Source organism: Rhizobium sp. GW821-FHT14E12 (assembly GCF_058803745.1).
On the sequence record NZ_JBXAPH010000001.1, the window covers coordinates 484,089 to 596,334 of the forward strand.

Sequence of the window (112,246 nt, forward strand, 5' to 3'; positions counted from 1 at the left end):
GCATGGCTGACGATCTCTTTCCCCTCGGCGCCGACGCCACTCCCTATCGCAAGATTTCCAGCGATTACGTCTCCGTCGATACGTTCAAGGGCCAGGATATCCTGACCGTCGACCCCGAGGGTATCCGGCTGCTCGCCGAGACCGCTTTCGCCGACATCAACCACCTGCTGCGCCCCGGCCACCTCAAGCAGCTTGCCTCCATTCTCGAAGACCCGGAAGCGACCGACAACGACCGTTTCGTTGCCTACGACCTCTTGAAGAACGCCAATATCGCCGCCGGCGGTGTGCTGCCCATGTGTCAGGACACTGGTACGGCGATCATCATGGGCAAGAAGGGCCGTCGCGTCTGGACCGAAGGCGGTGACAATGCAGCCTTGGCCAAGGGCGTGCTCGATGCTTACGAGAAGAAGAACCTGCGCTATTCGCAGCTTGCTCCCATCAAGATGTTCGAGGAAAAGAACACCAAGAACAACCTTCCAGCCCAGATCGACATCTATGAGGAAGGCACCGACGCCTACGAATTCCTCTTCGTCGCCAAGGGCGGCGGCTCGGCCAACAAGACCTTCCTCTATCAGGGCACGCCGTCGCTGCTCACCCATGACCGCATGCTGGATTTCCTGAAAGAGAAGATCCTGACGCTCGGCACGGCAGCCTGTCCCCCCTACCATCTCGCGATCGTCATCGGCGGCACATCGGCCGAGATGACCCTCAAGACGGTCAAGCTCGCCTCGACGCGATACCTGGACTGTCTTCCCACGGAGGGCTCCGAAAGCGGGCACGCCTTCCGGGATATCGAAATGGAAAAGGAAATCCACAAGCTGACGCAGAGCCTTGGCGTCGGCGCGCAGTTCGGCGGCAAGTATTTCTGTCACGACGTCCGCGTCATCCGCCTGCCCCGCCACGGCGCCTCGCTGCCGATCGGGCTCGGTGTCTCCTGTTCCGCCGACCGCCAGGCCAAGGGCAAGATCACCCGCGATGGTATCTTCATCGAGCAGCTCGAAACAGATCCGTCGAAATACATGCCCGAAATCGATGAGGCGAAACTCTCCGAATCGATGGTCCGCATCGACCTCAACCGGCCGATGGCCGACATCCTGGCGGAACTGTCACGCCATCCAGTTAAAACCCGGCTGTCGCTGACCGGCACCATTATCGTCGCCCGCGACCTGGCGCATGCGAAAATTCGCGAGCGCCTCGAAAAGGGCGAAGGCATGCCCGAATACCTGAAGAACCATCCGGTTTACTATGCGGGGCCAGCCAAGACCCCGGCGGGCTACGCCTCCGGCTCCTTCGGCCCGACGACGGCCGGGCGCATGGACAGCTACGTCGACCAGTTCCAGTCTTTCGGCGGTTCGATGGTGATGCTCGCCAAGGGCAACCGCTCGCGCGCCGTGCGGGAAGCCTGCAAGACGCATAAGGGCTTCTATCTCGGCTCCATCGGCGGTCCGGCAGCGCGTCTTGCCCAGGACTGCATCAAAAAGGTCGAGGTACTGGAATATCCTGAACTCGGCATGGAAGCGGTCTGGAAAATCGAGGTGGAAGACTTCCCCGCCTTCATCGTCATCGACGACAAGGGCAACGATTTCTTCCAGGAGCTCAATCTGGGCTGACCACTTATACCGGAATAGAGAGAAGGAAGGCGCCATTTGGCGCCTTCTTGCTAAGTATATCTATATATGAAAGCAATTAATTCTGAATCTTAGATTGCAGATAAAATTTGATATTAATTGCCTTATTTCTTTTCAAAGATTCTTAGGCTAAGTAAAGTTAGTGCTTTCATGAATTGATATTATGGAGTTCGCCGATGAATACGGTGATTGCGCCCAAGGCGCAAATTCCCGACGTGGCAGGACAGATTACCTATGCCATGCGGTCCATGGGTGTCGCACCCATCCCGCGGAACTATGAACTGTTCTACGAAGCCTATATCGGCTCCAATCCCGTCCTCACCCGCGAACTCGCCGCCCTCGGCAGCAACGCCACGCAAGAAGAGCTCGACGCGATCAGCACGCGGCATTTCGCCCGCCATTCCAGCCGTATCTTCGATGAGGCTCATACCCGCATCATCACCGAACTGGATGGCGTGTTGCGCGCACTTCAGCAAGAGCAGACCTCTCTGGAAAGCTACAACCGGCTGCTTGGCGAAACCTGCCAGCGCATCATGTCCAAGAATCACAATAGTGTCGACCTGCTGCGCGGTGCCATCGACATCCTGACCGAAGCGACCGGCGACACCATGGCGCATGGTGAGCGGACCGTCGAGAACGTCAACCAGCGCAGCCAGGAAATGGACCAGGTCCGCAAGGAGCTGGACGAATACAAGCGCATCGCCAATACGGATGCACTGACACGGCTCTCCAATCGCCGCGCTTTTGACGACCGCCTGGCTGCCGTTTTCGACAACCAGATGGCCCGCCCGGTGACGGCGCTGGTGCTGGCGGACATCGATCATTTCAAAAAGATCAACGACAGCTACGGCCATCCCGTCGGCGACAAGATCCTGGCAACCGTCGCCTCCGTTATTCGCGCCAATGTCCGCCGCGAGGCTTTCGTCGCGCGTACCGGCGGCGAGGAGTTTGCGCTGATCCTCGAAGGCTATACGCCGGAAGACGCGCTGGCGACCTGCGAACGCATCCGTCGCGCGCTGGAGGCAACGCCGTTCAAGAATTCACGCACCAGAGTGAATTATGGCCCGATCACCATCTCGCTGGGTGTCTGCATGGCCTCCGACGCCACAGATCCCGGCGAACTCTACGGCAAGGCGGATATCGCGCTCTATTCCGCCAAGAATGCCGGCCGCAATTGCAGCTACGCCTACCAGAACGGCATGCAGAAAGACTTCTCGAAAAGTTGGCTTATCTACAAGACATAAAATCGAGGCCAACGGCCGTCGGCACCATTCCTTTGGAGGCGCCGGCGGCTTTCATTACCACATGCTCTTGGCGGCGCGCACCGGCCATTCTCGGTCATAGGTTTCCTGGTCGAAATCGCCCTTCGCAGCCTTCAGCAGCATGCCGGGTGTCGGCAGGTTCGCCGGATCGATGAACCTCTCGGCATTCCAGAGCTCCGCGCGCATCACCGCCCGCGCGCACTGGAAATAGACTTCATCGATGGTGATCATCACGACGCTGCGCGGATGCTTGCCATCCATCTCGAAGCTGGCCAGCAGGCTTTCCTCGATAGAAACGACCGCGCGACCATTGAGCCGCATCGTCGTGTTCGAGCCCGGAATAAGGAACATCAGCGCGATACGGGGATCGCGGACGATATTGGCAAGCGAATCGACGCGATTGTTGCCGCGCCAGTCGGGAAGCAGCAGCGTTTTGTCATCCTCTACCCGTACGATGCCGCCGAGATCGCCGCGCGGCGAGCAATCCAGCCCTTCCGGACCAACCGTTGCCAGCGCCATGAACGGTGACGCCTCGATCATCAGGCGATAGAGCGGCGTCAGCGCATTCGTCACCTTGGCGGTCGCGGCCTCGCCGGCACCGCCATAGAGTTCATTCAATTCTTCAACGGAAGTAATGATCTTCATGTTGCCTCACGTCTTTTCGAACCGGATCCGGTGGGTTAGGCGCAAGGCATGACGTGGCTATGACACGCGCCGCGCTCGAGTCCGGGAAAACGATATCACCGTTTCACCGTCGGTTTCGAGCGCATTTTCTTCCTCGTTTGCAAATTGCGCCTCCGCCAGGAATTCGCCGATCGCCTCCAACACCGGAGCGGCGCTGACGATGCGGCGGTGGCCGAAGCCATTCGCCCAGAGCATGCGAACATCGCCGCCCACCTTCTCATAGGCACGGGCATGGTCGGCACTCACCTCCTTGTCGTCCTCGGCATGGACGACCAGCATAGGCCTGCCGAGATCACGAACGCCGCGCCCCGCATCATAGTCCCTCAGCGGCCTACCAGTGACGCGGCCCACCTCCGCCTCGAGCGCCGTCTGGGTCTCCGGATTGAGCTTCATCAACCCGCCAAAATCGGTGAACAGCCAACCCATCGCGCTCGGCGCGCCGATCAGCACCAGCCGCTCCGGCAGAACCGGCTCGATATCAGGCAGGAAGCCTGCCGCCGCCAGCGCGATGGAAGCTCCACCAAAGGAGTGACCGATGGTCGCATCGAAGGCGCCAAACCGCTCCGCCGCAGCGGCGATGGCGGAAACGGCAAGGCGCAGATTGAGGAACCGCCCCGGCGAACGACCATGGCCCGGCAAATCAAGCGCGATCACCTCGGCGCCCGTATCGGCGAGGAAAGCAGCCAGTTCCGACATGTATTCGCTGCTGGAACCCCACCCATGAACGACCAGGTAACGCTCACGCCGGCCCTTGGCGCCACCGTTGAAACGATAGGCCATTGCCCGTCCTCCGGGGAAAGACAACATGATCGCCTCGGCGGAAGCAAGCCGCGCCCTGCCCTCGGCATGCGCAACCTTGGCCTTGGCGCCTTGGGGCAGACGCGACGGCGTCAGGCAGAAAAGCTTGAAGGCAGCCCGCCCGGCAAGCCTTGGCGAAACACGACTGAGGCTGGATAATCCCAGCCGGGTGACCTTGAGCGCAAAGGATGGCATAGTGGGAATCTCGAAATATGTTCAACTATGAACAATAAAGTACAATGATGAACAAAAATCAATCCCTCCCTTGGGATCATCCGCGTTTTCATAGCTGGATTGCCGTTGCCCGCGCCTGCCAGCTGATGCAGCAATCGCTCAGCCGGGCGCTCGGTCATCTCAACATCAAGACGCCGCATCTCGATATCCTCATCAATCTCTTCCGTTTCGAGGGCATTTCGCAGCAGGAACTGGCGCGCAAGCTCCTGGTCGGGCGCTCGAACATGAGCATGCTCCTGCCGCAAATGGAAAAGCGCGGCCTGATCCAGCGGCGCGGCGATAAAAACGACAAGCGTGTCCTGCGGCTTTATCTCACCGAAGAAGGTCGGCAGGTGACGGAAAAGGCCATCATCATCCAGAACGATCTCATAACCCGCATGCTGTCAGACGCGCCCGTCGAGGAATGCGAACTGATGACAAAGCATATGGAACGCATTATCGGCCTGCTGCTGCAGGACGAGCGCGAGCCCCTGGAAGCTGTCGGCGACTAGAGCATTTCCGCGTTTCTTCGAATCGCGAAAACGCTCTATCCTTTTGTTCTTACGCAATTCCGGACGGAAAACCGCTACGCACTTTTCCTGGAATTGCTCTAGTGATTGCCGGGTGGCCGGGCAAGCGGTACGGCGCGTGAAAGGGAAGCATACTCCCATATCGCCACGACAATCAGCACGGCCGTCGCAAGAACACCGAGCTGATAGACCACGACCATCGGCAAGGTCAGCAGCAACAGTGCCAATCCGGCAAGGCCGGCGAGATGCGATAGCGGCGGCCGGCCCGTCGTTGCTCCCTTGAACCAGAGATTGCCGATGAGGAATACCGCCGGGCCGCCGAGAATGGCGGCTGCGGTATGGAGGTCGGCCTGATCGCGGGCATGCGAGAACAGGAACTCATCGCCGACGACGCTCAGGATGATGCCGGCAAGAATGAGAATATGAGCATAGGTGAAGGCCTGCCGCGCCAGGCTGCCGGGCGCGTCGTCATGCTCGATGCGATGGGCGGCACGTTCATGACCGAACTGGAAATAGATCCACCACATGACCACGGTTCCGACGAAGGCAATGATGAACACGGCGATCATCAGCAGGGAAAGCGGCTCCTCAGCAAAGGTTCTGCCCGCCAGCAGTACCGCCTCGCCCAGGCAGATGATGATGAACAGCGCGCAGCGCTCGGCGAGATGCGCGCCGGAGACATCCCAATCCTGGATGGTTGATTTGCCGAGACCGGGCACGCGAAAGCCCAAAGCGGGAGACGCATATTCGATCGCCAGCGCCACGAGCCATAGCACCACCTGCGCCTCACCTCCCAGGATCGCTCCAGCAATCCAGAAGATGCCCGACAGGATCAGCCAGCTCGAGATGCGCAGGAAATTGCGATAATTGCCGGGATTGACACCCCTCATGGCATAGGCGGCAAATAGCGAGCGACCCACCTGCATGAAGACATAGGCGCCCGCAAAGAAGATCGCCTTTTCGCCGAAGGCCTCCGGGATCGAGGCCGAGAGCACCAGACCGGCGAACATCAGCACCAGCAGCATGATGCGAACCGGCATGCGCTCGGGATCGAGCCAGTTCGTCACCCAGGCCGTAAACACCCATACCCACCAAACGGCGAAAACCAGCATGACGGCCTCAAGAGCGCCAAGCGGCGTGAAATGGCCGGCCAAGGCATGGGATAGCTGGGAAATCGAGAAGACGAAGACGAGATCGAAAAACAGTTCGATGAAAGAGACTTTGCTTTCGTTTTTGCCGCCCTTGGCGCGCAGCCAGCTTTCCCTACCCCGACCGACCATACCTGCCCCCGTTTTCTAAGAAAAAAGCCTATGTCAGCGAGGCTTACCCGCCGCATCGCGGCTCAAGCCCTTTTCCTTCAATTCAGCCTCATAGGCCGCGAAAAGCTCCGGACCCTTCACACCGAGTTCGCGTAGATAGGTCCAGGTGAAAATGCCGGTATCGTGCATGTCGTCGAAGCCGATGCGCACCGCGTAGTTTCCGGTCGGCGTCATCGACATGATCCCGACATTGCGCTTGCCCGGCACCGTGATCTTCTGCCCCGGCCCATGCCCCTGTACCTCGGCCGATGGCGACAGCACGCGCAACATTTCCGCCGACAGATCAAAGCTCGCGCCGTCGTTGAAGCTCACCACCAGATGATGACGGTCCTTCGATACTTTCAATTCGGTTGGCCAGACGTCGCCCATCGATTTTCCCATGCGTTTCACTGTCTGTTTGGAGAAGTAGGCCGACGCTTCTTCACGCGCAAGTGCATTCGAAATGCATTTCCCTTGACGCAACAATCGCCTATGCACACATTAACATGGTAACGGAGGTTTTCGTGAACAGCATTGTCGGTACGATAGGCAACGGATCGCCCCTGGTGGCGGATGCGTCACCGATGGTTGACCCCTTCGGTCGGGCCGTCACCTATCTGCGCGTTTCCGTGACCGACCGCTGTGATTTCCGCTGCACCTATTGCATGGCGGAAAACATGACCTTCCTGCCGAAGAAGGATCTGCTGACGCTGGAAGAGCTGAACAGGCTCTGTTCCGCCTTCATAGCCAAGGGCGTGCGCAAGATCAGGCTGACTGGCGGCGAGCCGCTGGTGCGCAAGAACATCATGTTTCTGGTGCGCGAACTCGGCAAGCGCGTTCATACCGGCAATCTCGAGGAATTGACGCTGACCACCAACGGGTCGCAGCTCGCCCGCCATGCCGACGAGCTTTACGATTGCGGCGTACGCCGCATCAACGTCTCGCTCGATACACTCGACCCCGACAAGTTCCGCACCATTACCCGCTGGGGCGATTTCGCCAAGGTGATGGAAGGCATCGATGCCGCGCAGAAGGCCGGTTTGAAGATCAAGCTCAACGCTGTGGCGCTCAAGGACTTCAACGAGGCCGAGATCCCCGAAATGATGCGCTTTGCCCATGGTCGGGGCATGGACTTGACCATCATCGAGACAATGCCGATGGGCGAGATCGAGGAAGACCGCACCGATCGGTATCTGCCGCTCTCCAAGCTGCGCGCCGACCTCGAACAGCAATTCACGCTGGCCGATATCCCCTACAAGACCGGCGGCCCGGCCCGCTATGTCGATGTCAGGGAAACCGGCGGCCGGCTCGGCTTCATCACGCCGATGACCCATAATTTCTGCGAGAGCTGCAACCGCGTGCGCCTCACCTGCACCGGCACGCTCTATATGTGCCTCGGCCAGAACGATGCCGCCGACCTGCGAACCGCTCTGCGGGCCACCGAAGACGACGGCCTCCTCTACGCCGCCATCGACGAAGCCATCACCCGCAAGCCGAAGGGCCACGATTTCATCATCGACCGCACCCACAACAGGCCCGCGGTCGCACGCCATATGAGCGTCACGGGCGGCTGATTTCCAGCCGAAAACTGAGGAATTCCTTAGCGCTTCAGGTTGCTTTCCGGCTGATGAACAGGCCGGTTTCCTTCTCGGTTTCAAGCACCCCACCACCTGCCCGAAATGCCTCGGCAATCGCATCCCGAAACGCGGCAAGCTGTGCCTCGTCGGCCCCTTCACCCGGCGGATAGGACGTGAGCGCCAAAAATACGTCTTCCGGCTCACTTACCCGCAGGCGGGCAGGATGCTGCGTCATCATGACATTCTCGAACTGGGCTTGCATGAGCCGTTCAGCGGTGTCGTAACCGAAAGCAGCTCCGGCCGGATCATAGGGAGGACTGCCGAACACAATCGTCAGTTCATACATCTTGCGCATGTTGCCAGCCCCGTTGGTCGTCACCGCAAGGAAACCGCCCGGCTTGAGCACACGATACATCTCCGCGATGGCCAGCGACTGGTCCCGTATATGGTAGAGCATATGCATGGCGATGACCGCATCGAAAGAACCGTCCTCGAAGGGCAAGGCGGTCGCGTCGGCTTGCTGACCTGTAACGCGGCCGAACGCCAACGGCTGGCACCGTTCAACCGCCTCCTGCACCATGCCAGAGGAAAGATCGGAAAGAGTGAGGTCAAGGCTTTCCGGCAGATTGTCGACCGTCGCGGCCCAGAACCAGCCAGGACCGCAACCGACATCAAGAACGCGATCTCCGGATTTGAGAGGAAACTGTCTCGCTACCCATGGAAACCAGCCGGTCTCGGCAATCGTATATTCGCGGTTGAGGCGGCCTCGCGCGGCAAGCTTTCGGCTGTCGCCATACTGCTTTTCGTTACCGGTGGTTATGGAGGACATGCGATGCCCCTGAACTAGTTTGACGAACGTTCCGATCATCTGCCCGTTTTGCAACATTACAAAAAAGCATTCTGCAACAACGGAGTGTGCAGAATGCTTTAGGACGATCTTCCAAGCAAGAAAAAGTGCAAGAACGCCTACAGTGCAAACGGGATCGACAAGCACGCCATCTTTGTCACTAGCTGGGAAAATCCCAGCCACTCCTGTCAATTATTCCAATCTACTAAAGTAAATTATCAGGCGGCACGATACCGCTGCGCACCCTTGTCATAGCTCTCATAGGTCTCATCACCATCACCCGTGCGGAAGCGGTCAATCTTCTCGGAGAGCGTGTCGACGCGCTGGCGCAGACCGTGGATCTCGGCATTGTTCTCCTCGACCATAGCCGCATTTCTCTGGGTGATCAGTTCGACTTCGCCAACTGCCCGCGTCACCTCCTCGATGCCGATCGATTGCTCGGCCGTCGCGGAAGAAATATCAGACACGAGCTTCTGGACGCCAGTAACGTGCCTGATGATCTCCGACAGCGCCGAGCCGGTTTGCTCGACCAGATGCACACCGCTGCGCACCTGCGCGGAGCTCGCGGAAATCAGCCCCTTGATCTCCTTCGCCGCATTGGCGCAGCGCTGCGCCAGTTCCCGCACTTCCTGGGCGACGACGGCAAAGCCACGACCGGCATCGCCTGCGCGAGCCGCCTCGACGCCAGCGTTCAGCGCCAGCAGGTTGGTCTGGAAGGCGATCTCGTCGATGACGCCGATGATGGTGGCGATCTTTTCCGACGAGCGATTGATCTCGCTCATGGCGCCGACAGCCTTGGCGACGACTTCGCCGGATTGGCTGGCATAGGCCTGCGTCTCGTTCACGGATGCAGCCGTCTGCTTGGCGCGCTCGGCAGTGGAGCGTACGACGTCGCTGAGACGGTGCAGCGCCCGCGAGCTTTCCTCCAGCGCTGCCGCCTGCTGTTCCGTGCGGCGCGCCAGATCGTCGGCCGACATGGCGAGATTGCCGGTGCCGCCCTTGATCTCCTCGGCGGTGTAGCGCACATCCGTCAATGTCTCGCGCAGGGCCTCGATCGCATGATTGTAGGTGAAGGCCATCTCGACAAAATCGGCGGAAAGGTCTTCCCGCATGCTTTCCTCCAGATTGCCGTCGGCAAGCTTGGCAAGAACGTCGGCGAGCGCATTCAGCGCCTGCTTCTGCTCGGCCTCGATGCGGGCGCGGTCTGCGGCCGTGCGTTCGGCCTCTTCCGCCGACAAAGCGCGGGCATTCTCCGCTTCCCGCTCCAGCCGGACGTTTTCGACAGCAGCATCGCGGAAGACGGTGACCGAACGCACCATATCGCCGATCTCGTCGCCACGATTGCGACCGTCGATCGCCACTTCCAGATCGCCGCTTGCAAGCCGCGTCATGATCTCGGTCACCCGCTTCAGCGGTCCGCGCAGCGTCTCCACCAGCATCAGGCCGCCGACGATCGCCAGCAGCGTGCCGAGGATCATGGCGATAACCGAGACATTGGCCGAACGCTCACTGTCTTCCTTGCCGATCTCCTGGGCCTGGGCAACGAAGCTGCGCAGCGAGGTCATCGCATCCGCCAATATGCCGTTGGAGTCGACCCGCGTCGTCTTCCAATCCGCCGAAGTCTGCAACAGATCGGCCGATCCCTTGGTCACGCCGTCGATCAGCGGCTGAGTATGCGAAGCAAAATCACGCATCGTGGCATTCGTCGGACCGAGCGCCGAAATCTTCGCGGCGACCTCCTGCAGATCCTTCAAATCGGCGATGACGGCATCGCGCGAGGTTGCGTCGCGGACATTCTCCATGCGTGACGCATGCAATGTCAGGCGATCAATGATGCCGAGCGCCACGTCGACGCGATCCAGAAGCTCCTTCTGCCCGTCGATGATCTTATCAAGGCTGACGAAGCGATCGGCGGCCGTATCGCTGTTCTTGGCCGATTGGAGGGTCATGTCGCCCTCGATCTTCACAAAGCTCTGCAGGATCGGCCCCATGGCCTCGACCTTTTGGTCGGACGTGCCGCTCCCCTTCAGCAGGGCGTCGAGCTTGTTGGCTGCGTCGGCTGCATTATTCACCAGTCCGGCGCCGCGCTTGGAGACGAGGGCCTGCGAGATGGTCAGTTGCTTCAGAATGGCGTCGGCATAGGTGCGCGCATCGGTGATTTCCTCATCTGCGTCGGCAGCCATCTGCACCTGGATGCGCAGATTACTCATCTTTTCAGACAGGCCCTTATAGGCAGCCGCATCATAGAGCAGTTCCTTGGCGAAGGTTTCCTTGTCGCTGAATTCCTTGCGGATGATGTCGATCTGCTTGGCGGCGGCCTTGCCGCCGGCTTCGATGCCCTGCACAGCCTTGCGGATCGCGTCGACATCGCTGTCCTGCTTCTGCCTGATAGCCCAAAGGGCAGCCGTCTGAGCGCGCATCTTGTCCGCCAAGGCGCCGACGGTGGAAATCTTGGCACGCTGATCGTCGCTGAGCAGACCGCCCAGGCGCTGGACACCGGCTTCCTGCGCATCGATCTTGCCGGTGAGAGCCTGGCGCGTCTCGTCGGACGGCGAGGTGGTGAATTCCTGTAGCGCCGCCTGCAAATTTTCGAAATCGCTGATGTTTTCGATTGTCGCCCGCGTCACGGTCATATGCCCGTTGAGGATATTGGCCGTGTGATAACCGACCATGCCGACACCGGCGATCAGCACCACCAGCGGCACGACGAAAATCAGAACCTTGGTCACGATACGGCGACTTTGCAGAAGACGATCAATGAAGAACATGCCACGCCCCAATCAAATTGGTTGGTATCCGGCGAAGGCGGGACCATCATTCCTGCTGCGCTGCGGTAGATGCTTCTGCGTCATGCAAAACCGAGTGGGAGCCTCGGGAAATAAGATTGAATAAGAATTAAGCGCACACATAAAAGGTTGTGCAATCTACGAAAAATCCGAAATTTTGTCTCGTTTTGCGATTTCATCGAAGCCAGGCATGCGATCAACCGCAAGTTTCGCTGCAACGCACAATCGAATTCCGCCGCCAACAGGCTATGAACGATTCCAATTTGACGAAAAGCACAGTAGGTCAAACTGATATATCCAGGGAATCGTTTCATGCCGCGGACCAAGAATACGCAGGGCGCCCTTTACATGGCCGCATCGATGGCAGGCTTTGCCTGTAGCGATGCCCTGTCCAAATCAGTCATCTCGGTGATGAATGCCGGCGAGATCATTTTTATCCGCGGGCTCTTCACCAGCATCATCGTCTATCTCCTCGCCCGGCACATGGGCGCCTTGCGCTCGTGGAAAGTCATTCTGCAGCCGATGATCGCCCTGCGCATCGCCTGCGAGGCGATCGCCGCGGGAACCTACATCACCGCGCTTGGAATGATGCCGATTGCCAATGCCTCGGCCATTCAGCAGGCGGTGCCGCTCGCCGTTACGCTCGGAGCCGCACTCTTCCTCAAGGAACCCATCGGCTGGCGGCGCTGCGCGGCAATCATCGTGGGTTTCGCCGGCGTACTGATCATCGTCCGCCCCGACCCCCAAGGATTTACAACGGCCGCTCTGCTCTCCATTGCCTGCATGTTTGTCACCGTCGCACGCGACCTAGCCACGCGCTGCATCAGCAAGGACGTCCCGTCGCTAATGGTGACAGTGTGCACCGCAATTTCGATTTCGATCTTCGGCGCTCTGCTGACAGAGCCGCTCGGCGGCTGGCAGCCAGTCAGCCTCACCTCGTTCTCACATATCCTGCTGGCATCGGTCCTGGTGCTGATCGGCTATCAGGCGACCATCCTGGCGATGCGAACGGGAGAAATCTCCTTTGTCGCACCGTTTCGTTATGTCAGCCTGATCTGGTCGGCGTTGCTAGGCCTGCTCTTCTTCGGCGAAGTGCCGGATGTCTGGACCTTCATCGGCGCCGCCATTGTCATCGCTTCCGGCATCTATACATTCTATCGGGAGAGAAAGCGGCAAGCGGCCCAGCCTATCGCCCAGGAATCAGAGCCGCGTGTGCCCGCCTGAGGTCGCCAGCATGCCCGGCTTCATCACAGATCCCGCTCAGATACCGCCGTTCCTGCTTGCCGGCGGCCGTTCCAGCCGCATGGGTATGAACAAGGCATTCGTTTCGCTCGGCGGCGAAAAACTTCTGACACGCATCGCGACCCGGATCGGGCAGCGACAGACAATACCGGTCGCGCTCAACGCCGATGCCGACTGGCCGGATACGGAAGGACTGCCGCTGGTCCCCGATACTATTCCCGGCAAGCTCGGCCCCCTCGCCGGCGTTCTGACCGCCATGCGCTATGCCGTGGCATACCATCCCCAAGCCTCCCATGTAGTCACGGTGCCGATCGATAGCCCCTTTTTCCCGATCGATCTCGTCGCCCGCTTGGCAGAGCCCATCGAAGGCCGAGATGAAATAGCAATCGCCGCATCGCTGGGACGCGATCATTCCGTCTTCGGCCTCTGGCCCGTCTCCATCGCCGACGATCTCGAATCCTGGCTTGTCGCCGATGAGAAACGGCGCGTCCGGGACTTTCTGGCGCGTCATCTCGTTCGGACAGTGGACTTCCCGGCAATCGAAACGGCGATCGGCCCGCTCGACCCCTTCTTCAACATCAATAGGCCGGACGACCTGATCGACGCGGAAAGATGGCTCACGGCACTGGAGAAGACCCCATGACAACCGCCCGCCCGAAAATCTTTGGCATCGCCGGCTGGAAGAACTCCGGCAAAACCGGTCTCGCCGTGCGGCTGGTCACCGAATTCACCCGTCGCGGCTACAAGATTTCGACCATCAAGCATGCCCATCATGACTTCGACATCGACAAGGTCGGCGCCGACAGTTTTCGCCATCGCGAGGCGGGAGCGCATGAAGTCACCATCGTCTCCGGCACGCGCTACGCCATCATGCACGAATTGCGCGGTGCTCCGGAACCAAGCTTTGAAGAAATCCTCGCCCGGATTGCGCCCTGCGATCTCGTCTTGATCGAAGGTTACAAGCGCGAGCCGATCCCAAAGATCGAGGCGCGCCGGCTGGAGGCCGCGAAGAACGAGCCGCTCGCGCCGCAAGACCCGCATATCGTCGCCATCGCCGCCGATCATCCTGTGGAGGATGCCGGCGTGCTGACCGTCTTTGATCTGAACGACACCATGACCATTGCAGATTTCATCGCCGCCACAGTCGGGCTGGACGCACCTGCCAAATGACAAAGGCCGCCGGTTTCCCGACGGCCTTCGAATGCATAAGGCAGAATAACCTTAGCGGTTGGAAGCGACCGGACGCACCAGCGCCGTGATACGGCGGATGGTGACGCGGCGGTTTTCCTGTTCGGGTCCCTGCGTGTTCACCTTCAGATATTGCTCGCCATATCCCTGGGTCACCAGGTTTTCCGGCGGAACGCCATAGACATCGCTCAGCACCTTGGCGACCGATTCCGCCCGCTGGTCGGAGAGGATCAGGTTGCTTTCCGCCGATCCGACGGCATCCGTATGACCTTCGATCATGAAGGTCTCTGTCGGATCCTTCTTGACGATCTGGCCAATGGCGTCGGCGACGCCACGCAGCGTGCTTGCCTGCGACATCGGGATTTCCGCGCTTCCTGTCGCGAAGGTGATCGTATCGAGATCGATACGGCGCACCTTGTCACGGATACGGGCGGAATAGCGCACTTCGTTGACCGAATAGATGCGCTCGACGGGCTCGACCGGCGGCTCGCGCAGGAAGTCGTAATAGTCCGAGTCACGCTCGCTTCCGGTGTCGATGATGTACTGGCTCAGCGGGATGAGCAGACGCATCGGCGGCAGGCTGTCGCCCGGGTCGCGGAAATAGTCGTCGTGATCCGGCTGCTGTTCGAGCTCCGGCGAGTAGAACAGCACATATTCGCGCCCGTCCGCATCGACACGCGACCGCTGGATGATATCGCCGTAGCGGTTGCGCACGGTGATGATGCGATCGCCATCCGGCTGATCGATGGTCTCACGATAGCGGTCCCGCGGAAGCTGCTCGTAGGTCGGACGCTCACCGCCGCGGACAAAGCGTTCGGTATCGTCATGGCGAACGACATAGTTGTTGTCGACATTCACGATGGTACGGTTGTCCTGATTGATGATGGTCTGGACCGTGGTTCCGCCCGGCGCCGTAAAATTCGGCCGGCCATCCATCCGGCGGCCCTGCTCACTGGTCACGGCTTCCATCTTCACAGGCGGCTGTTGCTGGCCACCCGCCGCGCGCTGTGCCTCGGCATCGGAAGTCGGCGGCTTCGTGTAGGCGGCCGGCGGCGGTGTCTGAGCATTCTGGCCCTGCCCGGCCTGACCGGCTTGGCCCTGGCCTGCCGGAGCCTGGCCTGGCTGGCCCTGCTGCCCTGCTTGAGCACCACCCTGACCGCCGGGGTTCTGGCCACCCTGGCGGTGTCCGCGACGGGCTGCATCCTTGTCGCTATCCAGCACGGCAGCGCCATTCTGGACCGGTAGGATGACGGGACCTTTGCTCTCGGCGGGATTTTCCGCGATCTTCTTGCGACGCTCCAGCTCCTGCGGCGACACTGGCGCGCTTGCGGGAACCGTCGTCTGGACACCCGGTTGGGCAGCGCCGTTGGGCTGCGCTGCGCCGTTGGCGGGCGCAGGCGTGGCTGTACCCTGTGCGGGAGCACCGGTTTCATTGGTGGGCTGCGGTTGCTTGCCGGTTTGCGGAGCTGCCTGATTTGGCTGTTGGCCCTGCTGACCTTGCGGCTCACCCTTCGGTGCGGGCTGCTGAGCATTGCCTGCGGGCTGTTGCTCACCCTGCTGACCTTGTTGCGGCTTGCCGTGCGTCTTGTCACCGCCGGGCTTTTGTCCCTGCTGGCTACCGGGAGCTGCCTCCGTTGCCGGCTGAGCCTGGGTCTCCGGCTGGGTCTTGTGACCCTGGGGTTGCTGCGCGGTCGGCGCAGGCTGCTGGGCGGGTGCCGTCTGTTGTTCGGCCGGCTGCTGCGCCGGTGCCTTCTGTTGTGGCGCTGCCTCCGCAGGCTGGGCCTGCGGCTTCTGATGCGGTTTCTGCGCGGGCTGAGTTTCAGTCTCCGGCTGAGCCTGCTGGCCCTGGGGCTGTTGCGCGGCCGCGGCCGGCTGCTTGGCCGGTGCTGTCTGCTGCTGTGCCGGCTCGGCTGGCTGGCCTTGCGGCTTCTGGTGCTGCTTTTGCTCGGGCTGGCCTTGCTGCTGCGTCTCAGGTGCGGCCTTCGGCTGCGGCTTTGCTTCCGGCTCTGCCGCGGGCTGCTGCTCGGCAGGTTGCTTATGCGGCTTCTGCGCCGGCTGGCCCTGCTCCTGTGCTTGCGGTTCTACGGCCTTCGGCTGCGGCTTGGCTTCAGGCTGAGCCTGCGGCTGTTCGGCATTCGGCTGATGCTGCGGCTTCTGTGCAGGCGGCTTCTCCGCGGGCTGCTCCTGTTGCTGCTTCGGAGCCGCCTGCGGCTCGGCGGCCTTCGGCTGCGGCGCTTCCTGCTGATGCTTCTGCGGTTGCGGTGCCGCCTCGGGCTGCGCTTCCTTCGCCTTATGCTGAGGCTCGGCTCCGCCCTGCTGCGCGGGTGCTGCCTCGTGCTTCTGGCCCTGCGGTTCGCCCTGTTCGGCTTCACCCGGCTTCTTGTGCTTGCGCAGCTCTTCCTCGGACTGACCGCCCTGAGGCTGCTCCTGGGCAACCTCGAAACTTGCGCCACCATTGACGGCAACCGAGCCGCCGGCATCATTGCTCAGCGGCATGATGGCCTGGTCTCGCAGCGCGGCGGCGGCCACCGGCTCAAATGCAAGCGACAGCGAAAGCAGCGGGAATGCAGCGCTGGCAAATAGTCTGGATCGCTTTCCCATAGATGGGGTCTCCTCTTATCTTATCTTCATTATCCGCCGGGTTGCGGATGCAAGCCCACAGAGGCGATGTCTCATGATCCCGGCCGATTTTCGTTCTTCGTAAGGTTGAATCGCGGCAGGGGGCGTATTGTTCCGGCACTATTAGGAGGGCTGAATTAACCCTAGCTGAATGCGTCAGACGGCTTTCATTCAGTTTGTGAAGCCATGCAAGGCACCTGGAAGACAGTGTGCGGTGCGGAAGCCCTTTGTAATTCCAGTTGCAATTTGCGAAAAAAAAGTACGATTATCTTATCAAGGCGGGTCCTTGGCCCGCTCCATTCTGGCCGGCCGCCAATGAAGAAAAAGAGCTGCCGGTCGCCAACAGAGAGGATCAAAATGCGCATCTCCACCCGTCTTTTCGCTGCTGCATCGCTTGCGGCGATGTCGCTTTTCGCAGGCGCCGCGTTTGCGGACGGCGATTCGATCGTCATCGGCACGGACGCCACCTACCCGCCGTACGAATCGCTCGATGCCTCGGGCAAGATCGTCGGCTTCGACATCGATATAGCCAATGCGCTTTGCGATCAGATGAAGATCAAGTGCACTTTCGTGAACCAGGATTTCGACGGCATCATCCCGGCCCTCCAGGCCAAGAAGTTCGATGCCATCGTCTCGTCCATGTCGATCACGCCGGAGCGTGAAAAGACCATCGACTTCACCAACAAGTACTACAACACGCCGCCGGCCATCGCCGTGCCGAAGGATTCCAAGATTGCCGATACGAGCGATGAGGCCCTGAAGGGCAAGAGCATCGGCGCGCAGTCCTCGACCACGCACGCCAACTACGCCACGGCGCACCTGAAGGATGCCGAACTCAAGCTCTATCCGTCGCCGGACGAATACAAGCTCGACCTCTCGAACGGCCGTATCGATGCCGTCATCGACGATGTCGTCGTCCTCTCGGAATGGGTCAAGTCCGACGCCGGCAGCTGCTGCAAGCTCCTCGGCACGCTGAAGATCGATCCGGAAATCAACGGTATCGGTGCCGGCATCGGCCTTCGCAAGGGTGATACCGCGCTCAAGGACAAGTTCAACACGGCCATTGCCGCGATCCGCGCTGACGGCACCTACAAGAAGATCCAGGACAAGTATTTCGACTTCGACGTCTACGGCGACTGATCGGCTGTCGATTCCTTGGGAAAAGATGACGGCGGAAGCTTGCCCTTCCGCCGTTTTTGTTTGACAACGGCTAAAGAAGAGTAACACGGCACAAGCCGTGAGGGGAAATATGGTATGGGCGGATTGTTTTCCGCGCTCGGCTCTTTATGGGCTTGGCTGAGTAATATTTTCGATCCGCTGTGCGGCCCGGTCGGACTTTTCACCTTGTTCGGCCAGAACACCGTGATCGCCTGCGGCGATACCGGTTGGGGCGACGAGATCGCCGGCGGCCTCAGGGTCACCATAACGGTGGCCGTCCTGACATTGCCTCTCGGCCTGATCGTCGGCTTTCTGGTCGCGCTGGCGCAGCAATCCGAGGAACGGTCGCTGCGGCTAGCCGCCGGCGTGTTCACCACCATCTTCCGCGGCCTGCCGGAGCTTCTGACCCTCTTCATCATCTACTACGGCATGCAGATCCTGCTGCAAACGGCCCTCGCATATGTCGGCTACGACGGACCGGTCGAGATCAATGCCTTCGTTGCCGGTATGATTGCGCTTTCGATCGTCTTTTCAGCCTATTGCTCGGAAGTGCTGCTATCGGCCTTCAGGGCTATACCTAAAGGTCAGTATGAGGCGGGTGATGCCCTCGGCTTTCACCGCGTCCGCACGATGCGTCTCATCATCCTGCCGCAGCTGATCCGCATTTCACTTCCCAATCTCGGAAATCTCTGGATGAACCTGCTGAAGGACACATCCTATGTTTCCATCATCGGGCTCGCCGATATCATCCGCCAGACGGGCCTGGCCGTGCGCTCGACGAAGGAGCCGTTCTTCTTCTACGCCGTTGCCTGCTCCCTCTACCTGGTCCTCGCGATCATCTCCTCGGCTGGCCTGTCCTACCTCGATCGCTGGGCAAAACGCGCGGAGTTTCGCCGATGAGCTACGCTGAAGCATTGATCCCGGCACAGCCGGCACCGCCGGAGACGATGAAGCGCGTCTCCAAATCCCGCATCGTCGGCTATTTGTTCCTGTTCATCTGGGCTTTGCTCGGCATCGCACTGATCACGATGATGATCACCAACTGGGACAACGGAAAGTTCTTCAAGTTCGGCCCACGTTTCCTGCATGGTCTCTGGATCACGGTAACGCTGGTGGGATATTCCTTTATTCTCGGCGCGATACTCTCGATTCCGCTTGCACTCGCCAGAATGTCGAAGAACAAGATTCTGGGCAGCCTGACCTATGGCTATGTCTATCTCTTCCGCGGCACGCCGCTGCTGGCGCAGATTTTCATCGTCTATTACGGCTTTCCGCAGGCCCGCGGCTTCCTCGACTATATCGGTCTCTGGTGGTTCTTCCGCGATCCCTTCAATTGCGGCCTGTTTGCCATCACACTGAACACGGCAGCCTATCAGGCGGAAATCGTGCGTGGCGCCATCCAGAGCGTCCATCGCGGCCAGAGCGAGGCCGCCGCGTCGCTCGGCCTCCACAAGCTTGTGACTTTCTACAAGGTCATCATGCCGCAAGCCTTGATCGTGGCGCTGCGCCCTTACGGCAACGAGATCATTCTGCTGATCAAGAGCTCGGCGACCGTCTCCATCATCACCGTCTATGATCTGATGGGAGAGACGCGCTACGCCTTCTCGCAGACCTACGACTACCAGGCCTATCTCTGGGCGGCGATTTTCTATCTTTCGATCGTCGAAGTCATGCGCAATGGCTGGGCTCGCATGGAAGGCTATCTGACACGGCATCTGAAGCGTTGATCCGGTTGCGGGCGACATCTGCTGATGCCGCCCGCCCCTTGGCAGCACTCACCTTCGTAGGCTGCTATCATATTGATTTCTGTGAATAAATTTTCTTTCATGACACTTTTATAAAGCATAGGTTTACCTTGAAGTGCTTCCATTTATCCGTGACCATCTGTCACGGAAGGTAGTGGAAACAGAAAGAGAGACCTCATGCACGACGACATGCAGAAGCAGTTGCAAGGCTACGGGTTAACCACGGCACAGATCTTCTATCGCCTGCCCGATCATCCTCAATTTCTACAGACCTATATCTGGCAGGACTACGACCTCGCTCCCAACTTTCCCGAGATGCGCGGCTTCCTAAAGTTCTGGCAGGAAAAGCTGGACGGACCGCTGCATTCGGTGCGCTATGTCCACCGCAAGCTGATTTCGGCGACCGAGTGGCGCGCGCTGAAGGGAGAGTTCATCCTGCACTAGCATTGGCTGCCAAACTATTTGCAAAAGCCAAGGAAGCGCCTTAAGGCCTGCCTGACAAACGGAAAGGCTGGTGTCCCATGGCTAAGAAGAAGATCGACGAAGACGCGCTGGCGGAAGCCTATAACCGCGCGCTTGCGCTGGAAAAGGCCGGCGACATCGATGCCGCTGTCAACGCCTATAAGCAAGTGCTGGCGATCGACCCCGACGACCATGGCGGCGCGGCTGTACGCATCGCCTCGATGGGCCGCGGCGAAACGCCGGTGAAGGCGCCGGACGCCTATGTCGAGACCCTGTTCGACCAGCATGCCGAAGTCTTCGAGGATGTGCTCGTCGAGCAGCTCGGTTATCACGTTCCAGTTCTTGTGCGCCAGCGGCTGCAGGCCCTCGGTCTCGGCCCGTTCAAGCGCATGCTCGATCTCGGCTGCGGCACAGGCCTGACCGGCGGCACGCTGCGCGACATCGTCGAGGATATCACCGGTATCGACATTTCCGAAAACATGGTCGAAGTCGCCCACGAGAAGGACCTCTACGAAACGCTGTTCGTTGCCGAAGTCGAGGACTTCCTCGATGACAATGACGAGGAACCTTTCGACCTGATCACCGCTACCGACGTCCTGCCCTATCTCGGCGCACTGGAGCCGCTATTCTTCGGCGCCGCTGACAACATGACGCCAGGCGGCCTCTTCATCTTCTCCTCCGAGACCCTGTCGGAGAGTGCGCTTGCCGGCCGGCCCTATATGGTCGGCCCGCATCAGCGCTTCGCCCATGCCGAAAGCTACGTGCAGGAACGTCTCAAGGCGACCGGCTTCGAGCTGATCGAGATCACCGACATCAATGTCCGCATGCAAGACGGCCAACCGACACCGGGCCATCTGATCATCGCGCGCCTCATCGCGGAATAAGCTGATCCACCATGGGGGTTGGAATAGCGATCCAATCGGATAATTATTCCTTCGCAAGGACAAGTGAGCCATTACCTCGCCATTCGGCCGGGTAATGGTCGCAAGACCTCGATGCAGGAAAGGTTGCCGCATGTCGCTCATCCTCTATCAGCATCCCCTCGCCTCCTTTTGTCATAAGGTGCTGATCGCGCTCTATGAGAATGGAACGCCGTTCGAAAGCCGGATCATCGATCTCGGCAACGAGGAATCGCGTGCCTCATTGCTGCGGCTCTGGCCGATCGGCAAATTTCCCGTCCTGCGCGATGAGACGCTCGACAGCACGGTTCCCGAGACCAGTATCATCATCGAATATCTCGACCGGCATTACCCTGGCCCGGCGCGGCTATTGCCGCCCGATCCAACCGACGCGCTCTGTGTTCGCCTCTGGGACCGCTTCTTCGATCACTATATTCAGGAACCAATGCAGAAGATCGTCGCCGACAAGCGGCGCCCGGAGGATGAACGCGATCCCCTGACCGTGGCCGAGGCGCAGGCATTGCTGAACACCGCCTATGGCATGATCGAGCAGCAATTGGGCGAAAAGCTATGGATCGTCGGTGACGCCTTCACGATGGCGGATTGCGCTGCCGCTCCCGCACTATTCTACGCCGAGACACTGGTGCCCTTTGGCAAGCAACACCCCCGGCTGAAGCGCTATTATCAGCGCATGCTCGAGCGTCCTTCCTTCGCGCGCGTGCTGGAAGAGGCCATGCCTTACTTCCAATACTACCCCTATCACGAAAAGCTACCCGCCCGGTTCCGTCCGAAACGCCCATATGCTTGAGCATTCGATCCGCCTGCGGCTCTATGTCGAAGGCCGAATTAGTTTGGCCTGGCATCACCAAGGATAGCAGCCAGCAATTGGCCTTCGAGTTCGGCCAGCGCCGGATTGCCATGGCGGCGAGGATGCGGATGGGGAACCGCGATATCGAGCACGATCCGTCCCTCATCCAGCACGACGACGCGATCGGCCAGATGCACGGCCTCACTGACATCATGCGTCACAAGCACGGCGGTGAAGCCGAGCTCGCGCCAGACGCGGCTCAGCAGTTCCTGCATGCTGATGCGGGTGAGCGCGTCCAATGCACCAAGCGGCTCGTCCAGCGCCAGGACGCCAGGTTTGCTGACCAGTGCGCGGGCAAGCGCCACACGCTGCCTCTGACCGCCGGAAAGCCGCGACGGCCATTCTCCAGCCTTCTCCGCTAGCTGCACTTCGGAAAGAACCGCTGCAGTTTCGGACCGCACCACCTGTTGCGGCAAGCCCTCGCCAAGCCCAACGGCGACATTGTCGGCAACGGAGAGCCAGGGCAGCAATCGCGGTTCCTGAAAGACGATGCGGGCATTCGGCGCTGCATCATTCGCGTCAGCGGTCTCGAAACGCAGATGGCCCGCCGTCGGCTCATCTAGCCCCATCAGGATGCGCAGCAGCGTGCTCTTGCCGCAGCCGCTCTTGCCAATGATGGCGACGAACTGGCCTGCGGGAATATCGAGATCGATGCCGCGCAGCACGCGATTATTGTCAAAGCTCTTTTCCAGCCCCTTGATGTGGATGGCGGCAGCGCCTGTCTGCAACGAGGCGCTCGCGGAAGAACCCTGATGAGCGCGTTCCAATGCGATAGCGGTCATGGATGCTTCCTCACTCAATTCTGATAGGCCGGGTTCCAGCGCAAGGCCCTGCGCTCCAGCGCGCGGGCAACGACATCGGCGAGCTTGCCGAGTATGGCGTAAATGACCAGCGTCAACACCACGACATCGGTCATGCCGAATTCGCGGGCGTTGTTGGCCATGTAGCCGATACCCGAGGACGCGGCGATCGATTCCGCCACGATCAGCGTCAGCCACATGATGCCGAGCGCGAAACGCAGGCCGACGAGGATCGACGGCAGCGCGCCGGGGAAAATCACTTTCTTGAACAGCGTCCAGTTGCTCATGCCATAGACCCGGCCCATCTCGATCAGGCCGCGATCGACATTTCGAACGCCGTGATAGGTGTTGAGATAGATCGGGAAGAGCACCCCGAGCGCCGTCAGGAACAGTTTTGATTCCTCGCCGATCCCGAACCAGAGGATGACCAGCGGCACCATGGCCAGATGCGGAATGGTACGCAGCATCTGCAGCGTGGTATCGGTCAACTTCTCCGACAGCCGCGACACGCCGTTGGCGATGCCAAGCAGAAAGCCGATCGAGCCGCCGACCAGCAAGCCGGCAAAGGCGCGGCCGGCACTGACAAGGATGTTATGCGGCAATTGCCCGGAGATCGTCGTCTGCCAGAATGCAATCACGACATCCGCCGGCGACGGCATGATGCGAGTGGAGATCCATCCGACCGACGAACCGAGCTGCCAGGCCGCTATGATGACGGCAGGTAGCAGGAAAGGCAAGAACCGCTCCAGGGAGATGGCCGTCCGCGTCGGCTTAGCCGGGCGGACCCGGCTTTGCGCAGCGACGCGAACGAAGGACGTGTCGAATGCCGACATGAGAATCTCCCTGAATTGTTCGCGTTAAGATCCGGAAACGACTTTCAGATTGCCGCCATGGCTACCGCCGGCGAAAATCTGCTTTGCACCGAATTCGTTGCGGAAACCGGCTCGCTGCTCGTCGCGGGAGAGCCCGAGTTCCGGGAACAGTAGCTCCGCGACGCGATAGGCTTCTTCTAGATGCGGATAGCCCGAACCGATCACTGTCTCAATGCCGATATCCTGATATTCGCGGAGCCTTGCGGCAACAGTTTGTGGCGAACCGACAAGCGCCGTGCCGGCACCAGCACGGACGAGACCAACGCCTGCCCAGAGGTTCGGCGAAACTTCAAGCTTGTCGCGGCGACCGCCGTGAAGAGCTGCCATGCGCTTCTGGCCGACGGAGTCGGACTGGTTGACGAACTGTTCCTGCGCCTCGCTGATCGTCTTGTCATCGAGCTTGGAAATCAGCCGGTCGGCTGCGGCCCATGCCTCTTCGTCCGTCTCGCGGACGATGAAATGCAGGCGGATGCCGAAGCTGACTTCGCGGCCCTTCTTGGCGGCGGCGGCACGGACCTTCTCGACCTTCTCGGCCACCTGTGCCGGCGGCTCGCCCCAGGTCAGATACTTGTCGACGCGGCCAACCGAGAAATCGATGCCGGCGTCCGAGGATCCACCGAAATAAAGCGGCGGGCGCGGCGATTGTACCGGCGGCAGGCCAAGCCTTGCGTTGGTTGCCGTGATGTACTTGCCCTCGAATGTCGAAGAGCCCTTCTCCATAAGCTCTTCCCAGACGGTGAAGAACTCGTCGGCATGGGCATAGCGCTCGTCATGCTCGAGATGAATGCCGTCGCCCGCCAGTTCCGCCGGGCTGCCGCCAACCACGATGTTAAGCAGCACGCGACCGTTCGAAACGCGATCGAGCGTCGAGGCAAGGCGGGCGTAATAGGCCGGCGATGCCGTGCCGGGACGGATCGCCACCAGGAATTTCAGCTTTTGTGTGTGCGCCGACAGAGCAGCGGCGGTGATGAAGGACTCCTCGCAGGAGACGCCAGTCGGCAGCAGCACGCCGGAAAAGCCGAGCCTGTCGACAGCTTGAGCGATCTGCGTGAGATAGCCGATTTCCGGCCCGCGGTTGAGATCGGCCGACCCAAGATAGGTGCCGTCGCCGGAGGTCGGAATGAACCACAGGAAGTCGATGGGTTTGGCAGTCGCGGTCATGGTGTTTTCCTGTCTTCTAGGCGCGTATCATCGGGAGCATGTCCCTTGGGGCTTCCAAGGGATAGTGGCATAGACTACCGATTATATCGACAATGCAGATTTTCTATTAGTGGCCGTCTCGCGGAATATTTTTCCACGAGACGGCCCGCACCCGTCATGTTGCGAGCGGGGCTATATCGGTCATGAGGAGTGAGTGTTCGTCGCTCAGCTTGCTTTCGGCCGCCAGACGATATCGGTGATAGCAAGTTTCTTCGGAACGATCCCGAGGTCGTAGAACGAGTCCGCCAATCCCTGCTGGTAGGCGATGGCTGCGTCGGTGATGGTCGAGACGGCGCCAAGATTGAAATCAGGGCGCGTCAGCGCCACCCGCGTAATATTGGCCGGCACGCCGGTGATCTCTGAAAGCGCCGCAACGGTATCGTCAAGATTGGTCTGCGCCGCGGTACCAACCTTGGCGAGTTCACCGAGCACATCCACGATAACCTGGCCATTGTCTTTGGTGAAATCGGCATTTCCCAGGAAATAGCTGTAGGAATCGAGCAGGCCACGCGCCGTTGCCAGGATGCGGGTATCCGGATCGGCCTCGGCGATGGCGAGATAGGGATCCCAGATTGACCAGGCATCGATCGCGCCGGTCTTGAAGGCTGCGGAAGCATCCGGCGGCGCGAGATCGAGCGCCTGGACGTCGTTCACCGTCAGGCCACCCTTGGTAAGCGCCTTTACGGCAACGTTATGGGCGCTGGACCCGCGCTTGAAGGCCAATTTCTTGCCCTTGAGGTCCGCTAGCGTCTGGATTGGCGAATCCTTGCGCACCAGAATGGCCGAGCCCTCCGGGCTTCCAGAATATTGACCCACATAAAGCAGATTTCCGTTAGCGGCCTGCGCGAAAAGCGGAGGCACATCGCCCGTCGCGCCGAAATCGAGCGCGCCGGCACCCAACGCTTCGAGAAGCGGCGGACCGGAGGTGAATTCGGACCATTCAACAGAGATGCCGCGACCGGCGAGAAGCTTTTCCAGCGAACCCTTGCGCTTGGCCAGCGCAAGTACACCGTTCTTCTGCCAGCCTATACGAAGGGTGGTTGCAGCGGCCGCGCGCGCCGACCGTATGGAAGGCAGCGCCAAGGCGGCGGCCGTGGCGGCGAGAAGGCTGAGTGTCTGTCTGCGCGAGATCATGAAAAGTCCTTTCCCCACCGGATCGGAACGCATCCCGTTGCCACCGGCATTGCTATTGATGCCCTAAGGATTGCAAATCCATGGATTATATCGACATCTGATATTGTGAATTTCTACGAATGTATCGAAATTCGATTTCGGCAAACAACCAATATGCGGAATTATCTTCCAAGACCTATGACACCGAGACAAGTTCGCCGACAAATCGGTCTTCCGTCCCCCTCACCTTTCCGCTAAGCCTTCAGTCAAAATTCGTAAGGGAGTTTCGCGAATGGCAAAGGTCGCTTTCATCGGCATGGGCGTCATGGGCTATCCCATGGCAGGGCATCTGAAGACCAAGGGTGGCCACGACGTCACCGTCTACAACCGCACCATCGCCAAGGCGGAAGCCTGGGCCAAGCAATTTGACGGCAAGTTTGCCAGCACCCCCGCCGCTGCGGCCGAAGGCGCCGATTTCGTCTTTACCTGCGTCGGAAACGACGACGACCTGCGCTCGGTGACGATCGGCAAGGACGGCGTGCTCTCGAGCATGAAGGCGGGCGCGATCCTGATCGACAACACGACGGCAAGCGCCGAAGTTGCCCGCGAACTCTATGCCGCGGCCAAGGAAAAAGGTGTTGAATTCATCGATGCCCCCGTCTCAGGCGGCCAGGCCGGCGCGGAGAATGGTGTGCTCACCGTCATGTGCGGTGGCGATGAAGCCGTATTCGACAAGGCAAAGCCCGTTATCGACGCCTATGCCCGCATGGTCGGCCTGATGGGCACGGTCGGCGCCGGCCAGCTCACCAAGATGATCAACCAGATCTGCATCGCTGGCATTGTCCAGGGCCTCGCGGAAGGCATCCATTTCGGCAAGCAGGCTGGCCTCGACATTGAAAAGGTCGTGGATGTCATTTCCAAGGGAGCGGCCGGCTCCTGGCAGATGGAAAACCGCCACAAGACCATGAACGCCGACAAATATGACTTCGGCTTCGCCGTCGACTGGATGCGCAAGGATCTTGGCATCGTATTGGCGGAAGCCCGCCGCAACGAGGCCAAGCTGCCGCTGACGGCCCTCGTCGACCAGTTCTACGGCGACGTTCAGGCCATGGGTGGCAATCGCTGGGACACTTCGTCCCTGCTGGCGCGATTGGACAGGAAGTAATTTAGCCCGCCGTTCTTTACTGAGCGCCATTGCAAATGTGGCGCTTAGTCCTCCTGCGACTTCGCGGTATCCAGCAGCATGTAGTCCAGCGGCAGTTCCGTCGAATACTTGATCCGCTCCATCGCGAATGCCGAGGAAACGTCGCGGATTTCGATCTTGGCGATCATGCGCTTGTAGAAGGCGTCATAGGCGGCAATATCGGGAACGACGACGCGCAGCAGATAGTCGACATCGCCGCTCATGCGATAGAATTCGACCACTTCCGGGAAATCGGCGATCACTTCGGAAAAGCGCTTCAACCATTCGATCGAGTGGCTATTGGTGCGGATCGACACGAAAACGGTAACCTTGGTGTTGACCTTTTCCGGATCGAGCAGCGCGACGCGACGGCGAATGACGCCATCCTCTTCCATCTTCTGAATGCGGCGCCAGCATGGTGTCGTCGACAGCCCGACCTTCTTGGCAAGATCGGCCACGGCAAGAGTGGAATCTTCCTGCAGCAGGCGCAGGATTTTGCGGTCGAGACGATCCATTTCGGCTATCCTTTCGAATTATATTCTCTCTATAGCGTGTTTTTGACGAAAGAAAAGAAACTTGTTTCAAGAAACGAGGATTTTCACACGTTCTTGTAATACTGGCAGCAACTCCGCCTCGAACCAGGGATTGCGCTTCAGCCAGCCGCTATTGCGCCAGCTTGGATGCGGTAGCGGCAGAACGGCCGGCGACCGATTGGTCAGAAGATAGCGCCGCCATTCCGAAACGGTCTCGGTCATCGACGCCATACGCGCGGCACCAAGGTGCCAGGCCTGGGCATATTGCCCGATGGCGAGAACGAGTTCGATCTGAGGCATCGCCTCCAGCGTCCTCTGCCGCCAGAGCGGCGCGCATTCCTTGCGCGGCGGCAAGTCGCTGCCGGCGGCGTCATAGCCGGGAAAACAGAAGCCCATCGGAACGATAGCGAAATGATCGGGATTGTAGAAACTGTCACGGTCGACGCCCAGCCATTGCCGCAGCCTATCACCGGAAGCGTCATTAAACGGCAGGCCGCTCTCGTGAACGCGCAGCCCCGGCGCCTGCCCGGCGATCAAAATACGCGCCGTCGACGACAACACGGCAACCGGCCTCGGCTCATGCGGCAACCGATCCGCCTCCCCGCGCATCGGTGCGTCGCGACAGATACGACAGGCGGCGATCCCATCACGCAGCATCCACAACTCATCGCCCGGCATCGTCATTGACCCCATCCCACCAGCTTTCGCAGATAATCCGCCAGTCCGCCAAGCGGATCGCCACCGGAAGCATGTTCCATCTGCTCCTCGCGCCGATAATCGCGCGGTCGTTCGAAATCGCCGGCCCAAAGTCCGGCCTTCGCCTGTCGCGCTATGGCCTCCTCGGTGGCATAACCGCCATAGGATACGGCCATGCCACTGCGAACCATTGCGGCGTTGATATCGACGTCGCCGGCCCTGCAAATCACCAGCATCCGGCCGTAGCGGTCCTTTTCGCTGCCCCGGCACTCGGGCGAACCAGCCTTCATAAGCCGATCAAGGGCTTTGCGCGCCTCATCGCCGCAAGCCCAATTCATATTATTATTGCGCTGACATTGCTGCCGATACTCCGGCGCATCGATGCCACTCAGCCGGAAACGCTCGCCGCCTTGAGCGAGCGTATCGCCATCGACGACATAAAATCGCCCGGTTTGAACCAGTTCCGGGCGATTGTTCAACTTGAATGCCAGCAAGGCGAGCAGCGCCAGCAGGGCGAACGTCGTTACGCCGTCACGAAACAGGTGCCCAGATCGCGTCACGCTTTTGCCTCCTTCACGAACAAACCCTTGGCAAAGATGGCAAACAAAACATTTCGGGCAGCATCTTCTTAAGATTTGGTCGTTAGTCTGTAGCCTTCAGCGAGTTAAGTTTCAACGCAACCATGAGTAACGGCGTCAGCACATCGACAGATAAAATCATCGTCGACCGATCGCGCAGCCACCGTAACCGGGCTGTGTCGAAGGCCGTGCGGCAGACGCGCGAGCGCCTGCAATCCGGCCATAGCCGGAGTTTCGACCGCGAATTGATGATGACGCATGTCGACACCCTCTTGCAGGGTGCCTCGGTCATGCCGATCTTCGTCATCATCGTTGCGGCACTCGGCGCTTATCTTACCCGTGACGCCCAGATCTTCATCTGGGCCATTCCGACCCTGACGATGCATGCCGTCAACATGCTGCTCGGTCGTCGCGCAAGAAAATACGAGATGACCGCCGGGCGCGCCAAGAAATGGCGCCAGATCCTGCTGATCGGCCAGTTGCTGATCGGTTTCTGCTGGGCTTTCTTCGCGATGCACAGCTGCTCTACCTGCGGCGGCGACAGCTTCCTGCTCTATAAGGGCGCAACGCTGCTGGTGGCGATCTGTATTACCACCATGGCGAATTTCATGTTGCCGCGCGCCGTGCCCTTCGCCTTCGCTCCGGCGATCGTCGCACTTGCCGTCAAGGCAGCATTGACCCGCGATCCACTCGACATCGCGCTTACCGCGGCCGTCACGGTTGCCGTTATCTTCTTCACCTTCATCACCAACCGGATGTTTCAATCCAACCTGAAAATCCTCTCCTTCCAATCGGAAAAGGACGACCTGATAGCGGAACTCGAGGTCGCCAAGTCCATGTCGGATGAAGCGCGCCGGCGTGCCGAAGAGGCCAATCTCGCCAAGTCCCGCTTCCTGGCCTCGATGTCGCATGAACTCAGGACGCCGCTGAACGCCATCCTCGGCTTTTCTGAGGTCATGTCGGCGGAGGTCATGGGGCCGCTCAACAACGCCACCTATCGCGAATACACGACGGATATTCATCGCTCCGGGCAGCACCTGCTTAATCTGATCAACGAGATCCTCGATCTCTCGCGTATCGAAGCCGGCAAATACGAGCTGAACGAAGAGGCGATCTCGCTATTGGATGTCGCGGAGGATTGCATCGGCATGGTGCAGTTGCGCGCTCGCGGCAAGAATATCTCGATCTCGCCCCAGTTCGAGCAGCAGCTACCTTCCGTCTGGGCCGACGAGAAATCCATCCGCCAGGTCATCCTCAATCTCCTGTCCAATGCCGTGAAATTCACGCCACAGGGCGGCGAGATCACCGTCAAGGTCGGCTGGACCTCCGGCGGCGGGCAATATGTGGCGATCAGGGACAACGGCCCCGGCATTCCCGAAGAGGAAATACCGGTGGTTCTGTCCGCCTTCGGTCAGGGTTCGATTGCCATCAAGAGCGCGGAACAGGGAACGGGATTGGGATTGCCGATCGTGCAGGCGATCCTTGCCAAGCATGACGGTCAGTTCATGCTGAAATCCAAGCTGCGCGAAGGCACGGAGGTCATCGCCATCCTGCCGGCCAAGCGCGTGCTGCAAAGCCTGCCGGCCGTCGAGGACGCGCCGTCAGTGGAACGCCGCAAGAAAAGCTTTGCCTGAGGCTCAAGCGGTAACGGCTAGCGGAAAAACAGGTGGTAGCCGATGGTGTACAGCAGATAGAGGCCGGACGCGACGAGCATGCAGAAAACGGCAAAGGATCCCAGATCCTTCGCATGCTTGCCGACATTGGAAATCTCGGGCGATATCCGGTCGATCACTTCTTCAACCGCGGTATTCATCGCCTCGACCGCGAAAACACCGAGAAACAGCACGACTGCAATCATGATTTCGCCAAGCGTGGCGCCGACCGCGATCAACAGGATCAACGCGACCGCCGCGAACAGGAGTTCCTGCCGGAAGGCGGATTCCTGCAGCAAGCGCTGAAAGCCGCCCCAAGAATAACTCGCAGCGGCAAAAAAATGCCGGATACCCGTTTCCTTGGTTACCGCTGATTTCGAAAACTCGACCATCTTCGCCCTGTCCGCGCAGTCCTGACTGCAATTTAGCTGCCCTGCGAATACAGTCTCGCCACCGCCAAGGCAAGCCGACGACTGAGTCGGCCCCAGAATTTGTTACGGCTTTATGACATAAATCGAGAGTCGGACAGAATTTTGGAGGCGAGACGCGCAGTCGTCGCGCCTCGCAATTTTTTCCATCAGTGCTTGTTGGTAACACCAGCGCTCTCGAAGGTAGCCATGCCGGAATGGCAGGCGGCGGCGGCCTTGACGATCCCTGCGGCCAGTGCCGCGCCCGTGCCCTCGCCGAGCCGCATGCCAAGTGCCAGGAGCGGCGTCTTGCCAAGCTTGTCGATTGCCTTCAGATGCCCGGGCTCCGCTGAGACGTGCCCGATCAGGCAGTGGTCAAGCGCGGACGGATTGGCTGCCTTGAGGATCGAGGCAGCGGCGGTCGCGACATAGCCGTCGATGATCACGGGGATACGCTCCATGCGGGCGGCGAGAATGGCGCCGGCCATGGCGGCAATCTCGCGGCCACCGAGGCGACGCAGCACTTCCAGCGGATCGGAGAGATGTTCGCGATGCAGCGCCACGGCCTTCTCGACAGCGGCGATCTTGCGCTTCAGCATCTCGCCTTCCGAGCCGGTTCCGGGGCCGACCCATTCCGCCGCCGTGCCGCCATAGAGCGCGTAGTGAATGGCAGCGGCGATCGTGGTGTTACCGATGCCCATTTCACCGATGCAGAGCAGGTCCGTACCGCCGGCAATCGCCTCCATGCCGAAGGCCATGGTCGCGGCACAGTCGCGCTCGGAAAGCGCCGGCTCTTCGGTAATGTCACCGGTCGGATAATCGAGCGCCAGATCGAACACCTTCAGGCCGAGATCATAGGTGACACAGATCTGGTTGATCGCCGCGCCGCCGGCGGCGAAATTCTCCACCATCTGCTGCGTCACCGACGGCGGAAACGGCGTGATGCCCTGCTTCGTGACGCCGTGATTGCCGGCAAAGATCGCGACGAGCGGGCGGGTGACGGCGGGCGCACGCCCGGTCCAGGCCGCGAGCCAGAAGGCGATTTCCTCGAGGCGGCCGAGGGCACCTGGCGGCTTGGTGAGCTGTGCGTCGCGCTCGCGCGCAGCCACCAGTGCTCGGGGATCCGGGCCAGGAAGGTCGCGCAGCAGCGTGCGGAAATCGTCAAATGGCAGGCCGGTAACGCTCATGAATGCCGTTCCTTGTCTTTTGGTCTCAAATCAGGTTTTTTGCGTGCGACTCTATTAATCTTCGGCACGGGCGCGAACAACTGCAAAAAGCGCCCGATGCTATCGCGGGAATAACGGGACGAGAATGAACATTCGGGAATATACGGGCGATATCGCCCACGCCGTGGCTTTTTTGAGCCGCATTCCCGTGCCCGCGTCCTTCTTCGAGGGCGATGACGGCAAGCTTGACCGCGTCTCGCGCGCCTTTCCCCTCGCCGGCCTGCTGATCGCCCTGCCCGCCGCAATCACCTTCGGTGTTCTATTGGCCTTCGACGCCGACCCGCTGATGGCGGCACTCCTGGCGCTCGCCATCCAGACGATAACGACCGGCGCGCTGCATGAGGACGGCCTCAGCGATACCGCCGATGGGCTCGGTGGCGGCAGGGATCGCGACCGGGCGCTTGCTATCATGAAGGATAGCCGCATCGGCACCTATGGCGCGGTGGCGCTGATCCTCTCCTTCGGGCTGCGTGCTGCCGCCCTTGCTGCGATCGGCCGAGACCTCGCTCCCCTCGACGCAGCGCTAACCATCCCGGCCACCGCCGTCTTGAGCCGCGGCGCCATGGTCTGGCACTGGTATGTTCTGCCGGCAGCCAAGCCGGACGGGATTGCCGCCTCGGCGGGAAAACCGGACTACAGCCCCATGCAGATCGCCCTGATCACCGCGCTGGTGCTGTCGGCGTTTTTGCTCTGGCCGAGCCTCAGGCTTCCGGCCTTCGTCCTCTGCCTTCTCGTCACCGCAGCGGCGGCATTTCTCTTCACCCGGCGCGTGCGGCACCGGCTTTCCGGCCACACCGGAGACACCATCGGCGCTGCGCAGCAGATTTGCGAGATCGCCGCTTTCTGCACCCTTGCCATGTGCGTCTGAAGCATCGATATATGATCTTATGCTAACACCTTGCATTCTTGTCTGTTCCATCGATTTGAACACCGGCTATTGCTTCGGCTGCGGGCGCACGCGCGAGGAAATCGGCGGATGGATGACCTATAGCGACGCGGAACGCCTCGACATCATGCAGGTGCTGCCGGACCGTCTCACGACCGTCGAGCGCAAGCCGCGCCGGGAAACCCGGCGCCAGCGTCTGGCGCGGGAGCGCAGCGTCGTATGAACCGCCTGAACATCGCCCTCGCCATTATCGGCATCGGTCTCGCGCTCCTGCTCTTCAACAACAACAGCGGCATGACCTTCGGCCTGCCCAACGACGATTTCGCCCGTATCGTCTATCTGCTGCCCCTTTCGCTGATGATGGCTGCCGGCATTTGGGCAAGCCGCCAAACCGTCAGCCAGTCGCTGCGCAATCTGCTGGTCTGGTTGGTGATCATCATGGCGCTGGCAACGGCCTATGTTTACCGGCGCGACGCCCAGGAAGTCGGCAGCCGGCTGTTTGCCGGCCTGGTCCCCGGACACGCCGTCGTCGTCACCACCAGCGAAGGCGGCCAGGAGGTTATTCTCCACAAGCTTTCGAACGGTCATTTTCAGGCGCAAGTGATGGTCAACGGCCAGCCGATCGACATGCTCGTCGACACCGGCGCCAGCTCCATCGCGCTCTCGCGGGACGACGCCGAGCGTGTCGGCATCATCCCGGAAAACCTGACCTATTCCATGACCATGATCACCGCGAACGGCCGGGCAAGAGCCGCCCCTGTCGAGCTCGGCTCCGTTGCCATCGGCCCGATCGTGCGCCGCGATGTCAAGGCGACCGTCGCCGAGGAAGGCAAGCTCGACCAAAGCCTGCTCGGCATGAGCTTCCTCGAGACGCTGGGATCGATGCAGATGCAGACCGACGAACTGCGGCTGCGGGATTGAGCGCAATAGTTCGATGAGGCCCGAAGCATCACGAGCCGAATGCACGCTAGGGATGACGGCATATATCCCAGTATCGATTCCGAAAGTTCAGCCGTCATGCCACAGATCAAAACCAACGCCACGACGGAGCTTCTGCTCCTTTTGATGCTCGCGACCCTTTGGGGCGCCTCCTACACCTTCATCCGGATCGGCGTGGCGACCATCCCGCCGATCACCCTCATCGCCGCACGCACGCTTATTGCCGGCGGCGTGCTGTTTGCGATCATCCGCTGGCGTGGATTGAGCCTGCCGAGAGAGCCGGCGATATGGCGTCGCTTCCTCGTTCAGGCCTGCCTCAACAGCGTCCTTCCCTTCACGCTGATCGCCTGGGCGGAGCGTACGGTAGATGCCGGCCTGGCGACCATCCTGAACTCCACCACGCCGATTTTCACCTTCCTGCTTGCCGCCATGCTCCTGCGCAACGAGCGCGTCACCGCATACAAGCTGTTCGGCATCGCCGTGGGATTGGCGGGCATCTGCTTGATCATCGGCTTCGACGCCTTGAACGGCGTCGGTCAGCAATTGCCGGCGCAGCTCGCCGTCGTGTTGGCATCGATCTGCTATGCGGGAGCAGCCCTATTCGGTCGCAATTTCAAAGGTCTCGATCCGATGATGCCCGCCGTCGGTTCGCTGCTCTGCGGCACCGCCATTCTCATCCCGGTCAGCCTCATCGTGGATCGACCATGGACGCTCGTGCCATCGACAGCGTCGATCCTCGCTCTCCTGGCGCTCTCCATCCTGTCGACCGCGCTTGCCTTTTCGATCTATTTTCGGCTGATCCAGACCCTCGGTTCGATCGGCACTACCGCGCAGGCCTATTTGCGCGTCCCGATCGGTGTCGCCATCGGCGTCATCTTCCTTGGGGAGCCGCTGACCCAGACGGCCGGCATCGGTCTGGTCTGCGTCATCATCGGCGTCATGGCCATGACGATGACGCCACGGAGAAAAGCCGTCAGTGGATGAAAACCGGCGCGATGCTACATCAGCAGCGACAGATCATCCCATACGAAGATGATATTTTCGGATCGCCAGACCGGACCGGGATCGGTGTAACGCCCGGTCATTCGCCCACCCAGCAACTGATAGAATGCAATTGCCGGATCGTTGCCGACGACGACGCCGAGTGCCGCGCCGGGATAGTTCAAGGCAGCCAGATGCAGCGCCAGTTCGCGCATGAGGCGGCGACCGACGCCCTGACGCTTGATGGCGGGATCGACGTAAAGCGATCGTATCTCGCCCCGCCTCTCGAAGAGAGCCAATGATGGCGCGCCGGCCGCGCCAATGCCAACCAAACGCCCGTTCTGCTCGGCGAGAAGCACCAATTGATCGCGGCCCGGCTCGGACAAGGTGGCCGTCCATCTCGCCCGCCGGAATGCCTCATCCATGATGCGAAAGGCTTCGGGCGTGGCCAGCTCCAGATAGGTTTCCCGCCAGACCGCAAGGTGCAGGCGGGCTATGGCCGCGGCGTCCTCGGGAACGGCCGGCCGAATAGTGATTTCCATCGTCAACCGGCACCTTCCAGCACGGCGCCCCGCAGCGCTCCCACAAGATAAAGCGACCCGGTCACGAGGATCCAGCCGCCATCTTCCGATACCTTCACCGCAGCCCGGTCGAGCGCCTTGCGCGGATCGGGCTCGGCTTCGCACGCCATTCCCATGGATATCGCCAGTGTTGCCAATTCATCAGCCGGATGAGAGCGACCGGACCCGGACGCTTCCGTGAAGACGGCATAAGCGACGGATCGGGACAGAACCGTCAGGAAGCCCACTGCATCCTTGTCGGACGCCAGCGCGACGATGGCGACGCACTTGCCGCTGATCTCGGAAGAGCGGGTAATATCGCGCAAAACAGCCTCGAGATTGAACGGAACATGCGCGCCGTCCATCACCATCGGCACGACGCGCCGCGCGGTAGCCGACACGGAGGGAAGTGTGAAGGCAAACCGCTCCATGCGCCCCGGCAGACGCGCATTATCCCTAACCGACTGATCGAGTAGCCACGCGCCGATGGCGACGCCCGCTTCGGCCTCCCCCCGCACCCGTTCACCCTGTTGTCCCAGATAATCGAGAACCAGGCCGACCAACGCGGCATTCCTGTCCGCGATCGTCGCATCCTCGGCAACGTCCGTGCGCAACACGCGGCAACCGAGTTCATCGGCGCGCCCCTGCAAGACACGACCGGCGGTATCGGTGGCGGCAAGTGTGGTGGCAAGCGTCGCGCCGGGCTTCAATATGCCGACTTTCTCGGCCGCTATCGCCTCGCGCGTGTTGCCGAGAATTTCCGTATGCTCAAGCTCGATATTGGTAACGATGGCAACTTCGCCGAAGACCACGTTGCTGGAGTCCAGCCGCCCACCGAGCCCGACCTCGACGACGGCCCAATCCAGACCGGCATCTCTGAAGACGACGAAAGCGGCGGCCGTTATCACATCGAACCAGGTTGCGTCCTCGCCCGGTGTTGCCTCGCGCTTGGCAAGCTCGTAGCTGTCCAGCACCTTTTCCAGCGCTTCCGCCAAACGGTCGTCCTCGACCTCTTGGCCCAACACGCTGATGCGCTCGTTGACGCGATCGACATGCGGTGAGGCATAACGGCCGACCCGCCAACCTGCCCGCAGCAAGGCAGCGGCGACAAGCGCGCAGACGGACCCCTTGCCCTTGGTGCCGGCAACATGGATGGCGCGGAAACTCTGGTGAGGATTGCCCAACCGCTGCATGAGATCGAGCATAGGCTCAAGGCCGACCCGCATCTCCCCGCGCGGCTTGCGCTCCCAATTGGTCAACCGGTCGAGGCGCGAGAGAACGTCGGGCAGTGAATGCTGCTGGGGGACTATGGGCATGGAACACCTGCAAAAAGATCGACTTGGATGCCCAGGCATGCTGCATGGCCGTCATCTCGCCCCCGCTTCCCGATGACCTGCCACCCTGCTCCGCCTTTTACATGGGCGCGGAGTTTATGAGCCGCGAGAACCGCGATTGCAACCGTCATGTTTGCGGGAAAAATACTCCGCCAATCAGTTGCGCAACCGATATCCCGTCTTAAAAATCCACCACAGGGTCGCGAGGCAGATGAGCAGGAAAAGCGTGATCATCGCAAGGCTCAGCACCGGATTGACGTCGGCAATGCCATAAAAGCTCCAGCGGAAGCCGCTGACGAGATAGAGCACCGGATTGAGGTGGCTGACTGCCTGCCAGAAGGGCGGCAGCATGTTGATCGAATAGAAGCTGCCGCCAAGGAAGGTCAGCGGCGGCACGACCAGCATCGGAATGAGGTTGAGCTGCTCGAAATTCCCGGCCCAAATGCCGATCATGAAACCGAACAGGCTGAAGGTCACCGCCGTCAGCACGAAGAACAGGATCATCATGAACGGATGCTCGATGGTGATATGCACGAAGAAGTTGGCCGTCAGCAGGATGATCAGCCCGATCAGCATGCCCTTGGTCGCGGCCGCCCCGACATAGCCGAGCACGATTTCAGTCATGGCAACGGGTGCGGACAAAATCTCGTAGATCGTGCCGGAAAATTTAGGGAAATAGATGCCGAAGGAACCGTTGCTGATGCATTGGCCGAGCAGCGCCAGCATGATCAGCCCCGGCGTGATGAAAGCGCCGTAGGAGACGCCCTCAACCTGCTGGATGCGCGAGCCGATGGCGGCACCGAAGACGATGAAATAGAGCGACGTCGAAATGACCGGAGAGACGACGCTCTGCAACAGCGTGCGGCGCGTGCGCGCCATTTCGAAACCATAGATAGCCTTGATCGCCTCGAAGTTCATTTGCTCTCTCCCACCAGCGATACGAAGATGTCCTCGAGCGAGCTCTGGCGCGTCGACAGGTCCTTGAAATGAATGCCCTCGGCCGACAGGCGCGACAACAGCACTGCGATGCTGGACTGCTCATGTTCGGCATCGAAATCATAGATCAGCGTCGTGCCGTTCGGCCCCAGCGACAGACCGTTGCCATCGAGACAGGGCGGAACGGCGTCCAGCGGCTCCGTCAGGTCGAGGATAAGCTGCTTGCGGCCGAGCTTGGCCATCAGCGCCTTTTTCTCCTCCACCAACAGCAGCTTGCCGCCATTGATGACGCCGACGCGATCGGCGATCTCCTCGGCCTCCTCGATATAATGCGTTGTCAGGATGATGGTGGTGCCGTTGGCGCGCAATCGCTCGACGACATGCCACATATCCTTGCGCAGCGTCACATCGACGCCCGCCGTCGGTTCATCGAGGAAGAGGATCTCGGGCTCGTGCGACAACGCCTTGGCGATCAACACGCGCCGCTTCATGCCGCCGGAGAGCTGGCGCAGCATGTTGTCCTTCTTGTCCCATAGCGACAGGTCGCGCAGAACCCGCTCGATATGAGCTGGATTCCGCTTCTTGCCGTGCAGACCGCGTGAAAAGCTCACCGTGTTCCACACCGTCTCGAACAGGTCTGTGGTCAGCTCCTGCGGCACCAGTCCGATCATTGCGCGCGTGGCACGAAACTCCGTTACCACGTCATGACCGCCGACGATCACAGTGCCGCCGCTTGGATTGGCGATACCGCAGACGATGGAAATCATCGTCGTCTTACCGGCGCCGTTCGGCCCGAGCAGTGCCAGGATTTCACCCCGTTCGATATCGAGGTCGATACCTTTCAGAGCCTGAAACCCGTTGGAATAGGTCTTGGTGAGATTGCGGATAGAAATGATCGGGGCCATGATGCAGGCAAAGTCCGGCTTTGTGGTTATTTTCTCGGCGTTTGCCCGCTATATAGCCGGGAACAGGCTTTTACCATCCCGCATGACGGAACAGTGCGTTCGCCTAAACGAATAAGTTGTCATCAAACCGTGACTTTCGTCGGGCATATGTTTCCTTAGGTGAGCAACGGTTGTCGCAACCCCGCCCAACGCCTCTTGGCGACAGCGTCAGCGCCGATGATACTTGAAGACTGATTGCCCTCGTATCCATATTTCATGCGTCATTGCGCGATATAGTTTTTTCCGGAGCCAGCAAAGATCCCCTGTCGTTGCTGAGCACCACTACAGCCGGCCCTCGTGCCGGCTTTTTTCTTTTTGCCGGCTAAGTATCGATCAATCGCCAAAAGGGGCGGTGGATTACCAGCTGCCGTTCACGCCGCAACCCGCAGGCGGCAGCGTCTTATTCTCGAAGCGCGCCTTCAGCATCGCACAGCCCTTCTCGCGGATCGGACCCGGCATCATCGTGTTGAGACCGATGCCGACTTCATCGAAAGGATCATCCGCATAGGCGACATAGGCATACCAGCGGCCACCGATCACCAGAACGATCGCGACGAGGGCAGCGATCAGCGCCTTCCCAAAGCTTCCCTTCCGTCTCGGAACGTCTTCCATCGGATGCGTCTCCTATCTTGGTGCGCCGCAGTTAACTGCGATTCCCTTCATGAGCAAACCGGCGTCACATACTGCAATAACGTCGCCCGCCCTTGCGATCCCTGAGATCGAAGTGGAAATGGTTCCAGTGTTCGGCATTGCTGCCGGGGCCGAGCACGGTATCAAAATAGCGGCAACTATCGCTGCGCACCGCCTTCAGCAGCCGTCCCTCGCGGAAGGCGAACAGCCCCTTCTTGCGTACATCGATCACATGGCCATTCTTCAGGACGAAGGTGCCGACATCGATGGCGTTGCCATGGGCATGTTCCGACATCGGGTTGTAGCGTTGCCGGCTGTTGTTCATCCGCCGGCAGGAATAGCCTCCCAGGGGAACGATCGTACCGATGCCCGACCAGTAGCGTGTGCGCGCCGCCGGCGCCAATTCGTTCTTGACCCATTTCGCGAAGGCAAGCGTCACCTGGCAATTCAGGGTCACCGCCGGCCTGACGGCGATATTGCCGGAGAGGCCGCTCAGCGAAACCGGGTAAGGAACCTGGCAGGCCGGGCCGTTCGAGATCGCCGGCTTGTCGGTATAAACGACACCCATGCGCTGCAATTCTTGTCGGCAGGCGATTTCCGAAGCCGGCATGGCGCCGGGCGATGACTGAGGCGCCTCCATCTGCCGATCGATGCGCGGCATCGGATTATCGACGCGGGGCAGCATTGCCAGCTGCGTATCCGGCTGCTGCCGGCGGATCGGCGACTGGTTGAGTTCGGCCTGCCCGGCCGGGCGCTGAATGATCGAGCGGTTGGTCTGCACCGGCGCATCGGAACCGATGCCGTCAACAACAGGCTGATCGGTCTGGCCTTCCGCAATGTTCTGTTCTTCTTCCTGCGCCAGCCCAACGACCGAACCGGACTGCGCCTCTTCGCTCGGACCGACGCCGAGTTCGGCATCCATGTTGACGCCCTGGGACTGCGCGTTCGATTGTTGCGCCAGGCCCTGCTCGACATCCGTGGTGGTCACGGCCTCATCACTGCCATTCGTCGGCAGGCGAACTTGCCTGGCCACAGCCTGCGGGTTGCCGGAAGAATCGTAGGTGTTGGCATAGTTGGCGGACGCGGAGTTCACGGGCGCCTGGCCACCCTGATAGGTGAACTGCCGCGACGACACGCTGCGATGCGGCTTGATCGAGCTTACACGGCTGCTGTCGATGCCCGACGGCGGCACAAGACTGTCGGCCGTGCAGGCGACCAGCGCCGACGACAACAGCAAAGGCAGCGCCGCCCGCCGCAGAAAGGATAAATACGCCATACTTCGGATCCGCTCTCGCTGCCCCAGCCACGGTCGACAACACTTACGAAGATTAAATAAAAACGGTGAATGAATACTTACCGCCCATGAGGGGCATCCCGTGGGATGGCCGCGATTAGCGGGAAGCTTACTGGAAATGATCACCCTCGGGCACGATTGCCTGGTGACGACACATCGACGAAGCTTCCCCATCCCGGCCCGATTGCGTAGGCTGATCGCCGGAATCAAGCCTTGAGCCATAGGAGCGAGTGAATGAATGACAGCCCCAAGCCGAGAGGCGAGCTGACCCTGCGCACGCTGGCCATGCCCGCCGATGCCAACCCCGCCGGCGATATCTTCGGTGGCTGGGTCATGGCGCAGATGGACTTGGCGAGCGGCATTCGCGCCGCCGAGCGCGCCCGTGGCCGCGTCGTCACCGCCGCCGTCAAAGAAATGGCGTTCGAACTGCCGGTGAAGATCGGCGATACGCTGAGCGTCTATACCGAGATTGAACGCGTCGGCCGTACCTCCATCACGCTCATCGTCGAAGCCTGGGCGCACCGCTCGCGCTATAACCAGATGGAGAAGGTCATCGCCGGGACGTTCATCATGGTCGCGCTCGACGAGAACGGTGCGCCGAAGCCGGTTCCCGCGGAGAGCTGACAGGATGATGGAAGCCGCGCGGACGCCCGAGGTCTATGTCTATATCAGGACTGTCATGAGCATGGTCATCGGCCTTTCGCTCGCTCAGCTCCTGACGCGGCTCGCCGGCTTCGTGCAAGCGCCGGGCAAACACCGCGTCTATTTCGTGCATCTCGGCTGGATCCTGTCGATGTTCCTGTTCATCATCCATTTCTGGTGGTGGGAATATCGGCTGCAATCCGTGGCCGAGATCAGTTTCGGCGTCTACCTCTTCCTCATCTGTTTCTGCTGTCTGTTCTATTTCCTCTGCGTGCTCCTGAACCCTCCCTCGATCGAGGACTATGGCGGCTTCGAGGAATATTTCATCTCCCGCCGGCGCTGGTTCTTCGGCCTTCTCGCTGTCACCTATGCCGTCGATCTGATCGACACGCTGCTCAAGGGAGAGACCTATTTTCGATCGCTCGGCTGGGAATATCCGACCCGCAACATCGTCTACATCGTCCTCTGCATCATTGCCGCCATCACCGCCAACAGACGCTTCCAGGCCGCCTTCGTGACGATCGGCTTGATCTATCAGATCACCTGGATCTTCCGGCTCTATGATGTCTTGCCGGGATAGAGGCAGCGAGAAAACAGCGGCCATCCCCAGGCGTTGCAGCCAGCGGCCAAGACATCGCCATATTGTTCAGATCGATTGCGCTTCAGCGCGCAGGCGGGGAGAGTAAGCTTTGAAAATCGGAAGATTGGCATTTGGACTGGCGGTAGCCCTTTCGCTCGCGCCACTTGCCCATGCCGAAGATCCCGCGCCGGCGCCTGACGACACATCGATCTCGCTGAAATATTGGGTGCAATTCGCCAAAAGTGGCAATGCGGCCGCCCAATACGGCCTCGGCTATCGTTACACCAAGGGCCTCGGCGTGGAGCGAGACGACGCACAGGCCGTGCAATGGTATCGAAAGGCGGCAGCCCAGGGCAATGTGCAGGCCGAATACGCCCTCGCCTACATGTATTCCAACGGTCTCGGCGTCGATAAGGACCTGAAACAAGCAAATACCTGGTATCGCAAAGCCGCCGAACAGGGCTACGCCGACGCGCAGTATGCCATCGGCTATTCCTACGCCAACGGCCGCGGCACGGATGTCGATAACGAGCAGGCGGTCGGCTGGTACCAGAAATCCGCTGACCAGGACCAGGCACAGGCGCAATATGCGCTCGGCTACATGTATGGGCATGGCCTCGGCGTGCGCGAAGACGATGCGATCGCGCTTGGCTGGTATCGCAAGGCGGCGGATCAGGGTCGCAGCGATGCACAGTATGCGCTTGGCTATATTTACGAGAAAGGTCTCGGCACGGCTGCTGACCAAAGCCTGGCGATCGACTGGTATCAAAAATCGGCGGATCAGGGCGACCCCCAGGGCGAATACGCCCTCGGCTATGCCTACACCAACGGCCGGGGCGTCGATCAGGACGATGCTCAGGCCTATTCCTGGTACAAGAAATCCGCCGAGCAGGGCCGTGCCGACGCACAGTATGGGCTTGGCTACAGCTTCGCCAACGGCCTCGGCGTTCCCCGGGATTATAAGCTCGCGCTGCAATGGTATCGCAAGGCCGCCGATCAGGGCCGCGCCGATGCGCAATATGCCGTCGGCTATCTCTACGCCAACGGCAAGGGCGTGCCGGTCAACAACGACGTCGCTGTCGAATGGTATCGCAAGGCGGCGGCTCAAGGCGACGCGCAGGGCGAATACGCCCTGGCCACCATGTATACCGACGGCCGTGGCCTCCCCAAGGACGATGCCAAGGCGCTGGAATTGTATCGCAAATCGGCCGAACAAGGCCATCCGGACGCGCAATATGCGCTTGGCTATATCTATGACAAGGGTCACGGCATAACACCGGACAAGGGCAAGGCGGCCATCTGGTACCGCAAGGCGGCCGACCAGGGCAGCGCGGAAGGCCTATATGCCCTCGGCCATCTCTATTACGATGGCAGCGGCGTTCCCAAGGACTATGGGCACGCGGCGGATTTCTTCCGCAAGGCCGCGGAGCAAGGCAACGCCCGCGCCCAGTACGGCCTCGGCTCCATGTACTATAGCGGCGACGGCGTGCCGAAAGATATCGGCCAGGCCACCAAATGGTTCCGTAAGGCAGCGGACCAGGGGTTGCCGGAAGCGCAACATAGCTTGAGCTACATGGCCGCGAATGGCGAACACCCACTCAAGAGCGCCAGCCCAGAGGGCAACAAACCGACCAAAACGACCAGCCAAGGCGACACACCCGGCTGGATCATTCTGCAGATACTGGCAACGCTATTGCCATAAGCCGATCATGTATGCGCGCGGAGGCGCCTTGCGCCCTCGCCTGTCACATCATTTAGTATTCACAGACAAAAGACGACTGATTGAGGGGTAGATTGTGCATTTTAAGCGAGCAGCCATCGCACTGTTCTTCGCGCTGGCATCCAGCGGCCTTGCCCATGCCGATACCGGACAAAATGCCTATGACCAGGGCGACTACAAGGCGGCGCTGGAGTATTGGCGTCCGCTCGCAGACAAGGGCGATGCGACGGCACAACTGAAGCTCGGCGAAATGTACAAGCTGGGCGATGGCATCGATAAAGATCTCAAGCAGGCTCTCAAGTGGTATCGCAAGGCAGCCGAACAGGGCAATGCAAAGGCCGAATTCGATCTCGGCGCCATGTACGATAATGGCGAAGGCGTCGCCAAGGACCATGCACAGGCCATTCTCTGGTACCGCAAGGCTGCCGATCAAGGCTATGCCGACGCGCAATACAATCTTGGCGTCATGTATGACGAGGGTGAAGGCGTACCCAAGGACAGGACCCTGGCTTTCGTCTGGTACAGCAAGGCGGCCGAACAGGGAAATGCCGACGCGCAGTTCAATGTCGGGGTGATGTACGACAACGGCGATGGCGTCGATCAGGACAAGAGCCAGGCCATCGCCTGGTATCGGAAGGCCGCCGACCAGGGCAATGTCGATGCACAATATAATCTCGCCATCATGTACGACAGCGGCGAAGGCATAACCAAGAACAGCGATCAGGCTCTCGCCTGGTATCGCAAAGCGGCCGACCAGGGCAAGATCGAGGCGCAATACAACCTCGCGGTCATGTACCGCGATGGCGCCGGAGTGCCGAAAGACGGCGCTCAAGCCGTCGCCTGGTTCCGCAAGGCCGCCGACCAGGGCGACGCCGACGCGCAATATAATCTTGGCACCATGTATGCCGATGGCGATGGAATCGTTGAAGATGACGCCGAAGCCGTCTCCTGGTTTCGCAAGGCGGCGGATCAGGGAGACGTCGAGGCCGAATATAATCTCGGCGTGATGTATCGCGATGGCGAAGGTGTAGCGAAGAACGGTCCCGAAGCGGTCGGCTGGTTCGAAAAGGCCGCTGCCGAGAATTACGCCGATGCGGCTCTCAATCTCGGTGTCATGTATCGCGATGGCGACGGCGTGCCCGCGGATCGGGTGAAGTCCCTGGAGTGGTTCAGCCGAGCCAAGGAGATGAATGGCGACGATAGTGAACCTGATGGCAATGAGGATATGCCGTTGCAGCGGAAAAGCATTCCGATCTGAGGCGACCGGACAAACGCGGCCGTCCCCGACCTTGCCCGGGCAGCGGGGATAGGCCTAGCTCTTTCACGAACTGAAATCACGGATGGGAGATCGCCGGATGCGGCTCAAACAGATAGGCCTCGGACTGACGCTTGCACTCTCGATCGCCTTTCATGCCCATGCCGAGGATGGGCAAGCGGCCTACGACAAGGGCGATTACAGCAGTGCCCTCGCCTCCTGGCAGTCTTTGGCGGACAAGGGCGACGCGGCTTCGCAAGACAGTATCGGCAGCCTTTATGCCCTCGGCAAAGGTGTTCCGCAGGATTATGCCCAGGCCATCGGCTGGTTTGCCAAGGCCGCCGACCAAGGCCTGCCCAAAGCGCAATTCCACCTCGGCTACGCCTATCTTCGCGGCGACGGCGTCACGAGGGACCGCAACATGGCGATCGCCTGGTTCCGCAAAGCCGCCGCGCAAGGATATACGCCGGCGCAGAGCATTCTCGATCAGATGAACTGAGCGGGACGATTTCACTCAGAGCATGTCCCCGAGGGTCCAATGGTTGCTCCATCGGGCGTCGATCTCGTCCTCGACATTCTGGTAACGAATATCGGTCGACAGGCGCAGGCGGCCAAGCGGATCGCGATTGGTCGTGGACGCATGGATCATGTAGGGGCTGTGCAGCACGATATCGCCAGCCTCGTAATCGGCGGCAAGCCAGCGCGTATCGAAACGCTCGGCCATATCCGGCAGATCCTTGGAAACCCAGCCGCCTTCCGTCATGTTCTTGTTGAAGGCGCTGACGCGTTCCTCCGCCGTAAGCGCCGCGCCCTTGATCGCGAACTCCTTCTCCATTTCGGCACCGATCCGGTGCGAACCCTCGAGATAGACGAGACCGCCCATATCGACCGGGATATCGCCGATCGGGATCCAGGCCGTGACGATACGGCTGGTACCGCCGCGCAGATAGACCAGATCATAATGCGCGGGCGTGACAACGCCGGTGTTCGGGCGGGTGAAGCGCATGATCTTCCGCTTATGAAGATAGGAGATGCCCTGCACGAACTCGTCCATGAAGGACGCGATCCTCGGCTGGGTACAGAAACCTTCATAGGCCACCGAACGCACCAATGACATCAGCCGCCGATCGGCAAGCGACTTGTCGGCTTCCCCATTCGCAGCAAGGCCAATCACCGGGTCGGAGCCCGGCTGAAGAAGCCCCGTATCCATCAGATGTCCGAACCCCCAGGCACGGAAGTCGAGCACGTCGTCGCGTTTCAGAAATCCCTTGAGCCAGAGATAGCCATGCTCCTGAAATTGCGCACGCAACATCGCGATGTCGGTGGCGGCATCGGTGGGCTGGAGATAGCCGAAACGATGCGGTGCCATCGACAGGATCTTGCCGTTCGCCTCCAGCGGCGCCGGGCCGGAGGCCGTTTCATTCAATACCGACCGCAACGAACCCGACATGCTACCTCCCGTAACATTATTGGCCGACAGCCTCTCCTCAAAGGTCCCGCCGGCCTGTCCATTCGAATCATAGGACGAATGAGCCGCGCTGCCTAGCGGCTCTTCCCCTCAACCCCGGAAAATGAAGGAGGCGCCGACGGCGATCAGCGCGAAGCCGATGGCATGGTTCCAGGTCAGGTTTTCGCCGAGCCAGAAGACCGAGAAGCCGGAGAACACGATCAGCGTGATCACCTCCTGCATGGTCTTCAACTGCGCTGTCGAATAGACGGCCGAGCCCATGCGATTGGCCGGCACCGCCAGACAATATTCGAAGAAGGCAATGCCCCAGCTGACGATGATGGCGATGAAGATCGCGGTGCTCTTGTGCTTCAGATGCCCGTACCAGGCAAAGGTCATGAAAATATTGGAGGCAAATAACATGATGATCGGCCATATGGCGGCCGGGCTTAGCAAGGAGGGCATGAGGAATCCTTATGAATAGAACGAATGGGCCGCACAATGACCAGCTAACCCCTAAAATTTCAAGAGTGGAGCCCTGCGCTGAAATGCAGCAGTGACGGCAGTACAAAAATGGAGCGAAATGATCACAGGATAGCTGCGCAACGAGGTTGGTCGATTGCCGGAGCAGCGTAGCCTAACGCTTCGGATCAGAATCGGAGACCTCATGAGTGCCGCACCACAATTCAGCAGTCTACCGCCGCGGCATTTCTGGCGACGGGCGATCGCATATCTTATCGATGTCATCATCATCGAGATCGCACTGGTTCTCCTGTTTTTCGTACTGTCGACGGTGACGCCGTGGAACCTGAGCGTCCCGCTCTTCCAGAATAGGCAATGTTCGCCGGCCGCATCCGGACCTCTGGTCGAGAAGGTCGAAGCACAATGGCCGCTGAAGCCTGGGGAAACACGCGCCAATCGACTGTGCCACATCTCCTGGCTCGGCAGCGAAGGTTACGATCAGTTCCTTTCATCCGTCTCATCGCACGATGGCGCGATGACCTACACCCGATCGTTTTCAGCTGCGGTCGATAAAAGCGGCAGCCCCGTGGATCCGGGGACGGCCGTCAACACACTGATGTCCGTGGTCGTGCTGCTCATCATGCCGCTCGCCCTCGCTTATGGCTCGGCAAACGGCCGTCGTATGCCCGGAAAACGCTTGCTGTCGCTCCATGTCGCGACGGTCGACGGCGGACCGCCCGGGTTCAGCACGGAGTTGAAACGCGAGGTGTTGAAATTCCTGCCGATCATCATCCTCGCCCTCCTCAACATCATCTGGTTCTTCGCCGTGAAACCGGTGCAGCCCGATGTCGATCACCTCATCCAGCAGGCGCGTGATGGCGACATCGTCACAACGGTAGGCCTTACGGTTTCAGACGCATTGACCGCAATTGTCCTCATCTTTGGCCTCATATGGTGGATTTATCCCCTGGTCGTCTGGCGCGGCAAAACCCTTTATGATCGCTTCAGCGGCTGTAAAGTGATCAAGGCCTGAGCCATTGCGCCTCATCTTTGCCGCAGATACGGCATTGCTACATCGGCTCCATGGGTGAAGAATACCGCTGCCTCCCATCCTCGCCGCCAAGGGATCGACCGTCGTGACCAAGACATCCGTTGCACTGCCCTCCTTGCTCCTTCCACCACTCCGCATGGGACTGCTGGCTGTCGCCTTCGTCCTGCCGCTGTCACCCCTGCCCATGGCATCCACGCCGGCTCAGGCAGCACCCGGTTCCTGCTGGTCGCTGCTCCAGAGCAAATTCGGCCCGCAGATCGAAAAATCGGTGAACGAAGCGGACCCCTGTAAGAAGCTGCCGGGCCTCGATCACAAGGAAAAATTCGAGGTCAAATCGCTGGATGTATGCAGTGCGCCCGGCGGCGTGCAGATCAACGCCCATGCCGATATCGCCTGCAAATCACATGGCGTGTTGCAGGCAACGGTGAAGGGGCAGCTGGAAGCCTCGGTGACGGTCGATGTTGGCGCCTGCCGCATCACCGATTCGCATGTCGGCATCAGCGGCCCGATCGGTGACCTGATATCCTCCGTCGGCGGCATGCAGGAGCTTGCCCGCGGTTTCGCGCAGGCGAAGATCTCCGAAATTTGCGGCAAATAGACTGTGGCGGCCGGCGGCACTACAGTGCCACCGGCCATGCTTCGACGGGGCGCCGCGATCTAGATCGGCAGCGTGCCGGGAGTCTCCTCCACTCCCTTCCCGCCGAAGCGGATATCCTTCTTCTCGAAGCCGAAACCGGCAAGCACCGCGACCACGGCAGCGACGATCACCGCTACAATCAACAACGCAAAAGCATAGTCTCCGTTCCAATGCACCGCCAGGCCCGCCTGAATCGACGCATTGCCCGAGGCCAGCAGATTGCCGAGTTGATAGGCGAAACCGGGGAACGTACCGCGTATCTCGTCCGGCGACAGCTCGTTGAGATGCACGGGCACGATACCCCATGCGCCCTGCACGAAGAACTGCATCAGGAAGGCGCCGATGGCGAGCATGACCGGTCCATGTGCATAGACCCAAAGCGGCGCGATCGGGATTGCCAGTAGCGCCGCGATAACGATGCCCCGCCGCCGGCCGATCCGCTGCGACAGCGCCCCGAAGGTCAGCCCGCCGATCATCGCGCCGATATTGTAGACGATGGCGATGGCGCCGACGGTGTGGCTGTCATATTGACGCTGGGTTTCGAGGAAGGTCGGGTAGAGATCCTGGGTGCCGTGGCTGAGGAAATTGAATGCCGTCATCAACAGCACCGCCCACAGGAACAGCGGGATATTCTCACGCAACACGGTGAAGAACGGCCGTTGCGGCCTCTTCTGCCTCTCCACGAAAGCCGGCGACTCCTCGACGTTGCGGCGGATATAGAGCACCAGCAGCGCCGGCAGAGCGCCGACCATGAACATGCCGCGCCAGCCGATCACCGGAAACAGCAGGAAGAACACGATCGACGCCAGCAGATAACCGGAGGGATAACCGGCCTGCAGGATGCCGGAGACAATACCGCGTGACTCCTCAGGCACGGTTTCCATCGTCAAGGAAGCGCCGACACCCCATTCCCCGCCCATGGCGATGCCGAAGAGCGCACGCAACACGAGGAACATGGTCAGGCCGGTCGAAAAGCCTGTGAGGAACTCGAACACCGAATAGAGCAGCACGTCTGCCATCAGCGTCACGCGCCGGCCATATTTGTCGGCGGCATAGCCGAAAATCAGCGCCCCAAGAGGCCGCATGGCGAGCGTCAAGAAGATCGCCACCGCAACCGCCGGAACATCGGTGTGAAATTCCTCCGCTATATGCTTGAGAACAAAAACCAATATGAAAAAATCGAAAGCATCCAGCGTCCAGCCGAGATAGGCTGCTATGACGGTGTTGCGTTGCTGGGGGGACAAGGAACGTAAGCTATCCAATGCGGTCATCATGATCCTCCGACCGGATGGCGGCGGCGAGGCGGGCAAAGTCCGGATGCCGTCGAAGCTGGGGGGACCCGGCAGGAACCGGGCTTATCGACGTTGTGGCCGGCTCCTCCCTTGGCGCCTGTGAGGATCGCGCTATGCCGACGGGATCGGCGATAACGCACCAGCCTGCTTTGGCTTGTAACACATTTGACATATTCGGCGAACGGAAAAAACCACCGCTTGTTTCCCTTTTGTACTCTTCCCCCCTTCACATCGGCGCTGACTCTCGCCATATTCGCCGCATGGCCAGATCACCGAAAAAGCCCCCCACCCCGACCGGTTTCGAAGAGGCGCCGCAAGCACCGTTTGAAGGCGCGCCGCTCAGCGGCGGCGTCGCCGACTGGGTGAAGCAACTGGAATCGGAAGCCGAGACATCCGGCATCGAGACGCAGCGGCAGATCGCCTCCAAGGCCGGCAAGCACCGCAAGAAAGTGGAAATCGCCGCCTCCAAATCAGGACGCGGCACCTCGATGGGCGGCTCGACCGATCCGAAAACGCGCGCGGCTGCCGGCCTCAATCCGGTCTCCGGCATGGACACCTCGCTGGAGAATGCCGCCAATGCCGGCACTGCGGTGACGGCGACAGTCGAGGCTCTGTCGGCGCTGATCGAGAGCGGCAATCCGCTTTTCAAGGACGGCAAGCTCTGGACGCCGCACCGCCCTGCCCGGCCGAACAAATCCGAAGGCGGTATCCCGATCCGCATGGTTTCGGACTATGAGCCCGCCGGCGACCAGCCGACCGCCATTCGCGACCTCGTTGAGGGCCTTGATAATGGCGACCGCAGCCAGGTGCTGCTCGGCGTCACCGGCTCCGGCAAGACCTTCACCATGGCCAAGGTGATCGAGGCGACGCAGCGCCCCGCCGTCATCCTCGCGCCGAACAAGACGCTGGCCGCGCAGCTCTATTCCGAATTCAAGAATTTCTTCCCCGACAACGCGGTGGAGTATTTCGTCTCCTATTACGACTACTACCAGCCGGAAGCCTATGTGCCGCGCTCGGATACCTTCATCGAGAAGGAGAGCTCGATCAACGAACAGATCGACCGCATGCGCCACTCGGCAACCCGCTCGCTGCTGGAGCGCGACGACTGCATCATCGTCGCCTCGGTCTCCTGCATCTACGGTATCGGCTCGGTCGAGACCTACACGGCGATGACCTTCCAGATGAATGTCGGCGACCGGCTGGATCAGCGCCAACTGCTCGCCGACCTAGTGGCGCAGCAATACAAGCGCCGCGACATGGATTTCATTCGCGGCTCCTTCCGCGTGCGCGGCGACACGATCGAAATCTTCCCGGCCCACCTGGAGGATGCCGCCTGGCGCATCTCCATGTTCGGCGACGAAATCGACGCCATCACCGAATTCGATCCGCTGACCGGCCAGAAGACCGGCGACCTGAAATCGGTTAAGATCTACGCCAATTCGCACTATGTCACCCCGCGCCCGACGCTGAACGGCGCCATCCGCCATATCAAGGAAGAGCTGAAGATCCGGCTCGCCGAGCTGGAAAAGGCCGGCCGCCTGCTGGAGGCGCAGCGCCTGGAGCAGCGTACCCGCTACGACGTCGAAATGCTGGAAGCCACCGGCTCCTGCGCCGGCATCGAGAACTATTCGCGCTATCTCACCGGCCGCAACCCTGGCGAGCCGCCGCCGACCCTGTTCGAATATATCCCCGACAACGCGCTGCTGTTCATCGACGAGAGCCATGTCTCGGTCAGCCAGATCGGCGGCATGTATCGCGGCGACTTCAGGCGCAAGGCGACGCTGGCCGAATACGGCTTCCGCCTGCCGTCCTGCATGGACAACCGGCCACTGCGCTTCGAGGAATGGGACGCCATGCGCCCGGACACGATCGCCGTGTCCGCGACGCCAGGCGCATGGGAGATGGACCAGTCCGGCGGCGTCTTTGCCGAACAGGTCATCCGCCCGACCGGCCTGATCGACCCGCCGGTCGAAGTTCGCTCCGCCCGCAGTCAGGTCGACGACGTGCTCGGCGAGATCCGCGAGACCGCCGCCAAGGGTTATCGCACCCTCTGCACGGTGCTGACCAAGCGCATGGCCGAGGATCTGACGGAATATCTGCATGAACAGGGCGTGCGCGTCCGCTACATGCACTCCGACATCGACACGCTGGAGCGCATCGAGATCATTAGGGATCTGCGTCTGGGCGCCTTCGACGTGCTGGTCGGCATCAACCTGCTGCGCGAAGGTCTCGACATTCCCGAATGCGCTTTGGTTGCCATTCTCGACGCCGACAAGGAAGGCTTCCTGCGCTCCGAGACCTCGCTGATCCAGACCATCGGCCGCGCCGCCCGTAACGTCGACGGCAAGGTCATTCTCTATGCCGACAACATCACCGGCTCGATGAAGCGGGCGATGGAGGAAACCAGCCGCCGCCGCGAAAAGCAGATGATCTACAACACCGAACACGGCATCACGCCGGAATCGGTGAAGGCGAGGATCTCCGACATTCTCGACAGCGTCTACGAAAAGGACCACGTTCGCGCCGATATCGGCGGCGTCTCCGGCAAGGGCTTCGCCGATGGCGGTCATCTCGTCGGCAACAATCTGCAGGCCCATCTCAACGCGCTGGAAAAAGCCATGCGCGACGCCGCCGCCGATCTCGACTTCGAAAAGGCCGCGAGACTGCGCGACGAGATCAAGCGCCTCAAGGCGGCGGAGCTGGCTGTCATGGACGATCCGATGGCCCGCGAGGAAGCCAAGAGTCTCGAAAGTGGCAAGAGTGGCCGTCCTAATTCATCGAAACCCCGCCCTTCGGGCTCCGCACCTCAGGATGAGGACGGAGCGAAAGGCTCAGCAGGTAAAGAGGCAGGATCGCAACGCCCCTCGAACCAAGAGGGCGGCACGCAGGGCTCTTATTTTGCCAAACCCACCCTCGACGACATGCGTCCCGGCAGCGAAGCCGGCACACCGCTCTTCCGCAAAAACAGCCTCGACGAAATGACCGTCGGCCGCACCGAAAAGCCAGTAACGGGCAAGCTGCCGGACAAGCCGGTCATCCGGGCGAAGCCGGGTGTCGGCTCCTATGAGGATGCGGTGGACGAAAAACAGCGCAAGAGCCGCACCAAGGGCAAGACGGGGCGACCTGGGCGGTAGGATACACGCTACCCTTGTTGAGATCGCGCTTTTGCCTACATGCTGCCGGGTGAGGAGATGCCCCGCCGAGTGCAGGACAAGCGATAACAACAACGGGAGAGAGACATGCAAGAGGCCCTCGTCGTCCGCCGTGAGACCCATATCGCGGCGCCACCCGCCGCCGTGTTCGCCCTGCTGACCGATCCGGAAAAGATTTTGCGCTGGATGGGAACGGAGGCGCAGGTCGAACCTCAGCCCGGAGGGCTCTATCTCGTCAATGTCACCGGCGCCCGTTTTGCGCGCGGCTCCTTTCGCGAGGTGGTGCCGGTGCATCGCCTCGCCTACAGCTTCGGCTGGGACGGCAGCGAAATTGTACCGCCGGGGTCGAGCCTCGTCGAGATCGACCTGATCGAACAACCGGACGGAACATTGCTGCGCCTGACCCATACCGGCCTGCCGAATGCCGACCAATGCGCCGGCCATGCGGAAGGCTGGGCGCATTACCTCGGCCGGCTGGCCGAAGTCGCAGCCGGGCGCACGCCGCCTCCGGACTCGTTTTCCGGCAGGGTGTGACAGCTTTCCGCCGTTGCCTCTCCTGAGCTGATAACCCTTTCGGGGTGAACGGCGCACCTTGTCAGGAAGAATCACCGTCGCCATGGCGCGGATGACAACCCTTGGGCGCCATGGCATGATCGCAGCATGGATCTGCCCGCCCCCCTCGCCTGGCTGGTTGACGAGGCCGGCACCTCGCCCGGCCCTGAATTCTTTCTCGCCGAACTCGGCAGCCGGCTGCTGACCGACGGCCTGCCGCTGGCAGGTGGCGCGCTGACGCTCGCAGTACCGCATCCGATCATCGCCCGCCGCACCTGGCTATGGCGGGTGGAAACCGGTGATGTGATCGAGGCGCTGGGTTTCGCCGGCAGTCCGCTCAGCCAAGCCGGGCACGACTGGCTGGCCGGGCTCGGTCCGGTACAGGAAACGACGATCGGCGCGGCGCTGGACAGTCCGCTGCTGGGCTGGGCCGGAACCCGACCCTTTAGCCCCGCCGAGACCGACCGGCTGCACGAGATCGCCCGCTTCGCCGCCGCACCCTTGGCCGCCTTGTCCGCGCGGGCGGCACAGGCAGCGCTGCTCGAGGCCTATCTCGGCCGGCGCAGCGCAGCGCGCGTGCAGGCCGGCTCGCTCTCCCGCGGCACCGGCGAGACAATCCGCGCGGCCCTCCTCTGCGCCGACCTGCGCGATTTCACCGCCCTGTCCGAAGTGACGGAGCCAATGACAGTGATCGCCATCCTCGATGCCTGGTTCGACCGCGTCACCGGCTCGGTGAACGCCTTCGGCGGCGAGGTGCTGAAATTCATCGGCGACGGCGCGCTGGCAATTTTCCCGGTCACCAGCACGCCGAGCGAAGCCTGCGACGCGGCCCTGCGCGCCGCCGCCGCCGTCCGCGCCGGCATGACCCATCTCGACGGCGTGCGGCAAGCGCAAGGACTGCCGCCGCTCCCCTTCGGCATGGCCCTGCATTTCGGCGAGATCCTATGGGGCAACATCGGCGCCGCCGACCGCCTGGACTTCACCGCCATCGGCCCAGCCGTCAACCTGGTCAGCCGCCTCGAAGGCCTCTGCAAGCCGCTTGGCTACAACGTGCTGATCTCGGACGCGGTCGCGGCGGAGACGAGGATGGCTTTGATGCCGCTGAGCGAGCATGTGTTGCGGGGGATTGTGCAGCCGTGTGGGGTTTTTACTTTGGTGGGGGATTGAGGTTGGTGGCTGCGCCGCTTCTTCCAAAGTGATGTTCAATCCAATCAACGAATGTCGCTCGGATATTTCACAACCGAGCGCGCTGTATATGACTAATAATCCTACTTGCCGTCCATCAACAGTAGGCCAGACTTCTCGACAAGAGTCTGCCCCGGAGGAAGTATCTCTACCGTGCCGTTAGTCTGATCGAAATGGATCAGTGCCTTTTTGTGCAACTCCCTCAATACCTTGCGTTTGAAATCGGTCCCATTCTTGTATTCCACCCACTTCTGAAGCTGCTCCACCTTGGTGGATTTAGCTTCAGCATAGAGCAGAATCAGCACCTTCTGGCCCGCGGTCTTGGCCGGCTCTAGGATGCGTCGAACGTCACGATTTGACCAGACGACATGGAATATGCGAGCTGTGACCGCCTCTACTAAAGCGTGGGAATCATCCAAGGGCAGCTTAGAAAACTGGCGAACAAACTCCGCCATGACCCACTTCATGCCACGGAGGAAGTATTCGGCATCCATGTGGTTAGGGCTGACCTCCTTACTCACGTGACCGATAGCCCGGTTGTTCCGCAGCTCATAGAGTCCTAGGAGTATGCGAGGAACTTGTATACAAAGAGATCTGCCCCCTGTCTTGTTGTACTGCTCTAGGTCGAGACAGCTCTTCTGGAAATTAGTTGGCTTAGATGCAGTGGCCGGAAACGTCCCAATCGCGTGCCCGGCGCAGATACAGTAGGCTACCTCACAAAACTTACCCGCTTTGAGTCCTACTTTTTCCCAATCACTCGCCCGGTACTCCGCCAGTGCTTGCTCGAATTCGCAAATGAGTTGGTCTTTCAATCCGTCAGGTAAGACCGAGAGTGCGTCGCGGACGGTGGCAGAACTCAAGCGTCAATTCCTATCCCAATAATACATCCAGGGACCGCTACCTTCTTTGGTTCTTTGAATAAGCGATCTCTTAAAAAGGGATTCGCCGGCGGCAGCTACCTGGTTGTTTTTGTGCGTCCAGCCTTTTGCTTTCAGTCCTGCGACAATGTCCGCTCCACCACGATGGTTCTTGAAGAAGCCATCAGCCTTCAACGTCAGAATACGGTCGGCGCATGACTGCCCTTTCGGCGGGGTATTCACCCTACGCCGTTTAACCTTGGATTTGCCTGGATCCTCAGCAGGCTCTGTTTCGCTAACGACGGAGGGATCGTCCTCGACCTCCTGACCATTAGATTGACTCTGTGAGCGGCTGCCAAAGCCGACCTCCTCGATCAGAGGGAAGAGTTTGGCGAGCAGGCCCTCAACAAAGTCCTTCTCGCCTTCGATGTCGATAATTCCCGCTGGGGCGTCGATATGGACTCGATTCGTCATGTGGCAGAGTTCCAGTTAAACCTCTCATTGTATGATGAATGTTAATAACTCTCCTAACAAGCTCAATTCAAACAACTTCTTACACGCGTCAGAAGTTACCCACAGTTCAAAAGCCTTTCTGGAGGAAATAAGTCAATCTATCCAGTGTGTACCTGTTACCTCTCTATAGAGGTTTTTCAATATTCATGCCTGAATAAAATTATGACTATTCTACGCTGCATCGATAATTGTTAGGGCGCACCTCTACATCGAGATGAAGGTGGCCATTCAATTTTCTCCATACAAATTCAGATCTTGCTGTAGAACTAGCAGAAATTACTCAAGGCCACGTCCTTAATTTTTCAAATAACTTACAGAAAACGTACTATCACCAGCGATACGCCATAGATGTTCTTCTCTCCCCTATTGGTGAACCGCAATCCCAAAACAAAACAACGACACCGCTCACCATGAGCACCCTCTCCTTTCCAACCCCTTGAAATCCCCCTCCAATCCCTCCTCTTTCTTGGCTCCGCCCTAATATTCCCCCTTGCCTTTTGTCGCAAATCCTGTCACCGATAGTGTGCTCGGGCATTTGCATGCCGGTGACTGGACTGATTTGGCAATGCCGACTGCGCGAGGCAGCCTCAGGGGGTTAACCTCTGCGTAGACGTTCTTTCCCCGTTCGTGAACTTCTCGACTGGCTTTCGCATTTCGCGGGGGCAAAGCCGTCCGGGAGTTTCCCCGGACAGATATTCAGACTGTAGGGAAAAGGACTATCCCAATGGCCACCAAGGGCATCGTAAAATTCTTCAACCAGGACAAGGGTTTTGGTTTCATCACTCCTGATGGCGGCGCTAAGGATGTATTCGTCCATATCTCCGCTCTCCAGGCTTCCGGCATCCAGTCGCTGCGCGAAGGCCAGCAGGTCACCTTCGACACCGAGCCGGATCGCATGGGCAAAGGCCCGAAGGCTGTCAACATCCAGGCTTCCTAAGTCTTAGGTTGATATCCGGATAAAGTTTCGAACGGCGCGGTGCAAACCGCGCCGTTTCGCGTTTGTGGGGATGTGGTAGCCTCGCCCTGAAGCAGGCTTGGCCTACGTCCCTTAACGCAGGTCCGTCGTCTGCCCCGGAATATCCCAACATTCCGTCATCCTCGGGCTTGACCCGAGGATCCAGGCACAAGCCTCACCGCCTCCTCTGGAGAAGAAGGAAACACTCCCCAAGCGGAACCAGCACTCTCATCGGGTTCAGGCGCACCAACGTGCTTGGGCGCGGATCCTCGGGTCAAGCCCGAGGATGACGGAGTGTGAGGTGATCTTTAAACACGAAACTGCTCCTGTGAGCACCTGTCGACTAGCCTTCATGGTGAGGAGGCCCATAGGGCCGTCTCGAACCACGAGGGCGGCTTGGGAATCACCAGCCCCTCAAGCGCTCGCCCGCTCCGCATCCCCGCCAAAATCCACCGCCGCAAACGCCGCCGCGATCACCTCCGGCCCTGCTCCGGGCTTGTTGGCGTCGGTCGACAGGATCTGGCGGTAGCGCCGCGAGCCCGGCAGACCGGTGAAGAGGCCGACCATGTGGCGGGCGACGTGGTGCACGCGGCCGCCATTGGCGATGTGCCGCTCGGTATAGGCCATCATCCGGTCGCGCAGGTCGTTCCAGTCGGGCTCGACGGCCGCTTCGCCAAAGAAGCGATGGTCGACATCGGCAAGGATGGCGGCGTTCTGATAGGCGGCGCGGCCGAGCATGACGCCGTCGACATGGGCGAGATGCGCCTCCGCCTGATCCAGCGTCTGGATGCCGCCGTTGATGCCGATGAAGACATCGGGCCAGCGCTGCTTCATCCGGTAGACGATGTCGTAGTCCAGCGGCGGGATCTCGCGATTCTCCTTCGGCGACAGGCCCTTCAGCCAGGCCTTGCGGGCGTGGATCCAGATGGCATCGGCGCCCGCATCGAGCACGCGGGTGATCAGCTCCGGCAGCGCCTGTTCCGGCTCCTGCTCATCGACGCCGATCCGGCATTTCACCGTCACCGGCGCCTTGGACACCGCCTTCATCGCCGCGATACAATCCGCCACCGTCTCCGGCGTCAGCATCAGGCAGGCGCCGAAGGTGCCAGACTGCACGCGATCCGACGGACAGCCGACATTGAGATTGATCTCGTCGTAATTGTAAGCTTCGGCAATTTGCAAGGCTGTCGCGAGCTTGGCCGGATCCGAGCTGCCAAGTTGCAACGCAACAGGATGCTCGCTGACATCATGCCCCAGCAGCCGGTCGCGCGGCCCATGGATGATCGCATCCGCCACCACCATTTCGGTGTAAAGCAGAGCGTTGCGGCTGATCTGCCGGTGCAGATACCTGCAATGGCGGTCAGTCCAGTCGATCATCGGGGCGACCGCGAAAATCTTGCGGCCGTTCTTCAGGGCGTCAGCGTACATGGGAAACCTTTCTATCCGCGCTCTACACCAAAACCTTGCTGAAGGCCAGTTTTCCCGGCGGCAACAATGATGCTAGGCTGACAAACGGAGTCGGAGGGCCGCAAGTCTTCCAGAGACAGATTGAACATTTGAAGAGTAGCCATGACAGAAACCCCCGCCACCGTCATTCCCCTGCCCGCGCCCGTGTTGCTGCCGATCGAGGGCGAAGCCGCCTTCTTTCCCGTGCGCCGCGTCTATTGCGTCGGCCGCAACTATGCCGACCATGCGATCGAGATGGGTCATGATCCCAGCCGCGAGCCGCCCTTCTTCTTCCAGAAGAACCCGGACAATCTGCTGGTGTCGGGGGATTTCCCCTATCCGCCGCTGTCCTCCGATGTGCATCACGAGGTCGAGCTGGTGATTGCGCTCAGAAGCGGCGGCGCCGACATTCCGGCCGAGCGCGCATTGGACTGCATCTACGGCTATGGCGTCGGCATCGATTTCACCCGGCGCGATCTGCAGGGCGAGGCCAAGAAGCTCGGCCGCCCCTGGGAAATCGGCAAGGCCTTCGAACACTCCGCGCCGGTCTCGGCGCTGGTGCCGGCAACCCAGGTCGGCCATCCCGATAAGGGCGGCATCTGGCTGATGCGCAACGGCGAGGCTGCACAGCGCGGCGACCTCCAGCAGATGATCTGGAAAGTGCCGGAGATCATTGCCGAACTGTCGAAGCTCTTCACGCTGGCGCCCGGCGACGTCATCCTGACCGGCACGCCCGCCGGCGTCGGCCCCGTTGCACGCGGCGACCGGATCACCTGCGCCGTCGACGGCGTGGCAACGCTGGTGCTGAACGTGGTTTGATCGCAAGGAGAACCCAATGCCGCTCTACGCCCTTTCCGGCCTGGTGCCGAAGACGCCCGAACCCGGCCTCTACTGGATCGCGCCGGACGCCACGGTCATCGGCAAGGTCGAGCTTAGCGAAAATGTCGGCATCTGGTTCGGCGCGGTGCTGCGCGGCGACAACGAGCCGATCGTCGTCGGCAAGGGCACGAACATCCAGGAAGGCGCGATGGTGCATACCGATCCCCGCTTTCCCGTCACCATCGGCGAAGGCTGCACCATCGGCCACCACGCCATCATCCACGGTTGCACCATCGGCGACAATTCGCTGATCGGCATGGGCGCCACGGTGCTGAACGGTGCGAAGATCGGCAACAACTGCCTGGTCGGTGCCAATGCGCTGGTGACCGAAGGCAAGGAATTTCCGGATGGCTCGCTGATCGTCGGGGCGCCAGCCAAGGCGATCCGCGTGCTGGACGAAGCCGCCATCGAAGGCCTGCGCCGCTCGGCGCGCAACTATGTCGCCAACTGGCAGCGTTTTGCGCGGGATCTCAAGAGACTGGATTAGACGGCGTTCCCAAAAGTGTATTCGGTTCTGGGATAAAACGCCGTCCAGAGACTTAAGCCGCGCAGCTCGCGCAATGGCCGCGGATTTCGATGGTCGATTTCTCGGCCTTGAATTTCTGCGATTTCAGCCAGCCCATCAGCCGGTGATCCACTTCATGGTCGTGGAATTCGGTCACCTGCCCGCAGCTCTCGCAGATGGCGAAAGCGACCAGGCCGTGGCTGTGGCAATTTTCATGCGGATGGGCGCAGGCAACGAAGGAGTTGATGCTCTCCAGCCGATGCACGACGCCATATTCCAGCAGCTTGTCCAACGCCCGGTAGACCTGCAGCGGCGCGCGGAAGCCGTTGTCGCGCAGCTTGTCGAGGATGGTGTAGGCGCTGAGCGGACCTTCCGCCTTGGTCAGGACATCGAAGACAAGCGTCTGGTTCTTCGTGAGCATCGGAGTGGTCATGATTCCTGTCCTCCTTGTTGCGCCGCCGGCGCGCTACCCCTGCGAACAAGGGGCAACAGACTGAAGATAAATAGGATGAGCGCCGCGACCACGATCGACGGGCCGGACGGCGTGTCGTAGCGCAGCGAGCCGAACAAGCCACCAACGACGGCAACCGCACCGACGAGCGAGGCGAGAACTGCCATCATCTCCGGCGTCGCGGCAAAACGGCGCGCGGTGGCGGCGGGAATGATCAGCAGCGCGGTGATCAGCAGGATGCCGACGATCTTCATGGCGATGGCAATGACGACGGCCATCAGCAGCATGAAGAACAGCTTGGCCCGCTCCGGCCGCAAGCCCTCGGCCTCGGCCAGTTCCGGATTGACGGTGGAGGCAAGCAGCGGCCGCCAGAGCCAGGCGATTGCCGCCAAGACGAAGAGACCGCCGCCCCAGATCATCGCGATATCCGAGCGGCTGACGGCGAGAATGTCGCCAAACAGGAAGGCGATGAGATCGATCCTTACCCAGCTCATGAAAGCCACGATGACGAGGCCGATCGCCAGCGTCGCATGCGACAGGATGCCGAGCAAAGCATCCGCCGACAGTGCCTGCCGGCGCTGCAGGAAGAGCAGCAGGATCGAGACGGTGGCCGCGACCGCAAAGACGGAGAGTGTCAGATTGAGCTGAAACAGCAACGACAGCGCCACACCAAGCAGCGCCGAATGCGAAATCGTATCGCCGAAATAGGCCATGCGCCGCCAGATGATGAAGCAGCCGAGCGGTCCGGTGGTCAAAGCAAGACCGACGCCGGCGACGACCGCGCGCAGGAAGAAGTCGTCAAACATGGCGCTCTCCCTCGGCGTGGTGATGCCCATGGTCATGGTGCTCGTGATCATCATGATGATCATGGTCGTGATGGCCGTCATCGGCGTGGCAATGATCGGTGATTGTGCCGTCGGCATGCTGCACCCGGCCATCGGGCAGATGCGTATGATCGTGATGATGGCTGTAGATCGCCAGCGATTGCGCTGCCCGCGTGCCGAACAGCCTGACATATTCCGGGCTCTGGCTGACCGCCTGCGGCGTACCGCGGCAGCAGACATGACCGTTGAGGCAAACAACCGTGTCGGTTTCGGCCATGACCACATGCAGGTCATGAGAGATCAGCAGGATGCCGCAGCCTTCGGAATTGCGGATCGACTTGATCAGATCGTAAAGCGCGATCTCGCCGCTGAAATCCACGCCTTGCACCGGCTCGTCCAACACCAAAAGATCCGGCTTGCGGGCGATAGCCCGCGCCAGCAGCGCCCGCTGGAACTCGCCGCCGGACAGATGCTGCACCTCGGCCTTGGCGAGATGGGCGATCCCCACAGCCTCCAGCGCTGCCCTCAGTTCGGTTTCGGGCAGAGGACCGGTCAAGGTCATCAGGCGGTGGACGCTCAACGGTAGTGTCCAGTCGATTGCAAGCTTCTGCGGAACGTAACCAACCTTGAGGCCGGCGATACGCTCGACGCTGCCTTCATCCGGCTTCAGCACGCCGATCGCCGTCTTGGCGCTGGTAGATTTGCCGGAACCGTTTGGGCCGATCAGCGTCACGATCTCGCCGCGGCTCACCGAAAAATCGACGCCGCGCACCAGCCAGCGGCCACCACGGCGGACGCCGACATCATGGAGCGACACCAGCGGCCGTCTCTGATTGTCCACGGAAGAAAGCATGAAATTTCCACTTGCGCTGTTGCGCCTTGCTATCGCACACGTTATAGCATAACGCAATTGATGTAATAACATAACAGACCCATTCAAGGGCGATCGCGCAGGACTATGATAAAGACTATCCTCCCTCTCCTGCTCTCCGGATTTTTCGCCAGCGCCGCAATCGCCGCCGATGCGCCGGAGGTGGTGGTGTCGATCAAGCCCATCCACTCCCTCGTGGCCGCAATCATGGACGGAGTCAGCACGCCAGAGCTAATCGTCGACGGCGCCGCCTCGCCGCATACCTATGCGCTGAAGCCCTCGAACGCGAAGGCGCTGGAAGCCGCCAAGGTGATCTTCTGGGTCGGTCCCGGCATGGAAGCCTTCCTGGAAAAGCCGCTTTCGGCGCTCGGCTCCAACGCCCTCGTGGTCGAACTCGACAAGGCGCCTGGCATCACCAAGCTGAAATTCCGTGAGGGCGGTGCTTTCGAAGCGGATGACGATGGCGACGAGCCCACGGATCATGATCACGATCATGCGGAGTTCGACACGCATCTCTGGCTCGATCCGCACAATGCCAAGGCGATGACCGCCGAAATCACCACCACATTGGTCGCCGCCGACCCCGCCAACGCGCTGACCTATGAGGCCAATCAGAAGGCGCTGGACGACAGGCTGGACGCGCTCGACGCGGAAATCACCGCCACCCTCGCCCCGGTGAAGAGCAAGCCCTTCATCGTCTTCCATGATGCCTATCAGTATTTCGAGCGCCGCTATGGCGTGCGCGTCGCGGGCTCGATCACGGTCAGCCCGGAGAGCATTCCCGGCGCGCAGCGCATATCGGAAATTCATGGCAAGGTCGCCGAACTCGGCGCCACCTGCGTCTTCGCCGAGCCGCAATTCGAGCCGAAGCTGGTCAACGTCGTCCTTGAGGGTACATCCGCGAAATCCGGCGTGCTTGACCCGGAAGCGGCAACCCTACCGCAAGGCCCGGATCTCTATTTCGACCTGATGCGCGGCATCGCCAACTCCTTGAAAACCTGCCTCTCCTGAGACAGGCATCCTATCGCCGAAGAGAGCGAGCCATCTGCTCGCTTTTTTCAAGTCCACAAACGTAATGATATTACATTACAAACGAGGTTGCCATGAACAAGAAACTCCCGGTCACCGTCCTCTCCGGCTTTCTCGGCGCCGGCAAGACGACGCTGCTCAATCATATCCTCAACAACCGCCAGGGCCTGCGAGTCGCCGTCATCGTCAACGACATGAGCGAAGTGAACATCGATGCCGCGCTGGTGCGCGACGGCGGCGCCAATCTCTCGAGAACCGAAGAGCAACTCGTCGAAATGACCAATGGCTGCATCTGCTGCACGCTGCGTGACGACTTGCTGAAAGAGGTACGCCAGCTCGCAGCCCAGGATCGCTTCGACTATCTGCTGATCGAATCGACCGGGATCGCCGAGCCCCTGCCCGTCGCCACAACCTTCGAGTTTCGTGACGAAGACGGCAACAGCCTTTCCGATGTCGCCAGGCTCGATACCATGGTCACCGTCGTCGACGCCGCCAACCTGCTGGCCGATTACGGTTCTACCGACTTTCTCGCCGATCGCGGCGCAACCGCCGGCGATGGCGACAACAGGACCATCGTCGATCTCCTCGTCGAGCAGATCGAATTCGCCGATGTCGTCATCCTCAACAAAATCGGCGCGGCAAGCCCTGAGCAGCAGGACGCCGCCCGCAAGATCATCGTTGGCCTCAACCCCGACGCACGCCTGATCGAGACCGATTTCGGCAAGGTGGAACCGGCAGAGGTGCTCGGCACAGGCCGCTTCGACATCGACCGCGCCGAGACGCATCCGCTCTGGTACAAGGAGTTGCACGGCTTCAAGGATCATGTTCCGGAGACGGAGGAATACGGCATCCGCTCCTTCGTCTATCGCGCGAAGAAGCCGTTCTATCCCATGAGATTTCAGGAGTTTCTCAATCGTTCGTGGCCGGGTGTCGTGCGCGCCAAGGGCTTCTTCTGGCTCGCGACCCGCCCGCATTATGTCGGCGAGATGAGCCAGGCGGGTGCGCTGGTGCGTACCTCCAAGATGGGCCTCTGGTGGGCGGCCGTCCCGCAGGAGCAATGGCCGACTGATCCCGCCTTCAAGCGCGCTATCGGCCCCTACCTCGACCCGACCTGGGGCGATCGCCGCCAGGAACTGGTCTTCATCGGCGCCGATCCGATGGATCAACAGAAGATCACCGCTGAACTGGATGCCTGTCTCATTGAATCGGAGACATTCGCGCCCGAGCACTGGAGGAAACTGCCGGACCCATTTGCGAGTTGGAGCAAATCAGCCGCATGAGCGAACCGAAAGCCATCAGTTTCCGGTGCTTCTGCTTCGAATGCGAAGCGGAAGACAGCGAGAAAAAACCAACAACAATACCGAAAGCCGCTTCAGCGGCTTTCGGTCAGGAAGAGAAAAACAGTAACAAACAGGCGGCCCGCAGACTTGCGGGCACGCTCGAACGTTTGTTGTTCGGCGCCTGAAACGGCGTGATTAGGCCACCAGCATGCTGGCTGGAACGACACTGACTTCATGCACGACCAGCAGCGCACCGATCACTTCGCCTCTGGGCTTGGTGGCCCGCAGCGGCGTCATGCGGCAATGCAAGGTCTTGCCGGCATCCGTCGGATGCTGGGCCGGAAAGAGGCAATCGACCGTCTCGCCGACAAAGCAGGCATCGAGCTTGCTCCTGAAGCTGCTCTCGAAGCACTCGGAGCCGATGAACTCGGCAAGATGCCGCCCCACCAGTTCGATCGGCTTCGACTTCAGGAATTCGGAATTGGCTGCGTTGCTATAGAGATAACGGTAATCGCGCGTGATCACGGCGACCCGATCCGGCAGGCTGTCGAGAATGACGTCATTCAGAACGTTGTCCTCGTCGAAACCTGAGGCCTCGCTCTCGTGCTCGTCTCTTTCCGCAGAGAATGCCAGCAACACATCCGCCGCCGCATCGCTGGCGCCGCCAAAATAGCGATCGATCAGCAACGATAACGTCGCAGAATTACGCAACACGCGCGAACGGTCATCCGATTCTTCGCGAATGAGATTGCTCATGAATTGGAGTTGCATGTACATTTCAAGAAGACTGTTGGCCTTGTAGGCCATAATAGCCGCTATCAGCGGTTCCAATTCGCGATCTAGAGAACTAACCAGTTCGTCATCACCCAGCTTGATCGCACGTTGAATCTGGGCACATTTCGTGGAGAAGGCATGAAAGAGTGCCAGCAAATTGCCCTCCTGCCCTTGCCCATAAACAACTATCGGGCCTCATTCCCGACGCTATCATGACCAAGGATTTTCAGCTTGGTGTCCGCAATCTCACCAAACTTTCTGTAAATTGAAATAACATGACTTACCCTCACGTTCAATCCTGTGATGAATGGAAGTTCTCGGAAAAGGCGAATTTTTCGAAAGCAAGGGCTTACCCAAGGTCAAGTATGCGACCTATTGGGGTTAAAACTGGCTCATTTTGACACAAACCACTCTGTTTCGGTAATATTTTAGAAAACAGTCTTCTTGATATTCCAGCGATCGTGGTACCAAAGCCACTGTTCGGGATACTCCCTCACCCAGCTTTCGACCTTGTCGTTCAGCAGTTGCGCGGTAGCCGGCAAATCCAGGTTTCCGCGCTCGTCGCGAGGCATTTCCAGCCTCGGTTCGATCTCCAAACGATAGCGATTGCCCGGCAAACGTATGCATCTGGCCGGATAGACCTCGCAATTGAACTGCCGCACCAGCTTCGGCAACAGCGGATTGGTCTTGACATCGCGACCGAAAAACCGGGTCTTCAGCCCCTTGCGGAATTTCTGGTCGACCAGCACGCCGACCCCGCCGCCGTTTTCCAATTGCCGGGCTAGCGTGAAGGACGATCCGGCATGCGAAGGCACGAGACTGCCCATACGCTTGGCACGAAAATCAAAGACTTTCTGTGCCACATACGGATTATTGGGGGGGCGAAAGAGCACGGTGACCTTCAGTCCGAAGGCCGCGCCGGCTACCGGTAACAACTCGAAGTTGCTCGTATGCCCGGTAAAGACGATGAATGGCCGCGGGTTCTCCCGCAGGTCGAGAAAGATCGGAATGCCCGACACTTCGATGCGGCCCGGCTCGTCGCGAGACGGATCAAAATCGAACAACCGGTCGAGGAAAACATATTCCGCCGCCAACCGCCCCATATTGCCCCAGCTCGCCAGCGCGATTTCCCCGATCTCCGTCTCGCTCTTCTCGGGAAAAGCATTGCGCAGATTGGTCAGCATCAGCTGGTGACGGCGCATACGCGGCCCGATTTTCCGCGTCAGCCAGTCGGCAAAATTGATGCCGCCATCGGCCGGAAAGAGCTTCAGGAAGTTCAGGAACCCGAAGATGACCTGCGCCACCAGCCACTGTTGGAAGTTTCTGAGCGCAATGACGATCCGGGTAATGACGAGCTTCACGCCGGTCAATCCATCTTGAGGATGATCTTGCCGAAGATCTGACGCGATTCCATCCGCTCCAGCGCACGGTCGATATCGCTGAAGCTCACTTCGGTGTCGATCACCGGATGCACCAGCCCGCGCGCCATCTTCTGCATGGCGTTCGCCATGTTCTCCATGCGGCAGCCGAAGGAACCAAGCAGCTTCAGCTGCTGCTGGAACAGCATCATCAGGTTCATCTCGGTGGATACGCCCGAGGTCGAGCCGCAGGTGACGAGACGACCGCCACGCTTCATGCAGAGCATGGAGCCGGCCCAGGTGTCCTTGCCGACATGTTCGAAGACGACGTCGACGCCCTTCTTCTTGGTCAGCTTGCGCACCACGCCCTCGAAGCGATCGGTGCGGTAGTTGATAACGTGATCGGCGCCCAGCGCCTTGGCCTTTTCGATCTTGTCGTCGGAACCGACGGTGGTGATGACGGTGCAGCCGATCTTCTTGGCAAGCTGGATCGCCGCCGTGCCGATGCCCGAGCCGCCGGCATGTACGAGGATCGTCTCGCCTGGCTCCAGCTTGGCATTGTCGAACAGCATGTGCTCAACCGTACCGAAGGTAACGGGCGCCAGCGCCGCGCCGATCGCATCGACACCGGGAGGAGCCGGAACCAGCAGGCGCGCCGGCAGATTGACCTTCTCCTGTGCAAAGCCGTCGAGATGGAAACCATGCACGCCGCCGACATGTTCGCAGAGATTATCGCGACCTTCGCGGCAATGACGGCAGAGGCCGCACGTACGGGCGCCATAGATCGACACAAGCTGGCCCGGCAGCACATTGGCAACGCCCGGCCCGATCGCTTCGACGACACCGGATGCTTCCGCACCGATCACCAGTGGCATCTTGCGCTTGGCAAATGCCATGCCGCGCCAGCCCCAGACGTCGATATGGTTGAGGGCGACCGCCTTGACGCGCAAGGTCACCTCGCCCGCGCCTGGAGCCTCCGGCTCCGGCAGATCGGTGATCTCAAGTTTGCGGTCGTCGATCAGTTGCAAAGCACGCATGGCAAAATCCCTCGCCCCTTGGGCGCAGTTATGTCTTGTTCTTCAAAAGTCCGATTAAGCCGGTTCGAGCGCCATGACAAGGCTGGCGTTCTGTCCGCCGAACCCGAAGGAGTTCGAAAGGATGGCGCTGACCTGCTTTTCACGCTTCTCGTTCGGCACGACGTCAAGGATGATCGTCGGATCGGGGTTGTTGTAGTTGATGGTGGGCGGCAGCGTGCCGGTCAGCATCGTTTGCAGCGAGAATACCGCCTCGACCGCACCGGCCGCCGTCAGCGTATGGCCGATCATCGACTTGTTCGACGAAACCGGGATGGTCGGCAACCGTTCGCCGAAGACGGCCGACATGGCGCCATATTCCATCTTGTCGTTTTCCGGCGTCGATGTGCCATGGGCATTGATATAGCCGATATCCGTCTCGGCCATGCCGGCATCGGCAAGGGCTGCGCGGATCGTCGCGATCGCCGGGCCGCCGTCAGGCGACGAGCGGGTGCGATGGAAGGAATCGGCCTTGTCGCCGGCGCCCTTCATGATGCCGAGGATCTTCGCGCCACGGGCAACCGCCGATTCCAGCGATTCCAGCACCAGTGTCGCCGCACCCTCGGCAATGACAAAGCCGTCGCGGTCCTTGCTGAAGGGCTTGGATGCCTTGGTCGGCGGATCGTTCTGCGTCGAAAGAGCCGACAGCAGAGAGAAGCGGATCAGCGCTTCCGCGCTGAGCGACCCATCAGTCGCGACCGTCAGTGCCCGCGTCGTACGGCCCTGGCGGATCGCCTCGATACCGAGCTGGATCGCAGTGACGCCCGATGCACAGGCCGTGGACAGGGTCACCGGCAGGCCGCGCGTGCCGAAACGATCGGCAAGGCGCTCCGAGATGGCGCCGAACAGCGCCGCCTCGTGGAAAGCCGGATCGGGACGCCGACGCATCGCAGCAAGGAAGCGATCATAGGCATCGCCCGGATGATCGGCCGGAGGCGAGCGGTCGGCAAGGGCGAAACGCGCACTCCATTCCGGCTCGATCGGCGGCGCGGCCAGGAAGAGCGGTGCGTTGAAATCACCGGAAAGCCCGGCCTGCGCAAGTGCCTCGATCGTCGTTTCGCGAGCAAACGCATAAGAGCGCTCGACAGCGTTCGGCGCCGGAATATCGATGAAATCCACCGTGCCGGCAATGCGCGTCGAAAGCCCATCGGTCGGAAAGCGGGTGATGCCGTGAATGCCCGACGTGCCGGAGGAAAGCGCGTTCCAATTGTCCTGCAATCCCTGGCCGAGCGAAGTAATGATGCCCATGCCGGTAACAGCGACGATGGGGCGGCCGAGATGATCCTTATAGGCGGATGCGGTCATGATCCTAACTCCTCACGCTTCGGCGGACAGGACGGCGATGCCTTCGCCGCGCGCGTGGCCAACGGTCGTCACGACGGCCTTCGTCGCTCCGGTCTTCATCGGCTTCTCGTGTGCGGCGTCGAAAGCCGGCACCTTGGCCTTGTTGGCGATGGCCAGCGCCGCAAAGGCGATCCCGAGCGGAAACTGGCTTTCGAGCCCGTGGCCGGAAACTCCGGCATAGCCGCGAATGGCAGAGGCAGGCAGCTGCGCCTCCAGCACGGTCTTTTCGCGCGTTGCAAGATCGGCAATCGCTGTCGTGCCGCAGAAGACGACCGTGTCGTCACCCTGCGCGTCCTTGGCGGGTGCGAGCAGGCGCTCCAGACGCGCCTCGAACTTGCCACCGTCGCGACTGCCGCGATCGCCTTCGATCGCGTCGAGCGTCGCATAGATGCGCGCGCCCCGCGCTTCGGCATGGGCGCGGGATTCAAGCACGAGGAATGCACCAAGCGAACCCATGATCATACCGCCGCCGTTTTCCGGCTTGCGGGACCAGAGCGGATGCCAGTCGCCGATCGCATGGGCGTTCACCGATTCGAACAGCAGCATCATGTCCTGCCGCTCGGCAGAAAACGCACCACCGACCAATGCATGGCTCGATTCGCCCGACTTGATGCGATGGAAAGCTGTCTCGACGGCCGAGATGCCGGCGGCCTCCTCGCCCATGAAGGTGCGCGACGAGCCCGTCACCTTATGAACGATCGAAATATTGCCGGCCAATAGATTGGAGAGCTGCGCCAGGAACAGCGTCGGCCGCAGTTCGGTCGTCAGCTTCTCGTTCAGCAGCAGCTCGCGGTCATTGCGCTTCAGGCCCTCATCGACGATCAGCGTATCGACATTGAGGTCGCGCTCACCGCCGCCGGCCGCAACAATCATGTCCATGCTGCCGCACGCCTCGAGATCGTCCTTCAAGCCGGCATCGTCCAGCGCCAGGCCGGCGGTGAAGACGCCGATGCGCTGCCAGTTCTCCATCTGCCGCTGATCGCCGCGCTTCTGGATCTGCTGCGACCAGTCGATCTCCGGCAGCGGATGCACGGGATAGGGTTTGAATTTCTCGGTTTCGACGATGGTCGTCGGCGTCTTGTCCGCGGTCAGCAGGGCGACATGCGCTTCCTTGCCGACACCCTGACAAGTGACGATGCCGACACCCGTGATCACCACATCATTCTGAGCCTTGCTCATTCATCAATCCTCTAAGAATGCGGCGCCATGCAAGCCGGAAGCTTCAGCCATTGGCGGCGATGGCGTCGAAAAGCCCGACCTCGCCTGCCCGCTTGCGCACGATATCGGCGAGCGGCACCTCATTAAACGGCATGGTGCGCAGCTTCAACTGCGCATCGCAGATCTTCTTGCCGGCAATGGTGATCCGCGCCTTCGTCACCGCAAAGCCCGAGCCGTCATGCTCCAGTTCCGCCTCGATGTCGAGTTCTGCCTCGGGCTCGACGAAGGTCCGCATCTTGGCGCCATCGACCGACATCAGGAACGGCATGGAGGCGAAGTTGGTTGCCGCCAGCACCAGCATGCCGGACGCCTGCGCCATGGTTTCGATCAGGAGAACGCCGGGAACGAGCGGCATGCCAGGAAAATGACCTTCGAAAACAGGGCTCTTGGCCGGCACGACCGAATGCGCCTTCAACAGGCCCTTGGACAGATCGATGGACACGACCCGATCGATCATCTGGAAATATTCCAGCAGCATCAACGCCTCCGATCCTGCCCCGCTGACCTCTGATGGTCCGGGCAGGATACGATAGTTAAGAATGAAACCGCCCGGCCGCTATAGTCAGGAGCGGCTGGGCGGCAAAAATGCAAAGACGTTGCTCAGCCCTTGGCGGCGCGCAATTCGTCGATCTTGGCACAGAGATTCTTGAGGACGAAATATTCCTCGGTCGAAGCCTTGCCGTCGTTGACTTCCTGCGTCCACTGTTCCAGCGGAATCTTGATGCCGAATTCCTTGTCGATAGCGAAGACGATGTCGAGGAAATCCAGGCTATCGATGCCGAGATCGTCGATCGTATGGCTCTCCGGGGTGATCGTTTCACGATCGATTTCGCTTGTCTCAGCGATGATGTCGGCAACTTTGTCGAATGTAGCAGTCACGCCCATACCTCATGAAATAATAATTCAATCCCCCTCATAGGGAAATCCATTCCAAAAGCCAATGGTTTCCACCAGAAACCCCGGCAATTTGGCGGAGCACTGTTGCGTAAACAGCAAAGATGCCTCAGGCGCCTGGATGCGCCCGGCATGCGAGAAGGATGCGGCAGCATTGCGGCCTGACCGCAATGCCCGGCAAATTTGCCGGGACAAGGACCGATCAGTCGCTGATGACGATGCGGGTGTTCTTCAGCCCCGCTTCCGATGTCATCGAAAAGAAGGTTGCGGCGTTTCGCGGCTCCAGACGCACGCAGCCATGTGATGCCGGCCGGCCAAGGCGCTTCAGCTCATAGGTGCCGTGCACCGCATAGCCGCCGTTGAAAAATACCGCGTAGGGCATCGGCGCATCATCATATTTCTTGGAGCGATGATCGCGCGACAGCCATTTCGCCGTATAGGAACCGGTCGGCGTCACATAGCCCTTGCGCGCCGTCGATACTTTCCAACGATACTTGAGGACGCCGTCCTCGGAAACGGTCATCGTCTGTGAGCGAAGATCAATCTTGGCAACAACAGTTCCGGCCTGCGCCGAAGCAACATGAAACTGCAGGAATAGACATGCGGTAGCGGCTGCCAGTATCCGTTTCATCTTGTCCCCTTCCACCGTTTGCTTCTCTTTGAAACAATTCCGATGAAGGAAACCGTTATCATACATCAGATTATACTAAATTAATACATATGGTATGCGATTCATTAACGCAAACCGACCGGTCAAAGCAGCAGCAGGAAGGCCAGGAAAGCAAGGAGCGTCAGCATCGAGCAGGCGGAATAGAAGATCGAAATGCCCGCCTCGACATCGCTGACGGTGGCCGTATCCCGGCCGGAGCCATTGATCATCGGCTCGCGCACCACCTCGCCGCCATAGACGCGCGGCCCGGCGAGCTGGATATCCAGGGCGCCGGCCATCGCCGCTTCCGGCCTGCCGGAATTCGGCGACCGATGCAGCCCGCCATCGCGGACCGCGACGCGGATGGTGTTGCCGAGGGCCGAAATCCCCTTCTTGACGAGTGCACCGGCGGCGATCAGCAGGATCGACAGCCGTGCCGCCGGCCAATTGGCGACATCGTCGAGCCGAGCCGCAGCCCAGCCGAAATCGATATAGGTCTCGGATTTATGGCCGATCATCGAATCGGCGGTATTCAGCATCTTGTAGATAAACAGGCCCGGCAGGCCGAAAACGCCATACCAGAGCGCCGGCGCCACCACGCCATCGGAAAAATTCTCCGCAAGGCTTTCGATGGCGGCGCGGCAGACGCCGGGTTCATCCAAGGTCTCAGGATCCCGGCCGACGATGCGCGACACCGCGCGGCGTCCGCCTTCCAGTCCCTCGCTGCGCAGCGCAGCTGACACCTCTCCGACATGATCGGCCAAGCTCTTCTGCGCCAGGAATATCGCCACCAATCCCGCCTCGACCAGAATGCCGAACCAGCCGAAGAAAGCGAGCAGTCCATGAACGGCCCAGCCGGTAACGGCCGCGCCGAAGAGCAGCGCGACGATCGACATCACACCATTACGGCGACGTGTCAGATCCGGCAGATGCTCGGCATTAAAATGGCGATCGAAAAAGGTAATCGCCTTGCCGAACACCACGACCGGATGCGGTAGGCGCTGCCATAGCCAGTCGGGATCACCGATGATGCGGTCCAACAGCAATGCCAGGATGAGAATGAGCAAATGTTCGTCGATTATCATATCGAATAATTCTCCAGGACCCCGGCAAGCTTGCGGTCGGCCTCCTCGTTCGGAGCAAGTCCGAAGCGCAGCCAATTCGGCGCATAGTCGAACTTACGGACAAGAATATGATGATGGCAGAGATGGGAATAAATGTCGCTTGCGCGCTCGTCGGTAACGAGAGCAAACAGCCCGGTGCCGCCGGCAATGTTGAGTTTGGCTCTGTGAAGAACGGTATCCAGCGCCGCGCGCCGATCGAGAATGCGATTGCGGATAGCGGTGGTATCGCCGTCCATCAAGGATGCTGCCAGCGAAAGCGCCGGCCCGGAAACCGCCCAGGGGCCGAGCCAATCCTCGAAACGCGCGAGGATCGAGGCTTCCGCGATGACAAAACCGAGACGCAGGCCGGCAAGACCGAAGAACTTGCCGAAGGAACGGAAGATAATGAGGTTCGGCATGGTAGAAACATAGGGCGCGAGGCTGCCCTCGGGCTCCATATCGCCAAATGCCTCATCGACCACCAGCACGCCGCCGCGCTCTTGCAGCCGATCATGCAACTCCCGCAGCCGATCGACAGGCAGCATCCGGCCATCCGGATTGTTGGGATTGACGACGACCACAAGGTCATTGCCCTCGGTGACATCATTGATCTCGGTGACTTCGTTCAACGGCAGCCCGGCCAACGCAAAGGCTCGGGCATACTCCCCATAGGTCGGCGACAGGATCGCGACACTGCCGGCTGGTGCCAGTCGCGGCAAAAGCTGAATGACCGATTGCGTACCGGGAACCGGCAGCGGCAGGATATCGCCGCTGCGATAATAGCCCCTCGCTGCCTCTCGCGCCCGCTCCACCAGATATTGATCCGGCAACCGATGCCAGGCCGAAACGGGGATCTCGGGCAATGGAACGGGATTGGGGTTGATGCCCGTCGACAGATCGAGCCAGTCTTGCGGTCGTCCGCCATGAAGACGCGCCGCGGCGGTGATCCCGCCACCATGTACAATCCTGCCCGTCACGCGCCGTCACCGGCAAGGTCGATCAGATGCATATAGGACCCGGCGACATTGCCGCGCTGCAGGCCCGCCGCGCCGAGGTCAGCACCGAGCGCATCCGTGACCACGAACAGCCGATCCGCCTCGCCTTCCGAGACGATGGTCGAATAGTGAAATTCATGCGCCGTCATCGGCCGCTCGAAGAAAGAGCCGGCAAGCGGCGTCACACGCCGGTAGCCGAGATGGCGTTGACGCGTCTCATAGCTGGTGACAACCGGCAGCAGGCCAAGCATTGCGTGGCGCGTGCCTGTGGCATCCACCAATCCCTCGCCAAGTACCATATAGCCTCCGCACTCGCCGTAGATCCGCACGCCTCGCGCCGCCGCAGCCTTTATCCCCTCACGGAATTGCGTTGCAGCCGCGAGCTTGCCCGCATGCAGCTCGGGATAACCGCCCGGCAGATAGATGGCGTCCGCATCCGCCGCCGGAGCCTCGTCGGCCAGTGGCGAGAAAAATGAAATCTCCGCCCCGCGCCGGCGCCAGCCGAGCAGCATATGCTCGTAGCAGAAGGCGAAGGCGATATCGCGAGCAACGGCAATCCGCTGTCCAAAGGGCATGAGCCGCGCGACATTGGCGGCCGATGGCCGGACGACATTCTGTTGCGCGGCGCGCAGTAACAACCCGAAATCACACGCCTTGGTGAGTGTTTCCGCCGCATGTTCGATGAAGGCTTCCAGCCCTGCATGTTCGCCGGCCTGCACCAGCCCCAAATGCCGCTCCGGCAATGTCAGCCCCTTGTCGGCACGAATGACGGCGGCGACGGGAATACGAACTGCTTCCAGCGCCCGGCGCAACATCATCTCATGCCGGTCGCTGCCGACCCGGTTGAGGATGACGCCGGCGATGCGGATATCGGTGCGGAAATTGGCAAAGCCACTAACGAGGGCGGCGACCGACTGCGACATGCGCGAGGCATCGACCACCAGCACAACGGAAAGTCCCAGGAAAGCGGCAAGATCGGCCGGCGTGCCGGAGCCATCCGCGGCGCCGTCGAATAGCCCCATCATGGCTTCGATGACCAACATCCGGTCGCCGGCACGATGCAGCGCCGAATTGGCGGAGATCAGCTCATGGCGCATGGCCCAGGGATCGAAATTGAGGCATGGCGAACCGCCCGCTGCCGCAAGAAAGGCGGGGTCGATATAATCGGGACCGGCTTTACCCGGTGCAACCGCAATCCCCCTTTTCCGCAGCGCCCTGAGCAAGCCGAGCGTGATCGTGGTCTTGCCCGAGCCCGAGGCGGGAGCTGCGATCAACAGGCCGCTCATGCCGGCACCTTGCGGCCGCCACCCGCCCGCATCTCCGTTGCCGGAACGAGCTTACGGCCCGACAGAGCACCCAGCCAATCCAGAGAAGGCCGCAGCCGCACCACATCGCCGACCACGACAATCGCCGGCGGCTCCAGACCGGATGCGATGACATCGGCCTCAGCACGTCCGAGCGTCGTTTCCAGCACCTGCTGTGCCGGCGTGGCGGCATTGCAGACGAAGGCGACCGGCTCGTCGGCCGAGCGGCCGGCAGCGATGAGATTGGCACTGATCTGGGCGATATGCTTCATCGCCATATACATGACGATGACGGGCGACCCCTTGCCGATCGCCTCCCAATTGATCGCATCCGGCACGAGGCCGGAGGAATCGTGACCGGTGAGGAAAGTGACGGCGTGGTTGACGTCGCGATGGGTAACGGGAATGCCGGCATAGGCGAGACCACCGATCCCGGCGGTGATGCCCGGCACGATACGAAAGGGAATACCGTGCTCCACCAGCATCAGCGCTTCCTCACCGCCGCGCCCGAAGACGAAGGGATCGCCGCCCTTCAGTCGCAGCACGCGTTTTCCGGCACGCGCCAGCTCGACCAGACGCAGCGAAATGTCCCGCTGCTTGGCAGACGGCTTGCCGCCGCGCTTGCCGGCATATTCGAGTGTTGCGCCAGGGCGGGCGAGTTTCAGGCAATCCTCATTGACGAGCGCGTCGTGCACAATAATGTCCGCCTCCGCCAATCCCTTGGCCGCCAGCAAGGTCAGCAGCCCGGGATCGCCCGGTCCGGCGCCTACGAGCCAAACCGAGCCCGGCTCCAGCGCCGGCAGATTGGAAAATACGGTATCGTTCATTCCATCTGTCCTATGCCCGGATGGCAAAAATTGCAATCTTGAGAACGGGATAAGACGGCAGCAGCCGCACTCCTGTTTCCAGTACGGGATGATAAGGCAGACCGGATCCGGACGACGGCAACTGCGCGCTATTCGTTTTCCCGAAGACGACGAAAGGAAACCCGATTCAACGCTTTAAGTCTTTGACTCAAATTGCCATAAAGCACACGCAACAATTTGATAATATTATCAAATAAACAGAACTATAAACCAAGCCCCCTTGGAGAGGGCAGTATTGCCGCCCTCTCCAAGTCTAACTTCAACGGCTCATTTGCCGAGAATCGCGTCGCGGATCAGGTCGATCACCGCTTGCGAACGGATGCCGGTGCAGACGATCTGGCTCGGCAGGTTGTCCCATTCGTTCGCCGGGAAGTGCCGGCCGTTGGGCTTGACGATGGTCTGGCCGTCGGCAATGCCGCCGCAGACGACGCGCACCGCACCCTCGATCGCATCAAACAGCTCCGGCGCCACGACATAGACGCAAGCACAGCTATCGTGGACCATCATGCCGTCTTCGACGATATGGCCGTAGAAATCGATATAGGATTGCGACAGGTCCGACAGGAGCTGTACGGACGGGCCGCCGACTTTCGCCATATCGGCGAGATAGGTCCGGCTCATCGTCGTGACCGCCGTCACGTCGAGGCCAATGACCACAACCTTCCACGATGCGGTCATAACGGCATCTGCGGCTTCCGGATCGCCATGAATATTGGCTTCCGCCACCGGCGTGACATTGCCCGGAACGTAGAAATTGCCGCCCATGATGACGACATCCTTGACCAGCTTGGCGATCTCCGGATCGTGCTTCAGCGCCAGCGCCAGATTGGTCATGCGGCCGACGGCCACCAGCCGCACCTCGCCCGGATTGGCACGGACGGTATCGATGATGAACTGATAGGCCGGACGCGGATCGGTCGGCAGATCGATCGTTGCCGGCACTTCGATATCGCCGAGGCCGTTATGTCCATGCACGAAGGTCGGCCATGGCCGCTCCTGCCGCGAGGGATCGAACGTAACGCTGGCGCCACGGGCAACGGGGCACGGAATGTTCCACTCGCGCTTCAAAAACAGCGCATTGCGCGTCGTCGTATCGACAGACGCATTGCCGAACACCGTGGTGACGCCGAGAAGATCGATATCCGGATGGCGGTGCAGAAAGAGAAGCGCCATGGCGTCATCGACGCCAGGGTCCGTGTCGTAAATTACCTTGTGCATGATATTTCCTTCTTATCATTCTGATAAAATATAAGATTCTCCAAAAATGGCGCTGCAATTTCGGAGATCATGTTTCGGGATTGCCGGAGACACGCGAGAACCACGATCGGCGAGATACCCCACCATACCCACAGCGGCCATTTCCGCAATATCGGAAGCGAACCCAGGCAAATTCGTCACAGATTGCGACGAAACGATGCTGAGGGACCACTAGTTCAACCGATTTTTGCAATCGCCGCCGTGGCAAAAGCGGATTTGATTTTCGGAACGACAAGCTCTGCATCCGGTCCAGCCGCAGCCAATGCCGCCGCCTCGGCGACACCATGGCAACCGACATGGGCAAAGACGAGTTCGGATGGATTTTTCAAACGCGGCGTCTCCCGCTCCAGAGCCGCGACGTTGAAACACCGCAGTGGCAAGCGGAAATGCGTGGCCACCTCCAGCATCGCCGGCTCGTTCATTCGCGTGTCGATCGAGACCACTGCAAGGAGTTGATCGGCCCCTATCCCGGCCTCTTGCATGGCCCGTTCAGCAAGCAGACGCACATCATTCCAATCCGTTCCGCGCTCACAACCCAAGCCAAGAAGATAGCGGCGAGCAGAATTGGAATAGGTCGTCATAGTCGCTCCCCGGCGGCGGTTATGGTCAAACATATCTATCCAGCCATCTCCTGCCCGTCAATTTCGCGCAATGTGTCCCATCGGCAATTGCCTTGGCACAACAGGAATGCAAGAAGGCGCCTCGATTTCATGCCGCTGAGTTCCCGCCTTGCCAGACATTACCCTTCAACTGCTACTTCTGCTCTTTGCCGCCGCATTCTTCGCCGGATTTGTCGATTCGATCGCCGGCGGCGGCGGGTTGGTTACTGTGCCCGCCATGCTGCTTGCCGGCATTCCACCGTTGCAGACGCTCGGCACCAACAAGGTGCAGTCAATCTGCGGCGCAGCCTCCGCGACCATCGCCTATGCCCGCCAGGGCCATGTGCGGCTTCGCGAGCAATTGCCGATGGCATTGATGGCCGTGATCGGAGGCATGCTGGGCGCGGCACTGGCAACGATCATGCCCGGCAATGTCCTGCGCATCATCCTGCCGTTCCTGCTGATCGCCATCGCTCTCTATTTCGCCTTCAAGCCCAATCTCAACGATATCGAAAAACACCGCCGCATGAGCGCCGGCCTTTTCGGCATCACCTTGGTGCCACTGATCGGCTTCTACGACGGCGCCTTCGGCCCCGGCACCGGCTCATTCCTGATGCTCGCCTTCGTCACCCTCGCCGGCTTCGGCCTGCTGAAGGCGACCGCGCATACCAAGCTGTTGAATTTCGGCTCCAATCTCGGCGGGCTGATCGTTTTCATCTTCTCGGGCGCCATCCTCTGGAAGGTCGGCCTGACCATGGGCTTAGGTCAGTTCCTCGGCGCGCAAGTCGGCTCGCGGCTTGCCATGCGTATCGGCGCGCGGCTGATCAAGCCACTGCTGGTCATCGTCTGCATTGCCTTTGCCATGAAGCTGCTGGCGGACCCAACCAATCCAGTCCGGCTCTGGATCGGTTTCTAATATCGGCGCTTTGATTACCTGAGACGTAATTGATACTGCTAGCGGGCTCACCCATGATCGCCCTGCCTGAACGGTTCAGGCGATCAAAAGGAGATGACCCGATGACCGATGCGACAACCATTGCCGAACGCTATATCGCTGTCTGGAACGAAACCGATGCCGAACACCGGCGCGCGCTCATCACCGAGGCATGGACGGAATCCTGCACCTATATCGACCCGCTGATGCGCGGCGAAGGCCGCGAGCAGATCAATGCCCTGGTCGCCGCCGTTCATGATCGCTTCCCCGATTTCCGCTTCAAGCTCTCCGGTTCCGCCGATCGCCACGGCGACAATATCCGCTTCTCCTGGGATCTCGGCCCGGAAGGCAGCGAACCGCTGGTCAAGGGCACCGATTTCGCCATTCTCGATGGCGAGCGGCTGAAAGCCGTTCATGGTTTCATCGACCAGATGCCGGCGGCCGCATGATGATGCCCGCCCGCTCTCTCGGCGATTACCTGCGTGAATGGCGGCAACGCCGCCGTTTAAGCCAGCTCGAATTCGCCCTTGAAGCAGAGATATCGCAACGGCATCTCAGCTTTATCGAGAGCGGGCGCGCGCTTCCCAGCCGCGACATGCTGATGCATCTCGCCGAGCGGCTGGACGTGCCGCTTAGAGACCGCAATCCGATGCTGCTGGCTGCCGGCTTCGCGCCGGTTTTCCCGGAGCGTTCGCTGGACGATCCGGCACTTGCCCCGGCACGCCGGGCCATCGACCTCGTTCTGAAGGGTCACGAACCCTTTCCGGCATTGGCGATCGACCGGCATTGGACGCTGATCGCCGCAAACGCCGCGCTCGCGCCGCTGCTATCAGGCGTAGCCGACATCTCGCTGCTCGAACCGCCGGTGAATGTACTGAGGCTGAGCCTGCACCCCGACGGCCTCGCGCCCCGCATCCTCAACCTTGCGGAATGGCGCACCCATCTGCTCGAGCGCCTGCGCCAGCAGATCACAGCCACCGGCGATCCAATCCTCGCGGCATTGCTGAAGGAACTTGCAGCCTATCCCGCTCCGCCCGCACACAGGCCGAATCCGCATGAGCGCGATTATGCCGGCATCGCCGTGCCGCTCGAACTCACCACCGACGCAGGGCGCCTCTCCTTTATCTCCACAACTACCGTTTTCGGCACACCAGTCGATGTCACTCTGTCGGAACTGGCAATCGAATCCTTCTTCCCGGTGGATCAGCAGACGACTGATCTGTTGAGGGCAACGATGTCAGTCGGTTGAAGCACGTCGCTCCTCCAATCAGAACTCAACACCCGGCTGCCCCTTGATGCCGGAGCGGAACGGATGCTTGATCAGTTCCATTTCGGTGACGAGATCGGCGATCTCGATCAGCTCTTCCTTGGCATTGCGGCCGGTCAGCACCACATGCGTCATGTGCGGCTTTTCTTCCTTCAGGAATTCCACCACCTCGTTGATGTCGAGATAATCATAGCGCAGCGCGATGTTGATTTCGTCGAGCAGCACCATGGAATTGCGCTCGTCGCGGATCAGTTCCTTGGCCTTTTCCCAGGCGGCTGTCGCCGCCGCTACGTCGCGGGCGCGATCCTGCGTCTCCCAGGTGAAGCCCTCGCCCATCGTATGGAACTGGCAGATATCGGAGAAATGCGTTTCGATCAGATCCCTCTCGCCGGTCCACATCGCGCCCTTGATGAACTGCACCACAGCGCATGGCTTCTTATGGGCGATATGGCGAAAGATCATGCCGAAGGCGGAGGACGATTTGCCCTTGCCCTTGCCGGTATGGACGATGATCAGACCCTTCTCATCGGTCTTCGTCGCCATGATCTTGTCACGCGCGGCTTTCTTCTTGGCCATCTTATCGGAATGACGAGCGTCGTCATTCCTTGGTGCGTCAGTGCCGGTTTCGGCTGTTTCTTCGCTCATTTTGCTCTCCCTGAAATGATGGATTTTTGCGCCAGCGGTCCGCCTCGCCAAAGGTAGAGCGCCACCAGCGGCGTCCCCTCGGTCCGCATCGCATGGCGAATGTCCGAGGGATGATGAATGATCTCGCCGGACCAGCACGGCAGGAAATGTTGGCCGTCCTTGCTCCACAGCGCGCCGTCGGTCAGCGGAATATAGATTTCCTCCGCCGTATGATGATGATCCGGATAGTGGACGTCTGGCCCGAGCAGCAGAAAGCCGCCGGCCATATCATCGCTTACGAAGTGACCGCGCGTGCCGAACAGTTCCACCCAGCCATATCTCTGCAGGAAATCCGCGCCAAAATCGGCAATACTATAAGTCTGCCCCCAATGCAGAGCGCTTGCGGTGCTTGAGAGGGTGGAGAACAGATCACGCTCTGTGGCATCGGCCGGCGCGTGGAGGATATTCAGGTGGTCCAGTACGGGCAGTCTATGGGCAGCAAGCAGCCGCTCATCCATCCGCCAATCGAAGCCGTCCATGAAGCGGCGCAACGAAGGATCGCTCCGCGACGTCACGTAGTCATGAAAAGCGTGAAGAAGATCGCCGGCCGCACTCACGCCACGGCCTCCTTGCCCCGCACCGGAGCCTCCAGATCGAACCGGGCAGAATTGCTGCGCGGCGTCCAGAGCTGGCGGTCGATCGCTTCCAGCAGGCGCTCCTTCATTTCCCGAAGTGCCGCCGGATTCTTCTCGGCCATGAAGTCGCGCACCTTCTGATCAACCACGAAGGCCTGATAGACCGCCTCGAAATGATGATTGCGCACCGCGCCCGTCGTCGCCGCGAAGGCGAAGAGGTAGTCGACTGTCGCGGCAATCTCGAAGGCGCCTTTATAGCCATGGCGCATGACGCCATCGATCCATTTCGGATTGACGACCCGGCCGCGCACCACCCGGCCGATCTCCTCTTCCAAGGAGCGAATGACCGGCTTTTCCGGCCGGGAATGGTCGTTGTGATAGATCGACGGGCGCGCGCCGGCGAGCTGCTCCGCCGCCGCCGCCATGCCGCCCTCGAACTGGTAGTAGTCGTCGCTGTCGAGCAGGTCGTGTTCACGATTGTCCTGGTTTTGCACCACAGCCTGAATTGAGCGCAGACGCTCCTCGAACACGCCGCGCTCGGCCTTCCCGTCCTCGCCCGCTCCATAGGCATAGCTGCCCCAGACGAGATAGGCCTCCGCCAGATCGGCGCGCCGCTCCCAGCCCTTTTCGTCGATCAGCGCTTGCAGCCCGGCACCATAAGCGCCCGGCTTGGAACCGAAGATGCGATAGCCGGCACGTCGGCTGGCCGAATCCTGATCCAGCCCCGCCGCCTCAAGCCGCGCGATCTCACCGCGCATGCGCGCCGCAATCGGATTGTCCGCCGCATCCTCCTCCAGCGCGCCAACCGCGCGGACCGCCTTGTCGAACAGCGCGATCTGCTCCGGAAAGGCATCGCGGAAGAAGCCTGAAATACGCAGCGTGACATCGACACGCGGGCGACGCAGCAGAGCGGGCGGAATGATCTCGTAGCCGGTCACCCGCCGCGAGGTCATGTCCCAGACCGGCTTGACGCCGATCAATGCCAGCGCCTGGGCAATATCGTCGCCACCGGTACGCATGTTCGACGTGCCCCAGGCCGTCAGCCCGAACGAAACCGGCCATTCGCCATGATCCTGCACATAGCGGCGGATCAACAGCTCTGCCGACTTCTTGCCAAGCTCATAGGCTGCTGGCGTCGGCACCGCGCGGCTATCGACCGAATAGAAATTCCGCCCGGTCGGCAGCACATCCGGCCTGCCACGCGTTGGCGCACCGGAAGGACCGGGGGCTACGAACCGGCCGTCGAGGCCTTTCATTAGGGCGGAGATTTCGGCATCTCCGCACGCAAGGATGGAGGGTTTCAGGCGGGTTTCGATTTCGGCGAGAACGGCGCGCGTGTGCGGCCAGTCGTCTGGACATGCGAGATCGCCAGCCACGAATTCCGCAGCCAGAAATTCGATGCGCTCGACGGTATCGCCTTGGGTGCGCCAGGGATCGTCGGAAACGCTGACAAGCATGTTGGGGCGTTGGCCGGTCCATTCGGTGGCCATATCGCAATCTAAGGGATCGAACGGCGTATCCTGACGCAACGCATCCCGCGCAATCGCCCGCTGCAAACTCTGGTCACCACCCTCGCCCAAACCACGCGGCACGCGCGCCAGAGCCACCGTCAAATCGGTAAGCAACCTTCCTGCCGGCGAAACCCCGAAAACATGCAGCCCATCGCGGATCTGCATTTCCTTGAGATCGCAGAGATAGGCATCGAGCTTCTTCAGCGCCTCATCCTCGCCTTCACCCTTGGCGATGCCGGCATCCTGATCGAGACCGATATCGGCGACGAGATCGAGGATCTGTTTGCGCAGCAGCCGGATACGGCGAGGATCGCCGCCGGACGCTTCGTAATATTCGTCCACCAGCGCTTCGAGATCCTTCAGCGGACCGTAGCTTTCCGCTCGGGTTAAAGGCGGCGTCAGGTGGTCGATGATGACAGCGCTCGTGCGACGCTTGGCCTGCGTACCCTCGCCGGGATCGTTGACGATGAAGGGATAGAGATGCGGCAGCGGCCCGAGGATCGCTTCTGGATAGCAGCTTTCCGACAGCGCCAGGGCCTTGCCCGGCAGCCATTCGAGATTGCCGTGCTTGCCCATATGAATGACGGCATGCGCGCCGAAGGATTGGCGCAGGAACGCATAGAAAGCGAGATAGCCATGCGGCGGCACGAGATCCGGGGAATGATAACTTTCCTTCGGATCGATATTGTAGCCGCGCGCCGGCTGAATGCCGACAAGCACTTGTCCGAAGCGGGCGAAGGGCAGCGCGAAAACACCGTCGCGAACATAGGGATCGCTCTCGGGGTCGCCCCAACGGGCGGCAATCTCATCCTGAATCTGTATCGGAAGAGACGAGAGGAAATATTTGTATTCGCTTAAAGAAAGCGTCTCGCGAATAACCTTGCCGTCATGACCGGAGTTGGTCGGCCCGTCCATCAGATGCCGGATCAGCGCATCGCCATCACCAGGCACATCGGCGACCGGATAGCCCGCCGTCCGCATCGCCTTAAGCACCTCAATCGTACCCGCCGGCGTATCGAGCCCAACGCCGTTGCCAAGCCTTCCGTCACGGTTCGGATAGTTGGCCATAACCAGCGCCACATGCCGTTCCGGTGGCGGCGTCCTGCGCAGTCGTGCCCAATTGGCCGCAAGCCGCGCCGTATAGCGCATGCGGTCCTCGGCCGGCTCGCTGGCGACGATATTGGTTTCAACACGATCATCATAGCGCGCGGCCGCCTTGAACGAGACGGCGCGGGCAAGCACGCGCCCGTCCACCTCCGGTAGAGCGACGCTCATGCCGAGATCGCGCGCCGAAAGCCCCTGCGATGATGCCTCCCAAGCCTGTCTCGACGAGGCCGAAAAGATCGCCTGCAGCACAACGGCATCGCTCGTCTCCAGCACGGTCGGCTGCCGATCGGCGCCCGGCGCCGAAACAGCAAACCCGGTCGTGTTGATAACGACATCCGGCTTCAATTCGGTGAACACGCTTTCCAGAATGCCGATCGATACCGGATCTTTGAGACTATAAGCAAACACCGGCAGCGGCCGCATGCCCTCGGCAATAGCGGCGTCGATCAAGGCTTCGACAGGCTTGGTTTCGCCGCTCTGGACGAGGGCGCGGTAGAACGAGATGGCAATAGTTGGGGGTTCGAGTCCCTCCGGGACCGCCAATTTGGAGATACTCTTCCACTCCTCAACCCCAATCACGCCCCTGCCCGGCCACCAGATCCCGGCCTTCATCAGTGGTGATGCCGTTGCCGGCTTCTCAGCCCCCGACAGCAACGCCTCGGCATAGCCAAGAAACGCCCGCGAATTCGCATCCCCGCCTTCGATCAGATAGGACCACAGCGCGTTGAGATCGTCGAGCGCGATATTGGAAAACGGCATCAACCCCGGATCGGACTTCGAATCCCCCGGCAGCACGGCGATGAGAGCGCCACTACGCGCGGCACAGGCATGCAGCGCCTCGAGCGCATAGTGGAAATAGCTGGCCCCACCAAGCGCGCGGACGATGATCAGCCTCGCATGCCTCGCCGTCCGCTCGACATAGGTATCGACCGACATCGGATGCTTGAGGCTCATCAGGCTGGCGAGCCGCAGCGAATAACCAGCCTCTCCCTGCCCATGAGCGGCAGCGATGGCCGCAAGCTCGGTATCGGCCGCCGACAGAAACAGGATATCGCCCGGCGACTGACCGAGATCGATCGCCTCCTCGCCGTCGCTGATCGTACCCTTTTGCGCTAGGAGGAGATGCATGCCGCCCCAATTCGTTCCATTTATTTATGCCGCTTCAAGCGGCTTGATGGCGGCAAAGACATCGCCTTTTTCCGCCCTTGCGAGCGCGAGATCGTAACCTGTTTGCATCGCCATCCAGAAATCAGGCGTCGTGCTAAAAAAACGTGCGAGCCGAAGTGCCGTATCCGGCGTAACCCCGGTCTCTTCCGACACAAGCCTCTCAATGCGCGTTCGCGGCACATTAAGATGCTTCGCCAGGGCACCGGCGCTCATCGCCAGCGGCTTCAGATATTCCTCCCGCAAGATTTCGCCCGGATGGATCGGCGGAAGTCTGGTCTCGGTCATGTTGCGCTCCATCAATGGTAGTCCACGATCTCGACATCACGCGGGCCTGCCTCGGTCCATACGAAGCAGATACGCCATTGATCGTTGATCCTGATCGAATATTGGCCCGAACGATCACCGTGTAACCGCTCCAAGCGATTGCCAGGCGGTGATCGCAGATCGTCCAACGCAACAGCATAATTCAGCATTGTCAGCTTGCGTTGCGCGGAACGAACGAGATCGGCAGGAAAGCCTTTTGCCACAGCACCTGAGGCGACGGCTTCGGTGAACTTCCCTTTGTATGAAACGATCACCGCTATCTCGACTTCCGCCCAACTTGCAGCACAAAATGTATCATAACGTGATACAAAATCAAGTCAAAGCCTCGATCGACTTGCGTACGATCCCTTCGTCCATCTCATGCAGCCCGATCACCACCAGCCGCGTCGTGCGCGCTTCGCCCGGCGCCCAGGCGCGGTCGAAATAATGGTCGATGCGGCTACCGACGGCCTGGATCTGCAGGCGCATTGGCTTGCCGGGAACGTCGACAAAGCCCTTGAGGCGCAGGACATCATGTTCGGAAATCACGCCCTTCAGCTTTTCGATGAATGAGGTGGGATCGGCGATCGGGCCGAGTTCGACGACGAAGCTGTCGAATTCGTCGTGGTCATGCGGTGCGCCGTCCTCGTGTTCCAGCTCATGATGCGATTTACGGTTGGCGATATCGGCTTCGGTGCCGATGCCGAGGCCAAGCAGGATGGCAACCGGGACATCACCATTCTTCGCTTCGATGATCGTCGGCTTGCGAACGGTGCGCGAGGCAACTTCGGCACGCACGCGGCTAAGGCCGGCGACGTCGATCAGGTCGGTCTTGTTGAGGACGATCAGGTCGGCGCAGGTCAGCTGATCCTCGAACAGTTCCTCGATCGGGCTTTCGTGATCGAGCGAATCGTCCTCGACGCGGCGGGCTTCGACGGCGTCATGATCATCGGCGAAACGGCCGGCGGCGACGGCAGCGCTATCGACCACGGTGATGACGCCATCGACGGTGACCTGCGTGCGGATATCCGGCCAGTTGAAGGCGGCGACCAGCGGCTGCGGCAGAGCCAGGCCGGATGTCTCTATGACGATATGATCCGGGCGCACCTCACGCTCCAGAAGCTTGGTCATGGTCGGAATGAAGTCGTCGGCGACGGTGCAGCAGATGCAGCCATTGGTCAGCTCGATGATATCGTCCTCGGTGCAGTTCTCCGCGCCGCAGCCCTTCAGCACGTCACCATCGACGCCGAGATCGCCGAATTCGTTGATGATCAGGGCGATCTTCTTGCCGCCGGCGTTCTGCAACAGGTTGCGGATCATCGTCGTCTTGCCGGCGCCAAGGAAGCCGGTGATGACGGTGGCGGGAATCTTTTCTTGGCTCATGCGGATCAACCCTTCATTTTCAGCGGCAGTCCCGCCGCGATAAAATAGACTTCGGCGCTTGCCGCCGCGATCATCTGGTGCAGCCGGCCGGCATGATCGCGAAACTCGCGCGCCATGCGGTTTTCCGGCACGATGCCGAGCCCGACCTCGTTGGAAACGAGGACGAGCCGCGACTTGGCCTTCGGCAGAAATTCGGTGAGAGCGGAAAACTCCGCCGCGATGTTACGCTCGGCCATCATCAGATTGGTGACCCAGAGCGTCAGGCAATCGACGAGAACAGCCCGGCCATCGCCATCGATCGCCGCCAGCCGGGCGGTCAAATCGAGCGGCTCCTCATGCGTCGTCCAGAGATCGCCGCGGTCGTTTCGATGCTGTGCGATGCGATCGCGCATTTCGTCGTCCCAGGCCTGCCCGGTCGCCACATAATGACGGTCAAGGCCGGTATCGGAGATCAGGGATTCGGCGAATCGGGATTTGCCGGAGCGCGCGCCGCCGAGAACGAAGACCGCGCGGGATGGTGAGGATGGCATTGGCTATTGTCGCCCCCGTACGAGAGCGCAGGTCAGCGCAACGCGGCTAAGACCGAAAAGCGGGCGCTTGCGCGCAAAAAACTCGTTTGGCGCCATGACAACCTCCGTGCTGGCAGCGAGACATGCGTCCCAAAGTGGGCTTTACGCCCGGTACGCATGGCAGGTCTCCTGGCTCGCGGGTGAGGTGCGGCAAGCGGAGGCGAACCGAAACCGGTCGCCCCCGCTCATGCACCAGCGGATCTTCCTCGCCTTCCCGGCAGGTCATCATGAAAAAGCGGACGATTCGTAGATGTTAGAGGCGTCCAGCCCTGGTTGATCATGATGCCACGCCAGTGGCTTTTCCGGCTCTGAAGCTGCTTCCGCTCGCCCACACCATTGCGGACTGTCAGCGAAATGCCCTCGAAACCGGATGGAAAACCCTGACCGCTCTACAGTCGCGGGGTCGGCTGTGATGAGAACGCCCGAGTTGGGTCCGCCCCTTCACATTCCCTTTTCATCCCATGCGGCAGATCGCCGCTCGGGAACCATTCGTTATGCCGCAATGATTAGGCTTTCGGCCCCGGCAAGTCAATCAAGGCGGCGGATGCGACATCGGCTGTTCCAACAGCGAAAATAGCTTGGGAACCTCTGATCGCGCAGTCTTTTTGCCGTATTTGTTTGATGTTAGGAGTTTATGGAAGCCAGGTATATACATCTGAGCACGAAACTATCGTCTGTTCCCCATGTTGCAGAAATTTCAACCACGCCATCTTGGTGTTCTCTCCGCCTTTTTCAGCGCTAGCCGGCTGAGGGCGCTTTTTCGTCGAGGTGAGCTCGGCCTCGTCATTGCCGGCGCTTTCGTCGGCATCACCTCGGGCTGCGCCGTCACGGCGATGAGCCTGATTTCGCGTGAGCTGCACAGCCTCGTCTACGGCATCCCCGATGACGACCGGCTGAGCTCGGCCGCCATGCAGATTACCGACAAGTCGCTGCTGCTGATCGCCCCAATCGCCGGCGGCATCCTGCTCGGCCTGATGATCTTCATTATGTCACGCACCCGCAAAAAACCGATGATCGACCCCATCGAGGCCAATGCGCTGCACGGCGGCCGCCTGTCGCTCACCGACAGTATCCTTGTCGCCGTGCAGAACCTGATCTCCAACGGTTTCGGCGCCTCTGTCGGGCTGGAGGCCGGCTATACCCAGCTCGCCGCCGGTATCGCCTCGAAATTCGGCTACAAGATGCAATTCCGCCGCGCCGATCTTCGGATGCTGGTTGGCTGCGGTGCGGCCGGCGCCATTGCCGCCGCCTTCAATGCGCCGCTCACCGGCGCCTTCTATGCCTTCGAACTGATCATTGGCACCTATTCCATCCTGACGCTGACCCCGGTCGTGGTCTCGGCACTGATTTCGACCTTCATCGCCCGCATGCTTGCCGGCGATGATTTCGCCATCGATGTCGGCCGGTTCGGCGCCGTGGTCCCCGCCGATTATATCCCGGCCATCCTGCTTGGCGGCTTCTGCGCCGGTGTCGGCATCCTGATCATGCAGGGCGTCGCTTTCGTCGAGGAACTGGCGCGCAAGAGTTCGATCGCGCCGCCCTTTCGCCCCGCGCTTGGCGGCTTGGTCGTCGGCCTTCTGGCGCTGATCTCGCCGCAGGTTCTCTCCGCCGGCCATGGCGCGCTACACCTGAACCTCGGCAGCGAAGTCACCCTATGGGGACTTGCCAGCCTCCTTCTGCTGAAGTCGCTCGCCTCCGCGGTTTCGATCGGCTCCGGCTTCAGGGGCGGCCTGTTCTTCGCCTCGCTGTTCATGGGTGCGCTGCTCGGCAAGATCTTCGCCTATTGCGCACCTTATTTCGATCACACCACGCTGACGCCGGTCATCTACGCCGTCGTAGGCATGAGCTCGCTTGCCGTCGCCATCATTGGCGGCCCGTTGACCATGACCTTCCTGGCACTGGAAATCACCGGCGATTTCCCGATCACCGCGCTGGTACTGGCCGCCGTCATCACCTCGTCGCTGGTGGTGCGCACAACCTTCGGCTACTCCTTCGCCACATGGCGCTTCCACCTGCGCGGCGAAAGCATACGCAGTGCCCATGACGTTGGCTGGATCCGCAACTTGACGGTCGCGCGGATGATGCGCCCGGATGTGCATACGGCAAATGTCGACATGAGCATCGAGGAGTTTCGGCACGATTTTCCGATCGGGTCGGCCCAGCGCGTCATTCTACTCGACAGAGAAGAGAAATATGCCGGCATGGTGCTGGTGCCGGACATTTATGCGAGCCCGGTCGAAAAGGATGACGAACAACACGGCCTTGCCGACTTCATCCGCCACCGCAACGATTTCCTGCAGCCGCAGATGAACGCCAAGCAGGCCGCGGCCCTCTTCGACCAGACCGAAAGCGAAGCCTTGGTGGTGGTCAATGACCTCATCGAGCGCCGGGTGATCGGCCTGCTCACCGAGAGCTATACTTTGCGCCGCTACAGCGAAGAACTCGACCGCCGCCGCCGCGAGGTCTCCGGCGAGCTTTAACCCGCGAGGCTATCAAGCCAGGCCGGATCAAGCACCGCTTCCAACTCCATGGCAATCTCGTCCAGCGCCGTCTCGACGCTGGCGCGGTAATCCATCCGCTCGCCGCTCAGGCCGAAGCTTGCCAGCAGCTTTGCCCGATAGGCATCGCTGCTGAAAAGCCCATGCAGATAGGTGCCCATGATCAGGCCGTCGCCGGAGCGCGCGCCATCCGGCCGACCGTCGATCACGGTCGAAGGCCGATCGCAATCCTTGCCGCGGGTCACGCCGAGGTGGATTTCATAGCCGGAGAGCGGCGCATCGTATTCCGTGGACAGAGCCGTGCTGTTGCGCACGGTCTTTTCCGGCGCCATCTCGGTCTCGACATCGAGCAGGCCAAGCCCTGGCGTCTCCGTGACCGATCCCTCGATACCGAGCGGATCATGGACCATGCGGCCGAGCATCTGGTAGCCGCCGCAAATGCCGATGACGCGGCCGCCGCGCCGGACATGGGCAGTGATATCCCGGTCCCACCCTTGCGCCCGCAGATCCATGAGATCGCCGATGGTCGATTTCGAACCCGGCAGGATCACCAGCCCCGCATCCGCAGGCAGCCGCTCGCCGGCGCGAACGAAGACCAGATCGACATCCGGCTCGGCGCGTAGCGGATCGAAATCGTCGAAATTGGCGATGCGCGGCAAAACGGGAACCGCGATCTTCAGCGCGCCGTCGGAGCCGCGCGCCAGCCGCTCCAGCACCACGGAGTCCTCCGGCGGCAGCCGGCCCGCCGCCTTCAGCCAGGGCACGATGCCGTGGCAGGGCCAGCCCGTGAAACCGCCAATCGCCTCGATACCCGCGCCGAATAGCGAGACATCGCCGCGAAACTTGTTGATGATATAGCCGCGGATCATCCGCCGATCCTCTTCCGGCAGGATGTGGTAGGTGCCGACCAGCGAAGCGATGACACCGCCGCGATCGATATCGCCGACCAGCACCACGGGCACGTTGGCGCGGGTGGCAAAGCCCATATTGGCAATGTCACCCTGCCTGAGATTGATTTCGGCGGGAGAACCGGCACCCTCGACGATGACCAGATCCGTTCCGGCGCGCATGGTCGCAAAGCTTTCCAGCACGGCGCCGAGCAGTTGCGGCTTCAGTGCCTGATAATCCCTGCCCTTCGCATGTCCCCAGACCTTGCCCTGCACGATGATCTGGCTGCCGGTCTCCGACTGCGGTTTCAGAAGCACCGGGTTCATATGCACCGAGGACGGCACGCGCGCGGCCAGCGATTGCAGCCATTGCGCCCGGCCGATCTCGCCACCGTCCTCGGCAACGGCGGCATTGTTGGACATGTTCTGCGGCTTGAATGGGCGCACGCGGACGCCTCGGTTGGCGAACAGACGGCAGAGCCCGGCAACCAATACCGTTTTTCCGACATCGGAGCCGGTCCCCTGCAGCATGATCGCCTTCGTCATCCGTCATCGCTCCGATCAGTCTTTATCACTGGAATACCAGGATTTTGCCTTGATTTCGCCACCATCAACAAGGGTTGAAAACCGGCCATCCAGGGCAAGAATGCACCACGCTATCATTTACTCTATTTGCGACATAGGATGACGATTTCATCCATTGCTCGCCCCGTGCAAGAGGATTATCTCCACCGCCAAATCATACAACAAAAGCTGGCCGATCCGGCTGGAGGATACCCCGATGCTCTTCATCTTCAACAACAAGAATTCCATTCAGATCGCCTGGAATTCCAAGCTGCCGGCACCCCGCCCCGACAACCGGCTTCAGCAGCTCGACACTCGCTCCGGCCCCATCGGTTTCATCCGCACCTACAGCGTCGGCTGATTGACCGTCAAGCCATAGCCTGCCCGCACAACAAGCCGCCATGCAACCGCATCGGCGGCTTTCTCTTGTCTTCGCCCTTCAGCGAGCAAACTGAATGCCTGCTCGCGTGCCGAGATCACATGCTACATCGATTCTGACGGCAACAGTGAGACCAGTGCCTGAAACGCGAAAACCGCGCGATCCGGGGATCGACGCGGCTTGCCAAAAAACGCCGGCTCGCTTGCATATTACACTGCAAGGCTCGCTATCTCCGGGACGCACTACCTGATCCGGAGATGGGGCGGTGTCCCCCGCCACATCTCGATTGATAGCCGGACATCGTTACCGGAGGGTTATCAAGTGCTTAAATAAGGATGAATCCGAAAGATTTTCCGAAAATTTTCGGGTTTTTCTCAAGACGCCCAAAACGCCGCGAATGGAATATAAAAAGTCTCTGCCGGACGCGATATTTTAGAGACAATTCATCCCTGCCGGATCCGAGCGCTCACCCTCGGCCCCCAATGCCCATTTTACAGCCATGAATAGCGGAAAAGAGGCTAATTCAAACGCTTATATAGGCTTCCCGATAAGTCGCCGTAAGTCGGACAGACCAACAGCAGGTTGATTTCCCCCCTCAAATCATTAGGCTGCCTCACGTCGATGTGAAGAGAGCATGGCTGCGACAGGGTTTCACGGCCGCATAAAAAGCAAACGCACGACAGCAGCATAGGGGACCGGACAGACGTCGTCAGCGGCGCGTGAACGGTTGTGGTTCGACCACGCTGACGGGGGATCGGCAGGCGTCAAGTTCGCCTGGCTCCGATTTCCGTAACTTAACGAGAAACTGGGAGACGTAATCCAATGAAGAAGCTTATCGCTTCCGCCATCTTCGCAGTCGGTGCCTATGCTTTGGCTGGCTCGGCACAGGCTGCGGAATGCGGCGACGTTTCGATCGCCGAAATGAACTGGGCATCCGCCGGCGTCGCCGCGCAGGTCGACAAGATCATCCTGCAGAATGGCTATGGCTGCAACATAACGCTGGTGACTGGCGACACGCAGCCGACCTTCACCTCCATGAACGAGAAGGGCACGCCTGACATCGCGCCCGAACTCTGGATCAACTCGGTGCGTATCGCGCTCGACAAGGCCGTTTCCGAAGGCCGCCTGATCGAGGCAGCACCGCTTCTCAGCGACGGCGGCGTCGAAGGCTGGTGGATTCCGAAGTTCCTCGCCGACGCTCATCCCGACATCAAGACCGTCCAGGATGCTCTGAAACATCCGGAACTATTCCCTGCCCCGGAAGACAAATCCAAGGCGGCCGTCTACAATTGCCCGTCGGGCTGGAACTGCCAGATTTCCACTGCCAATCTCTATAAGGCGACTGGCGCCGAGAAGCTTGGCTTCACGTTGGTCGATACCGGCTCGGCCGCCGGCCTCGATGGCTCGATCGCCAACGCCTTCGAAAAGAAGACCGGCTGGCTCGGCTACTATTGGGCGCCGACCGCCATCCTCGGCAAATACGACATGGTGCGCCTGAGCTTCGACGTGCCGCACGACAAGAAGGAATGGGACGCCTGCACCTCGCAGCAGGATTGCGCCAATCCGAAGGTCAATTCCTATCCTGTTTCCGAAGTCTATACGGTCGTGACCAAGGATTTCGCATCCAAGGCAAGCGTTGCCATGGACTATGTCAAGACCCGCAAATGGGACAACGGCACGGTCGGCAAGGTTCTGGCCTGGATGACGGATAACCAGGGCACGAACGAAGATGCGGCAAAGTACTTCCTGAAGACCTACCCCGACATGTGGACCAAATGGGTTTCCGCCGATGTCGCGACCAAGGTCAAGGCATCGCTCTGATAGGAGCCACCGAAACTGGCGGCAGGCGCTCTGTCGGCCGCCAGTTCCGCATTCGCAACGGCCGCGGTAACGCTCATATACCGACAGGCCGGCACGGCCCAAGGTCGCAACAAGTCCAGAATGGCGCCTGCGAATGATGTAAAAAGGAAGAAGCAGCCTGAAGAACCGGCTCAGTGTTGCTGTACCAGCTGGCGTGAAAGCCACACGCACGGGCTGGACAACAACCGGGCAAGAAGGGGAAGTCCATGGCTATTCAATGTAGTTTCCTGCCGGACGTTCTGTGTAACTTTCCGGCGATCGACGAGACGCTGATCCGCCTCGCGCGCAAGAATATCGATGACGGCTTCAGGGCGATCGTCCGCTCCTACGGCAATATCATCGACACCGTGGTGCAGCCGCTGCAATGGTTCCTGAACCATCTGGAATGGCTTTTCACCAACACGCCCTGGTTTATCGTGATCCTTGTCATGATGGGCGTCGTCTATGCCGCCAGCCGCAATCTCAAGATCGTCGCCGGCACCGCCATTTCCATGATCCTAATCGGCGTCTGTGGTCTATGGGGCGACACGATGGTGACGCTCGCCATGGTGACAGTCTGTACCCTCATCGCCATCGTCATCGGTCTTCCGATCGGCATATTGATGGCCCGCTCCGACCGGCTGCAGTCAATCATCAACCCGACCCTCGACGTGATGCAGACGATGCCGAGCTTCGTCTATCTCATCCCCGTTGTCGTCATTTTCGGCATTGGCAAGGTGCCGGGCCTGATCGCCGTCGTCATCTACGCCGTCCCGCCGATGATCCGCCTGACCAATCTCGGCATCCGCCTCGTCGACAAGGAAGTGCTGGAGGCGGCCGACGCCTTCGGTTCGTCGCACCGGCAGAAACTGTTCAACGTGCAGATCCCGCTGGCCTTGCCCACCATCATGGCCGGCATCAACCAGACCATCATGATGTCGCTCGCCATGGTCGTCGTCGCCTCTATGGTCGGCGTCGGCGGGCTCGGCAAGAACACGCTGCAGGCCATCAACAACCAGTTCTTCACCGTCGGCTTCCTCAACGGCTTCGCCCTGGTCGCCATCGCCATCATTTTCGACCGGACGAGCCAGGCCTATGGCAGACGGCTCCAGAAGCACTCGGAGGTCATCCATGGCTAGTCACGCGATCCAGATCAAGAACCTCTACAAGATCTTCGGCCGGCGCGGGCGCGACTATGTGGATGCGGTCAAGAACGGCCTCGGCAAGGCCGAGCTCAACGAGACGCATGGCCATGTTCTCGGCCTGCAGGACATCAACATCGACATGCCGGCCGGCGCCATCACCGTCGTCATGGGCCTTTCCGGCTCCGGCAAGTCGACGCTGATCCGCCACATCAACCGGCTGATCGAGCCGACGGCCGGCGAAGTGCTCTATGACGGCGTCGATGTCTGCAAGATGAGCGAGAATGCCCTGCGCGAATTCCGCCGTCACAAGACCGCGATGGTGTTCCAGAAATTCGCCCTGCTGCCGCACCGCACGGTGATCGAAAACACCATCTACGGCCTGGATATCCAGGGCGTTTCTCGCTCCGAAAGCGCGAAAAAGGGTCAATACTGGATCGAGCGCGTCGGCCTGAAAGGCTTCGAAAACCACTATCCGAACCAGCTTTCCGGCGGCATGCAGCAGCGCGTCGGCCTTGCCCGGGCGCTGACCAACGACGCCGACATCCTGCTGATGGACGAAGCTTATTCCGCGCTCGACCCGCTGATCCGCGTCGACATGCAGAGCGTGCTTCTCGACCTGCAAAAGGAATTGAAGAAGACCGTGGTCTTCATCACCCACGACCTCGACGAGGCGCTGCGCCTCGGCGACAAGATCGCCATCCTGCGCGACGGCAAGGTCGTGCAGCAAGGCAGCGGCCAGGAGATCGTGCTCAGACCCGCCGACGACTACATCACCGCTTTCGTCAAGGAAGTGAACCGCGGCCGCGTCATCCAGACCCAGACCATCATGAAGCCGATTGCCGGTGAAGCCCACGGCCCCCGCGTGCCCGGCGACATGACGCTGGAAATGGCAGCCAAGCAGATGACCGACAACGCGCAGAACTCGGCCATCGTCACCGATGCCGCCGGTCGGCCGATCGGTACGATCGACCTGCAAGGCATCATCACCGCCATGGTCACACCGACGACGCATGAAACGACGAGAATGGCAGCCGCCTGAAATCGATCACCGTCGCAAAGTGGAAAGCGCCCTGCCCGGGCGCTTTTTCCTTCACATCGGATTATCGAGCAAGCTCTGCCTTTATCCTGACATTGCGATCATATAAAGAAATGTTTATATCTACATTTCAATCCAGAACATCCGAGGAGGCCCCATGACCGTCACAGCCAATCCCTTGACCGATCTTCTCGCCGAAAAGGGCGTGCTGCTCGCCGACGGCGCGACGGGCACCAATCTCTTCGCCATGGGGCTGGAGGCCGGTGAGGCGCCGGAGATCTGGAACGAACAACATCCCGAACGGATCACCAAGCTGCATCAGGATTTCGTCGATGCCGGCGCAGATATCATCCTCACCAACACCTTCGGCGGCACGCGCCACCGCTTGAAGCTGCACCATGCGCAGGATCGCGTTCACAGCCTGAACAAGACGGCAGCAGAAATCGCCCGCGCCGTCGCCGACAAGGCCGGCCGAAAAGTCATCGTCGCCGGCTCCGTCGGCCCGACCGGCGAGCTGCTGGTGCCACTCGGCGCGCTGACCTATGAGGATGCCGTTGCCGCCTTTGCCGAGCAGATCGAAGGCTTGAAGGCCGGTGGCGTCGATGTCGCCTGGATAGAGACCATGTCGTCGGCGGAAGAAATCCGCGCCGCGGCTGAGGCTGCCGTCAAGGTCGGCCTGCCCTACACCTATACCGGCTCTTTCGACACCGCCGGCAAGACGATGATGGGCCTGCATCCGAAGGACCTCCAAGGCGTTGCCAAGGACGTCGGCGAAGGTCCGCTCGCCACCGGCGCCAATTGCGGTGTCGGCGCATCGGATATTCTCTCGAGCCTGCTCGACATGACCGAGGCCGACCCGACAGCAACCATCATCGTCAAGGGCAATTGCGGTATTCCCGAATACCGTGGCGCCGAGATCTATTATTCCGGCACGCCGTCGCTGATGGCCGACTATGCGCGCCTTGCCCGCGACGCCGGCGCCAAGATCATTGGCGGTTGCTGCGGCACGTCCTGCAACCACCTCGCCGCCATGCGCGAGGCGCTGGACAATTATACGCCCGGCCCCCGCCCAACGCTGGAAACCATCATCGAGCGCATCGGCCCGCTGCGCAACAAGACCGCGAATGAAGGTGGAGCCGCACCCGTGCGCGAACGCCGGCGCCGCGGGTAAGCATCGCCAATATCAAAGCCTGAATTTTGGCTCCCAATCACGCCCGCTATTGCCTGAGCGGGCGGAGACCGAGCGATCATCACTCGCGGCTTGCATGTCCTGCCGGAGTTGCCGCGGGCATGGAATTCAAGACTGGGGGCTGGGTGCGAACCATTTTTCCCATTCACCGGCACCCGCCAATTTCAGTTCGTTGCCGCCGCGAAGAGTCCAGGCTTTGACCCGCCCCGCATGCTTCGACAGCAATTCGAAATAGGCGGATGCATTGCCGCCACTGCGGGCAATGAGATGCACCTCGCAGAGAAACTCCGGATGGAGAGTTACATTGCGCATGGCTTCGGTTTCATGATCGCAGGTCACGAAAACAATCGGATCGCGCTCGCGCCCGGCAACGGCCAGAATGAACTCCACCAGCCCGTCGGGACGGTCGGAATCCACCAGATAGATGATCGAAGAAGCATCCTCCGCATCCGAACTGAGAAGCGAGATCGGATACATCGACGACAGGACTTCGTCCTGCCTGCTCGAACTGTCATAGGCCGAGCCCGTGCCGGCTGCCGATTGCGCATAGATCGTCGCGCGCGGCACCTCTATCGACTTCAGCCAGCCGTCGTTCCGCGGGACGACATAAGACGGAATGCCCCGGCGATGCAAATATTCCGAGAGCCAGATGTCCGCCATGTTGCGATGACGGAAATCAGCGAGCGTCACCTGTACAATGCTGGAATGGAAAGCGCTGGTGCCGGTCGCCGCCACATGGACCCGCCGCCGGCGCATCAGGGCACGCTCATAATGGAAGACGGCACGACTGCGATCCTTGTAATAGCCGTGGCTCGGCTGCAAGATGATCGAACCGTGTACGCTGACGACGGCTTGGCCCCGCAATTGCGCCAACTCGCCAACCATGCGGGCGACGAAATCATCGGGATAGACAATGTCGTCGTCGCAGCTGATATAAACGGCGTCCTTGACCTGCTCCAGCCCCCAGAACTTGCCGGCATCGCCATAGCGACTACCATCGGTATCGATGAAATGCCGGATCTTCGGATGTTCGGCGATGAAGCGTGGCGCTTCCGTGAAGCCGTTGAGATAGACATAGAGCCGATCGACCTGCGGCAAAAGAGACATGACGGTCGCTCGCAGCGCGACCTCGTTGCCGGCGACCGTCGCCATGCCGGCAACGATCTCTTCCGTCGGCGGCAGGGCGGCGACATGCGTGGGGTCGATCGCCTGAATGCGCCTCTCCGGAGAGGCTTCGGCGAACTTCGCTTCGAACAGATAGGTCGGCGTTTCGTTGTAGACCTTGATCTTGCGATAGCCGAGCGGCCGCAAGATGGCCTCGACATCCTGCAGCGACTGCGCCGTCGCCGCTTCGACGAGCAGCCTCGGGCTGCATCGCTCTATCGTGCCGACAGCGCCGCGCAACACGTCCACCTCCATGCCCTCGACATCGATCTTGATCAGGTGCACATGCTGCTCCCGAACGATGTCGTCAAGGCGAGCCACGGGAACCTGCCCGTCAGCCGTAACCATGACGCGGGCCATCCCTAGTCGGGAGGAATCCTCTTCGATAATGTTTCCCATGCCCGCCTCGGCACCCAAGGCTATCGGCTTGATATCGACACGATCCTGCAAGCCGTTCAGACTTACGTTTGCCCGAAGAATATGTAGCGCTTCCCCATTCGGCTCGATGGCCAGTATCCTGGCACCGGCAACGGCGCTGAAAAACAGCGTATGATTGCCGATATTGGCTCCGACATCGATCACAAAGGCATCCTCCGGCAGGGATGATCCGATGTCTTCCAGCATGGACCGCTCGTAGAACGCACGGCTCTGCAGGATGATCCTCTGGATATGATCGTTCGGATTGGGAAGGTGGAACCGGACCGGGGTCCGGTAGCTGTTCACTTCGCAGGCGACGGTGGCTTGCAGAGTCATCGCGGTTCTTTCCAACATGCAAAGGTTTATCGAGAATATGCCGGCGCGTTCGAGAGCATCATCAGCGGCCGCCGATGACCATCAATCCGCTGCCGCCGATGGCATCGAGGCAGAATTTCAGGCCGGTGCTGACGCTGGCCCAACGTTTCGCCGCCAGCGCCTCAGTGGCCCCATCCTGGGCGAAAAGGCAGAAACCGAAGCCGCGTGGCGACAGGTTGTTTGCCAACGCCGGCAGGGCAACAAGCGCGCTCTCGACCGGATAGGACGTATTCCACAGATCCACGACCACCAGATCGAACTTGATGTCGTCGCTGATCTGTCGTGTATCGGGGAAAGCGGCGGAGAATTCTTCGAAATTTATGCTCGCCGCTTCGGATTCGATGATGGAAATGCCCTCGGTCAGGCCGCTGGCCATGAAACGGGCTTCCATGTCTCCCACCTGCTCTGGCGAAAGACATAGGCAGTTCAGCCCGGCATCGAGACCGGAGAGAATAGACGCTAAGACCAATGCGGAACGCGGCGCGCCGATGTGCAGGATATTCGGAGTATCGCCCCTGCTGAGTGCCGCGCGGCGAAGCGCCCAGATCTGCATCGGTGTCAGCATATCGCGGCCCGCCGCGGATTGGGCGTCGAGCAGGGTCGGATAACCGGCCACCAGGATCTGGCCCGCCGTCTCCTGCCAGGCCTGCGCTGCATCGGGGACGATGCCCGCAGCCGGCGCACGATGTTCGGCAGCGACGCTGGCCACCACCGGCGTCGCGGCTGTCTTTGCCGGCCGGGTCAGCGGCAGGGGCGGCTTGTTGAACACCTCTTGCGCAGACCGCTGCTGCGTCGTGGAATTCAACCCGCGCGACTGCGGATCGAGATTATGGTGCGAATAGGGGTTGGTCGCCGTGTAACGGTGAGCATTGACCGGGATGAACTCATAGCGTCGGGTCTGATCGAGAATGGGCAGGGCAAGGGCGATGTCGCAGGCCGCGATGAACCATTGTCCAGCATCGTCGCGCAAATAACCCTCGGGAACATTATCCAGCAGCGAGGCGCGGAAGCTGAAGAGATGGCTGGTCTTCCAGCCCTGCCGGCGCGGCGAAAGGTTGGGATCGAGAGCACCATTGCCGCCGACCCCACCGCCATCGGTGATAAAGTTCGTCCAGACGACATCCTGCCCACCGGCATAGCTCTCAGACATCCGCTCCAGAATATTGGGAATGATCAGCTGGTCGTCGCCATCAAGCACGGCGATGAACTCGGCCGTTTTCGTGCGCGGCCTCAGATGCTCCCAGACGTTACGCGATTTTCCGAGGCGCGTTTCATTGCGAATGAAGGTGTGGCGATTGGGGAAGAGATCTTTGAGCAGCGCCGCTGCGATAACACCGGTGTCGTCGTCGGAGCGATCGTCGATGAAGAGAACGTGCTGATCATCGAGCGTCTGCCTGGAGAGACTCGCCAGGGATTGCCTGACATACATTTCGCAATCGCGCGCCGTCATGAAGATCAGCGCTTTTGCCTCGCCTGCAATTTCCGTCATCGATGTTCGAAGCCCCAATCCGACAATCTGCATCCGAAGGATAAAATCCCCCTGCGATCTGGATTAGCGATTGTGGCTGGTTCCAACCTTACGCCTCATTGCACTCAGCCCGGCAGCGATTGCGTCACCGCGATGATTGGGCCGAGCGGGAAGAGGCCGTCCCGCCGCCGCCATTCCGGTATGTCGAGGCTCGAGATGCTGCCGTCGAGGAAGAGCGCATTAGCGCAGCCGAGATCGTCGCGGAACAGGGTCGCAAAATCATGGAAGCGGACGAAACCGTCGGACACGGCAAAGATCACCTTGCCGTCGGCCGAAACGCCAACGCCGTTGCGCGTCTTGAAGCTGGTGCTGTCGGCAAGGAACGACGGATGCAGCTTGCCGTCAATCACCAGCATCGGCCCGGATTGCGTCGCGTAAAATGGCTTGATGCCGGAGGCAAGGAAGGCCCTGCTTTCCATGACACCGGCGCGGCCGGGCTGGATATAGAAGACGCCGTTCGGCAGGAGATGAAAATTACCCCAACCCTTGTTGGTGTTGATCGCCTTCAACTGCTTGCCGGCCTCAACATAGAGGCCAACGGGCGAGAGGTCGTCCTGATACATGCCGCCGTTCATCGCGAAACGGACAAAGAGGCGGTCCTGGGCGAGATCGCTTTCCAGCGCCCGGAACGAACCGTAGGGCTTGCCGCTGCGGTCGTATTCATAAAGCTGGATGCCGTCGACGGCGGGATCGAAGGTGCAGACGGTGTAGCTGTCGCCAAGATGCAGAACCTTGCGGCAGGCCTCGTCGGCAAAGGCCGTGGTGGCACAGGCGAGAATGGCAAGCACAGTCAGCAATCGAATCAAGCGACAACTCCGGAGAAAATTTCGGCCATGGCAAAGCGCATCGGAAATGCGGCGAAAGAAGGAATCGCCTAGCTTTCTAAGGGTGGAGCGCCGCCATGTGAAAGGCAAGCTGTGCCGGCGAATAACGATAGCTGGTCCCCACGGGACAGGCGTTGCGCGCCAGACAACCACTGACCATACAGCCGGCCCGCCCAGCATCCGTCCTGAGATGCGACCGACAGCCCGCCACATCGAAGCCGCTGGATGTGACCGCACCGACAGGACAGGCCGTCAGGCAAGGCTTTTCAACACAATGATCGCAAGGATGCGCAGCAACCACGGCTGGCTCCCCTGCCTCGACGGCATCGGCGAACCCCAGGGCACCGCGATAGCCGTGCCACAGGCCATATTCCGGGTGAATCAGGATGCCAAGCGGCGATGCCTTCAGACCTTCCGCCTGCATTGCCCACCGCTGAAACGGCTGCCAGGGCGGATCGGACGGGAAATAAGCGGTCGCGCTGAAAGTTGCGGCAATCGGCTGAATGATCGCTTTCGACCAGTCGTCGAGCGGATCGCGACATCTGGCATTTTCCGGCAATTGCCGCCAGCGCGAAAACGGTTCCCAGATCGAGCCTCCGATATTGCCAAGCAGGATGACACTTCGGGCCGGCGTCCCATCCTGTAGTAGCGGTCCATCGCCGTCGTCAAACCATACCAGGCCACGAACAAAAACTCCGTGGGCGCCAAGCGCCGCACGGAGTTTCCTGACAATGGTAGAGCCGCTCATCAACGCGGCCCCTTATATTCGTAATGCGGCCGCCAGACTTCCTTCTGGATCAGATCGGCAACCCGTACCGCACCGCCTTGCTCCCTGGCGGCATCGGGCTCTCTTCAGGTGAAGGCGTCCGGCATCGAATCCTTGCGCTTCTGGACATAGGCCAGCAGCGCCTCGTCGATCGCGGGATCGAGCGGCGGAGCTTCGTAATGATCCAGCCAGGAGCGGCAAAGTGCGTTGGCGCGCTGCTCGACACGCTTCTGGCCTTCGATTTCCCACTGCTCGAAGGAATTATTGTCGGCCAGAGCCGAACGATAGAAAGCGCTCTGAAAGTTCGCCTGCGTATGGGCGCAGCCGAGATAGTGGCTGCCGGGGCCGACTTCACGGATGGCGTCCAGAGCCTGACCGTTTTCGGAGAGATCCACGCCTTCGGCCATCTTCTGCATCATGCCGAGCTGATCCTGGTCGATCATGAATTTCTCGTAGGAGGAAACCAGACCGCCTTCGAGCCAACCGGCCGCATGCAACACGAAATTCGTGCCGGCGAGCAGCGTCATGTTCAGCGTATTGGCCGATTCATGTGCCGCCTGTGCATCAGGCACCTTGGAGGCGCAAAGAGAACCACCGGTACGGAACGGCAGACCGAGACGCCGGGCGAGTTGGGCGGAGCCATAGGACACCAGCGACGGCTCCGGCGTGCCGAAGGTCGGAGCACCCGACTGCATCGAGATCGAGGCGGCGAAGGTGCCGTAAAGCACCGGCGACCCCTTGCGGATCAGCTGTGTGAAGGAGGCACCGGCCAGTACTTCGGCCAGGATCTGCGTCAGCGTGCCAGCTACCGTCACCGGGCTCATAGCGCCGGAAAGGATGAAGGGCGAAACGACCGAAGCCTGGTTATGGCGCGCATAGACCTTCAGCGCACCGAGCATGGTCTCGTCGAACACCATCGGCGAGTTGGCATTGATCAGGTTCAGCGTCACGCAATTGTTTTCGACAAAATCGTCGCCGAAGACGATCTTCGCCATGGCGATCGTGTCCTCGGCGCGCTCAGGCGCGGTGACCGAGCCCATGAACGGCTTGTCGGAATATTTGATATGGCTGTAGATCATATCGAGGTGGCGCTTGTTGACGGGAACGTCGACCGGCTCGCAGACCGTACCGCCCGACGAATGCATCGACGGCGCCATATAGGCAAGCTTCACGAAATTGCGGAAATCCTCGATCGTCGCGTAACGGCGATTGCCTTCGAGATCACGGACGAAGGGAGGGCCATAAACCGGCGCGAAGATCGTCGCCTTGCCGCCGACATGGGCGTTGCGGTCGCTATTGCGCGCATGCCAGGTGAATTCCTTCGGCGCGGTCTTCAGAAGTTCGCGGCAAAGCCCTTTCGGGAAATGCACCCGCTGCCCCTTGACGTCGGCACCGGCGTCTTTCCACAGCGCCAGCGCTTCCGCGTCGTCGCGAAACTCGATGCCGATTTCCTCGAGTATAGTGTCGGCGTTGCGCTCGATGAGCTGCAGGCCTTCCTCGTCCAGCACCTCATAGACGCCGATCTTCCGGACGATATAGGGAAGCGACGGACCCGGTCCGCCGCCGCTGCGCGATGCGCGTCGTGCAGCAGCACCCCTGCCCTCGCCGCGCGAACGCCGTCCGCCACCATCACCGCCCGCGGCCGGTTGCTCAATGATATCGTCCATGATGCTTCCTCGCTCCTCCGCATGAATGCGTCTATTCTGCTCCATGCTACTCTATTCCGTCGCATGGACATTCCTCTATGCGCCAGCGACTAGCATAGGACAGACATGCACGCAGGGATATCGCCTCGCCCCCATCCGTCGCGAATTATCCGTGCAGCGTCGCTTTCGAAAAGAGTTTTGTCATCGTTGAGGTTTATCGCTTATTGAGGCAGTATTTTATACAAGCTTCCGAGGCACTGCACGAAAATGGGATGGAGCGCATGTCTGACGACGAAATCATTCTCGCGGAACTTTCTGATGAGGAACTCGTGCAGCAGATGCATGACGACCTTTACGACGGACTGAAGGAGGAGATCGAGGAAGCGACCAATATCCTCCTCCAACGCGGCTGGACGCCTTATGATGTCCTAACACAAGCCCTCGTCGAGGGCATGCGTATCGTCGGCATCGATTTCCGCGACGGCATTCTCTTCGTTCCCGAAGTGCTGCTTTCCGCCAATGCGATGAAGGCCGGCATGTTTATCTTGCGGCCGCTGCTGGTCGAGACCGGAGCGCCGAAGCTCGGCAAGATGGTGATCGGCACCGTCAAGGGCGACATTCACGACATCGGCAAGAACCTCGTCGGCATGATGATGGAGGGAGCCGGCTTCGACGTCATCGACCTCGGCATCAACAACCCGGTCGAAAACTATCTCGACGCCATCGAGCGCGAACAGCCCGACATTCTCGGCATGTCGGCGCTGCTGACGACGACCATGCCCTATATGAAGGTCGTTATCGATACGCTCAAGGAAAAGGGTATGCGCGACGATTACGTCGTTCTCGTCGGCGGCGCGCCGCTGAACGAGGAATTCGGCAAGGCTGTCGGCGCCGATGCCTATTGCCGCGATGCGGCCGTAGCGGTTGAGACCGCCAAGGACTTCATGAAGCGCAAGCACAACAGCCTGGCTGCACGAGCCTGATTGCAACGAATTCCAAACTGGCGACAACCGATGGGTTGTCGCCGGCCCATTGGCATCCCAAGTTAGTTATTGGGCGGCCCTCTTGACTGTATGACCGGCATCTTCCGTCGCGTTGACGGCGTTGGCGGTATCCCTGCCCACACCACGAATTGTGTTCGCGCATGAAGCGAGTAGCATAAGGACAGCGCAGGCGGCGGCGATTTTGGTGAATGTCGGTGAAGTCATGATCTGGAACCCTCTCGGAATGGATATTGATCGGCAAAAGGTGGAGAAAAATCCTCCGCTCAAGAAACGCACAACATTGCAAAAGGTTCATGTGATCGCGTGCGGCGCAATCGCGCGCGAGATACTTGCGGTCACCAGAATAAATAGTCTCGATCACATCGACTTGCACTGTCTTCCCGCGATCTACCATTCCTACCCGCAGAAGATCGCCCCCGCCTTGGAAGAAGCGATTGCAAACGCGCGCGCACGCGGCTTCGAGAAGATCTTCATCGGCTATGCCGACTGCGGTACGGGCGGTGATATCGACAAGATCTGCGAGCGTGAGGGTATCGAACGCCTCTCCGGACCGCACTGCTATTCCTTCTTCAGCGGCAACGAGGCCTTCGCCGCCCGCGAGGACGACATCACCTCGTTTTTCCTCACCGATTTCCTCGCCCGCCAGTTCGAAGCCTTCGTCATCGTGCCGCTTGGCCTCGACCGTCATCCGGAGCTGCGAGACATGTATTTCGGCAATTACCGCAAAGTCGTCTATCTCTCGCAGGAAGAGGATCCAGCGCTGCAGGAAAAGGCAAAAGCAGCAGCAGCCTTTCTCGGCCTGGAGTACGAATACCGCTTCACCGACTATGGCGACCTCGCGCGTGAATTGCTGGCTGTCTGATTACGACATTCATCCCATATCGCCGCTTGCGGCCTCCCTGCGATATCGCCATGCTGGGCACCATCGAAGGCGTTGAATCACGGCCTAAAACACTTGCCGCCTTGCGCGACGGCGAAGTTTACTGCCGTTTGTGAAGGTGCTTTGCATGGAGCGTCGTTTTTCGGCATATGCCGCGTCGTGGCAAGCGCAGTCCCGGGGTGGACGGACGTGCATTCTTGATCAAAGAGGAGAACTTCTGCATGGCGGATCGCATTGTCGTCTATTGGCGGGATATTCCGGCCCAGGTGATCATCAAGAAAGGGCGGCAGGCGGCGAAACGTGAGCTGTCTCTGCGCTTCACCGAAGCGATCGACATGTGCGCCATGCGCACCGGAGCCGCCGAAACGGATGACTATCTGGCCGAATGGCGCAAGGCCGATCCCGTACCCGTCTCCGACGATCTGGAAGCCGAGGCCGACAAGGCCGCAAGCGAGCTCGAAACCGCCTATGACCGGGAGCGTCTCATTGCCCTGGTGAAGGCCGGGGGCCGCGACAATGGCTGATCCCGCCCCGAAACCGGGCAATGCCGCTCCGGGCGCGAAGGCCGCCAGCGGCGCCTATACGCCCGCCGGCGTCTCGCCGAACCGTCGCGCACGGCGCAAATACACTGTCCGCCTTTGGGCCGTGCGCCATTCGCGTTTCCTCGAATGGTTCTACCGCCGCTTCGCCGATGCTTTTCTCCTGCTGCATCCGCTCTGGAAGAAGATCGGCTACGAGCGCGTCGAACGTCCCATCACTTTCGTCGAGCGCAATGTGAAGGGCTTCCTCTTCGACTGTCGCATGTGCGGCCAGTGCGCGCTGTCGTCGACCGGCATGTCCTGTCCGATGAACTGTCCGAAGCAGCTGCGCAACGGCCCCTGCGGCGGTGTGCGCGCCAATGGCAATTGCGAAGTCGAGCCCGACATGCCCTGCGTCTGGGTGCAGGCCTGGAACGGCTCGCGCAACATGGCCTATGGCGATGCAATCTTGAACGTGCAGAAGCCGGTGAATCAGTCGCTGCGCGAGACGTCTTCCTGGCTGCGTGTGACGGCGGAAGCCGCCGCGGCCCGTGAAGCGGCAAAGAAGGAAGCCTGATCGATGGCGCATATCGATGAAAATCCATTGGGCGCGCATCTGCCGCTCGATCCCCTGCCCGGCCATTCCTCGCTCGGCCGGCTGGAGCGGGTGCTTCGCCGTGGTGAATTCGCCGTCACCGCAGAGCTGAATCCGCCCGACAGCGCCAATCCCGAAGATGTCTATGAGCGCGCCGCGATCTTCTCCGGATGGGTGGATGGTATCAACGCGGTCGATGCCTCCGGCGCCAATTGCCACATGTCCTCAGTCGGCATCTGCGCGCTGCTGACGCGCATGGGCTATGCGCCGATCATGCAGATCGCCTGCCGCGACAAGAACCGCATCGCCATCCAGGGCGACGTGCTGGGGGCTGCCGCCATGGGCGTCTGCAACATCATGTGCCTGACCGGCGACGGCGTGCAGGCCGGCGACCAACCGGGCGCCAAGCCGGTTTTCGACCTCGACTGCATGTCGCTACTCGAAACCGTCCGTGTCATGCGCGACAATGCGAAATTCCTCTCCGGTCGCAAGCTGACCTCTCCGCCGAAGGTCTTTCTGGGCGCCGCCATCAACCCGTTTGCGCCGCCCTACGACTTCCGCCCCTATCGGCTTGCGAAGAAGATCGAGGCCGGCGCGCAGTTCGTCCAGAGCCAATATTGCTACGACGTGCCGATGTTCCGGGACTATATGAAGAAGGTCCGTGATCTCGGCCTGCATGAAAAATGCTTCATCCTGGTCGGCGTCGGTCCGCTCGCCTCGGCAAAAACTGCCCGCTGGATGCGCTCGAACGTGCCAGGCGTGCATATTCCGGATGAGATCATCAAGCGCATCGAGGGTGCCCAGGATCAGAAGAAAGAGGGCAAGCAGCTCTGCATCGATATCATCAACGAGGTGAAGGAGATCGAGGGCGTATCCGGCGTCCACGTCATGGCCTATCGCCAGGAAGAATATGTCGCAGAAATGGTGCATGATTCCGGCGTGCTGAAGGGCCGCCGGCCATGGAAGCACGAGGCCAACCGCACCGACGCGCTGGTCGCCGAGCGACTGGAACATATCCGCGAGGGCAAGGAAGAGAACCAGCAAGAAATGGCCGAAGCCGCCGCCCATCATACACATTGAAACGAGCGGCGGGCGGAGGAGCCCGGCCCGCTTGTAACCCCCATCGTGGCACGATAGATCTGCTCTATCGTGCCAACTGACCAGAGGATCAGACATGACGCGCACCATCGTTGCATCCGCCACCCGCGAAATCATCATCGGCTTCGATCAGCCCTTTTGCGTGATTGGCGAACGCATCAACCCGACGGGGCGCAAGAAGCTGGCCGCCGAGATGATCGAGGGCAATTTCGATACCGTCATCAAGGATGCGCTTGAACAGGTGACCGCAGGCGCAACCATGCTCGACGTCAATGCCGGCGTCACCTCGGTCAACCCGAACGAGACGGAACCGGGCCTGCTGGTGCAGACCTTGGAAATCGTCCAGGGTCTCGTCGATGTGCCATTGTCGATCGACAGCTCGGTGACGGCGGCAATCGAGGCGGCGCTGAAGGTCGCCAAGGGCCGACCGCTGGTCAACTCCGTCACCGGCGAAGAGGAAAAGCTCGAAGCCATCCTGCCGCTGATCAAGAAATACGACGTGCCGGTCGTCGCCATTTCCAACGACGAGACCGGCATTTCCATGGACCCGGACGTTCGTTTCGCCGTCGCCAAGAAGATCGTCCAGCGCGCCATGGACTACGGCATCAAGCCTGAGGACATCATCGTCGACCCGCTCGTCATGCCGATCGGCGCGCTCGGCGACGCCGGCCGCCAGGTCTTCGCGCTACTGCACCGCCTGCGCAACGAGCTGAAGGTCAACACCACCTGCGGCCTTTCCAACATCTCTTTCGGCCTGCCGCACCGCCATGGCATCAATGCCGGCTTCATCCCGATGGTGATTGGTGCCGGCATGACCTCGGCGATCATGAACCCCTGCCGTCCGCAGGAAATGGAAGCCGTGCGCGCTGCCAACGTGCTGAACGGCACGGACGCCAACTGCACCAACTGGATCATGACCTATCGCGACTACAAGCAAGCAGAAGGTGGTGCCGCCCCAACAGCGGCGGCTCCGACGGCGGGTGGCGGTGGTCGACGGGGTGGGCGCGCGGCACGGGCCGGCGCAAGCGCAGCGAGGGAATAGTGATGACCTATCCAAGCCAGAAGCTTTCCAACGACCTCGCCACATTGTGGTTTCAGGCGCCCATGGTGATCTCCATGCGCCTGTCGCAAATGTGGATGACGGCCATGACCGGCGGCGGCGTGAATTCCACGGAAGTCAACCGCATGGTCTCCGAGAAGATGATGGCTGCTGCCGAAAGTGCGGTCGCAACCAATATGGCTCTCACTCAACAGGGCATCGCGGCGATGACGGCAATGGCAACAGGTGGCCGCGTCTCATCGAGCCGCGCCGCCGATGCAATCGCCCAGGCTTCGGTGAAGCCCTATAGCAAGCGTGTTCGTTCGAACGTACGCCGCCTCAGCAAACAGAAAGGCTGATCCGTGGCTCAAGCCAGCGACAGCACGAATCCCCTCGTCCTCTTCATGCCTTCCGGAAAGCGCGGCCGTTTCGCGGTCGGCACACCGGTGCTGGAGGCAGCAAGGCAGCTTGGCGTTTATGTCGAAAGCGTCTGCGGTGGCCGCGCGACCTGCGGGCGTTGTCAGATTTCCGTGCAGGAAGGCAATTTCGCCAAGCACAAGATCGTCTCCGCCAACAACCATCTCTCGCCGATCGGCCCGAAGGAAAAGCGCTACGCCGAGGTCCGTGATCTGCCGGATGGGCGCCGCCTCTCCTGCTCTGCGCTGATCCAGGGCGACCTCGTCATCGACGTGCCGCAGGATACGGTGATCAATGCGCAGGTGGTCCGCAAGGCCGTCGACGAGCGCATTATCGCCCGCGACACGGCCGTGCACATGTGCTACGTCGAGGTCGAAGAGCCGGACATGCACAAGCCGACAGGCGATCTCGACCGGCTGAAGGCGGCATTGGCCGCCGACTGGAAATACGACAATCTGGAAGTCGATTTTCACATCATCCCGCAGGTGCAGTCGATCCTGCGCAAGGGCGAATGGAAAGTCACCGCCGCGATCCACCAGGATCATGAGAGCGATCCCCCACGCCTGATCGCGCTCTATCCGGGCCTGAAGAACGAAGCCTATGGCATCGCCTGCGATATCGGCTCGACCACCATCGCCATGCATCTCTCCTCGCTGCTGTCGGGCCGCACAGTCGCGTCCGCGGGCACATCCAACCCGCAGATCCGCTTCGGCGAAGACCTGATGAGCCGCGTCTCCTATGTGATGATGAACCCGGACGGACGGCCCGCGATGACCAATGCCGTGCGCGAGGCGCTGAACGGGCTGATCGACAAGGTCTGCGCCGATGGCGGCGTGTCGCGCCAGGACATTCTCGATGCCGTCTTCGTCGGCAATCCGATCATGCATCACCTCTTTCTCGGCATCGACCCGACCGAGCTTGGCGGTGCGCCCTTTGCGCTTGCCGTGTCCGGAGCCGTACACCTGACCTCGGCCGAAGTCGGCTTGCCGATGAATACGGGCACGCGCGTCTATATGCTGCCCTGCATCGCCGGCCATGTCGGCGCCGATGCCGCCGCAGCGACGCTGGCTGAAGGGCCGCACCGGCAGGATGAAATGATGCTGCTGGTCGATATCGGCACCAATGCCGAAATCGTGCTCGGCAACCGCCAGCGCGTCGTCGCCGCCTCCTCGCCCACTGGCCCGGCCTTCGAAGGCGCCGAGATTTCCAGCGGCCAGCGTGCCGCTCCGGGCGCGATCGAGCGCGTACGCATCGACCCCGTGACGCTCGAGCCGCGCTACCGCGTCATCGGCATCGAACCCTGGTCGGACGAACCGGGTTTTGCCGAGGCAGCAGCAACGGTCGGCGTCACCGGCATTTGCGGATCGGCGATCATCGAGGTGGTCGCCGAAATGTTCCTCGCCGGCATCATTTCAGAGGACGGCGTGGTCGACGGCGGCATGATGGCGCGCTCGGCGCGTATCCTGCAGAACGGCCGCACCTATTCCTATCTGCTGCGCGACGGCGAACAGCGCATTACGGTGACACAGAACGACGTGCGCGCCATCCAGCTCGCCAAGGCCGCCCTCTATGCCGGCGTCAAGCTCTTGATGGACAAGCAAGGTATCGATCACGTCGACCACATCGGCCTTGCCGGCGCCTTCGGCACCTTCATCGATCCGAAATATGCGATGGTGCTCGGCCTGATACCGGATTGTGCCCTCGACAAGGTAAAGGCGGTCGGCAACGCCGCCGGCACCGGCGCGCGCATGGCGCTCCTCAATCGCGGCTATCGCCGCGAGATCGAGGAAACCGTCAGCAAAATCGAGAAGATAGAGACAGCGCTTGAATCAAAATTTCAGGAGCATTTCGTCTATGCTATGGCGCTGCCCAACAAGGTCGACGCCTTCCCGGAACTCTCGAAGGTCGTGACCCTGCCGGAACGCAAGCAGTCCTCTGACGATGCAGGCGGCGAAGGTGGCGGCCGCAGACGTCGCCGCAGCCGCGAGTAACACTTAACTGGCCGCGGTTTACGCGGCCAGTTTTCGCCCGATTTCTACGAACGCCTGCCGGATGCTATCGGCCACCGCCTTCATCGGCCCCGTCATCTGCGATGCCGTCAGCAGGCGAATGTCGAAGGAGGTGAGTTCCGGCAGGCCCTCGTTCGGCCCGAGGATCTCCATATCCTCACCAATGTAGGACCGTGGAAACGGCGCAACCGCGAGATCGGAGACGATAGCGGCGCGCTGCGCCATCGTATGGGCGCTGAGATAGGAGACGCGGTAGGGCCGCTTGTGCCGTTCCAGCTGCGCCAATGCTTCCGACCGCCAGATGCAACCATCTTCCCAGATCGAGATCGGCAAGGGATCGCGCCGATAGGCCGTGCCACATTTGGCGCCGGCCCAGACGAGACGCTCCGTAAAGATCACCTCGCCGTCCGTCGGAAATGGCCGTGTCGCGCAATTGATCAGCGCGAGATCCAGGCGCTGCTCCTCGATGCGCTTCTTCAGCTGGAGGCTCATATCCACGACGACATCGACCATGATGCCGGGATAGCTCTCCGAAAAGCTCTTCAGGATGGTCGGCAGCAGGCGCTCGCCGATATCATCGGGTGCACCCAAGCGCACGACGCCGCTGAGCTCGGGCATAATGAAACGCGATACGGCTTCGTTCGACAAGGCTAGGATGTTGCGCGCATAAGAAAGCAGCATTTCGCCATGCTGCGTCAGGCTGACCGAGCGCGCATCGCGCAGAAACAACGTCACGCCCAGCTGCTCTTCCATCTTCTTGATCTGCATCGAGACCGCCGACGGCGTGCGAAAGACCGCATCGGCGGCAGTGGAGAAATTACCGGTCTCGGCGATGGCGACAAAGGTGCGCAGAACTTCATTGTCGAGCAGCGGTATGGGCCGGCGAAACGGTACGGTCATATCGGCATCCTTCAATTTTTCTGATCTTAAGCACCATATCATTTCGTTTGCCTGAATGTCAACGAGGGGACATATTGGTCCTAACGAAACTGACAAGGCAGCCGAAAAGGAGCGATGACCATGGCTGACACCATACTTTACGAGGCATCTCGCCTGTTCAACCTCATGCGTGTTCGCGTCGTCCAGCGGACGGCACAGCATACGCTCGATGAGATCGTGGCGCGCTTTCCAGCGCATCTGATCGACGACGTCAACGCACGCGGCTTGCCGCCGGATCGGATGCTGTCGGCCTACGAACGAAAGCCCGCAAAGGCACCATCGTTCAATAATACTTATGGCAGCTATAAGATCTATTCGCTTGATTGATACGTAAGCCAGCCCCATATTAACCCGTAAAGGTCGCGACCTTTCGGGCATCTAAAAACCGAAAGGAACCTGGAAA

At 60.6% G+C, this 112,246-nt stretch carries 114 protein-coding genes (1 of these 114 running past the window's edge); 54 read left to right on the forward strand and 60 right to left on the reverse strand.

Annotated elements, in window-relative coordinates:
• The first annotated feature begins 2 nt into the window (after window positions 1-2).
• Both AC1RO0_RS02395 and AC1RO0_RS02400 read left to right on the forward strand, forming a co-directional pair.
• Window positions 3-1,610, forward strand: coding sequence for a fumarate hydratase (locus tag AC1RO0_RS02395; RefSeq protein WP_368509515.1), 1,608 nt, complete (start codon window positions 3-5; stop codon window positions 1,608-1,610).
• A gap of 194 nt (window positions 1,611-1,804) precedes the next feature.
• Entirely contained in the window at window positions 1,805-2,872 is a 1,068-nt protein-coding gene (locus AC1RO0_RS02400) for a GGDEF domain-containing protein (protein ID WP_498591374.1), read from the forward strand.
• A gap of 54 nt (window positions 2,873-2,926) precedes the next feature.
• Here AC1RO0_RS02400 and AC1RO0_RS02405 read toward each other — a convergent pair whose 3' ends face one another.
• Both AC1RO0_RS02405 and AC1RO0_RS02410 read right to left on the reverse strand, forming a co-directional pair.
• Window positions 2,927-3,535: a pyridoxamine 5'-phosphate oxidase family protein gene (locus AC1RO0_RS02405; protein ID WP_498591375.1), complete on the reverse strand. Its 609-nt coding sequence runs from the start codon at window positions 3,533-3,535 to the stop codon at window positions 2,927-2,929.
• Window positions 3,536-3,592: 57 nt separating this feature from the next.
• Window positions 3,593-4,567 carry an alpha/beta hydrolase gene (locus AC1RO0_RS02410; protein WP_498591376.1) on the reverse strand — a complete coding sequence of 325 codons (975 nt, stop codon included), beginning with the start codon at window positions 4,565-4,567 and terminating at the stop codon, window positions 3,593-3,595.
• Window positions 4,568-4,614: 47 nt separating this feature from the next.
• Between AC1RO0_RS02410 and AC1RO0_RS02415 the strand changes: the two genes are divergently transcribed.
• Window positions 4,615-5,097 carry a MarR family winged helix-turn-helix transcriptional regulator gene (locus tag AC1RO0_RS02415; protein ID WP_498592361.1) on the forward strand — a complete coding sequence of 161 codons (483 nt, stop codon included), beginning with the start codon at window positions 4,615-4,617 and terminating at the stop codon, window positions 5,095-5,097.
• A gap of 98 nt (window positions 5,098-5,195) precedes the next feature.
• Here the strand turns inward: AC1RO0_RS02415 and AC1RO0_RS02420 are convergent, their stop codons facing one another.
• Window positions 5,196-6,395, reverse strand: coding sequence for a low temperature requirement protein A (locus AC1RO0_RS02420; RefSeq protein WP_498591377.1), 1,200 nt, complete (start codon window positions 6,393-6,395; stop codon window positions 5,196-5,198).
• Window positions 6,396-6,428: 33 nt separating this feature from the next.
• On the reverse strand, window positions 6,429-6,803 hold the full coding sequence (locus tag AC1RO0_RS02425) for a gamma-butyrobetaine hydroxylase family protein (protein ID WP_498591378.1): 375 nt from the start codon (window positions 6,801-6,803) through the stop codon (window positions 6,429-6,431).
• A gap of 134 nt (window positions 6,804-6,937) precedes the next feature.
• Here AC1RO0_RS02425 and moaA point away from each other — a divergent pair, with 134 nt between their 5' ends.
• Window positions 6,938-7,987, forward strand: coding sequence for a GTP 3',8-cyclase MoaA (gene moaA / locus AC1RO0_RS02430; protein WP_498591379.1), 1,050 nt, complete (start codon window positions 6,938-6,940; stop codon window positions 7,985-7,987).
• 34 nt (window positions 7,988-8,021) lie between these two features.
• Here the strand turns inward: moaA and AC1RO0_RS02435 are convergent, their stop codons facing one another.
• Both AC1RO0_RS02435 and AC1RO0_RS02440 read right to left on the reverse strand, forming a co-directional pair.
• On the reverse strand, window positions 8,022-8,819 hold the full coding sequence (locus AC1RO0_RS02435; RefSeq protein ID WP_498592362.1) for a class I SAM-dependent methyltransferase: 798 nt from the start codon (window positions 8,817-8,819) through the stop codon (window positions 8,022-8,024).
• 236 nt (window positions 8,820-9,055) lie between these two features.
• On the reverse strand, window positions 9,056-11,605 hold the full coding sequence (locus AC1RO0_RS02440; RefSeq protein WP_498591380.1) for a methyl-accepting chemotaxis protein: 2,550 nt from the start codon (window positions 11,603-11,605) through the stop codon (window positions 9,056-9,058).
• Window positions 11,606-11,935: 330 nt separating this feature from the next.
• Between AC1RO0_RS02440 and AC1RO0_RS02445 the strand changes: the two genes are divergently transcribed.
• From AC1RO0_RS02445 to mobB, 3 genes are read left to right on the forward strand one after another with little or no spacing between them, the layout of a single operon-like run.
• Complete coding sequence (locus tag AC1RO0_RS02445; protein WP_498591381.1) at window positions 11,936-12,847, forward strand: DMT family transporter; 912 nt, start codon at window positions 11,936-11,938, stop codon at window positions 12,845-12,847.
• A 10-nt stretch (window positions 12,848-12,857) separates the two neighbouring features.
• Window positions 12,858-13,508 (forward strand): molybdenum cofactor guanylyltransferase MobA, encoded by a 651-nt coding sequence (gene mobA, locus AC1RO0_RS02450; protein WP_498591382.1) that lies wholly within the window; start codon window positions 12,858-12,860, stop codon window positions 13,506-13,508.
• Window positions 13,505-14,035 (forward strand): molybdopterin-guanine dinucleotide biosynthesis protein B, encoded by a 531-nt coding sequence (gene mobB / locus AC1RO0_RS02455; protein ID WP_498591383.1) that lies wholly within the window; start codon window positions 13,505-13,507, stop codon window positions 14,033-14,035. Before mobA ends, mobB begins: the two co-directional genes overlap by 4 nt.
• A 51-nt stretch (window positions 14,036-14,086) precedes the next feature.
• On the opposite strand, the gene AC1RO0_RS02460 is transcribed toward mobB, so the two are convergent.
• On the reverse strand, window positions 14,087-16,654 hold the full coding sequence (locus AC1RO0_RS02460) for an OmpA family protein (protein WP_498591384.1): 2,568 nt from the start codon (window positions 16,652-16,654) through the stop codon (window positions 14,087-14,089).
• A 375-nt stretch (window positions 16,655-17,029) separates the two neighbouring features.
• Between AC1RO0_RS02460 and AC1RO0_RS02465 the strand changes: the two genes are divergently transcribed.
• From AC1RO0_RS02465 to AC1RO0_RS02490, 6 genes are all read left to right on the forward strand, one after another.
• The gene (locus AC1RO0_RS02465; protein WP_498591385.1) at window positions 17,030-17,812 is read left to right on the forward strand and encodes an ABC transporter substrate-binding protein; all 783 of its coding nucleotides are present in this window, start codon (window positions 17,030-17,032) and stop codon (window positions 17,810-17,812) included.
• A 114-nt stretch (window positions 17,813-17,926) separates the two neighbouring features.
• The gene (locus tag AC1RO0_RS02470) at window positions 17,927-18,730 is read left to right on the forward strand and encodes an ABC transporter permease (RefSeq protein ID WP_498591386.1); all 804 of its coding nucleotides are present in this window, start codon (window positions 17,927-17,929) and stop codon (window positions 18,728-18,730) included.
• Window positions 18,727-19,557, forward strand: coding sequence for an ABC transporter permease (locus AC1RO0_RS02475; protein WP_498591387.1), 831 nt, complete (start codon window positions 18,727-18,729; stop codon window positions 19,555-19,557). Before AC1RO0_RS02470 ends, AC1RO0_RS02475 begins: the two co-directional genes overlap by 4 nt.
• A 195-nt stretch (window positions 19,558-19,752) precedes the next feature.
• Window positions 19,753-20,019, forward strand: coding sequence for an usg protein (locus AC1RO0_RS02480; RefSeq protein WP_153365420.1), 267 nt, complete (start codon window positions 19,753-19,755; stop codon window positions 20,017-20,019).
• A 77-nt stretch (window positions 20,020-20,096) separates the two neighbouring features.
• On the forward strand, window positions 20,097-20,921 hold the full coding sequence (locus tag AC1RO0_RS02485) for a class I SAM-dependent methyltransferase (RefSeq protein ID WP_498591388.1): 825 nt from the start codon (window positions 20,097-20,099) through the stop codon (window positions 20,919-20,921).
• 130 nt (window positions 20,922-21,051) lie between these two features.
• Window positions 21,052-21,744 (forward strand): glutathione S-transferase family protein, encoded by a 693-nt coding sequence (locus tag AC1RO0_RS02490; RefSeq protein ID WP_498591389.1) that lies wholly within the window; start codon window positions 21,052-21,054, stop codon window positions 21,742-21,744.
• A 38-nt stretch (window positions 21,745-21,782) separates the two neighbouring features.
• Here AC1RO0_RS02490 and AC1RO0_RS02495 read toward each other — a convergent pair whose 3' ends face one another.
• The 4 genes from AC1RO0_RS02495 to AC1RO0_RS02510 all read right to left on the reverse strand — a co-directional run bounded on the left by AC1RO0_RS02495 (window position 21,783) and on the right by AC1RO0_RS02510 (window position 25,810).
• Window positions 21,783-22,586, reverse strand: coding sequence for an ABC transporter ATP-binding protein (locus AC1RO0_RS02495; protein WP_498591390.1), 804 nt, complete (start codon window positions 22,584-22,586; stop codon window positions 21,783-21,785).
• A gap of 14 nt (window positions 22,587-22,600) precedes the next feature.
• Entirely contained in the window at window positions 22,601-23,437 is an 837-nt protein-coding gene (gene ssuC / locus AC1RO0_RS02500) for an aliphatic sulfonate ABC transporter permease SsuC (protein WP_498591391.1), read from the reverse strand.
• 24 nt (window positions 23,438-23,461) lie between these two features.
• Complete coding sequence (gene ssuD, locus AC1RO0_RS02505; protein ID WP_183693938.1) at window positions 23,462-24,637, reverse strand: FMNH2-dependent alkanesulfonate monooxygenase; 1,176 nt, start codon at window positions 24,635-24,637, stop codon at window positions 23,462-23,464.
• 204 nt (window positions 24,638-24,841) lie between these two features.
• On the reverse strand, window positions 24,842-25,810 hold the full coding sequence (locus AC1RO0_RS02510) for an aliphatic sulfonate ABC transporter substrate-binding protein (RefSeq protein WP_183693940.1): 969 nt from the start codon (window positions 25,808-25,810) through the stop codon (window positions 24,842-24,844).
• A 271-nt stretch (window positions 25,811-26,081) separates the two neighbouring features.
• On the opposite strand from AC1RO0_RS02510, the gene AC1RO0_RS02515 reads away from it, so the two are divergent.
• Window positions 26,082-26,954 carry an NAD(P)-dependent oxidoreductase gene (locus AC1RO0_RS02515; RefSeq protein WP_498591392.1) on the forward strand — a complete coding sequence of 291 codons (873 nt, stop codon included), beginning with the start codon at window positions 26,082-26,084 and terminating at the stop codon, window positions 26,952-26,954.
• Between the two features lie 44 nt (window positions 26,955-26,998).
• Here AC1RO0_RS02515 and AC1RO0_RS02520 read toward each other — a convergent pair whose 3' ends face one another.
• The 3 genes from AC1RO0_RS02520 to AC1RO0_RS02530 form a co-directional block, all read right to left on the reverse strand.
• Window positions 26,999-27,487, reverse strand: a complete 489-nt coding sequence (locus AC1RO0_RS02520; RefSeq protein WP_007696539.1) for an Lrp/AsnC family transcriptional regulator — start codon at window positions 27,485-27,487, stop codon at window positions 26,999-27,001.
• 66 nt (window positions 27,488-27,553) lie between these two features.
• Window positions 27,554-28,183, reverse strand: coding sequence for a uracil-DNA glycosylase family protein (locus AC1RO0_RS02525; protein ID WP_498592363.1), 630 nt, complete (start codon window positions 28,181-28,183; stop codon window positions 27,554-27,556).
• Window positions 28,184-28,185: 2 nt separating this feature from the next.
• Entirely contained in the window at window positions 28,186-28,761 is a 576-nt protein-coding gene (locus tag AC1RO0_RS02530) for a thermonuclease family protein (RefSeq protein ID WP_498591393.1), read from the reverse strand.
• Between the two features lie 122 nt (window positions 28,762-28,883).
• Between AC1RO0_RS02530 and AC1RO0_RS02535 the strand changes: the two genes are divergently transcribed.
• Window positions 28,884-30,413 carry a sensor histidine kinase gene (locus AC1RO0_RS02535; protein WP_498591394.1) on the forward strand — a complete coding sequence of 510 codons (1,530 nt, stop codon included), beginning with the start codon at window positions 28,884-28,886 and terminating at the stop codon, window positions 30,411-30,413.
• Window positions 30,414-30,430: 17 nt separating this feature from the next.
• Here the strand turns inward: AC1RO0_RS02535 and AC1RO0_RS02540 are convergent, their stop codons facing one another.
• Together AC1RO0_RS02540 and cobT are read right to left on the reverse strand one after the other, a co-directional pair.
• A complete protein-coding gene (locus AC1RO0_RS02540; protein WP_498591395.1) occupies window positions 30,431-30,823 on the reverse strand; it encodes a diacylglycerol kinase in 393 nt (130 codons plus the stop codon).
• A 185-nt stretch (window positions 30,824-31,008) separates the two neighbouring features.
• Window positions 31,009-32,025: a nicotinate-nucleotide--dimethylbenzimidazole phosphoribosyltransferase gene (gene cobT, locus AC1RO0_RS02545; protein ID WP_007696556.1), complete on the reverse strand. Its 1,017-nt coding sequence runs from the start codon at window positions 32,023-32,025 to the stop codon at window positions 31,009-31,011.
• A 124-nt stretch (window positions 32,026-32,149) separates the two neighbouring features.
• Between cobT and AC1RO0_RS02550 the strand changes: the two genes are divergently transcribed.
• From AC1RO0_RS02550 to AC1RO0_RS02565, 4 genes are all read left to right on the forward strand, one after another.
• Window positions 32,150-32,932 (forward strand): adenosylcobinamide-GDP ribazoletransferase, encoded by a 783-nt coding sequence (locus tag AC1RO0_RS02550; protein ID WP_498591396.1) that lies wholly within the window; start codon window positions 32,150-32,152, stop codon window positions 32,930-32,932.
• Between the two features lie 19 nt (window positions 32,933-32,951).
• Window positions 32,952-33,173 (forward strand): DUF1289 domain-containing protein, encoded by a 222-nt coding sequence (locus AC1RO0_RS02555; RefSeq protein ID WP_498591397.1) that lies wholly within the window; start codon window positions 32,952-32,954, stop codon window positions 33,171-33,173.
• Complete coding sequence (locus tag AC1RO0_RS02560; protein WP_498591398.1) at window positions 33,170-33,871, forward strand: TIGR02281 family clan AA aspartic protease; 702 nt, start codon at window positions 33,170-33,172, stop codon at window positions 33,869-33,871. The genes AC1RO0_RS02555 and AC1RO0_RS02560 overlap by 4 nt, the downstream gene beginning before the upstream one ends.
• 96 nt (window positions 33,872-33,967) lie before the next feature.
• Window positions 33,968-34,873 (forward strand): DMT family transporter, encoded by a 906-nt coding sequence (locus AC1RO0_RS02565; protein ID WP_498591399.1) that lies wholly within the window; start codon window positions 33,968-33,970, stop codon window positions 34,871-34,873.
• A gap of 14 nt (window positions 34,874-34,887) precedes the next feature.
• On the opposite strand, the gene AC1RO0_RS02570 is transcribed toward AC1RO0_RS02565, so the two are convergent.
• The 6 genes from AC1RO0_RS02570 to AC1RO0_RS02595 all read right to left on the reverse strand — a co-directional run bounded on the left by AC1RO0_RS02570 (window position 34,888) and on the right by AC1RO0_RS02595 (window position 40,550).
• The gene (locus tag AC1RO0_RS02570; protein ID WP_498591400.1) at window positions 34,888-35,412 is read right to left on the reverse strand and encodes a GNAT family N-acetyltransferase; all 525 of its coding nucleotides are present in this window, start codon (window positions 35,410-35,412) and stop codon (window positions 34,888-34,890) included.
• A gap of 2 nt (window positions 35,413-35,414) precedes the next feature.
• Window positions 35,415-36,746 (reverse strand): bifunctional folylpolyglutamate synthase/dihydrofolate synthase, encoded by a 1,332-nt coding sequence (locus AC1RO0_RS02575; protein WP_498591401.1) that lies wholly within the window; start codon window positions 36,744-36,746, stop codon window positions 35,415-35,417.
• 174 nt (window positions 36,747-36,920) lie between these two features.
• On the reverse strand, window positions 36,921-37,682 hold the full coding sequence (locus tag AC1RO0_RS02580; RefSeq protein ID WP_498591402.1) for an ABC transporter permease: 762 nt from the start codon (window positions 37,680-37,682) through the stop codon (window positions 36,921-36,923).
• Window positions 37,679-38,605: an ABC transporter ATP-binding protein gene (locus AC1RO0_RS02585; RefSeq protein ID WP_498591403.1), complete on the reverse strand. Its 927-nt coding sequence runs from the start codon at window positions 38,603-38,605 to the stop codon at window positions 37,679-37,681. The genes AC1RO0_RS02580 and AC1RO0_RS02585 overlap by 4 nt, the downstream gene beginning before the upstream one ends.
• Before the next feature lie 396 nt (window positions 38,606-39,001).
• Window positions 39,002-39,256 carry a hypothetical protein gene (locus AC1RO0_RS02590; RefSeq protein WP_183693983.1) on the reverse strand — a complete coding sequence of 85 codons (255 nt, stop codon included), beginning with the start codon at window positions 39,254-39,256 and terminating at the stop codon, window positions 39,002-39,004.
• 64 nt (window positions 39,257-39,320) lie between these two features.
• Window positions 39,321-40,550, reverse strand: a complete 1,230-nt coding sequence (locus AC1RO0_RS02595; RefSeq protein ID WP_498591404.1) for an extensin-like domain-containing protein — start codon at window positions 40,548-40,550, stop codon at window positions 39,321-39,323.
• 252 nt (window positions 40,551-40,802) lie between these two features.
• On the opposite strand from AC1RO0_RS02595, the gene AC1RO0_RS02600 reads away from it, so the two are divergent.
• The 5 genes from AC1RO0_RS02600 (at window position 40,803) to AC1RO0_RS02620 (ending at window position 45,264) form a co-directional block, all read left to right on the forward strand.
• Window positions 40,803-41,192, forward strand: a complete 390-nt coding sequence (locus AC1RO0_RS02600) for an acyl-CoA thioesterase (protein ID WP_498591405.1) — start codon at window positions 40,803-40,805, stop codon at window positions 41,190-41,192.
• A gap of 7 nt (window positions 41,193-41,199) precedes the next feature.
• Window positions 41,200-41,790, forward strand: a complete 591-nt coding sequence (locus tag AC1RO0_RS02605) for a hypothetical protein (RefSeq protein ID WP_498592364.1) — start codon at window positions 41,200-41,202, stop codon at window positions 41,788-41,790.
• A gap of 109 nt (window positions 41,791-41,899) precedes the next feature.
• Window positions 41,900-43,492 carry an SEL1-like repeat protein gene (locus AC1RO0_RS02610; RefSeq protein ID WP_498591406.1) on the forward strand — a complete coding sequence of 531 codons (1,593 nt, stop codon included), beginning with the start codon at window positions 41,900-41,902 and terminating at the stop codon, window positions 43,490-43,492.
• 94 nt (window positions 43,493-43,586) lie between these two features.
• Window positions 43,587-44,768 (forward strand): SEL1-like repeat protein, encoded by a 1,182-nt coding sequence (locus AC1RO0_RS02615; RefSeq protein WP_498591407.1) that lies wholly within the window; start codon window positions 43,587-43,589, stop codon window positions 44,766-44,768.
• 97 nt (window positions 44,769-44,865) lie between these two features.
• Window positions 44,866-45,264, forward strand: coding sequence for a tetratricopeptide repeat protein (locus tag AC1RO0_RS02620; RefSeq protein WP_498591408.1), 399 nt, complete (start codon window positions 44,866-44,868; stop codon window positions 45,262-45,264).
• Between the two features lie 15 nt (window positions 45,265-45,279).
• Here the strand turns inward: AC1RO0_RS02620 and AC1RO0_RS02625 are convergent, their stop codons facing one another.
• Both AC1RO0_RS02625 and AC1RO0_RS02630 read right to left on the reverse strand, forming a co-directional pair.
• Window positions 45,280-46,215 carry a phytanoyl-CoA dioxygenase family protein gene (locus AC1RO0_RS02625; protein ID WP_498591409.1) on the reverse strand — a complete coding sequence of 312 codons (936 nt, stop codon included), beginning with the start codon at window positions 46,213-46,215 and terminating at the stop codon, window positions 45,280-45,282.
• Between the two features lie 108 nt (window positions 46,216-46,323).
• A complete protein-coding gene (locus AC1RO0_RS02630) occupies window positions 46,324-46,677 on the reverse strand; it encodes a DMT family protein (protein WP_498591410.1) in 354 nt (117 codons plus the stop codon).
• A gap of 202 nt (window positions 46,678-46,879) precedes the next feature.
• Here AC1RO0_RS02630 and AC1RO0_RS02635 point away from each other — a divergent pair, with 202 nt between their 5' ends.
• Window positions 46,880-47,707, forward strand: a complete 828-nt coding sequence (locus tag AC1RO0_RS02635) for an RDD family protein (protein ID WP_498591411.1) — start codon at window positions 46,880-46,882, stop codon at window positions 47,705-47,707.
• A 103-nt stretch (window positions 47,708-47,810) separates the two neighbouring features.
• Window positions 47,811-48,323 (forward strand): hypothetical protein, encoded by a 513-nt coding sequence (locus AC1RO0_RS02640; RefSeq protein ID WP_498591412.1) that lies wholly within the window; start codon window positions 47,811-47,813, stop codon window positions 48,321-48,323.
• A 59-nt stretch (window positions 48,324-48,382) separates the two neighbouring features.
• Here AC1RO0_RS02640 and AC1RO0_RS02645 read toward each other — a convergent pair whose 3' ends face one another.
• Window positions 48,383-49,633 (reverse strand): MFS transporter, encoded by a 1,251-nt coding sequence (locus AC1RO0_RS02645; protein WP_498591413.1) that lies wholly within the window; start codon window positions 49,631-49,633, stop codon window positions 48,383-48,385.
• A gap of 281 nt (window positions 49,634-49,914) precedes the next feature.
• On the opposite strand from AC1RO0_RS02645, the gene uvrB reads away from it, so the two are divergent.
• The 3 genes from uvrB (at window position 49,915) to AC1RO0_RS02660 (ending at window position 54,525) form a co-directional block, all read left to right on the forward strand.
• Complete coding sequence (gene uvrB / locus AC1RO0_RS02650; RefSeq protein ID WP_498591414.1) at window positions 49,915-52,788, forward strand: excinuclease ABC subunit UvrB; 2,874 nt, start codon at window positions 49,915-49,917, stop codon at window positions 52,786-52,788.
• Window positions 52,789-52,893: 105 nt separating this feature from the next.
• Window positions 52,894-53,340, forward strand: coding sequence for an SRPBCC family protein (locus AC1RO0_RS02655; RefSeq protein ID WP_007696631.1), 447 nt, complete (start codon window positions 52,894-52,896; stop codon window positions 53,338-53,340).
• Between the two features lie 126 nt (window positions 53,341-53,466).
• Window positions 53,467-54,525 (forward strand): adenylate/guanylate cyclase domain-containing protein, encoded by a 1,059-nt coding sequence (locus tag AC1RO0_RS02660; protein ID WP_498591415.1) that lies wholly within the window; start codon window positions 53,467-53,469, stop codon window positions 54,523-54,525.
• 101 nt (window positions 54,526-54,626) lie between these two features.
• Here the strand turns inward: AC1RO0_RS02660 and AC1RO0_RS02665 are convergent, their stop codons facing one another.
• Window positions 54,627-55,403, reverse strand: coding sequence for a hypothetical protein (locus AC1RO0_RS02665; protein WP_498591416.1), 777 nt, complete (start codon window positions 55,401-55,403; stop codon window positions 54,627-54,629).
• A gap of 3 nt (window positions 55,404-55,406) precedes the next feature.
• Window positions 55,407-55,874: a hypothetical protein gene (locus AC1RO0_RS02670; protein WP_498591417.1), complete on the reverse strand. Its 468-nt coding sequence runs from the start codon at window positions 55,872-55,874 to the stop codon at window positions 55,407-55,409.
• A gap of 763 nt (window positions 55,875-56,637) precedes the next feature.
• Here AC1RO0_RS02670 and AC1RO0_RS02675 point away from each other — a divergent pair.
• Window positions 56,638-56,850: a cold-shock protein gene (locus AC1RO0_RS02675; RefSeq protein WP_007696646.1), complete on the forward strand. Its 213-nt coding sequence runs from the start codon at window positions 56,638-56,640 to the stop codon at window positions 56,848-56,850.
• Window positions 56,851-57,282: 432 nt separating this feature from the next.
• Here AC1RO0_RS02675 and dusA read toward each other — a convergent pair whose 3' ends face one another.
• Window positions 57,283-58,296, reverse strand: coding sequence for a tRNA dihydrouridine(20/20a) synthase DusA (gene dusA / locus AC1RO0_RS02680; RefSeq protein ID WP_498591418.1), 1,014 nt, complete (start codon window positions 58,294-58,296; stop codon window positions 57,283-57,285).
• A 141-nt stretch (window positions 58,297-58,437) separates the two neighbouring features.
• On the opposite strand from dusA, the gene AC1RO0_RS02685 reads away from it, so the two are divergent.
• Complete coding sequence (locus AC1RO0_RS02685) at window positions 58,438-59,133, forward strand: fumarylacetoacetate hydrolase family protein (protein WP_368509628.1); 696 nt, start codon at window positions 58,438-58,440, stop codon at window positions 59,131-59,133.
• Between the two features lie 16 nt (window positions 59,134-59,149).
• A complete protein-coding gene (locus tag AC1RO0_RS02690) occupies window positions 59,150-59,680 on the forward strand; it encodes a gamma carbonic anhydrase family protein (protein WP_498591419.1) in 531 nt (176 codons plus the stop codon).
• A gap of 52 nt (window positions 59,681-59,732) precedes the next feature.
• On the opposite strand, the gene AC1RO0_RS02695 is transcribed toward AC1RO0_RS02690, so the two are convergent.
• Genes AC1RO0_RS02695 through AC1RO0_RS02705 form a run of 3 tightly spaced genes read right to left on the reverse strand, consistent with a single transcriptional unit; the run spans window position 59,733 to window position 61,826 of the window.
• Window positions 59,733-60,131, reverse strand: coding sequence for a Fur family transcriptional regulator (locus AC1RO0_RS02695; protein WP_174051781.1), 399 nt, complete (start codon window positions 60,129-60,131; stop codon window positions 59,733-59,735).
• Window positions 60,128-60,955, reverse strand: coding sequence for a zinc ABC transporter permease subunit ZnuB (gene znuB / locus AC1RO0_RS02700; RefSeq protein ID WP_498591420.1), 828 nt, complete (start codon window positions 60,953-60,955; stop codon window positions 60,128-60,130). The genes AC1RO0_RS02695 and znuB overlap by 4 nt, the downstream gene beginning before the upstream one ends.
• The gene (locus AC1RO0_RS02705) at window positions 60,948-61,826 is read right to left on the reverse strand and encodes an ATP-binding cassette domain-containing protein (RefSeq protein WP_498591421.1); all 879 of its coding nucleotides are present in this window, start codon (window positions 61,824-61,826) and stop codon (window positions 60,948-60,950) included. Before AC1RO0_RS02705 ends, znuB begins: the two co-directional genes overlap by 8 nt.
• Window positions 61,827-61,931: 105 nt before the next feature.
• Between AC1RO0_RS02705 and AC1RO0_RS02710 the strand changes: the two genes are divergently transcribed.
• From AC1RO0_RS02710 to AC1RO0_RS02720, 3 genes are all read left to right on the forward strand, one after another.
• On the forward strand, window positions 61,932-62,855 hold the full coding sequence (locus AC1RO0_RS02710; protein ID WP_498591422.1) for a zinc ABC transporter substrate-binding protein: 924 nt from the start codon (window positions 61,932-61,934) through the stop codon (window positions 62,853-62,855).
• A 92-nt stretch (window positions 62,856-62,947) separates the two neighbouring features.
• A complete protein-coding gene (gene zigA, locus AC1RO0_RS02715) occupies window positions 62,948-64,153 on the forward strand; it encodes a zinc metallochaperone GTPase ZigA (RefSeq protein ID WP_498591423.1) in 1,206 nt (401 codons plus the stop codon).
• On the forward strand, window positions 64,150-64,338 hold the full coding sequence (locus tag AC1RO0_RS02720; RefSeq protein ID WP_498591424.1) for a hypothetical protein: 189 nt from the start codon (window positions 64,150-64,152) through the stop codon (window positions 64,336-64,338). Before zigA ends, AC1RO0_RS02720 begins: the two co-directional genes overlap by 4 nt.
• Before the next feature lie 10 nt (window positions 64,339-64,348).
• Here AC1RO0_RS02720 and AC1RO0_RS02725 read toward each other — a convergent pair whose 3' ends face one another.
• The 14 genes from AC1RO0_RS02725 to AC1RO0_RS02790 all read right to left on the reverse strand — a co-directional run bounded on the left by AC1RO0_RS02725 (window position 64,349) and on the right by AC1RO0_RS02790 (window position 77,569).
• On the reverse strand, window positions 64,349-65,083 hold the full coding sequence (locus AC1RO0_RS02725) for a PAS domain-containing protein (RefSeq protein WP_498591425.1): 735 nt from the start codon (window positions 65,081-65,083) through the stop codon (window positions 64,349-64,351).
• Window positions 65,084-65,355: 272 nt separating this feature from the next.
• Window positions 65,356-66,288 (reverse strand): lipid A biosynthesis lauroyl acyltransferase, encoded by a 933-nt coding sequence (locus AC1RO0_RS02730; RefSeq protein ID WP_498591426.1) that lies wholly within the window; start codon window positions 66,286-66,288, stop codon window positions 65,356-65,358.
• Window positions 66,289-66,293: 5 nt separating this feature from the next.
• Window positions 66,294-67,322, reverse strand: a complete 1,029-nt coding sequence (locus AC1RO0_RS02735) for a zinc-binding dehydrogenase (protein WP_007696688.1) — start codon at window positions 67,320-67,322, stop codon at window positions 66,294-66,296.
• A 54-nt stretch (window positions 67,323-67,376) separates the two neighbouring features.
• Window positions 67,377-68,663, reverse strand: coding sequence for a beta-ketoacyl-ACP synthase (locus tag AC1RO0_RS02740; protein WP_498591427.1), 1,287 nt, complete (start codon window positions 68,661-68,663; stop codon window positions 67,377-67,379).
• Between the two features lie 12 nt (window positions 68,664-68,675).
• Window positions 68,676-69,881 carry a beta-ketoacyl-ACP synthase gene (locus AC1RO0_RS02745; RefSeq protein WP_498591428.1) on the reverse strand — a complete coding sequence of 402 codons (1,206 nt, stop codon included), beginning with the start codon at window positions 69,879-69,881 and terminating at the stop codon, window positions 68,676-68,678.
• Window positions 69,882-69,924: 43 nt separating this feature from the next.
• Window positions 69,925-70,398, reverse strand: coding sequence for a 3-hydroxyacyl-ACP dehydratase FabZ family protein (locus tag AC1RO0_RS02750; protein WP_153365373.1), 474 nt, complete (start codon window positions 70,396-70,398; stop codon window positions 69,925-69,927).
• Between the two features lie 122 nt (window positions 70,399-70,520).
• On the reverse strand, window positions 70,521-70,805 hold the full coding sequence (locus AC1RO0_RS02755) for an acyl carrier protein (protein WP_012651689.1): 285 nt from the start codon (window positions 70,803-70,805) through the stop codon (window positions 70,521-70,523).
• Window positions 70,806-71,016: 211 nt separating this feature from the next.
• Entirely contained in the window at window positions 71,017-71,445 is a 429-nt protein-coding gene (locus AC1RO0_RS02760; protein ID WP_498591429.1) for a L,D-transpeptidase, read from the reverse strand.
• A gap of 122 nt (window positions 71,446-71,567) precedes the next feature.
• Entirely contained in the window at window positions 71,568-72,548 is a 981-nt protein-coding gene (gene cbiB, locus AC1RO0_RS02765) for an adenosylcobinamide-phosphate synthase CbiB (RefSeq protein WP_498591430.1), read from the reverse strand.
• Window positions 72,545-73,543, reverse strand: a complete 999-nt coding sequence (gene cobD / locus AC1RO0_RS02770; protein WP_498591431.1) for a threonine-phosphate decarboxylase CobD — start codon at window positions 73,541-73,543, stop codon at window positions 72,545-72,547. Before cobD ends, cbiB begins: the two co-directional genes overlap by 4 nt.
• Window positions 73,540-74,847 (reverse strand): cobyrinic acid a,c-diamide synthase CobB, encoded by a 1,308-nt coding sequence (locus tag AC1RO0_RS02775; protein ID WP_498591432.1) that lies wholly within the window; start codon window positions 74,845-74,847, stop codon window positions 73,540-73,542. Before AC1RO0_RS02775 ends, cobD begins: the two co-directional genes overlap by 4 nt.
• The gene (cobA, locus tag AC1RO0_RS02780) at window positions 74,844-75,692 is read right to left on the reverse strand and encodes a uroporphyrinogen-III C-methyltransferase (protein WP_498591433.1); all 849 of its coding nucleotides are present in this window, start codon (window positions 75,690-75,692) and stop codon (window positions 74,844-74,846) included. The genes AC1RO0_RS02775 and cobA overlap by 4 nt, the downstream gene beginning before the upstream one ends.
• A 306-nt stretch (window positions 75,693-75,998) precedes the next feature.
• Window positions 75,999-76,949 carry a nucleoside hydrolase gene (locus AC1RO0_RS02785; RefSeq protein ID WP_498591434.1) on the reverse strand — a complete coding sequence of 317 codons (951 nt, stop codon included), beginning with the start codon at window positions 76,947-76,949 and terminating at the stop codon, window positions 75,999-76,001.
• Between the two features lie 215 nt (window positions 76,950-77,164).
• Window positions 77,165-77,569, reverse strand: coding sequence for a cobalamin biosynthesis protein (locus AC1RO0_RS02790; protein WP_498591435.1), 405 nt, complete (start codon window positions 77,567-77,569; stop codon window positions 77,165-77,167).
• A 148-nt stretch (window positions 77,570-77,717) separates the two neighbouring features.
• Between AC1RO0_RS02790 and AC1RO0_RS02795 the strand changes: the two genes are divergently transcribed.
• The 3 genes from AC1RO0_RS02795 to AC1RO0_RS02805 all read left to right on the forward strand — a co-directional run bounded on the left by AC1RO0_RS02795 (window position 77,718) and on the right by AC1RO0_RS02805 (window position 79,770).
• A complete protein-coding gene (locus AC1RO0_RS02795) occupies window positions 77,718-78,503 on the forward strand; it encodes a TSUP family transporter (RefSeq protein WP_498591436.1) in 786 nt (261 codons plus the stop codon).
• A gap of 101 nt (window positions 78,504-78,604) precedes the next feature.
• Window positions 78,605-78,970 carry a nuclear transport factor 2 family protein gene (locus tag AC1RO0_RS02800; protein ID WP_498591437.1) on the forward strand — a complete coding sequence of 122 codons (366 nt, stop codon included), beginning with the start codon at window positions 78,605-78,607 and terminating at the stop codon, window positions 78,968-78,970.
• Window positions 78,967-79,770 carry a helix-turn-helix domain-containing protein gene (locus tag AC1RO0_RS02805; protein ID WP_498591438.1) on the forward strand — a complete coding sequence of 268 codons (804 nt, stop codon included), beginning with the start codon at window positions 78,967-78,969 and terminating at the stop codon, window positions 79,768-79,770. The genes AC1RO0_RS02800 and AC1RO0_RS02805 overlap by 4 nt, the downstream gene beginning before the upstream one ends.
• An 18-nt stretch (window positions 79,771-79,788) precedes the next feature.
• Here AC1RO0_RS02805 and cobO read toward each other — a convergent pair whose 3' ends face one another.
• From cobO to cobU, 7 genes are read right to left on the reverse strand one after another with little or no spacing between them, the layout of a single operon-like run.
• Window positions 79,789-80,433: a cob(I)yrinic acid a,c-diamide adenosyltransferase gene (gene cobO / locus AC1RO0_RS02810; RefSeq protein ID WP_498591439.1), complete on the reverse strand. Its 645-nt coding sequence runs from the start codon at window positions 80,431-80,433 to the stop codon at window positions 79,789-79,791.
• Window positions 80,430-81,029, reverse strand: a complete 600-nt coding sequence (locus tag AC1RO0_RS02815) for a dimethylsulfoniopropionate lyase (RefSeq protein WP_498591440.1) — start codon at window positions 81,027-81,029, stop codon at window positions 80,430-80,432. The genes cobO and AC1RO0_RS02815 overlap by 4 nt, the downstream gene beginning before the upstream one ends.
• On the reverse strand, window positions 81,026-84,793 hold the full coding sequence (gene cobN / locus AC1RO0_RS02820) for a cobaltochelatase subunit CobN (RefSeq protein WP_498591441.1): 3,768 nt from the start codon (window positions 84,791-84,793) through the stop codon (window positions 81,026-81,028). Before cobN ends, AC1RO0_RS02815 begins: the two co-directional genes overlap by 4 nt.
• 24 nt (window positions 84,794-84,817) lie before the next feature.
• On the reverse strand, window positions 84,818-85,117 hold the full coding sequence (locus tag AC1RO0_RS02825) for a HigA family addiction module antitoxin (protein ID WP_498591442.1): 300 nt from the start codon (window positions 85,115-85,117) through the stop codon (window positions 84,818-84,820).
• A gap of 11 nt (window positions 85,118-85,128) precedes the next feature.
• Window positions 85,129-85,410: a type II toxin-antitoxin system RelE/ParE family toxin gene (locus AC1RO0_RS02830; RefSeq protein WP_498591443.1), complete on the reverse strand. Its 282-nt coding sequence runs from the start codon at window positions 85,408-85,410 to the stop codon at window positions 85,129-85,131.
• A gap of 58 nt (window positions 85,411-85,468) precedes the next feature.
• Window positions 85,469-86,518 (reverse strand): cobalamin biosynthesis protein CobW, encoded by a 1,050-nt coding sequence (gene cobW / locus AC1RO0_RS02835; protein WP_498591444.1) that lies wholly within the window; start codon window positions 86,516-86,518, stop codon window positions 85,469-85,471.
• Between the two features lie 5 nt (window positions 86,519-86,523).
• Window positions 86,524-87,048, reverse strand: coding sequence for a bifunctional adenosylcobinamide kinase/adenosylcobinamide-phosphate guanylyltransferase (cobU, locus tag AC1RO0_RS02840; protein ID WP_498591445.1), 525 nt, complete (start codon window positions 87,046-87,048; stop codon window positions 86,524-86,526).
• 722 nt (window positions 87,049-87,770) lie between these two features.
• Here cobU and AC1RO0_RS02845 point away from each other — a divergent pair.
• Window positions 87,771-89,567, forward strand: coding sequence for a chloride channel protein (locus AC1RO0_RS02845; protein WP_498591446.1), 1,797 nt, complete (start codon window positions 87,771-87,773; stop codon window positions 89,565-89,567).
• On the opposite strand, the gene AC1RO0_RS02850 is transcribed toward AC1RO0_RS02845, so the two are convergent.
• A complete protein-coding gene (locus AC1RO0_RS02850; protein WP_498591447.1) occupies window positions 89,564-91,018 on the reverse strand; it encodes a cobyric acid synthase in 1,455 nt (484 codons plus the stop codon). The genes AC1RO0_RS02845 and AC1RO0_RS02850 overlap by 4 nt on opposite strands.
• Before the next feature lie 235 nt (window positions 91,019-91,253).
• Here AC1RO0_RS02850 and AC1RO0_RS02855 point away from each other — a divergent pair, with 235 nt between their 5' ends.
• The 5 genes from AC1RO0_RS02855 to bmt all read left to right on the forward strand — a co-directional run bounded on the left by AC1RO0_RS02855 (window position 91,254) and on the right by bmt (window position 96,606).
• The gene (locus AC1RO0_RS02855) at window positions 91,254-91,397 is read left to right on the forward strand and encodes a hypothetical protein (protein WP_371107874.1); all 144 of its coding nucleotides are present in this window, start codon (window positions 91,254-91,256) and stop codon (window positions 91,395-91,397) included.
• 840 nt (window positions 91,398-92,237) lie between these two features.
• Window positions 92,238-93,236: an ABC transporter substrate-binding protein gene (locus AC1RO0_RS02860; protein ID WP_498591448.1), complete on the forward strand. Its 999-nt coding sequence runs from the start codon at window positions 92,238-92,240 to the stop codon at window positions 93,234-93,236.
• A gap of 245 nt (window positions 93,237-93,481) precedes the next feature.
• Window positions 93,482-94,393, forward strand: a complete 912-nt coding sequence (locus AC1RO0_RS02865) for an ABC transporter permease (protein WP_498591449.1) — start codon at window positions 93,482-93,484, stop codon at window positions 94,391-94,393.
• Window positions 94,386-95,438: a quaternary amine ABC transporter ATP-binding protein gene (locus tag AC1RO0_RS02870; RefSeq protein WP_498591450.1), complete on the forward strand. Its 1,053-nt coding sequence runs from the start codon at window positions 94,386-94,388 to the stop codon at window positions 95,436-95,438. Before AC1RO0_RS02865 ends, AC1RO0_RS02870 begins: the two co-directional genes overlap by 8 nt.
• Window positions 95,439-95,592: 154 nt before the next feature.
• Window positions 95,593-96,606, forward strand: coding sequence for a betaine--homocysteine S-methyltransferase (gene bmt / locus AC1RO0_RS02875; RefSeq protein ID WP_498591451.1), 1,014 nt, complete (start codon window positions 95,593-95,595; stop codon window positions 96,604-96,606).
• Between the two features lie 126 nt (window positions 96,607-96,732).
• On the opposite strand, the gene AC1RO0_RS02880 is transcribed toward bmt, so the two are convergent.
• From AC1RO0_RS02880 to AC1RO0_RS02900, 5 genes are all read right to left on the reverse strand, one after another.
• The gene (locus tag AC1RO0_RS02880) at window positions 96,733-98,541 is read right to left on the reverse strand and encodes an FkbM family methyltransferase (protein ID WP_498591452.1); all 1,809 of its coding nucleotides are present in this window, start codon (window positions 98,539-98,541) and stop codon (window positions 96,733-96,735) included.
• A gap of 61 nt (window positions 98,542-98,602) precedes the next feature.
• On the reverse strand, window positions 98,603-100,069 hold the full coding sequence (locus AC1RO0_RS02885; RefSeq protein ID WP_498591453.1) for a glycosyltransferase family 2 protein: 1,467 nt from the start codon (window positions 100,067-100,069) through the stop codon (window positions 98,603-98,605).
• Window positions 100,070-100,173: 104 nt separating this feature from the next.
• Complete coding sequence (locus AC1RO0_RS02890) at window positions 100,174-100,914, reverse strand: phosphodiester glycosidase family protein (protein WP_498591454.1); 741 nt, start codon at window positions 100,912-100,914, stop codon at window positions 100,174-100,176.
• Window positions 100,915-100,990: 76 nt separating this feature from the next.
• A complete protein-coding gene (locus AC1RO0_RS02895; RefSeq protein ID WP_498591455.1) occupies window positions 100,991-101,680 on the reverse strand; it encodes a ferredoxin in 690 nt (229 codons plus the stop codon).
• Window positions 101,681-101,784: 104 nt separating this feature from the next.
• Window positions 101,785-103,365, reverse strand: a complete 1,581-nt coding sequence (locus AC1RO0_RS02900) for a trimethylamine methyltransferase family protein (protein ID WP_007696791.1) — start codon at window positions 103,363-103,365, stop codon at window positions 101,785-101,787.
• A gap of 260 nt (window positions 103,366-103,625) precedes the next feature.
• Between AC1RO0_RS02900 and AC1RO0_RS02905 the strand changes: the two genes are divergently transcribed.
• The gene (locus AC1RO0_RS02905) at window positions 103,626-104,327 is read left to right on the forward strand and encodes a corrinoid protein (protein ID WP_498591456.1); all 702 of its coding nucleotides are present in this window, start codon (window positions 103,626-103,628) and stop codon (window positions 104,325-104,327) included.
• A gap of 66 nt (window positions 104,328-104,393) precedes the next feature.
• Here AC1RO0_RS02905 and AC1RO0_RS02910 read toward each other — a convergent pair whose 3' ends face one another.
• Window positions 104,394-104,552: an entericidin domain-containing protein gene (locus AC1RO0_RS02910; protein WP_498591457.1), complete on the reverse strand. Its 159-nt coding sequence runs from the start codon at window positions 104,550-104,552 to the stop codon at window positions 104,394-104,396.
• Between the two features lie 19 nt (window positions 104,553-104,571).
• Between AC1RO0_RS02910 and AC1RO0_RS02915 the strand changes: the two genes are divergently transcribed.
• The 7 genes from AC1RO0_RS02915 to AC1RO0_RS02945 all read left to right on the forward strand — a co-directional run bounded on the left by AC1RO0_RS02915 (window position 104,572) and on the right by AC1RO0_RS02945 (window position 110,886).
• The gene (locus tag AC1RO0_RS02915; RefSeq protein WP_498592365.1) at window positions 104,572-105,210 is read left to right on the forward strand and encodes a DUF1638 domain-containing protein; all 639 of its coding nucleotides are present in this window, start codon (window positions 104,572-104,574) and stop codon (window positions 105,208-105,210) included.
• 239 nt (window positions 105,211-105,449) lie between these two features.
• On the forward strand, window positions 105,450-105,752 hold the full coding sequence (locus AC1RO0_RS02920) for a virulence factor (protein WP_007696804.1): 303 nt from the start codon (window positions 105,450-105,452) through the stop codon (window positions 105,750-105,752).
• Window positions 105,745-106,323: a methylenetetrahydrofolate reductase C-terminal domain-containing protein gene (locus AC1RO0_RS02925; RefSeq protein ID WP_498591458.1), complete on the forward strand. Its 579-nt coding sequence runs from the start codon at window positions 105,745-105,747 to the stop codon at window positions 106,321-106,323. Before AC1RO0_RS02920 ends, AC1RO0_RS02925 begins: the two co-directional genes overlap by 8 nt.
• A 3-nt stretch (window positions 106,324-106,326) precedes the next feature.
• On the forward strand, window positions 106,327-107,421 hold the full coding sequence (locus tag AC1RO0_RS02930; protein WP_498591459.1) for a methylenetetrahydrofolate reductase: 1,095 nt from the start codon (window positions 106,327-106,329) through the stop codon (window positions 107,419-107,421).
• Window positions 107,422-107,515: 94 nt separating this feature from the next.
• A complete protein-coding gene (locus AC1RO0_RS02935; protein WP_498591460.1) occupies window positions 107,516-108,481 on the forward strand; it encodes a methyltetrahydrofolate cobalamin methyltransferase in 966 nt (321 codons plus the stop codon).
• 2 nt (window positions 108,482-108,483) lie between these two features.
• The gene (locus AC1RO0_RS02940) at window positions 108,484-108,837 is read left to right on the forward strand and encodes a hypothetical protein (RefSeq protein ID WP_498591461.1); all 354 of its coding nucleotides are present in this window, start codon (window positions 108,484-108,486) and stop codon (window positions 108,835-108,837) included.
• Window positions 108,838-108,882: 45 nt separating this feature from the next.
• Window positions 108,883-110,886, forward strand: coding sequence for an ASKHA domain-containing protein (locus AC1RO0_RS02945; RefSeq protein ID WP_498592366.1), 2,004 nt, complete (start codon window positions 108,883-108,885; stop codon window positions 110,884-110,886).
• Between the two features lie 18 nt (window positions 110,887-110,904).
• Here the strand turns inward: AC1RO0_RS02945 and AC1RO0_RS02950 are convergent, their stop codons facing one another.
• Entirely contained in the window at window positions 110,905-111,846 is a 942-nt protein-coding gene (locus AC1RO0_RS02950) for a LysR family transcriptional regulator (protein ID WP_498591462.1), read from the reverse strand.
• A 78-nt stretch (window positions 111,847-111,924) separates the two neighbouring features.
• Here AC1RO0_RS02950 and AC1RO0_RS02955 point away from each other — a divergent pair, with 78 nt between their 5' ends.
• Together AC1RO0_RS02955 and AC1RO0_RS02960 are read left to right on the forward strand one after the other, a co-directional pair.
• A complete protein-coding gene (locus AC1RO0_RS02955) occupies window positions 111,925-112,170 on the forward strand; it encodes a hypothetical protein (protein ID WP_498591463.1) in 246 nt (81 codons plus the stop codon).
• A gap of 75 nt (window positions 112,171-112,245) precedes the next feature.
• On the forward strand, window position 112,246 holds a 1-nt sliver of the coding sequence (locus AC1RO0_RS02960) for a hypothetical protein (RefSeq protein WP_498591464.1). The gene runs 206 nt beyond the window's last position; just 1 of its 207 coding nucleotides falls inside the window; only part of the start codon is in view: it crosses the right edge, with 1 base visible at window position 112,246; the stop codon falls past the right edge of the window.

Bases quoted from the DNA above. Each gene is read 5' to 3' on its own strand.
- AC1RO0_RS02395 (WP_368509515.1), top strand. From the start codon at position 3: ATGGCTGACGATCTCTTTCCCCTCGGCGCCGACGCCACTCCCTATCGC.
- AC1RO0_RS02400 (WP_498591374.1), top strand. From the start codon at position 1,805: ATGAATACGGTGATTGCGCCCAAGGCGCAAATTCCCGACGTGGCAGGA.
- AC1RO0_RS02405 (WP_498591375.1), bottom strand. From the start codon at position 3,535: ATGAAGATCATTACTTCCGTTGAAGAATTGAATGAACTCTATGGCGGT.
- AC1RO0_RS02410 (WP_498591376.1), bottom strand. From the start codon at position 4,567: ATGCCATCCTTTGCGCTCAAGGTCACCCGGCTGGGATTATCCAGCCTC.
- AC1RO0_RS02415 (WP_498592361.1), top strand. From the start codon at position 4,615: ATGAACAAAAATCAATCCCTCCCTTGGGATCATCCGCGTTTTCATAGC.
- AC1RO0_RS02420 (WP_498591377.1), bottom strand. From the start codon at position 6,395: ATGGTCGGTCGGGGTAGGGAAAGCTGGCTGCGCGCCAAGGGCGGCAAA.
- AC1RO0_RS02425 (WP_498591378.1), bottom strand. From the start codon at position 6,803: ATGGGCGACGTCTGGCCAACCGAATTGAAAGTATCGAAGGACCGTCAT.
- AC1RO0_RS02435 (WP_498592362.1), bottom strand. From the start codon at position 8,819: ATGTCCTCCATAACCACCGGTAACGAAAAGCAGTATGGCGACAGCCGA.
- AC1RO0_RS02440 (WP_498591380.1), bottom strand. From the start codon at position 11,605: ATGTTCTTCATTGATCGTCTTCTGCAAAGTCGCCGTATCGTGACCAAG.
- AC1RO0_RS02445 (WP_498591381.1), top strand. From the start codon at position 11,936: ATGCCGCGGACCAAGAATACGCAGGGCGCCCTTTACATGGCCGCATCG.
- mobA (WP_498591382.1), top strand. From the start codon at position 12,858: ATGCCCGGCTTCATCACAGATCCCGCTCAGATACCGCCGTTCCTGCTT.
- mobB (WP_498591383.1), top strand. From the start codon at position 13,505: ATGACAACCGCCCGCCCGAAAATCTTTGGCATCGCCGGCTGGAAGAAC.
- AC1RO0_RS02460 (WP_498591384.1), bottom strand. From the start codon at position 16,654: ATGGGAAAGCGATCCAGACTATTTGCCAGCGCTGCATTCCCGCTGCTT.
- AC1RO0_RS02465 (WP_498591385.1), top strand. From the start codon at position 17,030: ATGCGCATCTCCACCCGTCTTTTCGCTGCTGCATCGCTTGCGGCGATG.
- AC1RO0_RS02470 (WP_498591386.1), top strand. From the start codon at position 17,927: ATGGGCGGATTGTTTTCCGCGCTCGGCTCTTTATGGGCTTGGCTGAGT.
- AC1RO0_RS02475 (WP_498591387.1), top strand. From the start codon at position 18,727: ATGAGCTACGCTGAAGCATTGATCCCGGCACAGCCGGCACCGCCGGAG.
- AC1RO0_RS02480 (WP_153365420.1), top strand. From the start codon at position 19,753: ATGCACGACGACATGCAGAAGCAGTTGCAAGGCTACGGGTTAACCACG.
- AC1RO0_RS02485 (WP_498591388.1), top strand. From the start codon at position 20,097: ATGGCTAAGAAGAAGATCGACGAAGACGCGCTGGCGGAAGCCTATAAC.
- AC1RO0_RS02490 (WP_498591389.1), top strand. From the start codon at position 21,052: ATGTCGCTCATCCTCTATCAGCATCCCCTCGCCTCCTTTTGTCATAAG.
- AC1RO0_RS02495 (WP_498591390.1), bottom strand. From the start codon at position 22,586: ATGACCGCTATCGCATTGGAACGCGCTCATCAGGGTTCTTCCGCGAGC.
- ssuC (WP_498591391.1), bottom strand. From the start codon at position 23,437: ATGTCGGCATTCGACACGTCCTTCGTTCGCGTCGCTGCGCAAAGCCGG.
- ssuD (WP_183693938.1), bottom strand. From the start codon at position 24,637: ATGACCGCGACTGCCAAACCCATCGACTTCCTGTGGTTCATTCCGACC.
- AC1RO0_RS02510 (WP_183693940.1), bottom strand. From the start codon at position 25,810: ATGATCTCGCGCAGACAGACACTCAGCCTTCTCGCCGCCACGGCCGCC.
- AC1RO0_RS02515 (WP_498591392.1), top strand. From the start codon at position 26,082: ATGGCAAAGGTCGCTTTCATCGGCATGGGCGTCATGGGCTATCCCATG.
- AC1RO0_RS02520 (WP_007696539.1), bottom strand. From the start codon at position 27,487: ATGGATCGTCTCGACCGCAAAATCCTGCGCCTGCTGCAGGAAGATTCC.
- AC1RO0_RS02525 (WP_498592363.1), bottom strand. From the start codon at position 28,183: ATGCCGGGCGATGAGTTGTGGATGCTGCGTGATGGGATCGCCGCCTGT.
- AC1RO0_RS02535 (WP_498591394.1), top strand. From the start codon at position 28,884: ATGAGTAACGGCGTCAGCACATCGACAGATAAAATCATCGTCGACCGA.
- AC1RO0_RS02540 (WP_498591395.1), bottom strand. From the start codon at position 30,823: ATGGTCGAGTTTTCGAAATCAGCGGTAACCAAGGAAACGGGTATCCGG.
- cobT (WP_007696556.1), bottom strand. From the start codon at position 32,025: ATGAGCGTTACCGGCCTGCCATTTGACGATTTCCGCACGCTGCTGCGC.
- AC1RO0_RS02550 (WP_498591396.1), top strand. From the start codon at position 32,150: ATGAACATTCGGGAATATACGGGCGATATCGCCCACGCCGTGGCTTTT.
- AC1RO0_RS02555 (WP_498591397.1), top strand. From the start codon at position 32,952: ATGCTAACACCTTGCATTCTTGTCTGTTCCATCGATTTGAACACCGGC.
- AC1RO0_RS02560 (WP_498591398.1), top strand. From the start codon at position 33,170: ATGAACCGCCTGAACATCGCCCTCGCCATTATCGGCATCGGTCTCGCG.
- AC1RO0_RS02565 (WP_498591399.1), top strand. From the start codon at position 33,968: ATGCCACAGATCAAAACCAACGCCACGACGGAGCTTCTGCTCCTTTTG.
- AC1RO0_RS02570 (WP_498591400.1), bottom strand. From the start codon at position 35,412: ATGGAAATCACTATTCGGCCGGCCGTTCCCGAGGACGCCGCGGCCATA.
- AC1RO0_RS02575 (WP_498591401.1), bottom strand. From the start codon at position 36,746: ATGCCCATAGTCCCCCAGCAGCATTCACTGCCCGACGTTCTCTCGCGC.
- AC1RO0_RS02580 (WP_498591402.1), bottom strand. From the start codon at position 37,682: ATGAACTTCGAGGCGATCAAGGCTATCTATGGTTTCGAAATGGCGCGC.
- AC1RO0_RS02585 (WP_498591403.1), bottom strand. From the start codon at position 38,605: ATGGCCCCGATCATTTCTATCCGCAATCTCACCAAGACCTATTCCAAC.
- AC1RO0_RS02590 (WP_183693983.1), bottom strand. From the start codon at position 39,256: ATGGAAGACGTTCCGAGACGGAAGGGAAGCTTTGGGAAGGCGCTGATC.
- AC1RO0_RS02595 (WP_498591404.1), bottom strand. From the start codon at position 40,550: ATGGCGTATTTATCCTTTCTGCGGCGGGCGGCGCTGCCTTTGCTGTTG.
- AC1RO0_RS02600 (WP_498591405.1), top strand. From the start codon at position 40,803: ATGAATGACAGCCCCAAGCCGAGAGGCGAGCTGACCCTGCGCACGCTG.
- AC1RO0_RS02605 (WP_498592364.1), top strand. From the start codon at position 41,200: ATGGAAGCCGCGCGGACGCCCGAGGTCTATGTCTATATCAGGACTGTC.
- AC1RO0_RS02620 (WP_498591408.1), top strand. From the start codon at position 44,866: ATGCGGCTCAAACAGATAGGCCTCGGACTGACGCTTGCACTCTCGATC.
- AC1RO0_RS02625 (WP_498591409.1), bottom strand. From the start codon at position 46,215: ATGTCGGGTTCGTTGCGGTCGGTATTGAATGAAACGGCCTCCGGCCCG.
- AC1RO0_RS02630 (WP_498591410.1), bottom strand. From the start codon at position 46,677: ATGCCCTCCTTGCTAAGCCCGGCCGCCATATGGCCGATCATCATGTTA.
- AC1RO0_RS02635 (WP_498591411.1), top strand. From the start codon at position 46,880: ATGAGTGCCGCACCACAATTCAGCAGTCTACCGCCGCGGCATTTCTGG.
- AC1RO0_RS02645 (WP_498591413.1), bottom strand. From the start codon at position 49,633: ATGACCGCATTGGATAGCTTACGTTCCTTGTCCCCCCAGCAACGCAAC.
- uvrB (WP_498591414.1), top strand. From the start codon at position 49,915: ATGGCCAGATCACCGAAAAAGCCCCCCACCCCGACCGGTTTCGAAGAG.
- AC1RO0_RS02655 (WP_007696631.1), top strand. From the start codon at position 52,894: ATGCAAGAGGCCCTCGTCGTCCGCCGTGAGACCCATATCGCGGCGCCA.
- AC1RO0_RS02660 (WP_498591415.1), top strand. From the start codon at position 53,467: ATGGATCTGCCCGCCCCCCTCGCCTGGCTGGTTGACGAGGCCGGCACC.
- AC1RO0_RS02670 (WP_498591417.1), bottom strand. From the start codon at position 55,874: ATGACGAATCGAGTCCATATCGACGCCCCAGCGGGAATTATCGACATC.
- AC1RO0_RS02675 (WP_007696646.1), top strand. From the start codon at position 56,638: ATGGCCACCAAGGGCATCGTAAAATTCTTCAACCAGGACAAGGGTTTT.
- dusA (WP_498591418.1), bottom strand. From the start codon at position 58,296: ATGTACGCTGACGCCCTGAAGAACGGCCGCAAGATTTTCGCGGTCGCC.
- AC1RO0_RS02685 (WP_368509628.1), top strand. From the start codon at position 58,438: ATGACAGAAACCCCCGCCACCGTCATTCCCCTGCCCGCGCCCGTGTTG.
- AC1RO0_RS02690 (WP_498591419.1), top strand. From the start codon at position 59,150: ATGCCGCTCTACGCCCTTTCCGGCCTGGTGCCGAAGACGCCCGAACCC.
- AC1RO0_RS02695 (WP_174051781.1), bottom strand. From the start codon at position 60,131: ATGACCACTCCGATGCTCACGAAGAACCAGACGCTTGTCTTCGATGTC.
- znuB (WP_498591420.1), bottom strand. From the start codon at position 60,955: ATGTTTGACGACTTCTTCCTGCGCGCGGTCGTCGCCGGCGTCGGTCTT.
- AC1RO0_RS02705 (WP_498591421.1), bottom strand. From the start codon at position 61,826: ATGCTTTCTTCCGTGGACAATCAGAGACGGCCGCTGGTGTCGCTCCAT.
- AC1RO0_RS02710 (WP_498591422.1), top strand. From the start codon at position 61,932: ATGATAAAGACTATCCTCCCTCTCCTGCTCTCCGGATTTTTCGCCAGC.
- zigA (WP_498591423.1), top strand. From the start codon at position 62,948: ATGAACAAGAAACTCCCGGTCACCGTCCTCTCCGGCTTTCTCGGCGCC.
- AC1RO0_RS02720 (WP_498591424.1), top strand. From the start codon at position 64,150: ATGAGCGAACCGAAAGCCATCAGTTTCCGGTGCTTCTGCTTCGAATGC.
- AC1RO0_RS02735 (WP_007696688.1), bottom strand. From the start codon at position 67,322: ATGCGTGCTTTGCAACTGATCGACGACCGCAAACTTGAGATCACCGAT.
- AC1RO0_RS02740 (WP_498591427.1), bottom strand. From the start codon at position 68,663: ATGACCGCATCCGCCTATAAGGATCATCTCGGCCGCCCCATCGTCGCT.
- AC1RO0_RS02745 (WP_498591428.1), bottom strand. From the start codon at position 69,881: ATGAGCAAGGCTCAGAATGATGTGGTGATCACGGGTGTCGGCATCGTC.
- AC1RO0_RS02750 (WP_153365373.1), bottom strand. From the start codon at position 70,398: ATGCTGCTGGAATATTTCCAGATGATCGATCGGGTCGTGTCCATCGAT.
- AC1RO0_RS02755 (WP_012651689.1), bottom strand. From the start codon at position 70,805: ATGGGCGTGACTGCTACATTCGACAAAGTTGCCGACATCATCGCTGAG.
- AC1RO0_RS02760 (WP_498591429.1), bottom strand. From the start codon at position 71,445: ATGAAACGGATACTGGCAGCCGCTACCGCATGTCTATTCCTGCAGTTT.
- cbiB (WP_498591430.1), bottom strand. From the start codon at position 72,548: ATGATAATCGACGAACATTTGCTCATTCTCATCCTGGCATTGCTGTTG.
- AC1RO0_RS02775 (WP_498591432.1), bottom strand. From the start codon at position 74,847: ATGAGCGGCCTGTTGATCGCAGCTCCCGCCTCGGGCTCGGGCAAGACC.
- cobA (WP_498591433.1), bottom strand. From the start codon at position 75,692: ATGAACGATACCGTATTTTCCAATCTGCCGGCGCTGGAGCCGGGCTCG.
- AC1RO0_RS02785 (WP_498591434.1), bottom strand. From the start codon at position 76,949: ATGCACAAGGTAATTTACGACACGGACCCTGGCGTCGATGACGCCATG.
- AC1RO0_RS02790 (WP_498591435.1), bottom strand. From the start codon at position 77,569: ATGACGACCTATTCCAATTCTGCTCGCCGCTATCTTCTTGGCTTGGGT.
- AC1RO0_RS02800 (WP_498591437.1), top strand. From the start codon at position 78,605: ATGACCGATGCGACAACCATTGCCGAACGCTATATCGCTGTCTGGAAC.
- AC1RO0_RS02805 (WP_498591438.1), top strand. From the start codon at position 78,967: ATGATGATGCCCGCCCGCTCTCTCGGCGATTACCTGCGTGAATGGCGG.
- cobO (WP_498591439.1), bottom strand. From the start codon at position 80,433: ATGAGCGAAGAAACAGCCGAAACCGGCACTGACGCACCAAGGAATGAC.
- cobN (WP_498591441.1), bottom strand. From the start codon at position 84,793: ATGCATCTCCTCCTAGCGCAAAAGGGTACGATCAGCGACGGCGAGGAG.
- AC1RO0_RS02825 (WP_498591442.1), bottom strand. From the start codon at position 85,117: ATGACCGAGACCAGACTTCCGCCGATCCATCCGGGCGAAATCTTGCGG.
- cobW (WP_498591444.1), bottom strand. From the start codon at position 86,518: ATGAGCCAAGAAAAGATTCCCGCCACCGTCATCACCGGCTTCCTTGGC.
- cobU (WP_498591445.1), bottom strand. From the start codon at position 87,048: ATGCCATCCTCACCATCCCGCGCGGTCTTCGTTCTCGGCGGCGCGCGC.
- AC1RO0_RS02845 (WP_498591446.1), top strand. From the start codon at position 87,771: ATGTTGCAGAAATTTCAACCACGCCATCTTGGTGTTCTCTCCGCCTTT.
- AC1RO0_RS02850 (WP_498591447.1), bottom strand. From the start codon at position 91,018: ATGACGAAGGCGATCATGCTGCAGGGGACCGGCTCCGATGTCGGAAAA.
- AC1RO0_RS02855 (WP_371107874.1), top strand. From the start codon at position 91,254: ATGCTCTTCATCTTCAACAACAAGAATTCCATTCAGATCGCCTGGAAT.
- AC1RO0_RS02860 (WP_498591448.1), top strand. From the start codon at position 92,238: ATGAAGAAGCTTATCGCTTCCGCCATCTTCGCAGTCGGTGCCTATGCT.
- AC1RO0_RS02865 (WP_498591449.1), top strand. From the start codon at position 93,482: ATGGCTATTCAATGTAGTTTCCTGCCGGACGTTCTGTGTAACTTTCCG.
- AC1RO0_RS02870 (WP_498591450.1), top strand. From the start codon at position 94,386: ATGGCTAGTCACGCGATCCAGATCAAGAACCTCTACAAGATCTTCGGC.
- bmt (WP_498591451.1), top strand. From the start codon at position 95,593: ATGACCGTCACAGCCAATCCCTTGACCGATCTTCTCGCCGAAAAGGGC.
- AC1RO0_RS02880 (WP_498591452.1), bottom strand. From the start codon at position 98,541: ATGACTCTGCAAGCCACCGTCGCCTGCGAAGTGAACAGCTACCGGACC.
- AC1RO0_RS02885 (WP_498591453.1), bottom strand. From the start codon at position 100,069: ATGACGGAAATTGCAGGCGAGGCAAAAGCGCTGATCTTCATGACGGCG.
- AC1RO0_RS02895 (WP_498591455.1), bottom strand. From the start codon at position 101,680: ATGAGCGGCTCTACCATTGTCAGGAAACTCCGTGCGGCGCTTGGCGCC.
- AC1RO0_RS02900 (WP_007696791.1), bottom strand. From the start codon at position 103,365: ATGGACGATATCATTGAGCAACCGGCCGCGGGCGGTGATGGTGGCGGA.
- AC1RO0_RS02905 (WP_498591456.1), top strand. From the start codon at position 103,626: ATGTCTGACGACGAAATCATTCTCGCGGAACTTTCTGATGAGGAACTC.
- AC1RO0_RS02910 (WP_498591457.1), bottom strand. From the start codon at position 104,552: ATGACTTCACCGACATTCACCAAAATCGCCGCCGCCTGCGCTGTCCTT.
- AC1RO0_RS02915 (WP_498592365.1), top strand. From the start codon at position 104,572: ATGGATATTGATCGGCAAAAGGTGGAGAAAAATCCTCCGCTCAAGAAA.
- AC1RO0_RS02920 (WP_007696804.1), top strand. From the start codon at position 105,450: ATGGCGGATCGCATTGTCGTCTATTGGCGGGATATTCCGGCCCAGGTG.
- AC1RO0_RS02925 (WP_498591458.1), top strand. From the start codon at position 105,745: ATGGCTGATCCCGCCCCGAAACCGGGCAATGCCGCTCCGGGCGCGAAG.
- AC1RO0_RS02930 (WP_498591459.1), top strand. From the start codon at position 106,327: ATGGCGCATATCGATGAAAATCCATTGGGCGCGCATCTGCCGCTCGAT.
- AC1RO0_RS02935 (WP_498591460.1), top strand. From the start codon at position 107,516: ATGACGCGCACCATCGTTGCATCCGCCACCCGCGAAATCATCATCGGC.
- AC1RO0_RS02940 (WP_498591461.1), top strand. From the start codon at position 108,484: ATGACCTATCCAAGCCAGAAGCTTTCCAACGACCTCGCCACATTGTGG.
- AC1RO0_RS02945 (WP_498592366.1), top strand. From the start codon at position 108,883: ATGCCTTCCGGAAAGCGCGGCCGTTTCGCGGTCGGCACACCGGTGCTG.
- AC1RO0_RS02950 (WP_498591462.1), bottom strand. From the start codon at position 111,846: ATGATATGGTGCTTAAGATCAGAAAAATTGAAGGATGCCGATATGACC.
- AC1RO0_RS02955 (WP_498591463.1), top strand. From the start codon at position 111,925: ATGGCTGACACCATACTTTACGAGGCATCTCGCCTGTTCAACCTCATG.